The 111,427-nt window shown below is 63.9% G+C and carries 112 protein-coding genes and 2 tRNA genes (2 of these 114 only partly in view); 67 read left to right on the top strand and 47 right to left on the bottom strand.

The annotated features are described in order from the left end of the window. The 10 genes from D0T21_RS12325 to D0T21_RS12280 all read left to right on the top strand — a co-directional run. Positions 1-164, top strand: partial view of a S9 family peptidase gene (locus D0T21_RS12325; RefSeq protein WP_116989566.1) — the final stretch only. 1,732 nt of this gene lie to the left of the window's left edge; 164 of the gene's 1,896 nt are visible here — the last part of the coding sequence; the start codon falls outside the window, past its left edge; it ends in the stop codon at positions 162-164. Between the two features lie 82 nt (positions 165-246). Then, positions 247-885, top strand: a complete 639-nt coding sequence (locus D0T21_RS12320; protein ID WP_116989567.1) for a DOPA 4,5-dioxygenase family protein — start codon at positions 247-249, stop codon at positions 883-885. Between the two features lie 67 nt (positions 886-952). Next, positions 953-1,696 (top strand): ABC transporter substrate-binding protein, encoded by a 744-nt coding sequence (locus D0T21_RS12315; RefSeq protein ID WP_229211451.1) that lies wholly within the window; start codon positions 953-955, stop codon positions 1,694-1,696. 63 nt (positions 1,697-1,759) lie between these two features. Further along, positions 1,760-2,047, top strand: a complete 288-nt coding sequence (locus D0T21_RS12310; RefSeq protein WP_116989568.1) for a phasin family protein — start codon at positions 1,760-1,762, stop codon at positions 2,045-2,047. A 122-nt stretch (positions 2,048-2,169) separates the two neighbouring features. Continuing rightward, entirely contained in the window at positions 2,170-2,835 is a 666-nt protein-coding gene (locus D0T21_RS12305) for a TetR/AcrR family transcriptional regulator (protein WP_008446927.1), read from the top strand. Positions 2,836-2,851: 16 nt separating this feature from the next. Then, entirely contained in the window at positions 2,852-3,634 is a 783-nt protein-coding gene (locus tag D0T21_RS12300) for a hypothetical protein (protein WP_116989569.1), read from the top strand. Then, the gene (locus D0T21_RS12295; RefSeq protein WP_116989570.1) at positions 3,634-4,170 is read left to right on the top strand and encodes a TIGR00730 family Rossman fold protein; all 537 of its coding nucleotides are present in this window, start codon (positions 3,634-3,636) and stop codon (positions 4,168-4,170) included. The genes D0T21_RS12300 and D0T21_RS12295 overlap by 1 nt, the downstream gene beginning before the upstream one ends. 26 nt (positions 4,171-4,196) lie before the next feature. Then, complete coding sequence (locus D0T21_RS12290) at positions 4,197-4,973, top strand: ABC transporter substrate-binding protein (protein WP_116989571.1); 777 nt, start codon at positions 4,197-4,199, stop codon at positions 4,971-4,973. Between the two features lie 105 nt (positions 4,974-5,078). After that, complete coding sequence (locus D0T21_RS12285; RefSeq protein WP_116989572.1) at positions 5,079-5,372, top strand: putative quinol monooxygenase; 294 nt, start codon at positions 5,079-5,081, stop codon at positions 5,370-5,372. A gap of 20 nt (positions 5,373-5,392) precedes the next feature. Further along, positions 5,393-6,310, top strand: a complete 918-nt coding sequence (locus D0T21_RS12280; protein ID WP_116989573.1) for a sigma-70 family RNA polymerase sigma factor — start codon at positions 5,393-5,395, stop codon at positions 6,308-6,310. Here D0T21_RS12280 and D0T21_RS12275 read toward each other — a convergent pair. After that, positions 6,261-6,779, bottom strand: coding sequence for a M48 family metallopeptidase (locus D0T21_RS12275; RefSeq protein ID WP_116989574.1), 519 nt, complete (start codon positions 6,777-6,779; stop codon positions 6,261-6,263). The genes D0T21_RS12280 and D0T21_RS12275 overlap by 50 nt on opposite strands. 77 nt (positions 6,780-6,856) lie before the next feature. Here D0T21_RS12275 and D0T21_RS12270 point away from each other — a divergent pair, with 77 nt between their 5' ends. After that, entirely contained in the window at positions 6,857-7,207 is a 351-nt protein-coding gene (locus D0T21_RS12270) for a VOC family protein (RefSeq protein WP_116989575.1), read from the top strand. Here the strand turns inward: D0T21_RS12270 and D0T21_RS12265 are convergent. The 5 genes from D0T21_RS12265 to D0T21_RS12245 all read right to left on the bottom strand — a co-directional run bounded on the left by D0T21_RS12265 (position 7,204) and on the right by D0T21_RS12245 (position 12,210). After that, complete coding sequence (locus D0T21_RS12265) at positions 7,204-7,569, bottom strand: cupin domain-containing protein (RefSeq protein ID WP_116989576.1); 366 nt, start codon at positions 7,567-7,569, stop codon at positions 7,204-7,206. The genes D0T21_RS12270 and D0T21_RS12265 overlap by 4 nt on opposite strands. Before the next feature lie 71 nt (positions 7,570-7,640). Next, on the bottom strand, positions 7,641-8,552 hold the full coding sequence (locus D0T21_RS12260) for a TIGR02285 family protein (protein WP_158568000.1): 912 nt from the start codon (positions 8,550-8,552) through the stop codon (positions 7,641-7,643). Then, on the bottom strand, positions 8,542-9,579 hold the full coding sequence (locus D0T21_RS12255) for a hypothetical protein (RefSeq protein ID WP_229211450.1): 1,038 nt from the start codon (positions 9,577-9,579) through the stop codon (positions 8,542-8,544). The genes D0T21_RS12260 and D0T21_RS12255 overlap by 11 nt, the downstream gene beginning before the upstream one ends. Then, positions 9,576-11,789 (bottom strand): FAD-binding protein, encoded by a 2,214-nt coding sequence (locus D0T21_RS12250; protein WP_116989578.1) that lies wholly within the window; start codon positions 11,787-11,789, stop codon positions 9,576-9,578. The genes D0T21_RS12255 and D0T21_RS12250 overlap by 4 nt, the downstream gene beginning before the upstream one ends. A gap of 7 nt (positions 11,790-11,796) precedes the next feature. Further along, complete coding sequence (locus D0T21_RS12245) at positions 11,797-12,210, bottom strand: DUF805 domain-containing protein (RefSeq protein ID WP_116989579.1); 414 nt, start codon at positions 12,208-12,210, stop codon at positions 11,797-11,799. A 108-nt stretch (positions 12,211-12,318) separates the two neighbouring features. Here D0T21_RS12245 and modA point away from each other — a divergent pair, with 108 nt between their 5' ends. Genes modA through D0T21_RS12225 form a run of 4 tightly spaced genes read left to right on the top strand, consistent with a single transcriptional unit; the run spans position 12,319 to position 15,264 of the window. Further along, a complete protein-coding gene (gene modA / locus D0T21_RS12240; RefSeq protein WP_116989580.1) occupies positions 12,319-13,068 on the top strand; it encodes a molybdate ABC transporter substrate-binding protein in 750 nt (249 codons plus the stop codon). 3 nt (positions 13,069-13,071) lie between these two features. Beyond that, positions 13,072-13,758: a molybdate ABC transporter permease subunit gene (gene modB, locus D0T21_RS12235; protein WP_116989581.1), complete on the top strand. Its 687-nt coding sequence runs from the start codon at positions 13,072-13,074 to the stop codon at positions 13,756-13,758. Between the two features lie 2 nt (positions 13,759-13,760). Further along, positions 13,761-14,462, top strand: coding sequence for an ABC transporter ATP-binding protein (locus D0T21_RS12230; protein ID WP_116989582.1), 702 nt, complete (start codon positions 13,761-13,763; stop codon positions 14,460-14,462). Further along, on the top strand, positions 14,452-15,264 hold the full coding sequence (locus D0T21_RS12225) for a TOBE domain-containing protein (RefSeq protein ID WP_116989583.1): 813 nt from the start codon (positions 14,452-14,454) through the stop codon (positions 15,262-15,264). The genes D0T21_RS12230 and D0T21_RS12225 overlap by 11 nt, the downstream gene beginning before the upstream one ends. Here the strand turns inward: D0T21_RS12225 and D0T21_RS12220 are convergent, their stop codons facing one another. Further along, positions 15,265-16,062 (bottom strand): AraC family transcriptional regulator, encoded by a 798-nt coding sequence (locus tag D0T21_RS12220; protein WP_116989584.1) that lies wholly within the window; start codon positions 16,060-16,062, stop codon positions 15,265-15,267. Positions 16,063-16,161: 99 nt separating this feature from the next. On the opposite strand from D0T21_RS12220, the gene D0T21_RS12215 reads away from it, so the two are divergent. Beyond that, complete coding sequence (locus D0T21_RS12215; RefSeq protein WP_116989585.1) at positions 16,162-16,986, top strand: inositol monophosphatase; 825 nt, start codon at positions 16,162-16,164, stop codon at positions 16,984-16,986. Positions 16,987-17,032: 46 nt separating this feature from the next. Here D0T21_RS12215 and D0T21_RS12210 read toward each other — a convergent pair whose 3' ends face one another. The 3 genes from D0T21_RS12210 to D0T21_RS12200 all read right to left on the bottom strand — a co-directional run bounded on the left by D0T21_RS12210 (position 17,033) and on the right by D0T21_RS12200 (position 19,092). Next, the gene (locus tag D0T21_RS12210) at positions 17,033-17,395 is read right to left on the bottom strand and encodes a KGG domain-containing protein (RefSeq protein WP_116989586.1); all 363 of its coding nucleotides are present in this window, start codon (positions 17,393-17,395) and stop codon (positions 17,033-17,035) included. A 119-nt stretch (positions 17,396-17,514) separates the two neighbouring features. Then, the gene (phaP, locus tag D0T21_RS12205; RefSeq protein ID WP_116989587.1) at positions 17,515-17,958 is read right to left on the bottom strand and encodes a TIGR01841 family phasin; all 444 of its coding nucleotides are present in this window, start codon (positions 17,956-17,958) and stop codon (positions 17,515-17,517) included. 105 nt (positions 17,959-18,063) lie between these two features. Further along, on the bottom strand, positions 18,064-19,092 hold the full coding sequence (locus tag D0T21_RS12200) for an NADP-dependent oxidoreductase (protein ID WP_116989588.1): 1,029 nt from the start codon (positions 19,090-19,092) through the stop codon (positions 18,064-18,066). A 125-nt stretch (positions 19,093-19,217) separates the two neighbouring features. Between D0T21_RS12200 and purU the strand changes: the two genes are divergently transcribed. The 4 genes from purU to D0T21_RS12180 are packed head-to-tail and all read left to right on the top strand — an operon-like array spanning position 19,218 to position 21,607. Next, positions 19,218-20,087 carry a formyltetrahydrofolate deformylase gene (gene purU / locus D0T21_RS12195; RefSeq protein ID WP_116990045.1) on the top strand — a complete coding sequence of 290 codons (870 nt, stop codon included), beginning with the start codon at positions 19,218-19,220 and terminating at the stop codon, positions 20,085-20,087. A 22-nt stretch (positions 20,088-20,109) separates the two neighbouring features. Beyond that, positions 20,110-20,652 (top strand): YaeQ family protein, encoded by a 543-nt coding sequence (locus D0T21_RS12190; protein ID WP_116989589.1) that lies wholly within the window; start codon positions 20,110-20,112, stop codon positions 20,650-20,652. Between the two features lie 23 nt (positions 20,653-20,675). Next, positions 20,676-21,116, top strand: a complete 441-nt coding sequence (locus D0T21_RS12185; RefSeq protein WP_116989590.1) for a copper chaperone PCu(A)C — start codon at positions 20,676-20,678, stop codon at positions 21,114-21,116. After that, complete coding sequence (locus D0T21_RS12180) at positions 21,116-21,607, top strand: YcnI family protein (RefSeq protein WP_116989591.1); 492 nt, start codon at positions 21,116-21,118, stop codon at positions 21,605-21,607. Before D0T21_RS12185 ends, D0T21_RS12180 begins: the two co-directional genes overlap by 1 nt. Positions 21,608-21,636: 29 nt before the next feature. Here D0T21_RS12180 and D0T21_RS12175 read toward each other — a convergent pair whose 3' ends face one another. Beyond that, positions 21,637-22,926 carry an amidohydrolase family protein gene (locus tag D0T21_RS12175; protein ID WP_116989592.1) on the bottom strand — a complete coding sequence of 430 codons (1,290 nt, stop codon included), beginning with the start codon at positions 22,924-22,926 and terminating at the stop codon, positions 21,637-21,639. 114 nt (positions 22,927-23,040) lie between these two features. Here D0T21_RS12175 and D0T21_RS12170 point away from each other — a divergent pair, with 114 nt between their 5' ends. Continuing rightward, on the top strand, positions 23,041-24,090 hold the full coding sequence (locus tag D0T21_RS12170) for an Rpn family recombination-promoting nuclease/putative transposase (protein WP_116989593.1): 1,050 nt from the start codon (positions 23,041-23,043) through the stop codon (positions 24,088-24,090). On the opposite strand, the gene D0T21_RS12165 is transcribed toward D0T21_RS12170, so the two are convergent. Further along, the gene (locus D0T21_RS12165; protein WP_199538443.1) at positions 24,062-24,841 is read right to left on the bottom strand and encodes a head GIN domain-containing protein; all 780 of its coding nucleotides are present in this window, start codon (positions 24,839-24,841) and stop codon (positions 24,062-24,064) included. The genes D0T21_RS12170 and D0T21_RS12165 overlap by 29 nt on opposite strands. A 220-nt stretch (positions 24,842-25,061) precedes the next feature. Here D0T21_RS12165 and D0T21_RS12160 point away from each other — a divergent pair, with 220 nt between their 5' ends. From D0T21_RS12160 to D0T21_RS12150, 3 genes are all read left to right on the top strand, one after another. Continuing rightward, the gene (locus D0T21_RS12160) at positions 25,062-25,706 is read left to right on the top strand and encodes an SAM-dependent methyltransferase (RefSeq protein ID WP_116989595.1); all 645 of its coding nucleotides are present in this window, start codon (positions 25,062-25,064) and stop codon (positions 25,704-25,706) included. Between the two features lie 76 nt (positions 25,707-25,782). Beyond that, positions 25,783-26,904, top strand: a complete 1,122-nt coding sequence (locus D0T21_RS12155) for a type IV pilus twitching motility protein PilT (protein WP_116989596.1) — start codon at positions 25,783-25,785, stop codon at positions 26,902-26,904. Positions 26,905-26,911: 7 nt separating this feature from the next. Beyond that, the gene (locus D0T21_RS12150) at positions 26,912-27,625 is read left to right on the top strand and encodes a YjjG family noncanonical pyrimidine nucleotidase (RefSeq protein WP_116989597.1); all 714 of its coding nucleotides are present in this window, start codon (positions 26,912-26,914) and stop codon (positions 27,623-27,625) included. Here D0T21_RS12150 and arr read toward each other — a convergent pair. The 5 genes from arr to D0T21_RS12125 are packed head-to-tail and all read right to left on the bottom strand — an operon-like array spanning position 27,591 to position 31,220. After that, positions 27,591-28,007, bottom strand: a complete 417-nt coding sequence (arr, locus tag D0T21_RS12145) for an NAD(+)--rifampin ADP-ribosyltransferase (protein ID WP_116989598.1) — start codon at positions 28,005-28,007, stop codon at positions 27,591-27,593. The genes D0T21_RS12150 and arr overlap by 35 nt on opposite strands. A 15-nt stretch (positions 28,008-28,022) precedes the next feature. Beyond that, entirely contained in the window at positions 28,023-29,297 is a 1,275-nt protein-coding gene (locus tag D0T21_RS12140) for a cytochrome c (protein WP_116989599.1), read from the bottom strand. Positions 29,298-29,307: 10 nt separating this feature from the next. Further along, positions 29,308-30,024 (bottom strand): c-type cytochrome, encoded by a 717-nt coding sequence (locus tag D0T21_RS12135; RefSeq protein ID WP_116989600.1) that lies wholly within the window; start codon positions 30,022-30,024, stop codon positions 29,308-29,310. Positions 30,025-30,073: 49 nt separating this feature from the next. Next, positions 30,074-30,739 (bottom strand): 3'-5' exonuclease, encoded by a 666-nt coding sequence (locus tag D0T21_RS12130; protein WP_373886663.1) that lies wholly within the window; start codon positions 30,737-30,739, stop codon positions 30,074-30,076. 1 nt (position 30,740) lies between these two features. After that, the gene (locus D0T21_RS12125) at positions 30,741-31,220 is read right to left on the bottom strand and encodes a ProQ/FINO family protein (protein WP_116989601.1); all 480 of its coding nucleotides are present in this window, start codon (positions 31,218-31,220) and stop codon (positions 30,741-30,743) included. A 472-nt stretch (positions 31,221-31,692) separates the two neighbouring features. Between D0T21_RS12125 and rpoD the strand changes: the two genes are divergently transcribed. After that, a complete protein-coding gene (gene rpoD / locus D0T21_RS12120; RefSeq protein WP_116989602.1) occupies positions 31,693-34,185 on the top strand; it encodes an RNA polymerase sigma factor RpoD in 2,493 nt (830 codons plus the stop codon). A 126-nt stretch (positions 34,186-34,311) separates the two neighbouring features. Continuing rightward, on the top strand, positions 34,312-34,788 hold the full coding sequence (locus D0T21_RS12115; protein WP_116989603.1) for a hypothetical protein: 477 nt from the start codon (positions 34,312-34,314) through the stop codon (positions 34,786-34,788). Between the two features lie 66 nt (positions 34,789-34,854). On the opposite strand, the gene D0T21_RS12110 is transcribed toward D0T21_RS12115, so the two are convergent. From D0T21_RS12110 to ppc, 8 genes are all read right to left on the bottom strand, one after another. Further along, positions 34,855-35,634 (bottom strand): 3-hydroxybutyrate dehydrogenase, encoded by a 780-nt coding sequence (locus tag D0T21_RS12110; RefSeq protein ID WP_116989604.1) that lies wholly within the window; start codon positions 35,632-35,634, stop codon positions 34,855-34,857. A 64-nt stretch (positions 35,635-35,698) separates the two neighbouring features. Further along, on the bottom strand, positions 35,699-38,659 hold the full coding sequence (locus D0T21_RS12105) for a sensor histidine kinase (RefSeq protein WP_116989605.1): 2,961 nt from the start codon (positions 38,657-38,659) through the stop codon (positions 35,699-35,701). Positions 38,660-38,698: 39 nt separating this feature from the next. Then, positions 38,699-39,820 (bottom strand): PAS domain-containing protein, encoded by a 1,122-nt coding sequence (locus D0T21_RS12100; protein ID WP_116989606.1) that lies wholly within the window; start codon positions 39,818-39,820, stop codon positions 38,699-38,701. Between the two features lie 97 nt (positions 39,821-39,917). Further along, the gene (locus D0T21_RS12095) at positions 39,918-40,643 is read right to left on the bottom strand and encodes a DsbC family protein (RefSeq protein ID WP_116989607.1); all 726 of its coding nucleotides are present in this window, start codon (positions 40,641-40,643) and stop codon (positions 39,918-39,920) included. A gap of 19 nt (positions 40,644-40,662) precedes the next feature. After that, positions 40,663-41,619, bottom strand: a complete 957-nt coding sequence (locus tag D0T21_RS12090) for a lipase secretion chaperone (protein WP_116989608.1) — start codon at positions 41,617-41,619, stop codon at positions 40,663-40,665. Positions 41,620-41,627: 8 nt separating this feature from the next. After that, a complete protein-coding gene (locus tag D0T21_RS12085) occupies positions 41,628-42,143 on the bottom strand; it encodes a nuclear transport factor 2 family protein (protein ID WP_158567999.1) in 516 nt (171 codons plus the stop codon). A gap of 79 nt (positions 42,144-42,222) precedes the next feature. Continuing rightward, positions 42,223-43,155, bottom strand: a complete 933-nt coding sequence (locus D0T21_RS12080; RefSeq protein ID WP_116989610.1) for a hypothetical protein — start codon at positions 43,153-43,155, stop codon at positions 42,223-42,225. Between the two features lie 559 nt (positions 43,156-43,714). Continuing rightward, entirely contained in the window at positions 43,715-46,543 is a 2,829-nt protein-coding gene (ppc, locus tag D0T21_RS12075) for a phosphoenolpyruvate carboxylase (protein ID WP_116989611.1), read from the bottom strand. Positions 46,544-46,691: 148 nt separating this feature from the next. Between ppc and hemC the strand changes: the two genes are divergently transcribed. Genes hemC through D0T21_RS12055 form a run of 4 tightly spaced genes read left to right on the top strand, consistent with a single transcriptional unit; the run spans position 46,692 to position 50,887 of the window. Continuing rightward, positions 46,692-47,735 carry a hydroxymethylbilane synthase gene (gene hemC, locus D0T21_RS12070; RefSeq protein WP_373886664.1) on the top strand — a complete coding sequence of 348 codons (1,044 nt, stop codon included), beginning with the start codon at positions 46,692-46,694 and terminating at the stop codon, positions 47,733-47,735. A 7-nt stretch (positions 47,736-47,742) separates the two neighbouring features. Then, entirely contained in the window at positions 47,743-48,546 is an 804-nt protein-coding gene (locus tag D0T21_RS12065) for a uroporphyrinogen-III synthase (RefSeq protein ID WP_116989613.1), read from the top strand. Further along, positions 48,543-49,688 (top strand): uroporphyrinogen-III C-methyltransferase, encoded by a 1,146-nt coding sequence (locus tag D0T21_RS12060; RefSeq protein ID WP_116994410.1) that lies wholly within the window; start codon positions 48,543-48,545, stop codon positions 49,686-49,688. The genes D0T21_RS12065 and D0T21_RS12060 overlap by 4 nt, the downstream gene beginning before the upstream one ends. 2 nt (positions 49,689-49,690) lie before the next feature. Further along, a complete protein-coding gene (locus D0T21_RS12055) occupies positions 49,691-50,887 on the top strand; it encodes a heme biosynthesis protein HemY (protein ID WP_116989615.1) in 1,197 nt (398 codons plus the stop codon). A gap of 56 nt (positions 50,888-50,943) precedes the next feature. On the opposite strand, the gene D0T21_RS12050 is transcribed toward D0T21_RS12055, so the two are convergent. The 3 genes from D0T21_RS12050 to D0T21_RS12040 form a co-directional block, all read right to left on the bottom strand. Beyond that, positions 50,944-51,213, bottom strand: coding sequence for a hypothetical protein (locus D0T21_RS12050; protein ID WP_116989616.1), 270 nt, complete (start codon positions 51,211-51,213; stop codon positions 50,944-50,946). Continuing rightward, complete coding sequence (locus tag D0T21_RS12045) at positions 51,200-51,964, bottom strand: thioredoxin family protein (RefSeq protein ID WP_116989617.1); 765 nt, start codon at positions 51,962-51,964, stop codon at positions 51,200-51,202. Before D0T21_RS12045 ends, D0T21_RS12050 begins: the two co-directional genes overlap by 14 nt. A gap of 263 nt (positions 51,965-52,227) precedes the next feature. Continuing rightward, positions 52,228-52,629, bottom strand: a complete 402-nt coding sequence (locus D0T21_RS12040) for a hypothetical protein (protein ID WP_116989618.1) — start codon at positions 52,627-52,629, stop codon at positions 52,228-52,230. 163 nt (positions 52,630-52,792) lie between these two features. Here D0T21_RS12040 and ppa point away from each other — a divergent pair, with 163 nt between their 5' ends. Next, on the top strand, positions 52,793-53,335 hold the full coding sequence (gene ppa, locus D0T21_RS12035; protein ID WP_116989619.1) for an inorganic diphosphatase: 543 nt from the start codon (positions 52,793-52,795) through the stop codon (positions 53,333-53,335). Positions 53,336-53,382: 47 nt separating this feature from the next. On the opposite strand, the gene D0T21_RS12030 is transcribed toward ppa, so the two are convergent. Beyond that, the gene (locus D0T21_RS12030) at positions 53,383-53,973 is read right to left on the bottom strand and encodes a Crp/Fnr family transcriptional regulator (protein ID WP_116989620.1); all 591 of its coding nucleotides are present in this window, start codon (positions 53,971-53,973) and stop codon (positions 53,383-53,385) included. A 247-nt stretch (positions 53,974-54,220) separates the two neighbouring features. Here D0T21_RS12030 and D0T21_RS12025 point away from each other — a divergent pair, with 247 nt between their 5' ends. After that, positions 54,221-54,853 carry an HdeD family acid-resistance protein gene (locus D0T21_RS12025; protein WP_158567998.1) on the top strand — a complete coding sequence of 211 codons (633 nt, stop codon included), beginning with the start codon at positions 54,221-54,223 and terminating at the stop codon, positions 54,851-54,853. A gap of 10 nt (positions 54,854-54,863) precedes the next feature. On the opposite strand, the gene D0T21_RS12020 is transcribed toward D0T21_RS12025, so the two are convergent. Continuing rightward, positions 54,864-55,991, bottom strand: coding sequence for a GNAT family N-acetyltransferase (locus D0T21_RS12020; RefSeq protein ID WP_116989622.1), 1,128 nt, complete (start codon positions 55,989-55,991; stop codon positions 54,864-54,866). Between the two features lie 127 nt (positions 55,992-56,118). Between D0T21_RS12020 and D0T21_RS12015 the strand changes: the two genes are divergently transcribed. From D0T21_RS12015 to D0T21_RS11995, 5 genes are all read left to right on the top strand, one after another. Beyond that, on the top strand, positions 56,119-58,182 hold the full coding sequence (locus D0T21_RS12015; RefSeq protein ID WP_116994409.1) for an NAD(+) synthase: 2,064 nt from the start codon (positions 56,119-56,121) through the stop codon (positions 58,180-58,182). Positions 58,183-58,295: 113 nt separating this feature from the next. Then, a complete protein-coding gene (locus D0T21_RS12010) occupies positions 58,296-58,634 on the top strand; it encodes a P-II family nitrogen regulator (protein ID WP_020705920.1) in 339 nt (112 codons plus the stop codon). A gap of 166 nt (positions 58,635-58,800) precedes the next feature. Then, on the top strand, positions 58,801-60,210 hold the full coding sequence (locus D0T21_RS12005) for an aryl-sulfate sulfotransferase (RefSeq protein WP_116989624.1): 1,410 nt from the start codon (positions 58,801-58,803) through the stop codon (positions 60,208-60,210). A gap of 126 nt (positions 60,211-60,336) precedes the next feature. Continuing rightward, positions 60,337-62,703, top strand: a complete 2,367-nt coding sequence (locus tag D0T21_RS12000; protein ID WP_116994408.1) for a TonB-dependent receptor — start codon at positions 60,337-60,339, stop codon at positions 62,701-62,703. A gap of 13 nt (positions 62,704-62,716) precedes the next feature. Next, positions 62,717-64,132 carry a sulfatase gene (locus tag D0T21_RS11995; protein ID WP_229211449.1) on the top strand — a complete coding sequence of 472 codons (1,416 nt, stop codon included), beginning with the start codon at positions 62,717-62,719 and terminating at the stop codon, positions 64,130-64,132. 13 nt (positions 64,133-64,145) lie between these two features. On the opposite strand, the gene D0T21_RS11990 is transcribed toward D0T21_RS11995, so the two are convergent. The 6 genes from D0T21_RS11990 to D0T21_RS11965 form a co-directional block, all read right to left on the bottom strand. Beyond that, positions 64,146-64,676, bottom strand: a complete 531-nt coding sequence (locus D0T21_RS11990) for a molybdopterin-dependent oxidoreductase (RefSeq protein ID WP_116989626.1) — start codon at positions 64,674-64,676, stop codon at positions 64,146-64,148. Positions 64,677-64,687: 11 nt separating this feature from the next. Further along, positions 64,688-66,676 (bottom strand): TonB-dependent siderophore receptor, encoded by a 1,989-nt coding sequence (locus D0T21_RS11985; protein WP_116989627.1) that lies wholly within the window; start codon positions 66,674-66,676, stop codon positions 64,688-64,690. Between the two features lie 307 nt (positions 66,677-66,983). Continuing rightward, a complete protein-coding gene (locus tag D0T21_RS11980) occupies positions 66,984-67,436 on the bottom strand; it encodes a GNAT family N-acetyltransferase (protein WP_116990048.1) in 453 nt (150 codons plus the stop codon). 25 nt (positions 67,437-67,461) lie between these two features. Continuing rightward, positions 67,462-68,367 carry a hypothetical protein gene (locus D0T21_RS11975; RefSeq protein ID WP_147328097.1) on the bottom strand — a complete coding sequence of 302 codons (906 nt, stop codon included), beginning with the start codon at positions 68,365-68,367 and terminating at the stop codon, positions 67,462-67,464. 16 nt (positions 68,368-68,383) lie between these two features. Next, positions 68,384-69,022: a trimeric intracellular cation channel family protein gene (locus D0T21_RS11970; protein WP_116989629.1), complete on the bottom strand. Its 639-nt coding sequence runs from the start codon at positions 69,020-69,022 to the stop codon at positions 68,384-68,386. A gap of 57 nt (positions 69,023-69,079) precedes the next feature. Beyond that, positions 69,080-69,766 carry an FMN-dependent NADH-azoreductase gene (locus tag D0T21_RS11965; RefSeq protein ID WP_116990049.1) on the bottom strand — a complete coding sequence of 229 codons (687 nt, stop codon included), beginning with the start codon at positions 69,764-69,766 and terminating at the stop codon, positions 69,080-69,082. Between the two features lie 115 nt (positions 69,767-69,881). On the opposite strand from D0T21_RS11965, the gene D0T21_RS11960 reads away from it, so the two are divergent. Next, positions 69,882-70,775, top strand: coding sequence for a LysR substrate-binding domain-containing protein (locus D0T21_RS11960; protein WP_116989630.1), 894 nt, complete (start codon positions 69,882-69,884; stop codon positions 70,773-70,775). On the opposite strand, the gene D0T21_RS11955 is transcribed toward D0T21_RS11960, so the two are convergent. Both D0T21_RS11955 and trxB read right to left on the bottom strand, forming a co-directional pair. Continuing rightward, positions 70,772-71,440 (bottom strand): Smr/MutS family protein, encoded by a 669-nt coding sequence (locus D0T21_RS11955; RefSeq protein ID WP_116989631.1) that lies wholly within the window; start codon positions 71,438-71,440, stop codon positions 70,772-70,774. The genes D0T21_RS11960 and D0T21_RS11955 overlap by 4 nt on opposite strands. A gap of 4 nt (positions 71,441-71,444) precedes the next feature. Next, the gene (gene trxB, locus D0T21_RS11950; RefSeq protein WP_116989632.1) at positions 71,445-72,398 is read right to left on the bottom strand and encodes a thioredoxin-disulfide reductase; all 954 of its coding nucleotides are present in this window, start codon (positions 72,396-72,398) and stop codon (positions 71,445-71,447) included. 249 nt (positions 72,399-72,647) lie between these two features. Here trxB and D0T21_RS11945 point away from each other — a divergent pair, with 249 nt between their 5' ends. The 5 genes from D0T21_RS11945 to D0T21_RS11925 all read left to right on the top strand — a co-directional run bounded on the left by D0T21_RS11945 (position 72,648) and on the right by D0T21_RS11925 (position 80,419). Then, entirely contained in the window at positions 72,648-75,005 is a 2,358-nt protein-coding gene (locus D0T21_RS11945) for a DNA translocase FtsK (protein ID WP_116989633.1), read from the top strand. A 15-nt stretch (positions 75,006-75,020) separates the two neighbouring features. After that, on the top strand, positions 75,021-75,656 hold the full coding sequence (lolA, locus tag D0T21_RS11940) for an outer membrane lipoprotein chaperone LolA (RefSeq protein WP_116989634.1): 636 nt from the start codon (positions 75,021-75,023) through the stop codon (positions 75,654-75,656). Between the two features lie 65 nt (positions 75,657-75,721). Next, positions 75,722-77,026 carry a replication-associated recombination protein A gene (locus D0T21_RS11935; protein ID WP_116989635.1) on the top strand — a complete coding sequence of 435 codons (1,305 nt, stop codon included), beginning with the start codon at positions 75,722-75,724 and terminating at the stop codon, positions 77,024-77,026. 320 nt (positions 77,027-77,346) lie between these two features. Next, a complete protein-coding gene (locus D0T21_RS11930; protein WP_116989636.1) occupies positions 77,347-78,642 on the top strand; it encodes an NRAMP family divalent metal transporter in 1,296 nt (431 codons plus the stop codon). Positions 78,643-78,790: 148 nt separating this feature from the next. Further along, complete coding sequence (locus D0T21_RS11925) at positions 78,791-80,419, top strand: diguanylate cyclase domain-containing protein (protein ID WP_116989637.1); 1,629 nt, start codon at positions 78,791-78,793, stop codon at positions 80,417-80,419. Here the strand turns inward: D0T21_RS11925 and D0T21_RS11920 are convergent. Then, entirely contained in the window at positions 80,416-80,847 is a 432-nt protein-coding gene (locus D0T21_RS11920; RefSeq protein ID WP_116989638.1) for a MarR family winged helix-turn-helix transcriptional regulator, read from the bottom strand. The two genes, D0T21_RS11925 and D0T21_RS11920, sit on opposite strands and share 4 nt — an antisense overlap. A gap of 93 nt (positions 80,848-80,940) precedes the next feature. Here D0T21_RS11920 and D0T21_RS11915 point away from each other — a divergent pair, with 93 nt between their 5' ends. Continuing rightward, positions 80,941-81,696, top strand: coding sequence for an alpha/beta fold hydrolase (locus D0T21_RS11915; protein ID WP_116989639.1), 756 nt, complete (start codon positions 80,941-80,943; stop codon positions 81,694-81,696). A gap of 36 nt (positions 81,697-81,732) precedes the next feature. Beyond that, complete coding sequence (locus D0T21_RS11910) at positions 81,733-82,566, top strand: alpha/beta fold hydrolase (RefSeq protein ID WP_116989640.1); 834 nt, start codon at positions 81,733-81,735, stop codon at positions 82,564-82,566. A 12-nt stretch (positions 82,567-82,578) separates the two neighbouring features. Here the strand turns inward: D0T21_RS11910 and D0T21_RS11905 are convergent, their stop codons facing one another. Together D0T21_RS11905 and D0T21_RS11900 are read right to left on the bottom strand one after the other, a co-directional pair. Further along, positions 82,579-82,992: a hypothetical protein gene (locus D0T21_RS11905; protein ID WP_116989641.1), complete on the bottom strand. Its 414-nt coding sequence runs from the start codon at positions 82,990-82,992 to the stop codon at positions 82,579-82,581. An 86-nt stretch (positions 82,993-83,078) separates the two neighbouring features. Continuing rightward, a complete protein-coding gene (locus D0T21_RS11900; RefSeq protein ID WP_116989642.1) occupies positions 83,079-83,402 on the bottom strand; it encodes a DUF2917 domain-containing protein in 324 nt (107 codons plus the stop codon). A 176-nt stretch (positions 83,403-83,578) separates the two neighbouring features. On the opposite strand from D0T21_RS11900, the gene D0T21_RS11895 reads away from it, so the two are divergent. From D0T21_RS11895 to D0T21_RS11860, 8 genes are all read left to right on the top strand, one after another. After that, on the top strand, positions 83,579-85,030 hold the full coding sequence (locus D0T21_RS11895) for a PLP-dependent aminotransferase family protein (protein WP_116989643.1): 1,452 nt from the start codon (positions 83,579-83,581) through the stop codon (positions 85,028-85,030). A gap of 154 nt (positions 85,031-85,184) precedes the next feature. Continuing rightward, positions 85,185-85,382, top strand: a complete 198-nt coding sequence (locus D0T21_RS11890) for a hypothetical protein (RefSeq protein WP_116989644.1) — start codon at positions 85,185-85,187, stop codon at positions 85,380-85,382. Between the two features lie 90 nt (positions 85,383-85,472). Then, complete coding sequence (gene serS, locus D0T21_RS11885; RefSeq protein WP_116989645.1) at positions 85,473-86,762, top strand: serine--tRNA ligase; 1,290 nt, start codon at positions 85,473-85,475, stop codon at positions 86,760-86,762. A 67-nt stretch (positions 86,763-86,829) separates the two neighbouring features. Then, positions 86,830-86,919: transfer RNA gene (locus D0T21_RS11880), tRNA-Ser, on the top strand. Between the two features lie 32 nt (positions 86,920-86,951). After that, a tRNA-Ser gene (locus D0T21_RS11875) sits at positions 86,952-87,041 on the top strand. Positions 87,042-87,312: 271 nt separating this feature from the next. Further along, entirely contained in the window at positions 87,313-88,407 is a 1,095-nt protein-coding gene (locus D0T21_RS11870) for an efflux RND transporter periplasmic adaptor subunit (RefSeq protein WP_199538444.1), read from the top strand. Then, complete coding sequence (locus D0T21_RS11865) at positions 88,404-91,502, top strand: efflux RND transporter permease subunit (RefSeq protein WP_116989646.1); 3,099 nt, start codon at positions 88,404-88,406, stop codon at positions 91,500-91,502. The genes D0T21_RS11870 and D0T21_RS11865 overlap by 4 nt, the downstream gene beginning before the upstream one ends. Then, positions 91,499-92,932, top strand: coding sequence for an efflux transporter outer membrane subunit (locus D0T21_RS11860; RefSeq protein ID WP_116989647.1), 1,434 nt, complete (start codon positions 91,499-91,501; stop codon positions 92,930-92,932). The genes D0T21_RS11865 and D0T21_RS11860 overlap by 4 nt, the downstream gene beginning before the upstream one ends. A gap of 21 nt (positions 92,933-92,953) precedes the next feature. Here D0T21_RS11860 and D0T21_RS11855 read toward each other — a convergent pair whose 3' ends face one another. Continuing rightward, positions 92,954-93,586 (bottom strand): TetR/AcrR family transcriptional regulator, encoded by a 633-nt coding sequence (locus tag D0T21_RS11855; protein ID WP_116989648.1) that lies wholly within the window; start codon positions 93,584-93,586, stop codon positions 92,954-92,956. Between the two features lie 156 nt (positions 93,587-93,742). On the opposite strand from D0T21_RS11855, the gene D0T21_RS11850 reads away from it, so the two are divergent. Then, positions 93,743-94,009 (top strand): PAAR domain-containing protein, encoded by a 267-nt coding sequence (locus D0T21_RS11850; RefSeq protein ID WP_116989649.1) that lies wholly within the window; start codon positions 93,743-93,745, stop codon positions 94,007-94,009. On the opposite strand, the gene D0T21_RS11845 is transcribed toward D0T21_RS11850, so the two are convergent. Continuing rightward, positions 94,006-94,560, bottom strand: a complete 555-nt coding sequence (locus D0T21_RS11845) for a UPF0149 family protein (protein ID WP_229211448.1) — start codon at positions 94,558-94,560, stop codon at positions 94,006-94,008. The genes D0T21_RS11850 and D0T21_RS11845 overlap by 4 nt on opposite strands. A 75-nt stretch (positions 94,561-94,635) precedes the next feature. On the opposite strand from D0T21_RS11845, the gene D0T21_RS11840 reads away from it, so the two are divergent. After that, positions 94,636-95,139, top strand: coding sequence for a hypothetical protein (locus D0T21_RS11840; RefSeq protein WP_199538445.1), 504 nt, complete (start codon positions 94,636-94,638; stop codon positions 95,137-95,139). A 1-nt stretch (position 95,140) separates the two neighbouring features. Here D0T21_RS11840 and D0T21_RS32225 read toward each other — a convergent pair whose 3' ends face one another. After that, positions 95,141-95,290, bottom strand: coding sequence for a hypothetical protein (locus tag D0T21_RS32225; RefSeq protein ID WP_199538446.1), 150 nt, complete (start codon positions 95,288-95,290; stop codon positions 95,141-95,143). Between the two features lie 116 nt (positions 95,291-95,406). Here D0T21_RS32225 and D0T21_RS11835 point away from each other — a divergent pair, with 116 nt between their 5' ends. From D0T21_RS11835 to D0T21_RS11815, 7 genes are all read left to right on the top strand, one after another. Then, positions 95,407-96,138, top strand: a complete 732-nt coding sequence (locus tag D0T21_RS11835; RefSeq protein ID WP_116989652.1) for an SIMPL domain-containing protein — start codon at positions 95,407-95,409, stop codon at positions 96,136-96,138. After that, positions 96,135-97,103, top strand: coding sequence for a phosphotransferase family protein (locus D0T21_RS11830; RefSeq protein ID WP_158567997.1), 969 nt, complete (start codon positions 96,135-96,137; stop codon positions 97,101-97,103). Before D0T21_RS11835 ends, D0T21_RS11830 begins: the two co-directional genes overlap by 4 nt. 23 nt (positions 97,104-97,126) lie before the next feature. After that, on the top strand, positions 97,127-97,627 hold the full coding sequence (locus D0T21_RS31690; protein ID WP_147328096.1) for a hypothetical protein: 501 nt from the start codon (positions 97,127-97,129) through the stop codon (positions 97,625-97,627). Between the two features lie 135 nt (positions 97,628-97,762). Beyond that, a complete protein-coding gene (locus D0T21_RS32220; RefSeq protein ID WP_199538447.1) occupies positions 97,763-97,906 on the top strand; it encodes a hypothetical protein in 144 nt (47 codons plus the stop codon). A gap of 142 nt (positions 97,907-98,048) precedes the next feature. Further along, positions 98,049-98,186 carry a hypothetical protein gene (locus tag D0T21_RS32215; protein WP_175001208.1) on the top strand — a complete coding sequence of 46 codons (138 nt, stop codon included), beginning with the start codon at positions 98,049-98,051 and terminating at the stop codon, positions 98,184-98,186. Positions 98,187-98,327: 141 nt separating this feature from the next. Next, entirely contained in the window at positions 98,328-98,693 is a 366-nt protein-coding gene (locus D0T21_RS11820) for a hypothetical protein (RefSeq protein ID WP_116989655.1), read from the top strand. A 78-nt stretch (positions 98,694-98,771) separates the two neighbouring features. Beyond that, positions 98,772-102,185 (top strand): response regulator, encoded by a 3,414-nt coding sequence (locus tag D0T21_RS11815; RefSeq protein WP_116989656.1) that lies wholly within the window; start codon positions 98,772-98,774, stop codon positions 102,183-102,185. Positions 102,186-102,189: 4 nt separating this feature from the next. Here the strand turns inward: D0T21_RS11815 and D0T21_RS11810 are convergent, their stop codons facing one another. Further along, positions 102,190-103,587: a pitrilysin family protein gene (locus D0T21_RS11810; protein WP_116989657.1), complete on the bottom strand. Its 1,398-nt coding sequence runs from the start codon at positions 103,585-103,587 to the stop codon at positions 102,190-102,192. Between the two features lie 4 nt (positions 103,588-103,591). Continuing rightward, positions 103,592-104,905: a pitrilysin family protein gene (locus D0T21_RS11805; protein WP_116989658.1), complete on the bottom strand. Its 1,314-nt coding sequence runs from the start codon at positions 104,903-104,905 to the stop codon at positions 103,592-103,594. A 117-nt stretch (positions 104,906-105,022) separates the two neighbouring features. Here D0T21_RS11805 and D0T21_RS11800 point away from each other — a divergent pair, with 117 nt between their 5' ends. From D0T21_RS11800 to D0T21_RS11785, 4 genes are read left to right on the top strand one after another with little or no spacing between them, the layout of a single operon-like run. Further along, positions 105,023-105,502, top strand: a complete 480-nt coding sequence (locus tag D0T21_RS11800) for an acyl-CoA thioesterase (RefSeq protein ID WP_116989659.1) — start codon at positions 105,023-105,025, stop codon at positions 105,500-105,502. 9 nt (positions 105,503-105,511) lie between these two features. Continuing rightward, entirely contained in the window at positions 105,512-105,790 is a 279-nt protein-coding gene (locus D0T21_RS11795) for a KTSC domain-containing protein (RefSeq protein ID WP_116989660.1), read from the top strand. A gap of 14 nt (positions 105,791-105,804) precedes the next feature. Further along, complete coding sequence (locus tag D0T21_RS11790) at positions 105,805-106,338, top strand: SET domain-containing protein (RefSeq protein ID WP_116989661.1); 534 nt, start codon at positions 105,805-105,807, stop codon at positions 106,336-106,338. Then, entirely contained in the window at positions 106,331-106,819 is a 489-nt protein-coding gene (locus tag D0T21_RS11785) for an MgtC/SapB family protein (protein ID WP_116989662.1), read from the top strand. Before D0T21_RS11790 ends, D0T21_RS11785 begins: the two co-directional genes overlap by 8 nt. A gap of 8 nt (positions 106,820-106,827) precedes the next feature. On the opposite strand, the gene D0T21_RS11780 is transcribed toward D0T21_RS11785, so the two are convergent. Beyond that, a complete protein-coding gene (locus D0T21_RS11780; protein ID WP_116994406.1) occupies positions 106,828-109,674 on the bottom strand; it encodes an EAL domain-containing protein in 2,847 nt (948 codons plus the stop codon). Between the two features lie 178 nt (positions 109,675-109,852). On the opposite strand from D0T21_RS11780, the gene D0T21_RS11775 reads away from it, so the two are divergent. Then, positions 109,853-111,427, top strand: partial view of an FAD-dependent oxidoreductase gene (locus D0T21_RS11775; protein ID WP_158567996.1) — the 5' portion only. It continues 12 nt past the right edge of the window; only the first 1,575 of its 1,587 coding nucleotides appear in the window; it begins with the start codon at positions 109,853-109,855; the stop codon falls past the right edge of the window.

Here is a 111,427-nt window from a genome sequence, read left to right as displayed (position 1 = left end):
TGAAAAACGCGCTGGAAGCGCAACATAAAGAAGTACAGTGGTTGACTTTTGAAGAGGAGGGGCATGGCCTCCAATATGTGCGCAACGAGGTCATCTACTACAATACGCTGCTGGAGTTTTTCGATAAATACATAGGGGTGTCTAAGGCCACACCTGCACCCTGAAATAAATCGCATAAGCTAACGCGAAACGATACCTTCCGGCGCTGCCGCTTTCCCCTTACGCTGATGCGCAAAGGAGAACCGCATGAGCGAATTGGATCCACACCAAGACCAGCATTGGGCCGACCTGTTGTCGCCGCGGCGGCGCAGCGTGTTGCGCGGCGGCGGGCTGGTGGCGGCGTTTGCCGCCTCCGGCATCGCCGGCAATGTGCTGGCGGCCGACGGCAAGAGTCCCTGGGGCGAGGACACCTGGAAGGAGGCCACGGCGCGTCCGGCCAGCGTGCGGCCGGGCGAACAAGTCCTGCCCACCAAGCCGCGCCCCTACACCGACATCAAGAGCTATCACGCCCACATCTATTTTGACGAGGACAACTTCCACAAGGCGGCGCTGCTGCACAAGTGGGTGGCGGAGCGCTTCGTCGTCGAGCTGGGCAACTGGAACCTGGCGCCACGCGGCCCGCATGTGACGCCGTCGTTCTACTTTGGCTTCAACAACGAGCAACTGCATGTGATCGTGCCGTGGTTGCAGCTGAACAGCCTGGGCCTGACCATCCTGGTCCATCCGAACACCGACGACCCGCGCGCCGACCACCTGTACTACACCCTGTGGGTCAATCGTTCGCAGCCGGTCAATGCCTATGCCATGCAGAAGCCCGGCCCCGGCGAGCCGGCGGTCGAGCAGATTTTTCCCAACAATAAACCCACAGTGAAGCTGGAGAGCTAGCGCATCGGCAAAAAATCTGGCTTACTATCAAGCTTGGTGATGGTTGAGTCCGGGGTTGATGATGCGCATGATGTCCAGTTTGTCCATATTGCTGCTGGTCGCCGGTATGGCGTGCGCCGCAGCGGACACGCCTGCGCTGAAAATCTATGGCATGGACAGCAAGCCGATCAGCTACACCGATACCGGTCAGCCGACCGGCATGGCGGTCGAACTGGCGCGCCGCATCCAGGACAGGCTGGGGCGGCATGACGCGATCGACATCGTACCGTGGGCGCGGGCCCAGACGCTGGCCGAGGCCGGCCCGAACGTGATGTTGCTGACGGTGGTGCGCACCCCGGAGCGCGAGCGCCAGATGCAGTTCGTCGGTCCGATCTTCACCTCCCGCGTGGTGGCCTACGTGGTCAAGGGACGACTGGCCGAATTGCAGCGGCGCGACCCCGGCCTGTACAAGTCGCACGCTGGCGCGCGCCGCGGCAGCATCTTCGTCAACACGGCGCGCGGGCTGGGCTTCAACGTCACCGACGAAACCAATACCTCCGAGATCGCCGCCAAGATGCTGATGAGTGGCCGCTTCGACCTGTGGTTCGACGGCGAGGAACTGATGCCCGGCGCCATGGAGCGCGCCGGGCACCGGCCGGACGAAATCGAGGTGGCGCTGCGGCTGGGCACGGCCGAGGTGTATTTCGCCTTTTCCAACGGCACGCCGAAAGAACTGGTCGAGGCTTGGGCCGGCGCGCTGCGCGAGCTGAAACGGGACGGCAGCCTGCAGAAAATCCAGCGCAAGTGGATGGCCGCGCCGCCCGAGCATTAGAAAACGTTCTCTAGTTTTGCCGACTACAATCCAATATCGGCAATGCAAACTCGGGAAGGTCACATGGCAAAGAAGTTGAAGCGGAGTGAGGACCAGCAGACCGCTGACGTGGTACGCATGTCCTCGCAGGAGATCTGGCAGGCCGGCCTGAGCGCCTTCGCCAAGGCGCAGGAGGAGGAGGGCAAGTTCTTTTCCATGCAGCTGTTCGAGGAGCGCGTGCTGCGCGCGTTGAGCTCGATCGGCGTGCCGACCTCCGGCGAAGTGGCGGCGCTGAACCGGCGCATCGACGAGCTGACCCTGCAGGTGGCGGCGCTGCGCGCGGCGGAAAAGCTGAAGAATCACCGGCGTTAGCCCGGTTTGGCCGCATCTTGCGGCATCAGCCCGGCATGTGCGCGTAAAAGCACGCACGGATGTTTCTAAGATAGTCTCATCGGTGTTATGCTTGCAGGAGAATAAACAGAGGTTTCCTTGCTATGCTACAAAAAGCACCCCGCCGTACCCGCGAACGCATACTCGAACTGTCGCTGCGCTTGTTTAATGAATTCGGCGAGCCCAACATCACCACCACGGTGATCGCCGAGGAGATGAATATCTCGCCGGGGAATCTGTATTATCATTTCCGCAATAAAGACGACATCGTCAACTCGATCTTCGTCCAGTTCGAAGCCGAGATCGAGCGCATCCTGACCGTGCCCAACGGCCGTCGCTCGAACATCGAGGACGTGTGGCTGTACCTGCACCTGATGTTCGAACTGATCTGGCGCTACCGCTTCTTCTACCGCGACCTCAACGACCTGCTGTCGCGCAACCGCAAGCTGGAGCTGCACTTCAAGCAGATCCTGGCGCACAAGATCAAGGTCGCCAAGCAGCTGTGCGAAGACCTGCGCAGCGAAAAATCGCTGGAAGCCTCCGACACCGCCATCGACGCCATGGCCACCAATATGGTGGTGGTGGCGACTTATTGGCTGTCGTACGAATACGTGCGCAACCCGCGCAAATACAGCGAACAGCAATCGATGGCCGACGCGCTGGCGCGCGGCTGCTACCAGGTGCTGTCGCAGATCGGCCCCTACCTGCGCAACGAAACCAGTTTGCTGTTCCAGAAACTGTCCGAAGAATATCTGAAGAAGCTCAAGTAAGCTGACGGAGACTGCAATGGCGTGGAACCCCTTTCCGTACCCTGATCCCGCATACCAGTACACGCCGGCCAGCCTGGAAGCAGCCTGGCCGGTGCTGCATGGCGGCGACCAGGAACCGTTCCCGGCCAATCCCCTGCTGGTGCAGGCCTGGATCGCCTTCCATGCCGGCGAATTCGAGCGGGCCGCGCGGCTGGGCCTGGACGTCGGCGTGAACGGCTACTCGGTGGCGCACAAGGCCATCTGCATCTACGCGCATTACCTGGAGCGCAGTCCGCAAAAAAAGCTGGCCACCTTCGAGTGCGTGGCCGAGCGCTGCGAACGGCAGCAGTTGGAGCAACCCAATAATTCGTCCGGCTACTACTGGCATGCGTATGCGCTGGGCCAGTATTCCCAGGGGATCTCGGTGGTCAAGGCGCTGGCGCAGGGCCTGGGCGCCAAGGTGCGCAACAGCCTGGACAAGGCGATCCGCCTGGCGCCGCAGCGCGCCGATGCGCACATCGCGCTGGGCGTCTACCACGCCGAGATCCTCGACAAGGTGGGCGCCATGATCGGCGGCCTGACCTATGGCGTGAAAAAAGAAGAATGTTATAAACAGTTTCAGGCCGCGCTGGCGCTGACGCCGGATTCGGCGATCGCCAAGGTCCGCTATGCGCGCGCGATGATGATGCTGGAAGGTAAAAGGAAGCAGGCCGAAGCGATCGGCCTGTGTGAGGAAGCCGCCCGCTGCGCCATCCACGATGCGATGGAACGGCTCGATGCGGACGCGGCCAAACGAGAACTGGAAGAGGAAAAACAGTAGTGAAAGCCATCTGTGTGTATTGCGGCGCCAACGCCGGCGTGAATCCTGTGTATGCCGAAGCGGCCCGCGCCCTGGGCCGGGCCCTGGTGGCGAGCAATCTGTCGCTGGTCTACGGCGGCGGCAATGTGGGCCTGATGGGCATCATCGCCGATGAAGTGCTGCGCATGGGCGGCGAGGTGACGGGCGTGATCCCGACCGCGCTGGTCGAACGGGAAGTGGGCCACACCGGCCTGACGCGCCAGTTCATCGTCAAGGACATGCATGAGCGCAAAGCCATGATGGCCGAGCTGGCCGACGGCTTCATCGCCATGCCGGGCGGCATGGGCACGCTGGAAGAACTGTTTGAAATGCTGACCTGGTCGCAGCTGGGCATCCACGCCAAGCCGATCGGCCTGCTGAATGTGGACGGCTTCTATGACGGCTTGACCGGCTTCATCGAGCACGCCAGCGCGCAGGGCTTCATCCGTCCGCAGCACGCGGCGCTGATGATGTCCGCGCCGGAACCCCAGGCCCTGCTACAACTGCTGAAGGCTTAGTCCCGGCGTCCGGGACGGTGCGGATCATGGTGCTGTCCCCATTGCGCCGCTATGTATGGTTCGCCGCGATGGGCGTGGCCTGCGCGGCGCAGCCTGCGGGCGCGGCGGACGCTATCGTCGTGGTGGCTCCGGACTACTGGTGTCCGTTCAGCTGCAAGGCCGGCGCCGCGCATGAAGGGTTCACCATCGATATCCTGCGGGCAGTCTTTGTCCCGCTGGGCCGGCAGGTCAACTACGAGAACCTGAACTATGCGCGCGCGCTGCTCGGCGTGCGCACCGGCCGCTACACCGCAACCTCGCCGACCTACAAGGACGAGGCGCCGGACTTCATCTATCCCGCCACGCCGATCTCGCGCAACCGCTACTGTTTTTATACGGCCCCAGATAGCCATTGGCTCTACAAGAACGCCGCCTCGCTGGCGGGGCAGCGGGTGGGCATCGTCCAGGGCTATACCTATGGCAAGGAAATCGACCAGGCCGTCGTGCAAAAAACGGCGGCATTCGAGGTCAACTACGGCGAGGATCTGACCTACCGGCTGGCGCGCAAGCTGCTGCTGGGACGCCTGGACAGCTTTGTCGAAGACGAGAACCTGGTGAGCTATACCATGGCCATGCATGCCGATGTCCGGCTACGCCAGGCCGGCTGCGCGCCGGTCAGCTATTCCTATTTCGCGTTATCGCCGGCGCTGCCGGAGTCCAGGGCGCTGGCCAGGGAGTTCGATGAAGGCATCGCCAGGCTGCATGAATCCGGCCAGCTGGAGCGCATCATGAAGACCTACGGCCTGCACGACTGGATGCGTTAAGATCGCGGGAAAATATTTTTCTCCGGGACCGATCCGTTTTGTCCCGGTTCATCGTCTTACTGAGTACAGGCTCGATCGGCGGGCCTTTCCAAGCTGAGGCGAACCATGACTACCCTGATCCTTCCCCTGACCGTCGACCCCGTCAACCAGAGCAAAGTGCTGGACATGTTGCGGGACAATATACACACCGTGATCCGCACGCTGGACGGCTGGATCGCCACCAACCTGATCGCGACCGCGGACGGCACCCGCATCGTCATCCATTCCCAATGGCGGGACGCCGCCGCCGTGAAGGCGATGCAAACCGACCCGCGCATGGTAGCCTACTATCCCAAACTCGCAGCGCTGGCGACGATCGAAGCCATCATGGGCGACGTCGTCCACGCGGCCAAGCCGTGAACAGCTGGATATAATGGCCTATGGACGATGCAATGCAGGAACTTGAAAAACTTCTTGGCGAGATGCGGCCCCGGCTGCATCGCTATTGCGCCCGCATGAGCGGATCCGTGATCGATGGCGAAGACATCGTCCAGGATGCGCTGGCGAAAGCCTATGCGGCGCGCGCATCGTTTGGCGGGCTGGAGAATCCGCAAGCCTGGCTGTACCGGATCGCTCACAACGCCGCGCTCGATTTTCTGCGGCAGCGCGCACGCCTGCCGTCGATGGAGGACGAAGATGAACTCGCGTTATTGGCGTCGCCCGATGCGCCCGATCCTGAAATTGCCGCGACCTGCCTGCGCAGCTTCATGCTGCTGCCGGCCTTGCAGCGCGGCGCGGTGATTTTGAGGGATGTGCTGGGCCACTCGCTGGGGGAGGCGGCGACGATCACCGGCTCCAGCGAGCCTGCCGTCAAATCGGCCCTGCAGCGGGGCCGCGAACGGCTGCGCACGCTGGCCGGCGGGCCCGACGAGCCGGCGTTGCCCGCCATCGACGCTGCGGTCGGCGCGCGCCTGATCGCCTATGTGGACGGCTTCAAGGCCGGCGATTTCGACAGCGTGCGCGCCATGCTGGCCGAGGATGTCCAGCTTGAGCTGGTGACCAAACTGCGCCGCAGCGGCAAGAGCGACGTCAGCGACTACTACGGCGCCTACGCGGCCGCCGTGCGATGGGTGTTTGCCGCCGCCCTGGTGGAGGGACGCGCCGCGATGCTGGTGTTCGATCGCGAGGTGTCGCTGGAGGAGCCGGCCTATTTTGTGGCGCTCGAATTTGCCGGCGGCCAGGTCGTCGGCGTCCGCGACTTTCTGTATGCGCGGTACGCGATGGACGGGGTGGAGATACGGACTATCGTTACGCCGCTTGGCTCCACAGGCGCTTGCCCGACGCATCCAGCTCCGTGAGATACAGGCGCAGATCGAATTCGTACTGGTGATAATTCGGTTCCATATACGTGCACAGCTTGTAGAAGGCCTTGTCGTGCTGCTTCTCTTTGATATGCGCCAGCTCGTGGACGGCTATCATGCGCAGAAATTCAATCGGCACCTCCTTGAACAGCGTCGCCACGCGGATCTCGTGCTTGGCCTTCAGCTTGCCGCCCTGTACGCGCGAGATGGAGGTGTGCAGGCCCAGCGCGTGATTGATCACGTGAATCTTGCTGTCGTACTCGACCTTATTGATCGGCTCGGCGTTGCGCAAATGTTCATTTTTCAAATCTTGCACATACTGGTAGAGTGCCTTGTCGGTGCGCAGCTCGTGCGCCTTGCTGTAGCGTTTGAGCAGCACTTCGCCCAGGCGGTTCTGGGCCAGGAGTTGCGATACTTGCTGCTGGGTTTGCTCGGAATAGGCGCTGAGGTACTTCAGGGAGGACATGTTGGGCACGGCTGGAAAGAATCGAGGCGTGAATGTACCACACCCGGCCGTCCTTCCCATCTTTGGAAGGAGTTCATATGCAGGTAACACGTATCGTGACCAATATCGCCACGGTGGACATCGAGGCCGCCAAGGCTTTCTACGGCGGCGTGCTGGGTTTGGATGTCGTCATGGACCACGGCTGGATCGTGACGCTGGCGGGCGCCGGGCAGGCCGTGCCGCAGATCAGTTTTGCTTCCGAAGGCGGATCGGGCACGCCGGTGCCCGACCTGTCGATCGAGGTGGACGACCTGGATGAAGTCCATCGCCGCCTGGTGGCCGCGCGCCTGGCGCTGGAATACGGCCCCGTCAGCGAGCCATGGGGCGTGCGGCGATTGTTCGTGCGCGATCCGTTCGGGCGCTTGCTGAATATCCTGTCGCACGACTAGCCGAGCTGTTCCTCGATAGAGCGGGTTTTGGCGGTGATCGTGGCGCCGGTGTGCAGCGTGGCCTTTTTCTCGATCAGCATGAGCAGGCATTCCTGTTCCGCCACCGGGTTGTGGCGCACGCCTTTCGGCACGACGTAGGCCTGGCCCTCGGATAGCTCGACCGCGCCGTCCTCCAGTTCGATGCGCAGACTGCCCTTGAGAATGAAGAACAGTTCGTCTTCGGCATCGTGGCTGTGCCAGGCCAGCGAGCCCAGTACTTTGGCGACCTTGACATAGCTGTCGTCCAGTTCGGCGATCACGCGTGGCGACCAGTGTTCGGTCAGCGCGGCGGCGCTGGCGGCGGGGGATATGGCTGTCTTCATGGCTGCTCCTGTGGGGCGATTGAGTTGTCACTGTAGCGGCTTGCGGGCTGCCGGTCTTGAACGTTTGTGCGTCAGGGATGGTCGTATTGCTGCGGCGTTTCCAGGCGCCTGAAAAACTCCCTCATCGGTTCTTCGTAGCGCAGGGCGGATTCCTTGCTGATCCAGCGCGCCTGCGCCTGCAGCAAGGCCGCCGAGCCTTCGCGCGAGGCCAGCAGGGCGTCGATTTTCTGCACGGTGCTGCGGCCCCACGCCGTGCGCGGGCAGGCGATGCCGCCGACGACCAGCTCGTCGGCGCCGGCCAGCGGGATCGCCTTGAGCCTGGCCAGTTGAGCGTCCGTCGCCGCCGCGTGGGCCAGGACGAAATCGTAGTCGATGGTGTAGTCGCCACGCTGCATCGTCATCATCGTGAAGATGGTCTTGCCGTAGTTGCTGGCGGCCAGGCGCTTGATATGCGAACTGGCGGCGGGCTGCGCCAGCAGCGCGTCGACTGCGGGGCCATAAGCCCGTTTTTCGATCACCAGGCCGTGCAAGGCGGGGTTGTTCATCAAGGGGGCCGGCTCGGCTTCGCCTCTGGCATTCAGCGGGATGGCGGCCTGGATCTCGGGGCGGATGATCAGCTGCGGCGGCGGCAGCAGGTAGGTATTGCGGAAGTAGGCAAAGCGCTCGCGTTCCGGCGTGCGCAAGGCGCCGGTAAAGCACACCTGTTCACCCGAGGCGAGCATGGACCAGACGCGGTTGGGGTTGGCGTACAGGAAGCGGTGGCTGGCTTCCGGCCACCTGGCGACGATGTATTTGACGAGCTGGTCGGCCATGCCGTCGGTGGGCTGGCCGTGGACCGGTATGCCGATGGGCGGGAAGTCCGGCATCAGCCAGGTCATGGTGTCGCCCGCCTGCGCCGGGCAAGCAAAGAAGAGCCCGGCGGCCAGCATCCCGGCCACGCGGGAAGCCGGGAATGGCACGCCGCCGATGCGCCTAATAGTCATACACATGCTCCACTATCATGCCGTGCTCCGGGGCGTGCAATAAAAAGTTCGATAGCTGCGCGACCGGTACGACCAATCCCAGTCGACTCTGCCCAGGACGGGTTATCAGTGTTTGAGTGAACAGCAATCGCGTATGCCCAAGTTGATATGGCATGTTATCCGGAGCCCACACGGTCACCAGTATATCGGATGTGTTGCCCGCAACGTCGATGAGGTCGACGCCCTGCCTGGCCAGGTTGGTGGCCGCAATCCTGAAGTTGTAATAGCGGGGAAGGTCGGCTACGGCTCGGCCGTCCGGCATGACTTTCACAATCTTGATGTCGGTGTCGCCACCGGATAAGACCGGCGCCCTGTTGAGCACCACCCGGGTGGTCATCAAAGCCGGCTCATACGTCGCCCGGGTCGCCTTTTCGATCATTTTCCCGTAGACCGCTTTGATCAGGTACTCGGTGGTCAAGGCGTAGCGCCGTTCGAGCTTGCGGATGAATCCCGGTCCTTTCAGCGGCACCCCGGTCCAGAGGGCTTTGAGCCTGGACGTGAAATCGAATAGATACCAGGGTTGCTGGCGAATGAAGTCCACATAGTCCTGGGCGGCCTCGGCAGCGAATTTGTCTTCGGCAGTCAGTTGTTGCCCACCCAGCAGGAAGCTGACCCGGCCAATCGTATTTTCGTAGGCGGCGCGAAGGACATACTCGACCGTGGTACTGCTGGCGATGACCAGTATCATGGCATGGTAGCCGGCATTGAGCGGATACTTATCGCGCAACTGTTCTCCGGTGACGGCCTCATAGCTCGACCAGAGCTGTGCGACATGGGTCATGAATGGAAAATCAGTCGCCGGCCGGGTGTTCACCAGTACCGCATATTCCGCCGGGCTGTGCACTAAAAACCATTCCGGGTAGGTGAGGTAGGTTTGCTCGGTGCCGCGCCGCTGCTCTGGCGCAACCAGGCTTTCAGCGGCGATGGCGCCGGACATGCCAACGCCAAGGGCAAAACCGATAGCCAGCAGTCGTCGCTTCATCGTCATGCCCGTTCTATTTTGCGAAAGGTCATCAACACATTGTCCGACGGGTCGCCCGATTGCAGGAGCCGCTCGCCTGTGTGCACAAGACCCACGTCTTCTATCCGTTGTATCCACTCTTCGACACTGGCGAAGTACCGCAGCTCGGCGGCGTTGGTATGCCATGTTTCTCCGAGGCCGGCGTTGAAGACGGTGTGGGCAAGCGATACGAAGGCGTTCATGGCGTCGTCTTTAACATCGTGGTCGCGGACGATGAAATAGCCGCCAGGCCGCAGCACGCGGGCGATGGAAGCCAGGAATGGTTTGAGCTTACCTGGCGTCATGTGATGCAGTCCCACGAAACAACTCACCAAGTCCACGCTCGCATCTTCCAGGGATGACGGAAGTGGCGCATAGTCGTCCAGGAATACATGCTTGCCGATGGCGCCGAGCTGGCCTCTTTCGACGATATCCACCGGCGACATGGTCGGCGCCTGGTCGTGAACCAGGATCACCGTCCCGCTCAGTTTCAGGCGGGATTGCAGGGCTTTGACGTAACGGCCGGTCGTGCCAATTTCGATGTAGCCGTTCAGCGATATGCCGTCTGCGACAAGCTGTCTGGTTTGTGCGCCGATTTCGTTTTTCTGCACCCTGAGCGACGGCAATGCGTACGTCAGCATCGCATGAAATGGCGTAATTCCCGGTAAGCCTTGCTGGATGGCGGCGTAGATCGCCTCGTCTGTTTCATGTTCGCCGACAGTCTTCTTGATCAGCGCGTGGAAACGGTCTTCCGGGCGCAAATGGAAAACGTTTTGCAAGAAACTATAAAACTTGTCGGCCTGGCGCACGTCGCCATACACGGTGTGAAATAAGGAACCCTGCGGATTCGGCAGCACGGGTGCGGCGGGTGGCAGATAGTACTTGTCCCAGAGGGCGCCACGCAGTCGGAAGTGCGGATCCAGCCGGCGTTTTAATTCAAATAATTCGGCCGCGCGCGGGTAGGCCGCCATGAACTGTTCCGGCGTGGCATGGAGTTGATAGGGCAAATAGTAGGTGCCGCCGCATGCGATCGCCGCGTCGATCAGTTCACGGGTCCAGACCGCCACTTTTTCCCTGGCGCTGTGGCGGGTCCGCTGCTTGTAATACAGCACCAAGGCGAAGGTTTCTCCTCTCGCCCAAGCCATCACCGTATCAGGGTCGGCTAAAGCATGGCGAATCGAGACATTCACCGCATTGACCTTGTGGCGCCCGAGGATCGCGGCCATTTTGGGGATGAAGTCCATCAAGCGCGCAACCGGAACGAAATACTCTTGCAGGACATAGGTGCGATGCTGGCGGCCGGCCGGCTCAAGCTCGGCTACGTCGTAACCGGCTTCGTAGTTTCGCCAGTGGACCTTCTTGCCGAGATAGAGAAAAGGGTCTATCAAATGTTCCCTGCGCGCCTTGCCGAACGGCGTTTCCGTGACGGCCCACAGGAAATATTTTTCAAGAGCGTACAGCTCCCGCAGAGGTTGCAATCGATGCGAGGTCGTGGCCGGCTTGTCGGTTTCTATCCAGGTGACCGCGCGCGCTTTCGTGTAATGCGGCGGGTAGAGGTCGGCGTTATGCAATATCGCTTCGGGACGTCCGCGGACATGGGCGTCGAACCAGGAGAAATAAGTCTCGGTCGGGAGCTTCGTATGGTGGCGTTCAATGCGGTGGTTTTCAGCCAGCGCCAACTCGACTTCGGCGATGATGCCGATGGCGCCGTAGCCACCGATGGCCGCGTTGAACAGTTCCTGGTTGACGGTCCGGCTAGCTTCCACGATGTCGCCATTGGCAAGCACCAGGGTGATGGCGGAGACCGACATCACGACCGGCCCCAGTCCCATGTAGCGGCCGTGCGCATTGACCGATAGCGCGCCACCCACCGTGAAGTTGGCGTAGGTCTGCATGATTTTGACGGCCAGGCCGTGCGGGTCAATGAATTGCTGAATATCGCACCACCGGGTCCCCGCTTGAACCCGGATGGTTTTTCTTTGCGGATCGAACGCCAGTATGCGATTGAATTCCCGCAAATCGAGATGCAGGCTGTCCGGGCTGGCGGTATGGCCTCCCATGCTGAAGTGGCCGCCGCCGACGGAGATCGGCAATGTCGTCGCCAGCAGCGCTTTTTGAATGTCCTGTATCGACTTCGGAACCGCGACCGCAAACACGTCTATCGGGTTGAGATGGGTAACATCATTGATTGATGGCATAGGTTCGTTATCTGGAAATGTCTACTTTGAGGTAGTCGAGGCGATTGCTTGAGTCCGGGCCATATCGGTTTGGGCCCGGTACGCCCCGGCGCAGAAGTTTAAGCAGGAGCCAAATCGGGCCGGCCACCGGTATCAGCGCAACGAACAGCCAGGCGCCCGAATCGCCGGTATCGTGGAGGCGCTGCACCGAGATTGCCGCCGTACTCGCCAGAAATACACCGGCGACAATCGCTGACGCCACCGGTCCAGCCGCTGCGTCGGCCAGCATGCCGAACGCTAATGCATAGGCCGACGCAATCAAGAGACGGCCAAACCAAATTGCCTTGGGAATGCGCCCCGAGCGCGAAAAATATCGTAGAAACACATTCATATCGGATAGCAATAAAGTCTGGTTGGGAGGGAAATATTTCAAGTCGAGCATAGCATGTTGCCGGCCATAGACGGTATATACACTTCTGCATAGGGCCAACTCCTGTACGTCGCTATATAATCGGGTTTATTGCGATTCTCTTACTTAAAGGAAAAAACGATGCATGCATTGAAACTTGGGGTGGCTCTGGTATTGGCGGCGGTGGGTGCGTCGGCGTCGGCGACGGATATCACGGTGTCGGCCGCGGCCAGCCTGACCAATGCGTTCAAGGAAATCGGCGCCGCCTACGAGAAAGAGCATGCGGGCGACAAGGTGCAGTTCAACTTCGCCGCTTCCGACCCGCTGGTGCAGCAGATCGCCAAGGGCGCGCCGGTCGACGTGTTCGCTTCCGCCGACCAGGATGCGATGGACAAGGCCGACAGCCTGAAATTGCTGGCCGCCGGCAGCCGCAAGAACTTCGCCAGCAACAGCCTGGTGCTGATCACTCCGCTGGCCGGCACCTTGCCGATCAAGGGTATCGCCGATTTGCAGCAGGCCGCCGTCACCCGCGTGACGATGGGCAATCCGGCCAGCGTGCCGGTGGGCCGCTACACCAAGCATGCGCTGGAGCAGGCCAAGCTGTGGGCCGCCGTCGAGCCCAAGGCCATCTTCGGCACCTCGGTGCGCCAGAGCCTGGACTACGTGGCGCGTGGCGAAGTCGATGCCGGCTTCGTCTACGCCACCGATGCCGCCGTGATGAAGGACAAGGTCAAGGTGATCGCCACCGTGCCGACCGAAACCCCGGTCAGCTACCCGATCGCGGTGATCGCGGCCGGTCCGCAAGCGGCGGCCGGCCGCCAGTTCGCCGATTACGTGCGCTCGTCCACCGGCCAGGCGATCCTGGCCAAGTACGGTTTCGGCCGTCCGTAAGCGGTGGAGGGGTTTCTCGCCGAACCGGCCTGGATCGCGCTGCGCCTGTCGCTGAAGGTGGCGTGCTGGGCGACGCTGGTGGACCTGGTGTTCGGCGTGGCGCTGGGCTATCTGCTGGCGCGCAAGCGCTTTCCGGGGCGCGAGCTGCTGGATGCGTTGCTGACCTTGCCGATGGTGATGCCGCCCACCGTGCTCGGCTACTACCTGCTGGTGGTGATCGGCCGGCACGGCGTGATCGGCGCGTGGTTGCAGCAGACGTTCGGCATCAACCTGATTTTCACCTGGCAGGCGGCGGTGATCGCGGCGGCCGTGGTGGCGTTTCCGCTGGTGCTCAAGGGCGCGCGGGCGGCGTTTGAAACGGTCGACACGCAGCTGGAGCAGGCCGCCAAGGTGCTGGGCATATCGCCGTTCGGCGTGTTCCTGCGCGTGACCTTGCCGCTGGCCTGGCGCGGCGTGCTGGGCGGCACCTTGCTGGCGTTCGCGCGCTCGATGGGCGAGTTCGGCGCGACGCTGATGGTGGCCGGCAGCATCCCCGGCAAGACGCAGACGCTGTCGATCGCCGTGTACGAAGCCGTGCAGGCCGGGCAGGACGACAGCGCCAACCTGCTGGTGATTATTACTTCCGTGGTCTGCATCGTGGTGCTGATCGCGGCGAACAAACTGACGCCCAACCGTAATCCGCAGGCCTGAGCATGCAAATCAATATCGACATCGTCAAGACCTTGCGTTCCGGCTCGCGGACCTTCGAACTGCGCGCGCAGCTGGCATCGAGTAGCCAGCGCATCGTGATCTACGGGCCGTCGGGCGCGGGCAAGAGCCTGCTGCTGAAGGCGGTGGCCGGCTTGATGACGCCCGACAGCGGCCGCATCGACGTGGCCGGCCGCAGCCTGTTCGACAGCGGCAAGGGCGTCGACCTGCCGGCGCAGCGGCGGCAGCTGGCCTATCTGTTCCAGGATTACGCGCTGTTTCCGCATCTGAATGTGCGACAGAACATCGCCTTCGGCTTGCAGCGCGGCTGGCGCAATCCGCTGGCGCGCGTGGATGGCGAGGCGGTCCGCTACTGGCTGAACGCGTTCGAACTGGAGCACGTGGCGCACCAGTTTCCGCATCAACTCTCCGGCGGCCAGCGGCAGCGGGTGGCGCTGGCGCGCGCGCTGGCGCCGGAGCCGGCGGCGCTGCTGCTGGACGAGCCGTTCGCGGCGCTGGACCCCGGTCTGCGCGAACGCATGCGCGCCGAGCTGGACGCGCTGCAACGCCGCCTCGACATTCCGATGATACTGATCACCCACGATCCCGAGGACGTGCGCGCGTTCGGCGAGCACGTGCTGCGCATGGAAAATGGTAGCATGGCCGACGTCAAGGACCTGGAGCTAGTGGAGCGCAATGAAGCCTGAAGAACACGCAATGGCATTGCAGGGCAATGTATGGCTGACCGTCGGCGGTCAGAAGCTGGGCGGGCAGGACCGGATGGCGCTGCTGGCGGCCATCGCCGAACAGGGTTCGATCACGGCCGCGGCCAAGGCGGTCGGCATGAGCTACAAGGGCGCATGGGACGCCATCGAGGCGATGAACAACCTGGCCGGCGAGCCGCTGCTGGAGCGCGCGGCGGGCGGCAAGGGCGGCGGCGGCACACGGCTGACGGCGCGCGGCGCACAGCTGGTGGAAAATTTCCGTAAGATCGACGAGGAGCACCGCAAGTTCGTGGCGCACCTGAGCAGCCAGTCGCACGCGCTGGCCGACGATTTTTTGCTGATACAAAGGATGAAGATGAAGACCAGCGCGCGCAATCAGTTCAGCGGCAAGGTGGTGGCGTTGAAAGAGGGCGCGGTGAACGACGAGGTGACGCTGGAAATCGTCGGTGGCGAACACATCGTCGCCACCATCACGCGCGACAGCTGCGACAGCCTGAGCCTGGTCATCGGCGCCGAAGCCTTCGCGCTGATCAAGGCCTCGGCGGTGATCGTGGTGACGGAAATGGGCGAGGCCAAATTTTCCGCGCGCAACCGCTTGTCCGGCACGATCACGCGGGTGCTGGTGGGCGCCGTCAATACCGAGGTCAGCATCGAGCTGCCGGGCGGCGGCGCGATCGCCGCCATCGTCACCCGCGACAGCGGCGAAACGCTGGCGCTCGAAGTGGGCATGGCCGCCACCGCCATCTTCAAGGCGTCCAGCGTCATCCTCGGCACGCCGGCCTGATCACGTATCGAGCTGGGCGAAGCGCGCCGGCGTGACGCCCAGGATGCGGCGGAACAGCGCGATAAAACTGCTGACGCTGTCATAACCCAGGCTGAGCGCCACCGTCGTCACCGAGGCGCCGCCGTTCAGCAACTCCATGCCCTTTTGCAACCGCGCCACCTGGCGCCACTCCACCAGCGACATGCCGGTCTGGTGGCGGAAGTGGCGCGTCAGGCTGCGGCGCGACCAGCCCAGTTTGGCGGCCCATTCGTCGAGGTCGGTCTCATCGGCCGGATTGTCGGCGATCGCCGCCGCCATCGCCTGCAGGCGCGGATGGCTGGGCATGGTCAGGTGCAGCGGCTCTTCATCGGCCGTGCGGACCTCGTCCAGGAACACCGTCATCAGCCGCCGTCCGGCGGCGTCGGCCGGCATGCCGTTGGGCCACGCGCTCATGCGTTCCAGCAGCGACACCGCCAGCGGCGACATGGCCATCACCCGCGATTGCGCCGGCATGTCCACGCACAGCGAGGGCGCGAGGTGGACCGTGTAGCCCGCCAGCCCTGGCTTGAGCGTGTTGCCGTGCGCGCTGGCGCCGTGCGGCATATTGGGCGGTATCCAGCCCACCCGGCCGCGCGGCAGCACCTGGCGCGTGTCGCCCGCCTCGATCACGATCACCCCTTGCAGCGGAATATACATCTGGCCTTCCGGGTGGTGATGCGTCTGCTTGATGGTGCTGGTGTTGTGGTCGGCGTGCTGCGCGGTGACGATGATCGGCATCTCGTCCGTCAGCCGCTTGTCGCCGTAGTAGTTGCTACCCATAGTATTTGGCCCGATTGCGATATGACTTGTCTGCCGCCAGTTAGTCAGGATATGAATTTTCTGGCAAGCTAAGAGTTCAGTTTATAGCAAGGAATCAGCATGACTGCAATCGATACGGAAGAAGTCCTGGCGCTGCTGCGCGAGGCCGGCGCCGGTCTGTGCGAAACGTTTTGGCGCGACCAGCCGGTGCTGGAAGTGGACGAGATGATGACGGCGTTCCGCCGCATCGACGGCGCCGCCAACGCCCGCTTGAAGCGGGCGCTGGGCCGCCTGTATCCCGCCATCGGATGGATGGAGGATGAGATGGGCGGCGCCGAGGCGGAGGACGCCGAAACCGCCGCCCTGGCCGAGCGCGGCGAGTACTGGATCTGCGACGCCATCGACGGCGCGGTGCAGTTTTTGCGCGCGATACCGAACTGGGCCATGTCGCTGACGCTGATGCGCGAGGGCGTGCCGGTGTTCACCGCCATCTTCGACGCCGTGCACGACGAGATGTTCCATGCGGTCTGGGGCCATGGCGCCTACCGCAACGGCGTCGGCATCCGTGTCAACGACCGCGTCAGCCATTACCAGGGCATCGTCGCCACCAGCCAGCCGCCGTTTGCCGGCCGCGACCGGCGCGCGGTGCGTCAGGCCGGCGTCGCGCTGAGCGCCATGCTGCCGGACGTGGCGGCGGTGCGCAACCTGAGCGCGACCTCGTTGCAACTGGCCTATGTGGCTTGCGGCCGCCTCGACGGGTTCTGGCAATTCGGCGACGACGGCTTCAATTGCATAGGCGGCATGCTGCTGGTTCACGAGGCCGGCGGCCGGGCAACGCAAGTCGACGGCCAGCCCTACGGCTTGGGCGCCGCCAGCATGGCCGCCGCGGCGCCCGGTGCGCATGCCTCCATGCTGCTGCGCTTGCAGGAAGCGCTGGAGGCATAGGCATAGGCGGGCGCGGCCGCGCCCGCCCACCGCCGCGCTGTTGAGTTTAGCGCTCGGCGACTTTGCCGCCTTGCTGGCTGCCTCCCTTGGAAGATTGTTCGGACGCGGTGCCGCGCGTGCCGTTGGCGGCGTTTTTCTCGGCGTTGGCGCGGGCCGCGGACTGCCGGCTTTCCCCACCTTTGCGGCCGATCTGCGCCATGTGCTCGCGGTCGCGGCTGACCGCCTCGCCGCCTTTCTGGCCGGCCCGGCGCGCTTCTTCCGAATCGAACTCGTGGGCCGTGCCTTTTTGGTGGGCCGCCTGTCCGCCCTTGCTGGCAATGGCGCGCTGGGTTGCTTCGTCCATCGCCGCAAAGCCGCGCTTGGCCGTGCCTTTCGGCTTGCTTTGATCGTTACCTGAATTACTGGCCATAAGACCTCCTCATGAGTGTTATGAAATTCCGTCAGGGTTCCCCGAGCAGCCAGCCCTGAAGCCGGCTGCTCTGCATGGTTAGAGATGTAACGTTGACGAAAGTTCCACAAAGAAGGCGATTAATGGCGCAGTTCGCTGGCCATCTGGTATTTGGACATCTGTTCGGCGGTGCGCGCCGTCTGTTCCGAGGCCTGGTGCATGATTTCCTCGGCCGCGTCGGTGGCGGCGCGGCGTACGGCCGGCATGTGGGTGGCGGCCGTTTGCGCCAGGCTGGAGTTGGCCCGGCTGAGGATCTCGACCAGATGCTGCTGGTAGTTTTGCAGCGCGCCCCAGCCCGGCGTGAACTGGGCGCCGACGGCGGAGCCCAGTTGCGCCGCGTCCTTGCTGGCCATGATGCGTTGGATGTTGGCGCCGAACTCGGCGATCAGGTCGCGGCCCAGCTGCAGGTTCAGTTCGCTCAAGCTTTGCAGGGCTTCGAGCGCGCGCTGGGTCAGGTCGGTGTACAGCGTAATCTGGATGTCGATGTGCGATTTGATCGCGGGGGGAATGGGTTGGGCGAACATGATGCGTCCTCGTCGTGATCCTTCAATGAAAAACGCCGGGCTTGCGGCCCGGCGGTGTGTGCAGCCGAAGGATAGACGCGGCCTACGCTAAAAAGTTCCCCGAATTTATTCGGCGGCCACCTGCAGCACCAGCTTGCCGAAGTTCTTCCCTTCGAACAGCATGTTCAGTGCTTGCGGGAACTGCTCCAGGCCTTGCACGATGTCTTCCTTGCTCTTGACCTTGCCTTCCTTCATCCACTTGCCCAGCGCGGCGATGCCCAGGTGGTAGCGGTCGGCGTAGTCGAACACGACGATGCCTTCCATGCGCGCGCGGTTCACCAGCAGCGACATGTAGTTGGCCGGGCCCTTGACCGGTGTGGTGTTGTTGTACTGCGAGATGGCGCCGCAGATGACGATGCGCGCCTTCATGTTGATGCGGGTCAGCACGGTGTCGAGGATCTCGCCGCCGACGTTGTCGAAGTAGACGTCGACGCCGTTCGGGCAATGTTCCTTCAGGCCATCCTTGACCGAGCCGCCCTTGTAGTCGATGCAGGCGTCAAAGCCCAGCTGGTTGACCACGAAGTCGCACTTGTCCTTGCCGCCGGCGATGCCGACCACGCGGCAGCCCAGTTGCTTGGCCACCTGGCCGACGGTCTGGCCGACCGCGCCGGCCGCGCCGGACACCACCACCGTCTCGCCGGCCTTGGGCTGGCCCGATTCGATCAGGCCGAAGTAGGCCGTCATGCCCGGCATGCCCAGCGTGTTGAGGTAGGTGGGCAACGGCGCCAGCTTGGCGTCGACCTTGCGGAAGCCATGGCGCTTGTCGCCGGCCGGGCCGACCCAGTAGCGCTGCACGCCGGTGCCGCCCTGCACATGGTCGCCGACCGCGAAGTCCGGCGACTTCGACGCCACCACCACGCCGACGCCGCCGGCGCGCATCACCTCGCCGATGCCGACCGGCGGGATGTAGGATTTGCCCTCGTTCATCCAGCCGCGCATGGCCGGATCGAGCGACAGGTACAGCACTTTGACCACGACTTCGCCCTCGGCCGGCTCGCGCACCGGTTCGCTGACTTGCTGCCAGTCGCTGTCCTTGACCATGCCGACCGGACGGGCCGCCAGGCGGAATTGAAGATTTGTCTCGTTGATAGTCATTTTTGTATCCTCGAAGGTGAGTGTGACGCTCAATATATCTCAAATTGAACGATCGTGCTATTTTTACGGTCTGCGCCCAGCCGTGCGACAATACCGGCCTTGTTAGACCTATAACGATGGTGGATATGAGCAATCCCGAATACATTTTGACACTCTCTTGCCTGGACCAGCGCGGAATCGTTCATCGCGTGTCGGGCTTCCTGGCCGACCACGGCTGCAACATCATCGATTCGGCCCAGTTCGGCGACAGTGAATCGAAGCTGTTCTTCATGCGCGTGCACTTCGCGCTGGAAGACCGCAACGTCAACGACGACCTGCTGCGCGCCGACTTCGGCCTGCTGGGCGCCGAGATGAAGCTGGACTGGGAGCTGCGCGACGCTCACTACAAGCCGCGCGTGATGCTGATGGTGTCGAAGATCGGCCATTGCCTCAACGATTTGCTGTTCCGCTACAAGAGCGGTCTGCTGCCGGTGGAAATTCCGGCCATCGTGTCCAATCACATGGACTTCTACCAGCTGGCGGCCAGCTACAATATCCCGTTCCACCACCTGCCGCTGGCGACTGGCGCGCCGCAGGAAGCCAAGCAGGCGCAGGAAGCCAAGATCATCGAGCTGATGAATTCGCACAACATCGACCTGGTTGTGCTGGCGCGCTACATGCAGATCCTGTCGCCTGGCCTGTGCACGGCGTTGAAAGGGAAGGCGATCAATATTCACCATTCCTTCCTGCCGAGCTTCAAGGGCGCCAAGCCGTATGCGCAGGCGCACCACCGCGGCGTCAAGCTGATCGGTGCGACCGCGCACTTCGTCACGGGCGACCTGGACGAAGGTCCGATCATCGAGCAGGACGTCGAGCGGGTCGATCATTCGATGGACGCGGAAACGCTGTCCGCCATCGGCCGCGACGTCGAGTGCGTGGTGCTGGCGCGCGCCGTGAAATGGTTTGTCGAACACCGCATTTTGCAGAACGGCGACAAGACTGTCGTCTTCAAATAATAGAAACTAAAGAGATTCACCGATGGCCCTCAAAGCAACAATTTACAAAGCCGACTTGCAGATCGCGGACATGGACCGCAACTTCTACGAGACCCAGTCGCTGACGCTGGCGCGCCACCCGTCCGAAACCGACGAGCGCATGATGGTGCGCCTGATCGCCTTCGCGATCCACGCCAACGAAGCGCTGACCTTCACCAAGGGCCTGTTCGACGTTGAAGAGCCGGACCTGTGGCAGAAGGACCTGACCGGCGCGATCCAGTTGTGGATCGAAGTGGGCCAGCCGGACGAGAAGGTGATCCTGAAGGCCAGCGGCCGTTCGGAACACGTCTACGTCTACAGCTACGCCGCGACCAGCCACATCTGGTGGAAGGCTTTGGCCAACAAGGTCGAGCGCTGCAAGAACCTGACCGTGATCAACCTCGACGCCGATGCCACCGAGCAGCTGTCCAAGATGGCCCAGCGCAGCATGCAGCTGCAATGCACGATCCAGGACGGCCAGATCTGGCTGACCGACGGCGTCACCACGGTGGAAGTCGGTCGCGAGACCTTCAAGGGTGAACGTTAATTTAACGTTGATATAATCGAGCGATGAAAAAAATCCTCTACACATTGCTGCTGGCGGCGCCGCTGGCTTCGGCCCAGGTCGAAGTCCGCGACGCCTGGATACGCGCCACCGTGCCGTCGGCCAAGTCCACCGGCGTGTTCATGCAGCTCAAGTCCAGGCAGGGCGGGCAGCTGGTGGAAGTGCGTTCCAGCGTGGCGGGCGTGGCGGAGATTCATCACATGGAGATGGACGGCCAGATGATGAAGATGCACGCCGTGCCGTCGCTGGACTTGCCGGCCGGGCAGAGCGTGGACCTGGCGTCCGGCGGCTATCATGTGATGCTGATGGATTTGAAGCGGCAGTTGAAGGAAGGCGAGACCGTGCCGGTCACGCTGGTGATCCGCAAGAAGGGCAAGCCGGCCGAAACCGTCGCCATCGACGTGACGGTCAAACCGCTGACGTACATACCACCGAAAGGGCAGTGATGAAAACGACTTCCACCATGCTGGCGCTGGCTTTCTCTGCTGCGATGCTGGCGCCTGCGGCGCAGGCGCACGTAACGCTGGAACAAACCACCGGCCTGGCCGGCAGTTTCCAGAAGCTGACCTTCCGCGTCGGCCACGGCTGCGACGGCACGGCCACCAAGGGCTTGACGGTATCGCTGCCGGAAGGCGCCAGCAACGCCAAGCCTATGCCCAAGGCGGGCTGGAAGATCAACGTAGCCACCAATGGCGGCGTGCAGGAAATCAGCTGGAAGGGCGGCCCGCTGCCGGACGCTTATTTCGACGAGTTCGTGGTGCAGGTCAAGCTGACTGCGGAGCCGGGCAAGCTGTACTTCCGCGTCGTGCAGCAGTGCGACAAGGTCAGCGTGGCCTGGGACGAGATCCCCGGCGACGGCGCCGCCAAGCTGAAGGCGCCGGCGCCGGTGCTGGAAGTACTGCCGGCGCCCGCCGGCACGGCGCAGCACCAGCATTGAACAAGGCCGCGCGCGGTTTATAGTTTATATTATTTGACGACCGCGCCGCCCTTCATCACCCACTGGACGCTTTCCAGCGTCTTCACATCCTTCAACGGTTCGCCGTCGACCGCGATCAGGTCGGCGAACTTGCCCGCTTCGATAGTGCCCACCTTGTCGGTCCAGCCCAGCAGCTCGCTGGCGTTGAGCGTGGCCGCGCGGATTGCCTGGATCGGCGTCATGCCCAGCTTGACCAGGATGCCGAACTCGCGCGCGTTCAGGCCGTGCGGATAGACGCCGGCGTCGGTGCCGAAGGCGACCGGCACGCCGGCCTTGATGGCGCGGGCGATGTTCTGGCGCGCCGTCGGCAACACCACCTTGGCTTTTTCCAGCAGCGGCGCGGGCAGCTTGATGGCCTCGGCGTTGTCGATCAGCCAGTCGCCCAGGTAGACCGTCGGCACCAGCCAGGTCTTGTGTTCCTTCATCAGCTTGATGCCTTCGTCGTCGATGTAGGAACCATGCTCGATTGAATCGATGCCGGCCAGCACCGCCAGTTTGATGCCGTCGCCGCCGTGCGCATGGGCGGCGGCCTTGCGGCCGAGGCGGTGGGCGTCGCCGATGATGGCTTTCAATTCTTCCAGCGTGTATTGCGAGGTGCGCGGATCGTCGCCGAAGGACAGCACGCCGCCGGTGGCGCAGATCTTGATGACGTCGGCGCCGTACTTGATGTTGCGGCGCGTGACTTTGAGCGCTTCGGCGACGCCGTCGGCCACGCCGAGCGCGGTCTGCTTGTATTCGGGGGCGTGCATGGTGTCGTCGCAGTGGCCGCCGGTGATGCTCAGCGGCGGGCCGGAGGCGGCCATGCGCGGGCCGGGCACGTCGCCGTCGTTGATGGCGTCGCGCAGGCCGATGTCGGCATAGCCGTCGGCGCCGACATCGCGCACGGTGGTGAAGCCGGCCTGCAGCGTCAGGCGGGCGTTCTTGGCGCCGGTCAGTGTGGTGCGGGGGATGGATTTGGCGATGATGGAATAGCCGGCGTCCTGCGGGTCGCCGGTCAGGTGGGTGTGCATGTCGATCAGGCCGGGCAGCAGGGTCTTGTTGCCGAGGTCGATGACCTGGGCGCCGTCGGGGATCGCCAGCTTGCTGCCGGCGGCAGTGATGCGTTCGCCGCTGACCAACACCACGGCGTTGTCGATCAGCGCGCCGCTGCGCACGTCGAGCATGTGGGCAGCCTTGATGGCGGTGACGGCGGGTGGGGCATCGGCGAAAGCGGCGGAGCAGGCCAACAGCAACAGCGGCAGCGTGTAGGCGCGGCGGACGGACATGGCGATAACGTTCAAGCGGATCTCCTTGTGGTGAGGTTCTTATTCGTTTTATGTGCACCGGATTGATGCGGGCCAAACGGCGCCCGCCTAGCGTACCCGCGTCTTCAGACGGGCGCTACAATTTTTTGGATGAAAACCCGCAGCGACACGCTTTACCGCCAACTCTTCGCGCATCCCGAAATCGTGCGGGATTTGCTGGCCGGGTTTTTGCTGGCCGACTGGGCCAGGACGCTGGACGTGGGGGCTTTCGAGCGCGTCAACGCCAGCTACGCCAGCGATCGCGGCAAGCAGCGCCACCAGGACATGGTGTGGCGGGCCAAGGTGGGCGGGGAATGGGTGTACGTCTACATCCTGCTGGAATTCCAGGCCCGCTCGGATCGCTGGATGGCCTTGCGCATGCAGGTTTATGTGGGGCTGCTGCTGCAGGACCTGGTTGCCCGGCATTGCCTGACGCGGTGTGACAAGTTGCCGCCGGTGATGCCGATTGTGCTGTACCACGGTCGAGGCCTGTGGCGCGCCAGCAGGGATTTGACCGACCTGATGCTGCCGCCGCCAATGGGATTAGAAGTCTATCAGCCGCAGCAGCAATACATGCTGATAGACCAGCATCGCCATATGAACCCGGATGACCCGGCCAATATTCTGGGTATCGTGTTCCGATTGTTGCGTTCGAAGACCAATAAGGAAATGCTGTCTGCGTTGGGCGATTTTGCCGAGCGCATGAAAGCGCCGGATATCGCAAGAGCCCGCGATAGTCTGACGCGCTGGGTACGCACGACCTTGCAGGACGAATTTGACGAAGCTAATATGAGCTCAGGGGAGGAGCCAGTGATGCTATTTAATCGGCGATTCAAGACTTATGAAGCCTTGCTGGAATATGAGGCCGTCAAGCGTGGCCGCCTTAAGGGATTGAAAGAGGGACGTCGCAAAGGCATGCGGCAAGGCATGCGGCAAGGTGTGCAGCAAGGTGTGCAGCAAGGGCGGCAAGAGGGTGAACGCACGGCGCTGAAAGGCGTTTTGCAAGGGTTGCTAGATCGCCGAAACGCGCCACTACCGGTGGGCATTACCGAAAAAATGGATCATGCCGACACCGCCCAGCTCAGCGCCTGGATACAGGCGCTGGCCGAGGGCGGCAATCCCGCCGAGGTCTTTACTGCGGCGAACCACCCAGCCGCTTGATGGTGCCCGAACCCGTCACGCTCTTGGTCAGCTGCGGATCGCCGTAGTAGGTGATGTCGCCCGAACCGCCCACGCTCAGGTTCAGCGTCTGCCTGGCCCACACCGTCGCCTGGCCCGAGCCGCCGATGCTGACCGTCACGTCGCGCGCCGCCAGCTGCCCGGCCTGCACCCGTCCCGACCCGGCCACCGACACCTGTAAGCGTTCGACGTTGCCGCTGGCCTTCAGGTTGCCGCTGCCGCCCAGCGAGATCGCCACCGATTCGCTCTCCAGATTGCGCACGTTGATCGAACCGGAGCCGCCGACGTCAAACGTCAGGCTTTCGGCGTGCAACTTGTCGGCCTCGACCGAACCGGAACCGGCCACCGCGATTTTCTCGATCGAACGCGCCTGCACCACGATCTTCATCGTGTGCGACTCCAGGTTGACGTCCTTGCGCGTCGGCTTGATACGCAAGGTGCCATTGTCGACCACGGTCTCGATCAGCGCCTGCAGATTGTCGTCGGTCTCAACGGTGACGCCTTCGGTATTGCCGATGCGGATCTCGACATTGCCGCTGAGACTGGTCGCCAGCGAAGTGAAATGGCCGGTCTCGCGGTTCTGCTTGACGATCTTGCCGCTGCCCTGCACGCGCTCGCCATGGAACCAGCTGAGCGGACCGGCCACGGCGACGCCGGCCGGCGCGGCGACGGCCAGCAGGCCGGCGGACAGGAACAGGATGCGCAGCGCGCTACGGACGGATGGATTTGCCATGATGATCTCCTCTGGATGGTGGATACGGTTCTTGAGGTTGGATACTACGGACTCATTCCCGCGCACGAAACCCGGCTGCGACAGATTGCAGCCAGCGCGGCACAGAATGCAGCAGCCGGGGACCAGACCGGGGCCGGCGGCGGGGGCAGGGCCGGCATGAGGTATCATTCGGACTATCCCGCAACACCGCACGCTGCAATGCAGCACACATTGGACTTACATGCTTATCATCACCATCAAACAGGGCAAGGAAAAGAGCCTGCTGGCCGGCGCCCCCTGGATTTATGCTTCCGCGATCGAAAAAGTCGAGGGCAAGCCGCAGGAAAAAAACAAGCCGGGCGCCACCGCCACCGTGCAGACCTCGTCGCGCCAGTTCATCGGCCGCGCCGCCTACAATGCCAAGTCGCAGATCTGCGCCCGCATCTGGACTTACAAGGAAGACGAACCGGTCGACCACGCGCTGATCAAGCGCCGCGTCAAGGCCGCCATCGCCAAGCGCGCCGCCAGCGTGCGCGCGGCCGGTCCCAACGACCTGGTGCCGGTGGTGCGTGGCGACGAGGACGGCCTGTCCGGCCTGCTGGTCGACAGCTGGGGCGGTGTCCAGGGCTACCTGATCTGCCAGTTCCAGTCGGCCGGCGTCGAGGCCTGGAAAGTGGCTATCGTGCAGGCGCTGCTGGCGGAAACCGGTTGTCCGAATGTCTACGAACGCTGCGACGACCTGATCCGCAAAGGCGAGGGCTTGCCGATCTTCTATCGCGCACTGGCCGGCGAGGAACCGCCCGACCACGTGGTGGTCACCGAAGGCAAACAACGCTTCAGCATGGACTTGCGCACCGGCTTCAAATATCCGAAGGTCCGCAGCTGAAAAAATTTCGATGCTGCAATTTTTCTCTTATAATCGTTCGCGGAGCAACACCGACCCCACGGAGATCAGAGTACAGATGGAAAATTACCAGTCGTCGCAAATTCGCACCCTGACTTACATCGAAAACGAAGACCACCCGGTCTTCGGCACGCTCGTCGAGCAGATCCTGCATTTGCTGAATTCCAAGCTGATCTTCAGCGACATCCTGATCCACCAGAACAGCCCGCTGTTGCTGCGCCAGCCGAAAGGGCTGGTGGCGGTGACCGATTCGCCGATCACGCGCGAGGAGCTGCAAGAGTTCTTCGAAGTGGTCGAGCCGAACTGGGCCGAGCGCATCCAGGACCGTGCCTTCGACCGCGCGGTGGACCTGCACACGGCGCGCATCCGCGCCAACTGCTTCAGCTTCCAGGGCAAGAAGCGGCTGGGTTGCGTGATCCGCCGCTTCCCGAAGGAGCCGATGGTGCTCAGCCAGCTGGGCCTGCGCCAGGCCGAGCAGAACTTCGCCAAGCTCACCAGCGGGCTGGTGTTGATTATCGGCGACACCTGCCAGGGCAAGTCGACCACCATCGCCGCCATGCTCGACGAGATCAACAAGCACCGTTCCGGTCACATCATCACGATTGAAGATCCGGTGGAAACGCTGATCCCGCAGCGCCAGTGCGTCATCACCCAGCGCGAAGTGGGCTTCGACGGCGACGTCGAGAGCTTCTACCTAGGCGCGCTGGACGCGCTGCGTGAACGGCCGGACGTGATCGTCATCGGCGAGATCCGCGACGCCCAGACGGCGCAGGAAGCGCTGGCGCTGGCTGAATCCGGCCCGCTGGTGCTGGCCTCGCTGCACGCGCGTTCGACCGAGCTGGGCTTGCAGAAGATGGTGCGCCTGCTGGGCAACGCCGAGCCGCAGTCGCAGGCCCTGGCGCATGCGCTGCGCGGCGTGCTGTGCCAGGCGCTGCTGCCGTCGGTGGACGGTGACCGCTACCACCTGGCCACCGAGTGCCTGACCTCGAATCCGGACGTGGTGTCGATGATCGCCACCGGCCAGGTGTCGGCGCTGCGCAACTGGATGGAAAACAAGCCGGGCGAGGGCTGCCACACGATGAACGCCTCGCTGCGCGCGCTGCTGGCCGCCGGCAAGGTCAGCGTGGATGACGCCCGCAACGCAACGACCGACCGCATCGGTTTCGCCGAGCACTACTAAGGACGCGATGAAGTACCGACTGTTTTTGTTCGACCTGGACGATACGCTGCTCGATTTTAAGGCGTCCGAAAAGCTTTCTTTCGTACGCACCATGCAGGAACTGGGGCTGCGCGATAGCGTGGACGGGATTTTCCAGCAGTACCAGGCGATTAATGTGGAACTGTGGCGGCGCTTCGAGACGGGCGCCGTGACCAAAGATTTCCTGAAAGTGGAGCGCTTTCGCAAGACCTTCCTGGCGAACGGCATCGATCTGGATCCCGAAGTGGCAAGCGTCCTTTATCTTGAGTCGCTGCCGGATACCGTGGTCCTCATCGAGGGCGCCAAACTGCTTTGCGAGACGCTGTCCGCAATGGGCGAGGTGGGCATCATCACCAACGGCGTCGAAGCCATCCAGAACCGCCGTATCGCCAGCTCGGGGCTGGCCGAGTACATTTCCTTCGTCGCCACGTCCGAAGCTTGCGGCTACGCCAAGCCGGATGTGCGCTTCTTCGAATATGCCGCCAAAATGGCTAAACCGTTTGCCAAGGAAGACGCGATCATCATCGGCGACCGCCTGGACGCCGACATTCTCGGCGCGAATCGATATGGCATCGAAAGCTGCTGGTTTAATCCCGACCGCCTGGCCAATGCGTCGGAAGCGATGCCGGACTACGAGGTGGACAGCCTGAACGACATCGCCTCGATACTCAGTCGTCGACTGCCTCAATGCCCTGCAACCTGATTTTCTCGACGTGGTCCTTCATGGCCTGAAGCACTTCGGGCGCGTGTCCTTGCCAATCCTTGACCTCGCCGATAACCCGTAGCGGTTCCCGAGATCGGTAGGACTTCGTCGGGTTGCCGGGGAACTTTTTATCGGTCAGATTCGGATCGTCGGCGATTGGGCCGGTCGGTTCCACGATGTAGATCCTGCCGGGGGCGTCGCCCTGTGCCAGTTCCGCGCCCCAAGTCGCAGCCTCCAGAGTTGCACTCAGGTAGACGTGGTTGGCCTTGCGCCTGCTGCCGTAGTTGGAGGCATAGCCCGGCTCGATCAAGTCGCCTGTTTTCAGGTCGGCCCGCGTGCCGTGGTAGAGCTGTTGCGCGGTCAAGTCTTTTTCAGTCGCCATGCATGCCTCTCTTCATCAATCCAATGGAATCGCGCGGTAGCGGTTGACGTCGTTGCCGTTGACCGGTGGTGCGTTATTGCCCCAGGCGCTGCGCAGATAGGATACGACCTGCGCCACTTCGGTATCGTTCAATACGTGGCCGAACGGTGGCATGCCATATGGCCGTGGATTGCCTTCCGTGCCGGGCGCGAAGCCGCCGTTGAGCACGATGCGGATCGGGTTGACCGCCTGCTCCATCGTCAACGCGCGGTTGCCGGCCAGCGGCGGGTAGCCGGGCGGCAGGCCCGCGCCGCCTGCGCCGTGGCAATCCGCGCAGTGCTTCTCGTACAGCTTGGCGCCGGCCGACAGGTAGGCCACCGCTTCTTCGCCCTTGTCGCGCTCGAACTCGGATTTCTTGCCGTCACCCGGCAGTGCTTTCAGGTAGACCGCCATGGCGTTGATGTCGCTGTCGCTCAGGTATTGCAGGCTTTGCTGCACCACTTCCGCCATCGGCCCGAACACGGTCGCGCGCGGCGACGCGCCGGTCTTCAGCAATTGCGCGATGTGCGGCTGCATCCATTCTCCCAGCCCGGCTTCGGCGCCGGAATTGAGCGATGGCGCGTACCAGCCCAGCACCGGGATCAGGCCGCCAGACAGGCCTTCGCCGTCGGTCGCGCCCAGCGTGTTGCGCGCGCTGTGGCAAGCGCTGCAATGGCCCAGGCCCTGCACCAGGTAGGCGCCACGATTCCAGTCCACCGATTGCTTGCCGTCTTCGCGGAACACGGCCGGCTTGAAGTACAGCGCGCGCCACGCGGCCAGCATGAATTGCTGGTTGTACGGGAAGCGCAGTTCATGTGGCTGGTTGGCCTGCGCCACCGCCGGCACCGACTGGAAGTAGGCGTACAGCGCGTCCGCATCGTCGCGCGTGATGCGGGTGTAGTTGGTGTAGGGGAAGGCCGGGTACAGCAGGCGGCCATCCTTCGATTTGCCGTTGTGCAGCGCATGCCAGAAATCGTCCGAGCTCCAGCTGCCGATGCCGCTGGCCTTGTCGGAAGTGATGTTGGGCGAGATGACGTTGCCGAACGGCGTTTGCAGCGCGCGTCCGCCGGCATATTGCGCGCCGCCGCGCACGGTGTGGCAGGCCATGCAGTCGCCAGCCTTGGCCAGATAGGCGCCGCGCGCGATCTTCTCGGCCGGCGCCAGTTTCGCGGTGACGGTCGGCGCCGGTCCGGCATCGTCAGAGCCGCCGAACAGCACGAACAGGATGCCGGCCAGCAGCAGCGCGATAACGGTATAAATAATTTTCTTCATGTGCGGCCCCTCAAGGTGCTGGCACGCTGCCGCAGTTCAGCGGCAGGGGCATGGCGATGCTGTCGGCGGGGCGGGCGGCGGCGTCCGGCGTTTGCTTGCTGAGCCAGCCGGAGACGGCGGCGACGTCGGCCTCGGACAGCCGGTTGGCGATCTCAGCCATGCAGTCCGGCGCGGCGGCGCGGCGCACCTTGTTCTTCCATGCGCCGAACTGGGCGTTGACGTAATCGCTGGGCAGACCGATCAGGCCGGGTATCGCCGGCGCCACGCCGGTCAGCGCGCTGCCGTGGCAGGCCACGCAGGCGGGGATCTTCTTGGCCGGATCGCCTTGCTGCACCAGCGCCTGGCCGCGCGTCAGGGCGGCGCTGTCGGCACTGGCGCCGCTGCCGGCCTGCGCCGGCGGGTAGGGCGGATGCTGCTGCGAGAAGTAGTCGGCGATTTCGCGCAGGTAGGCGTCCGGCAGGTGGTCGACCATATAGGTCATCATCGGGTAATGGCGCCGGCCTTCGCGGAAATTCACCAGCTGGTTGTACAGGTAGCCGGCCGGCTTGCCGGCGATGCGCGGGAAGAAGGCGTCGCCGCGCTCCTTGACGGCGTGGCAGGCGGTGCAGGCGGCCACGCGTTGTTCCAGCGTGTCGGGCAGGGTGGCGGGTGCGGCGGCCTGCGATGGCAGGCAGCTGCCGGCCAAAGCCAGCGCGGCGCACGCGCGCACGACGTAAGAGGTAGACATGCCATTCCTTGAGGTCGTAGCTATCTGGCAAGGATACCAGATCGTGCGGCTAAAGAGGCTTGGGCGGGCGGGGAAGTTTGACGGCTTTCACCGGCGGCAGCTTGTTGCCGGCGCCGATGTAGTGGCGGTAGACGCGCAAGGCCACCTGGGCGTCGTCGGCCGCGTACAGGATCTGCTTTTCGTTCAGGCGCGGCAGCGCCCAGTTGGTGGTGGAGATCTTCTTGGATTTCTGCAGTTTCTGGCCGAAGAACTTGGCGACGGCGGTCTTGGCGCCGAGGTCGTTGCGTTGTCCCGGCGTGCGCAGCGCCACCGACAGGTCGACCACGCCGGCCGCCCGTATCGCCAGCTTGGCGTGCAGGCGCTTGACGTCGTCGGACAGGCCGAAGCCCACCTTCAGCAAAGCCGGCGTTTCCAGCACCGCTTGCAACACTTCGAGGATGGCCGCGGAGGTGCTGCTGCCGATCTGGAACAGATAGGCTTGATGATCGGTGGCGAACTGGATCAGGTGCGGACCGGTCGAGGTCTCGCCCTTGGTGAAGGTCGGCTTCGATTCGGTATCGAAGCCGATGGCGTCGGTGGCCAGCAGGGCGTCGCGCGCGGCCACGGCTTGCTCGGCCGTGGTGACCAGCCGGACATCGGCGATGCGTATCCCCACGTACGGCGGAAGCTCGGCCTCCGCCTGTGCCGCTAGCTGCTGGGTATCCAACTGAGCCAACTCAGCCCTTGCGCGAGAACTTCGCGGTCAGCTGGTTCAGCTTGTCGGCGCGCACGCGGGCCGCTTCTTCGGCCGCAGCCGCGTCGCGTTCCGCTTTCTTGCGCTCGGCTTCTTTCTTGAAGCGGTCCTGCAACACCTGGGTGGCGTGGGCGCGGTGGGTATCGGTCACTTCGGCGCCAGGGGTGCCGTCCAAGTCGTGACGCACCTTGGCTTTTTCCATGACTTTCAGATAGCGCAGCGAGCCGGTATGGATGCCGAGCGCGGTACGCATGGTCTTGCGGTCCAGTTCAGGCATGACGGCGAGGATCTGCTTGTCGATACCGATCGACAAGGGCAGGAAATCGCGGAAGGCCGGGAATTGGGTTTGCAATTGTTTCAGCAAGCTGCGCGGGGTCAGAGCCGCAGGTGCCGCGGTAGCGGCGGAGGCTGCGGGCTCGATTGCCGGCGCCTGAGGGGTGAGGCTAGTGTTCATCGACTTCATAGTTTAAGCAAGAGGCGTCAGCATATCATGGGCACTACGGGATTGCAGTGCCTTTTAGGCCATGATGCAAAAATGACCATATCGACATCATACGCCCCTTGGACGCGGAAGGTGCGTTCGCACGCCAAAACATGTATAATGCGAGACGCACCTTTGCAGGACGGTGCGTTTCAGTTTGGTACAGGATGCGATTTGGACGGTCTGACAAGAGTGTGACGCCCTTGTTATATGGTTTTAAGATGTCGGATATAAGTACTATCAATTATCCTGATGTCTCGCTATACGGCATACTTTGCCCTCTCCCTATTCTTCACTGAAAAGAGAAACAAGCCCGTTGTTGGATGCGGGCTTTTTTTATTCCGCAGATAATCGTCAGCTAAATTACAACATTTCCATCTGTGCGCACCGGTAACGGTCGGCGCTGGCTATGGCATTTTGTATTTTCTGGCGAATACGCATTGAGAGATATTTAATGACAAAAACGCCGAAAACTTTAACGTTGTCCGTCAAGGCTGCCCGTACCAGCTCCGCCCCGCTGGTGGTGCCAAAGACGACTCTATCTTATGTGATCGATAATGCGCAAGAGGCAGCGAGCAAAGTAACGGTAGTCAAAAAGAAAACGCGCTTGAGCGCCGCGGCCGAAGCGGCCCAGGCGGAAGCGCAAGTGGCGGTGCAGCACGCTGACGCGTCCGACACCCCGATCAAGACCGTCAAGGTCGCGCGCAAGAGCGCCGCGGCCCCGGCCGCCGAAGCCGGCGTGCCTGCGGTAGTGGTCAAGGCCGCGCCGAAATCCAAACTGGTCAAGGCCGCCAAGGCCGAGCCTGCGCCGGTCGTCATCGTGACCGCCGGCCCGGCCGTCAGCCAGGTGACCGATGCAGCCACGCTGGCCTCGATCGACACCTCCGGCTACCTGCTGCCTAGCGTGAAAGTGCCAGGCCGCCGCGGCCGCAAGCCGTCCGAATTCACGCCGGAAAACGACGAAGTCGCGGCACTGAACGCGGTCGAGCGCGCCGAACTGAAGGCCGTGTCCAAGGCCCGCGAGCGCAAAGCCAAGGGTGGCGCCGCCGACATGCTGGGCGTGGACTCGAAGAGCACGGCCGAGGAACTGGAGCGCCGCCGCACCCAGATCAAGAACCTGATCAACATGGGTAAGGAGCGCGGCTTCCTGACCTACGCCGAGATCAATGACCAACTGCCGGAAAACATTGTCGACCCTGAAGCGATCGAAGGCATCATCGCGACCTTCAACGACATGGGCATCGCCATCTACGAGCGCGCGCCGGAAGCCGATTCGCTGCTGCTGACCGATAGCGTTGCCACCGTGACCTCCGACGACGAAGTGGAAGCGGCTGCCGCGACCGCGCTGTCGACGGTCGATTCCGACTTCGGCCGCACCACCGACCCGGTCCGCATGTACATGCGTGAAATGGGCGCCGTGGCGCTGCTGACGCGCGAAGGCGAGATCGAGATCGCCAAGCGTATCGAAGGCGGCCTGAAGGACATGATCCAGGCCATCTCCGCCTGCCCGACCACGATCGCCGAGATCGTCGCGCTGGCCACCAAGATCGAAGCCGACGAACTGAAAGTGGATGAAGTGGTGGATGGCTTCGTCGACCTGAACGAAGCGAACAACACGCCGGCCGTTGCGGCCGCGCCTGCCGCCGCGTCGGACGACGAAGAAGAAGAGGAAGAGGAAGTCGAGGAAGAAGACGGCGACGCCAACGGCGGCGCGGCGGGCTTCTCGACCGAGCAACTGGCGCAGCTGAAGAAAGCCGCGCTGGAAAAATTCGACGTCATCTCGACCCAGTACGACAAGATGCGCAAAGCCACCGGCGGCTACGGCTCCAAGGCTTATGTATCGGCGCAGGAAGCGATTTCGGCCGAGCTGCTGGGCATCCGCTTCACCGCCAAGGTGGTCGAGAAGCTGTGCGACACGCTGCGCGGCCAGATGGAAGAAGTGCGCCACATCGAGCGCGCCGTGCTGGAGCTGTGCGTGAACAAATGCGGCATGCCGCGCGCCCACTTCATCAAGGTCTTCCCTGGCAATGAATGCGACCTGGACTGGGTTGACGGCGAAGTCGACAGCGCCTATCCGTACAGCGCCATCCTGGGCCGTAACGTGCCTGCGGTGAAAGAGCTGCAAAAGAAAATGATCGACCTGCAAGCCCGCGTGGCTTTGCCGCTGGCCGACCTGCGCAAGATTAACAAGCAGATGGCCGCCGGTGAAAAACGTGCGCGCCAGGCCAAGCGTGAAATGACGGTCGCCAACTTGCGTCTGGTGATTTCGATCGCCAAGAAGTACATCAACCGCGGCCTGCAGTTCCTGGATCTGATCCAGGAAGGCAATATCGGTCTGCTGAAGGCGGTGGACAAGTTCGAATATCGTCGCGGCTACAAGTTCTCGACCTATGCGACCTGGTGGATCCGCCAGGCCATCACCCGTTCGATCGCCGACATGGCCCGCACCATCCGCGTGCCGGTGCACATGATCGAAACGATCAACAAGATGAACCGCATCTCGCGTCAGATCATGCAGGAAACCGGCAGCGAGCCGGACCTGGCGACCCTGGCCGTCAAGATGGAAATGCCGGAAAACAAAGTCCGCGAAATCATGAAGATCGCCAAAGAGCCGATCTCGATGGAAACGCCGATGGGCGAGGACGGCGATTCGCAGCTGGGCGACTTCATCGAAGACAACACCACGCTGGCGCCGCTGGATGCCGCGCTGCACGCCTCGATGCGCAACGTCATCAAGGAAGTGCTGGACTCGCTGACCCCGCGCGAAGCCAAGGTGCTGCGCATGCGCTACGGCGTGGAAATGTCGAACGACCACACGCTGGAAGAAGTCGGCAAGCAGTTCGACGTGACCCGCGAGCGTATTCGCCAGATCGAAGCCAAGGCCATGAGCAAGCTGCGCCAGCCGTCGCGCTCGGACAAGCTGAAGACTTTCCTGACGCAGAACTAAGCGTCAGCGAGATAAAGAGAAGGGAGGCCATGCGCCTCCCTTTTTTTTGCGCGCGCCAGCTCACAACTGGCCGGATTGCAATACACTAGCGGCATCTAAAATCCGGCGGACCTGGAAAGCGGTGGGATGATCAAATCAATTTTTCTTAGCCTGGCCCTGGCCGGCACGTCCATGATGGCAGGCGCTGCGGAGGTCGATGTCGCCAACGGCATCCAGATGGCGCAGGTCGACTACGATGCGTATCACGCGCTGCTGGTTGAGCGGTGCAAGGTGCTGGCGCCGGAATCGGTCGAGGCCCTGACGGCCGCGATGGCGCAATGGAAGCAGCAGAACGCCGCTGCGCTGGTGATGCTGCGCCAACTTTACAAGGCGCAGTTGATACAACAGAAGCGCGCGCAAAAGCCTGATACGACGGATGCCGACATGGATGCGTATGTTGCCGCGGTGCTGGACTACTTAAATGGCAACCTGAAGGAGCGGGTGGCCGGCGTGCCGGCCGACAAGGCCCGGGCGTCCTGCGAGGGCGAGTACGCTAACGACCTGCTGAACCGCCCGGCGATGGACTTCAACGTGCTGCTAAAGCGGATGACGCTGGGGCGTTGAACCGGGGGGGGAGTCGGCGGGCGAGCCGCTGAGTCGCTAAGACTGCGGCCCGCCCGCCGATGCGCCTTACTGCATGAACCAGCCGTGGCTGACCACCAGCGATTGGCCGGTCAGCGCGTTCGACGGGAAGCTGGCGAACAGCAGCGCCACTTCGGCCACGTCTTCCACCGTGGTGAACTTGCCGTCCACGGTATCGGCCAGCATCACTTTCTTGATGACGTCTTCCTCGGAGATGCCCAGCGTCTTGGCCTGCTCGGGGATCTGCTTGTCCACCAGCGGCGTGCGCACGAAGCCGGGGCAGATGACGTTGGCGCGCACGCCATGCTCCGCGCCTTCCTTCGACACCGCCTTGGCCAGCCCGATCAGGCCGTGCTTGGCCGTCACATAGGCCGACTTGAGCTTGGACGCTTCCTTCGAATGCACCGAGCCCATGTAGATCACGCTGCCGCTGCCGGCCTTGTACATATGCGGCAGGCAGGCCTTGGTGGTCAGGAAGGCGCCGTCCAGATGGATGGACAGCAGCTTTTTCCAATCCTCGAACGGGAAGTCCTCGACCGGATGGATGATCTGGATGCCGGCGTTGCTGACCAGTACGTCGATCTGGCCCCAGGCCTCGATCACGCTGGCGATGCCGGCGTTGACCTGGCCTTCATCGACCACGTTCATGGCGATGGCCATGGCCTGGTGGCCGGCGCCTTTCAATTCTTCGGCGGTGGCTTGCGCCGCCTCCAGGTTCAGGTCGGCGATGACGATCTTGCCGCCTTCGCGCGCGTAGACCAGGGCGATTTCCTTGCCGATGCCGCTGGCGGCGCCGGTGACGATACAGACTTTGTCTTTCAGCTTCATTTAGTTCGCTCCTCGTTGGGTGGGAATGCAACTTCGTGATTACAACAATCCTGCGCCGCGCCGTCTATGCGTTGGCGTACATAGCGGGCAAAGTCAGGCGCATAAATGCGCCGCCTTCATCCTGGTTGCCGACCTCCAGCACGGCGCCTACGCGCGCCGCTCGCTCGCGCATGCCGACCAGGCCCCAATGGCCGCTGCGGCCGCCTTGTGCCAGCGTGTCCGCCGCAATGCCCTTGCCGTTGTCGCGCACCAGCAGTGTCAGCCGCCTGGCGCCGTAGTCCAGCTCCACCACGATCTCGCTGGCCTGCGCGTGGCGGAAGGCGTTGCAGATGGCTTCGCGGCCGATGGAAAACACTTCGTCGGCGGTGATGGCGGGCAGGGTGTATGGTGCGCCTTTTTGCTCAAGCCGGAAACTGGCCGAAAGTCCAGCCGCCAGCCGCTGGCCGAAACGTTCCAGCGATTGCCCCAGCGTTTCATCGTCGCGCAGCGGCGAGCGCAGGCCGCGTACTTCGTCGCGGCCCTCGATCAGCGCCTGCTCGATGTAGCCGATGCCGCGCTCCATGGCGGCGCGCGCCGGCAGCGCCGGCGGCACCTGTTCCATCGCCAGCTGCATCATCAGGATGGTGCCTTGCGCCTCTTGCAGGAAGGTGTCGTGCAGCGCGCGGGCGATGCGCTCGCGCTCGTCCAGGCGCTCGACATGGCGCGCTTCGATCAGGCGCGCCATCTGCGCCAGCCGCCAGCGCCAGGCCAGCACCAGTGCCGCCGCCAGCGCCAGTACGCACAGCAGCTTGAACCACAGGCTCTGCACGAAGGTCGGCGGGATCGTCACTGCCAGCGTGGCGCCGTCGTTGTTCCACACACCGTCCTTGTTGGCGGCGATGACCTGGAAGCGGTACTGGCCCGGTCCCAGGTTGGTGTAGAAGGCTTCACGGCGGCCGCCGGCCTGCTGCCAATCATGGTCCAGGCCTTCGAGCCGGTAGCGGAAGGCGATCCGCCCCGGCATAGCCAGGCCGAGCGCGCTGAAGGTCAGGTGCAGATTGTTCGCGCCTTGCGGCAGCGTCAGCGGCGCGCCGGCCGGATAGGTTTTGCCGTTGCTCTCCACGGCGCGGATCTCCACCGGCGGCGGGATGGCGTCGCGGCCGATCCGGCCGGGCGTGATCAGCGCCACGCCGCTGTGGCTCGACAACCAGAGCTTGCCGTCGCTGGCTTCCACCATCGACGGGAACGGCCCGGTCGGCTGGACCGCGCCGGTCAGGCCATCGTCGATGCCCAGCAGTTCGTAGTCGACCGCGGAGCCGTGGCGCAGGAACTGGGCCAGTTGCGCGGCCGGGATGCGGAAGGCGCCGTCATGCCCATGCAGCCACAGTTCGCCGGCCGCCGTTTCCACCAGGCCGCTGATGCCGCGCAGTTCATGGCCGTCGGCCAGGCGCAGCGGCACGAAGCGCTGGCCGTCGTACAGGGCGGCGCCCAGTTCGCCCGCGACCCACAGGTGGCCGTTGCGTTCGAACAGGCTCTGCACGTTGCCGATGGCCAGGCCCTGCGCCGCGCCCAGCACGCGGACCGCATCGCCGTCGACGACGGCGATGCGGTTGCCTTGGTAGCCTATCCAGACCCGGCCGCTGCGATCGGCCAGCATTGAGAGCACGCGCGCGGCCGGCAGCCTTGGGTCGTCCAGCCGGCGCCAGTTGCCGTCGTGGCGGCGGTAAATGCCCAGGTTGACATAGCTGGCCCACCAGTCGCCGCTGCTGTCCTGGACCAGGGCGCGCGCCGGCATGGCGTCCTTCAGCGCTTCCGGCGGCGAAGCGATCATGGCGCCGCCATTGGGCCCCGGCAGCCAGATCCCTGCGGCGGTGCCTAGCGCCGGCCGGCCGTCCGTAGTGGCGGCGGCCGAACGGAAGGCCAGCGGCGAGTGCTCGTATTGCCGGCCGTTGGCGTCCATCAGCCAGGAGTCCCCGCTGTAAGTGCTGACCCTGACCTTGCCGTCGCTGTCGGCCCACAGCGCCGGCGTGGCGACGTCCAGATGGCTGGGCAGCGGCGTCACGCGGTTGCGGCGGAACTGGTCCAGGCCGTTGATGGTGCCGATCCAGACGGTGCCGTCGCGGTCTTCGAAAAAGGTCTGCGGGTTCATGCCGCTCAAGCCCTGCTCCTGCGTCACGCGCTGGCGCGGATCGGGGAACACGTCCGGCAGCATGCGCTCGATGCGGTCCTCGCTCAGCAGCCACATGGTGCCGGCGCGGTCGAACCACATGCCGCTGCCGGGCAGGTCGGGCTTGGGCGGCGCGCCGCCGGCCGGCGCGCTCTGCGACAGCTTGTAGTTGGCGTCGCTGCCGTTGGAGGCCCACACGGCGCCGTCCGGCGCGGCGGCCAGCGACGACAGCCGGATATTGGCGGGGCTGGCGATGTGATAGCGGCTGTCGCCCTGGCGGCGGTAGTAGATCGCGCGGTCGCTCGACACCCACTGCGTGCCGGCGCGGTCGAACAGCACCTGCCAGACCGACTTGGCGCCGGGATCGAAGCCGCTGTCGGCGCCGACTCGCACCCAACGTTCGCCGTTCAGCCAGGCCAGGCCGTTGGAGGTGGTGACCCACATGGCGCCGTCCGGCGCGCGGCCGAAGCTGTAGGTGGCGCCGGGCGGGAAACCGTCGGCGGCGCCGTAGTGGCGCACCTGGCCATCCTTGAACACGCTGGCGCCGCCGAAGCGGTAGCCGACCCACAAGGCGCTGTCCGGCGCGGTGTACAAGGGCAGCACGATGGTCGACAGCAGTTGGTGGCCGCCGACCTGGTCGCGACGTTCGAAGGTCAGGCCGTCAAAGCGGTACAGGCCGGTCGGCGTTGACAGCCACAGCCAGCCGTCGCGAGTCTGGGTGATGGCCTGGATTTGCGCCGGCGCGCCTTGGGCGGCGGTCCAGGCGTGATGGCTGTAGTCGCTCAGCAGGCGCGCGTGTTCGGCAGCGGCGGCCGGGCGCCACAGCGCCAGCAGCAAGGCGCCGGCCAGCAGCCAGCGGTTGCGCAGGGTAACGGTCATGGGTGCAGCATAACATCCAGAGGCAGTACCCGGCATCCGCTAGGTGGCGGAGGGCTGGCCCGGCAAGTTCATGCGCAGCACGGTACCGGCGCCGGGCAGCTGCGCCACCGCCAGATCGCCGCCGAAGTCGGCCAGGCGGGCGCGGATGGCGCCCAGGTCGAGCACGTCGCGCGGCGATTGCTGCTCGGGCAGGCCGTCGCCGCTGAGTACGATGGACAGCCGCTCCGGTTGCAGGTTCAGCGTCGCTTGCAAGGTGCGCGTGCCGCTCTGGCCGCACAGATAGCTCAGCGCCGACAGCATGATGCGGTAGATCGCCGTGATCTGGCGCTGGTCCAGCGTGGCGTTGTCTTCGATCAGCTCCAGCTTGCACTGCAGGCCGTGGCGGCGTTCCAGCTGCTGCATCTGCCACTCGATGGCGGCCGACAGGCCCAGTTCCAGCGTGCGGGGATGCAGTTCGTTGATCAATTCGCGCACCGCGAGGATGCTGGCGTCGAGCGTCTGCAGCGCTTGCGCGGCGCGCTGGTGCAGCAGCGGTTGCCGCTCGGTGGTGCGCTTGTACAGGGTGGTCACGTCCAGTTTGAGCGCGAGCAGGTTTTGCGCCAGGTCGTCGTGGATATCCTGGGCGATGCGGCGGCGCTCGCTTTCCTTGGTGGTGTGGTCGTGCTCGGACAGCGCCCGCAGCTCTTGTAGCGAGGACTGCAAAGCCGATTCCGCCTGCTTGCGCTCGGTGATGTCGATGCACATGGCGATCAGCAGCTTGGGCTGGCCGAGGTCGTCGTAGATGGGCTGCTTGTGGGTTTGCATCCAGCGGTTTTCGGCCCGGCCGGCATGCCACAGTTCTTCTTCGTACACCGTGTTCTGGCCGCTGTCGAAGGCGATGCGGTCGTGCTTGAGAAAATAGGCGGTTTGATCGGCCGGGAAAAAGGCCCCGCCATCGGTGCCGCGGATGTCGGCGAAGGGGATGCCCCACAGAGCCTCGCAGGCCGGATTCATCAACACCACCCGGGATTGCGGATCCTTGATGAACAGGGCCAGCGGCATGACCGCGATGATGTTGTGCAGTTCGCCGGTGGCCGGCGTTGCGCCGCCGATGTCGGCCTGAATGCGGGTGACCACGCTCTCGATTTCAGATTTGCCCAGCGATTCGATCAAGCTTTTCATGTTTGCGGACAATAGTGGTTTTTTGACATTCTAATGCCTAAATTACCAAATTGAGTAATCTTTAAGGAAATAAAAATTCTCCTGCGAGCGGCGTGGCCTACCTTGCCGTTGCGCTCAGCTTGGCCTCCAGCGCCTGCCGGTCGAACGAGGTGCCGGTGCGCGAACCGTCGGCGAAGTAGACGGTCGGCGTGCCGATCACGTGCAGCTTCTTGCCCAGCGCCAGTACCTGCTCGTTCGGTGTCGGGCAGGCGGCCGGTGCGGCCGGCGCGGCCTTGGCGCTGACGATCCAGTCGTGCCATGCCTGCGCCCGGTCGGCGGCGCACCAGATATCCCTGGACTTGACCGACGAGTCGTCCGACAGGATATTCAGCAGGAAGGTGTAGATGGTGACGTTGTCTATCCCTTCCAGCGTCTGGTGCAGCTTGCGGCAGTAAGGGCAGTTCGGATCTTCGAACACCGCCATCACGCGCTTGCCGTCACCCTTGACGGTCTTGATCGCGGTCTCCAGCGGCAGGTCGGCAAAACGGATCGCCGCCAGCTGGTCGACGCGGGCCCGCGTCAGGTCCTGATAGTTGTCGCCGGTGTCGACCACTTTGCCGACGAACAGATAGCGCGCGCTTTCATCGGTGTAGAAGATGTCGCCGTTGGTGCTGATTTCGTACAGGCCGCCATACGGCGTCCTGGTCACCGAATCGACTTTGATGTTGACGCCCAGGCGTGGCGTGATCAGGGCTTTGATGCGGGCTTCCTCGGGTGTTTCGGCGTGGGCTGCGGGCAAGGTCAGCAGGCTGGCTGCCAGCAGCAGCTTGGTGGTGTGTTTCATGCGGTGCGTTCCTGGTGGATTATTCGATGCCGCTGGCGCGCGCGCGGATGCGCTCGCGCTCGGAGGGAAAATTCTGTCGCTGTAGTGCTTCCAGCTGGAGTCGGCGCGTTTCGCTGCCGGGCGCGGCGGCCAGCCGGGCGGCGTCGGCCCGGTAGCGCAGATAGTGGGCGCGCCACGCACGCTCCTCGCCGGCGGCGGCCTCATAGCTTTGCGTGGCACTGGCCAGCAGTTCGCGGGTGTCGCTGTCGCGTACCGCATCACGGGTGGCGCCGTGCAGGCGGCGTTCGCGCAGCGTATTGGAGTCGGGTTCGGCCTCGCTGGCATCGGCGCCGTTTGGGCGCGCGCTGGCGGCGGCCTGCTCGCGCAGCTCGGCCAACGCTTGCGCCAGTTCGGCATCGTCGGCGCCGAACCACAGATTGGCCGTGGCCGGTCCGAAGCTGCTCAGGCGCAGGCGCGCGCGCTGCTGTTGCCAGGTCGCCAGCTGTTCCACCTGCTGCGGCGAGGGGGCGGCGCCGTCGGGCAGCGCGATGCGCTGGCTTGCCAGCAGCTCGTCGTGCGCGCGCACGTAGGCCGCGTAGCGCGTGGCCAGCGTCCTGGCCTGGGTGGCGGCGGCGCCGCTGACTTGCCGGTCCAGATGGGCGCGCAGCTGATCGGCGCGCGCATTCAGGTCGGCGCCTTCGCCGCGTACCAGGAAGAATTCGAACAGCATCCGCAGCGGCGCGTCCACCACCAGGTTGCCGGCGGAGTCGGTCGACAGCGAGGAGGGGGCGAGCTGGTCGTCAAGCGGCAGCTCGCTCGGTTGGCGCAGGTCGGCGACCATCTTGTTGGAGGTGATGCGGTCGTACCACGCCGGCGCGGCGGCGATGCGTGCCGGGACGGCCGGGGTGTCGCCGGATGGCCAGTACCATGCCAGCGCCACGCCGGCCAGTACGGCGGCGCCTATCCAGTAGCGTTCCCGGTACAGCAAGGTCGTCATGGCCGGGTTCAGTATTTTTTATTGATGGCCGGCGCGGCCAGGTCGGAACCGGGCACCGCCTTGCTGGCGCCGTCCACGGTGGCGGCGTAGCGGGTAACCGCCTTCCAGCCGCCGTCCATCTGCTTCCAGGTGTCGACCACGAACACCTGGGTGGGCAGCGCACTGTGCTTGGGCGCGGCGATTTTCCACATGAAGCTGACCACCGCCAGCTCGCCATATTCGTGCACCGCCATTTGCTCGATGCTCGACTCCGGCGCGGGCGTGGCGAACGCCTGTTGCTGCCATTCGGCGCGCGCGGTGGGACGGCCGGGAACGCTGGCGCTGCGCAGTTCAAATTCGTCGGCAACGATTTTCTTCAAGGCTTCGGCGTCGCGCTTCTGTACCGCGTCCAGCCAGTCGTTTTCCAGCGTGCTGAACAGTTGGACCGTGCGGGTGACGGTCGGCACCGTGCGCGGCGGCGCGGCTTGCGCCGCAGTGTGGCTCAGGGCCAGCAGCGCCAGCCCGATCAAAGAAATTTTTTGCATGAACATTCCAAGAGGGAGGGAGGCCGCCGCGATGCGCCGCGGCGGCCCGGATCAGTTCAAACTGATTGTACTAGCCTGCTCAAGGATAGTGCTGCGCGCACGCCTGGGACGGCGCCAGCGCCCAGTTTTGCTGGATCAGGTACTTCATGGTGCCGAAGGTCTGGTTGTACTTGGCGCCGTTCGATGCGGTGGCGGTGGTGCCGAAGTTCCATGCGCACTTGTCGCCGTTTTCCATGCCGTTCGACAGCGCGTACCAGGCGTTGCCGTCCGGATCGGTCACCGACTCTTCCAGTTCATGCGAGAAGATGCTGGCCATGGCGTCCGCGCCCGGCGTGTTGTTCGGGCTCGGCGTGGTGGCGCCGCACGCCGACGCGCACTGGGTTTCCGGATTGCCGACAAAGGCGTACTTGATGTTCTGGCCGTTGAAGTTGGTGTTGGTGTGCCAGCCGCAGTACTGGGTGCAGAAGCCCGAGGTGGCGGTGGTGTTCTTGTCGGTCATCACGAAGTAGACGGCATTGGCGTCCAGCGGCAGCGCGCCGGAGCTGATGGCGTTGGTCACCACGGTCTGGATGTTGGCGTCGGTCAGCTTGGTGCCCAAGGTGCCGGAGTTGGTGGTGCTGCCGGCGAAGCTCACCTGGTTCACCACGTGGGTGTTGCTGGCGTTGTAGTAGGTGGTGTTGATGTTGAAGTAAGGCGAACCGCCGATGTGCGAGGCGATATTGGTCAGCACATTTTGCGATGCGCTATCCCAGGCCGAGCCGTACCAGATGTAGTACACCTTGGTCGGCGCCACCATGACCGGGCCGCCCTGGTAGGTCAGGTTGGCGCTGCGCTGGGCGCGCAGCGTGGCGGCGCGTTCGGGACGGCTCATCGAGTCGATGTCGAGCTCGCCCCAGCCTTTGCCGCTAGGTTTGAACAGGGAGTCTTTGTCTTCTTTGATGGCGCCGGCGTGAGCGGCGGATACGCAGGCCAGGCAGGCTGCCAGCATGGTCAGTTTACGGCTGAATGTCATGTCGATCTCTCCAAAAGGTGTGTCGCAAGGTTCAACTGCATAAAGTCGTCCTGGGGGGACGATCTGATGTATGCGTCGCTACGCAGGTCTGCAGCCAGGCGCGGCGCGCACGTTTCCAACGCCGGCCATGACGGCCGGCGCAAAAAAGGGTGGTGGGGGAGTGTGCCGGGCTCTAGAGCAAGAGCGTTTTATATGTCGGGGCGGGGCGGTCTGTGTGCAGCAGGTGACGTGTGCGCAACTTCATGTGAACTCTCCGGATCAGATTTTGCCGCTCCGTTCCGCGCTTTTGGCGCCGACGGAATATTGTTTATACCGTTTTCATGCGTCGATCAATTGCACTTAATTCTACTGAAATGTTTCATGTTGTCAGCAGTATTTCGGTCCAGTGTGTCTGGAAATCCATACACCTTTCCTAAATGATAGGCAATATTCCCATACTGAAACCATCACTATTTGGCAGGGTTATTACTGGCGGTAGGGTTTTTTTCGTTTTATAACAAAGGTGCAAAAAAAACACCCCGGACCTTGCGGCGCGGGGTGTTTTTGGTAGCGTGGCGGCTTAGCCGGTGTTGCGCAGGCCGGCGGCGACGCCGTTGATCGACAGGTGGATGCCGCGATGGACCCGCTCGTCGGCCTTGCCCGGCTCGCTCGACAGCGCGCGGTGGCGCTTGATCAGCTCCACCTGCAAGTGGTTCAGCGGATCGAGGTAGGCGAAGCGGTTCTGGATCGAACGCGCCAGCAGCGGGTTGCCGGCCAGGCGTTCGGTGGCGCCGGTGATGCTTTGCAGGATGGCCAGCGTGCTCGCATGCTCTTCGGTGATGCGCTTGAAGATGCGTTCGCGCAGTTCCTTGTCCTGCACCAGCTCGGCGTAGCGCGAGGCGATCGCCAGGTCGGTCTTGGCCAGCACCATGTCCATGTTCGACAGCAGGGTGGCGAAGAACGGCCACTGCTTGAACATCGCCTGCAGCTGGGCCAGGCGTTCGGCCTGCTTGCCCTCGGCGATCCAGGCGCCGATGGCGCTGCCGAAGCCGTACCAGCCCGGCAGCAGCAAACGGCACTGGCCCCACGAGAAGCCCCATGGAATCGCCCGCAGGTCTTCGATGCGCTTGGTCGACTTGCGCGAGGCCGGACGCGAACCGAGGTTCAGCTCGGCGATCTCGGCGATCGGCGTAGCGGCGAAGAAGTAGTCGGTGAAGCCCGGGGTTTCATAGACCAGGTTGCGGTAGGCTTTGTAGGCGCGGTCGGAGATCTCGGCCATGATGGCTTCGAACTGGCGCAGCTGGGCCAGGTGCGCGCTGTCGGCCGACTGCGGCATCAGGCTCGCCTCCAGCGTGGCGGCGACCAGCAGCTCCAGGTTGCGGCGGCCGATGTCCTTGTTGGAGAACTTGGAGGCGATGATCTCGCCCTGTTCGGTCAGGCGGATCTGGCCGTTGACGGTGCCGTGCGGCTGCGCCAGGATGGCCTCGTACGACGGACCGCCGCCTCGGCCGACGGTGCCGCCGCGGCCATGGAACAGGCGCAGCTTGACGCCGGCTTTTTCAAACACGGTGACCAGGTGGGTCTCGGCCTTGTACAGTTCCCAGTTGGAGGTCAGGAAGCCGCCGTCCTTGTTGGAGTCCGAATAGCCCAGCATGACTTCCTGGATCTGGCCCTGCTTGGCGATCAAGGCCTTGACCAGCGGGATCGCCATCACGGCTTCCATGATGCCGGCCGCGCGTTGCAGGTCGGGGATGGTTTCGAACAGCGGGATCACCATCAGGTCCAGCTCTTGCTCGGCGATGCGCAGCAGGCCCATTTCCTTTTGCAGCAGCAGCACTTCCAGCAGGTCGGACACGGTCTCGGTGTGCGAGATGATGTAGTTGCGGATGGCGCGGGCGCCGTACAGCGCGCGGATCTGGCGCGCCGCGCGCAGCACGCCCAGCTCGGAGTCGGTCTCGGCCGAGTAGGCGATGTACGGCGAATACAGCAGGCGCGGCTGCGACAGCTCGCTCAGCAGCAACGCCACTTTGGCGTCCTCGTCCAGCGACGAGTAGTCCGGCTGGCCGCCGGCCTTGACGAACAGCTCGGCCAGCACGCGCTCGTGGATATCCGACGATTGGCGCATGTCCAGCGAGGCCAGGTGGAAGCCGAAGATGTCGGCCGCGCGCTTCAGCGTCGACAGGCGTGGCTGCACCAGCACGGCGCCGTGGTGGGCGTTGAGCGAGTCGATCAGCACTTGCAGGTCGGCCGAGAATTCGGCGGCGGTGGCGTACGGCTCGGCGTGGCCCACTTCCTTGCGCAGGATGTTGGTCGCGCCCAGCGCGCGGGCGCTGCTGGCCAGGCGGGCGTAGATGCCGATCAGGGCGCGGCGGTACGGTTCGTCGGCGCGGTGGTCGGACAGGTCCGGCGACTGGTCGGCCAGCGCCTGCAGCTGCGGGCTGCAGGCGATCATCAGGGTCGACACCGACAGCTCGGCGCCCAGCGTGTGCGCTTCTTCCAGGTAGAAGTCGAGGATGGTGGTGGCCTGGCGCGTCAGCGCGTGCTGCATGGTGCCGCCGTTGACGTTGGGGTTGCCGTCGCGGTCGCCGCCGATCCAGCTGCCCATCTGCACGTAGGGGGCGGTGATGGTCTTGGTTGCGCCATCGCCGTTGCCATAGTGGGCGGCGATGTCGGATTCGATGTCGTCGTACAGGCCCGGCAGTTCGCGCAGGAAGGTGATGCGGTAGTAGGACAGCGCGTTTTCGATCTCGTCGGCCACGGTCAGCTTGGAGTAGCGCAGCATGCGGGTCTGCCACAGCGTGGCGACGCGGGCGCGCAGCAGGTGCATATTGGCGGCCTGTTCCTTCGGCGTCAGCGGCAGGTCGCGCTCGGCCAGCAGGCGGGCGATATCGTGTTCCGCATCAAGAATGGATTTGCGCTGCACTTCGGTCGGGTGGGCCGTCAGCACCGGGGCGATCAGCGCGTCCTGGAAGAAGGTGCCCACGGTTTCCTGGCTGACACCGGCTTCCTTGAGCTTGCACAGGGCGAAGTTGACGCTGCCTTGCTGCGGGTTGGAACCGGCCAGCAGGTGGGCGCGGCGGCGGCGGATGTGGTGCTGGTCTTCCGCGATATTGGCCAGGTGCGAGAAGTAGGAGAACGCGCGCACCACGGAAATGGTCTGCTCGCGCGTCAGGATCTTCAGCATGCCGTCCAGTTCCTTGGCGGCGCCGGCGTCGGCTTCGCGGCGGAAACGCACCGCCGTCTGGCGGATGGTCTCGACCACGGCGTAGACTTCTTCGCCTTCCTGGTCGCGCAGCACGTCGCCCAGCAGGCGGCCTAGCAGGCGGATGTCTTCTTTAAGTGGCGCGTCTTTGTCTACGCCAGGTTGTTCAGCCGTTTGATCGTTCGTTGCACTAGATTGGTTTGCCATGAGATAAGCCGCAAAGATGTGAAAAGTCGGTGCAAAGGCTTGTGGCCCGGTTCTGCAAGAAGGTGAGCATGATAAAATTTGTGATCTTAAACACGCGCGTGAGACTGGCCTGCGCCGGTTAGCGCCCGCTACAGCGAAAGAACTGGTTTTGAAAATATCGGAATTACTACAAAATCCTCCGTCCACCTTGGTGATCGCGTCGCGTGAAAGTCGGCTTGCCATGTGGCAGGCCGAGCATGTACGGGCGCGTTTGTCATTATTATATCCGCAGTGCGATATTAAAATTGTAGGAATGTCGACAAAAGGCGACCAAATTCTTGATCGCACCCTGTCCAAGGTGGGCGGCAAGGGCTTGTTTGTGAAAGAACTTGAAGTCGCCATGGCCGAAGGCCGCGCCGACCTGGCCGTGCACTCGCTCAAGGACGTGCCGATGGAGCTGCCGGAAGGCTTCGCCCTGGCCGCCGTGCTGGAGCGCGAAGACCCGCGCGACGCCTTCGTCTCCAACGATTACGCCTCGCTGGCCGAGTTGCCGGCCGGCGCCGTGGTCGGCACCAGCAGCCTGCGCCGCCAGTCGCTGATCGCTGCGCGCTACCCGCACCTGGTGATCAAACCGTTGCGCGGCAACCTCGACACCCGCCTGGGCAAGCTCGATCGCGGCGACTACGCGGCCATCATCCTGGCAGCCGCCGGCCTCAAGCGCCTGGGCCTGCCGGAACGCATCCGCGCGCTGCTGGACCCGGCCGACAGCCTGCCGGCCGCCGGCCAAGGCGCGATGGCGATCGAGATCCCCGTGCGCAAGGAAGCCGGCGGCATCGACCTGATGGCGCTGCTGGCGCCGCTGAACCATGAAGCCACCTTCCAGGCCGTCACGGCCGAGCGCAAGGTATCCAAGGTATTCGGCGGCAGCTGCCAGGTGCCGCTGGCGGCCTTCGCCACGGTGGAAGACGGCCAGATGCACCTGCGCGCCATGGTCGCCACGCCGGACGGCGCCCGCATGGCCAGCGCCGAAGTGCGCGGCGCCGCCGCCGACCCGGAAGCGCTGGGCCAGCAGGTCGCCGAGTTGCTGCGCGCGCAGGACGCGGTCGACATCCTGGCGTCCTGCCTGAGCGAAGCCGCCCAGGCCGACGCCGACGCCCGTTCGGCCACGCTGGCCGGCGATGCGCCGGCTGCCGCGCCGTCCTCCGGCACTTGACCAGCGGATGACCGGCGCCGTCGTCATCACCCGTCCCCTGGCGCAAGCCTTGCCGTTGGCGGCCCGTGTTAGCGCACTGGGCCGACAGGTGGCGTTGTTGCCGTTGCTGGAAATCGAGCCCTTGCCCGAGCCGGCCGTGCTGCTGGCCGCGTTGGCGAAGTTGTGCGCGCCGCAGCCGGGCTACAAGATGGTGGCCTTCGTTTCGCCCAACGCCATCGACGCCGCCTTCGCCCATATCAAGCAGTGGCCGGCCGGCGTCAAGCTGGCGGTGCTGGGCGAGGGCAGCCGCGCCGCCCTGGCCGCGCACGGCGTGACGCCGGCGACGGTCGATATCGTCAGCCCGGCCGACAGCGCCCACAGCGATTCCGAACACTTGCTGCAAACGCTGGACCTGGCCGCGCTGCGCGGCCAGCCGGTGCTGATCGTGCGCGGCGAAAGCGGCCGCGAGCTGATGGCCGACGGCCTGCGCGCGGCCGGCGCCGTGGTCGACGTGGTGCCGGCCTACCGCCGCTCGGTGCCGCGCCTGACGCCGCAGCTGGCCGCCACCTTGCGCGATTTGCTGGCGCAGCAAAACGACTGGATCATCACCAGTTCCGAAGCCCTGCGCGGACTGTGCGAGCTGCTGGCGCAACTGGACGCGCAGCAGGCTGATGCGACGCAGCAGAGTTGCGTTGTATTGATGCAACAACAGCATTTGATCATTCCGCACGCCCGAATTGCCGAAACGGCAAATAATTTAGGGTTTTCCCGACTGACGCTCACCGGATCAGGCGACGAACGCCTGCTGGCCGCGTTACAATCACGCCTATGAACGATTTGCCTACCTTACCCGATCCTGTCGTCTCCGCCGGCGCCGCCGCCGAGACCCCGCCTGTGGCCAAGCCGCAGCCTGAGCCCAGCCTGCTCGAAACCGTGCAACAGCCGCAGATGCTGCTGGTCGGTATCGTCGTGCTGGCCATTTTGCTGGCCGGCCAGACCTGGTCGGCGCACAACCAGGTGCGCAACCTGCGCGAAGAAATGGCGCGCCGCCTGCAAATGGGCGACGCCAGCAATGCCGAAACCGGCACCTTGGCGCGCGCCGTGCAGGAAACCAGCAAGGAGCTGCAAGGCAAGGTCGCCCTGTTGGAAAACAAGCAGCAGGAAGCGCAGAGCCAGCAACTGGCGCTGGAGCAGCTGTACCAGGACCTGTCCAAGAACCGCGACGAGTGGGCGCTGACCGAGATCGAGCAAGTGCTGTCGACCGCCAGCCAGCAGCTGCAACTGGCCGGCAACGTGCCGGGCGCGCTGATCGCGCTGCAAAACGCCGACCGCAGCCTGTCGCGTTCGGACAAGCCGCAATTCATCACCATCCGCCGCGCCATCGCCAAGGACACGGAAAAGCTGAAGGCCTTGCCGAGCGTCGATTCGGTGGGCATGGCGCTGCGCCTGGACAATGTGATCGCGCAGATCGATACGCTGCCGATGCTGGCGGACGAAAAGCCGACCTTGCCGGCGCCGCCGGAAAAGAAGGCCAAGGCCAAGCCAGCCGTGGGCAAGGGCGGCAAGCCTGAGCCGGTCGAGCAGACCAGCCCGTGGCTGCAAGCGCTGCAAGACACCTGGAACGGCTGGAGCAGCGAGATGTGGACCGACGTGCGCCAGCTGATCCGCGTGCGCAGCGTGACCACGCCGGATGCGCTGATGCTGTCGCCGACCCAGGCTTACTTCCTGCGCGAGAACCTGAAACTGCGCCTGCTGAACGCGCGCATGGCGCTGTTGTCGCGCAACGAGACGGCCTTCCGCGCCGACCTGATCGCGGCGCAGGAAGCGCTGGTCAAGTATTTCGATGTCCGCGCCAAATCGACGCAGACCGTGCAGATGCTGCTGCGCCAGGTGCAGACCAGCAATCTGGCGATTGAAATGCCGACCCTGTCGGACAGCCTGAACGCTGTGCGCAACTACAAAGCGAAGCCATAGTCATGCGTTTATTTCTCTGGATAGTCGCTTTGATGGCTGCCGCCATCGGTATCGCCGTGACGGCGCGTTTTAATCCGGGCAACGTGGTGCTGTTCTACCCGCCGCACCGGATCGACCTGTCGCTGAATTTCTTCGTGGTGCTGGAAGTGGCGCTGTTCGCCTTCCTGTACATCGTGATCCGCGCCTTCCGCGCCACGGTCAAGATGCCGGGCAAGGTGGCGGCCTACCGCCAGCGCAAGCGTGAACGCGATGGCAACAAGGGCTTGCGCGAAGCGCTGAAGGCGCTGTTTGAAGGTCGTTTCGGCCATGCCGAAAAGGCTGCGATGCGCGCCTCGGAACTGCCGGAAAACGCCGGCGTGGCCGCGCTGATCGGCGCCCGCGCCGCGCACCGCATGCGCCAGGGTCCGCGCCGCGACAGCTGGCTGGCCAAGCTGACCGACGACAATGCAATGAAGACCGCGCGCCTGATGACGATGACCGAATTGCTGGTCGATGACCATCAGCCGGAGCAGGCATTGGCGGCGGTGCACGAGCTGAACGCCAGCGGCACCCGCCACATCCACGCCTTGCAGTGGTCGCTGAAGGCGCAGCAGCAAGCCAAGAACTGGCCGGAAGTGCTGCGTCTGGTGCGTTCGCTGGACAAGCACCGCGCGCTGCATCCGGCGCTATCGTCGCGCCTGCGCGAGCTGGCCTATGACGACATGCTGTCCGACAGCAGCCACGATGCGGAATCGCTGCAACGGGTATGGTCGACCGTGCCAAGTGTCGACCGTATCAAGCCGTACGTGGCCTGCCGCGCCGCCACCGCGCTCAACGCGCGCGGGCTGCACGACGAAGCGCGCCTGGTGGCGGAAGAATCGCTGGCCGCCGACTGGGACGACCGCGTGGTGCGGGCCTACCGCGAAGCGGCCGCGCCGGCCGGCTCGGCCGCCTTGCTGATGCAGATCGAACACTGCGAAAACTGGATACACACCCGTCCGACCGACGCCGAGCTGGCGTTGACGCTGGGTTCCTTGTGCTTGAAGCAGAAATTATGGGGCAAGGCGCAGCGCTATCTGGAGCAAGCCTTGTCCGACGCCGCCGACCCGCGCATGGTGCGCGAATCCCACCTGAAGCTGGCGCAAATGCACGAAGCGTTGACCCAGCCGGAAGACGCCGCCAACCACTACCGCCAGTGCGCGCTGGCCACCATCCTCTAAAAAAAAACCACCGGCCTGAACGCGCTCAAGATCGCGTTCAGTGCAGGTGGTTTTTTTTATATCGAGTAGCATCGTTTCAGCAGCGCGTTGACGACGGCGGTCATGCCCAGCATCGCCGCCGCGTGCATGCCGGACGCCGCCAGTGCCAGCGTCTGCGAACCCGCCATGGCCACTTCGCGCACGCTGCCGTCGCTGCTGCACAGCGGAACCAGCACCGGCGCCAGCATCAGGCCGGCGCCGTGAACGGCGGTCATCAAGGCGGCCGAGGCGGCGTGGCCGGCCGCGATGGGCGCCAGGGCCCGCAGCGCCGGTTCATGCCTGCGCATGACAGCACGCGGCCGCAGCCGGCGCGGTCTCGTAGCGGTCGTGGTGGCGCACCCATGCCATCGTATAGGGCAGATCTTCCTCATTGCGGCCCAGCGGGGTCAGGTCGAGGAAGTTATAGGTGTGCATCATCACCTCCACGCCGCGGCCATAGGTCGAGTAGCTGTGGTAGACCACGCCGTCGTCGTCCTTGTAGAACACGCTGACGCCGGGCATGTCGGGGTTTTTGATGGGCTGGCGCTGGTAGTTGTAGTTGACTTCGCCGCTGGCCAGCTCGTCGGGCCGGAAGCTGACGTGGAAGTCGTAGTTGAAATCGCCTTCTCCTGACGATACCCAATTGAAGCGCCAGCCCATGCGATGGCGGAAGCGCTCGATGTCGTCCAGCACCGCGCGCGAGATGGCGACGAAGGTCACGTCGCGCTGCGCCAGGTGGGCGAGGGCGCCGTCGGTATGGTCCGCCATATAAGAGCAGTGGCTGCATCCCTGTTCGGCGCCGGGCGTGAACATGAAGTGCTGCACCACCAGCTGGCGCCGGCCTTTGAACAGATCGGCCAGCGTGCGCCGGCCTTGCGGCGTGTCGAACACATAGGTTTGTTCAACGCGCACCCAGGGCAGCGCCCGGCGTTCGCGGGCGACCTGGTCGCGCAGGTGGGTCAATTCCTTCTCGCGCGCCAGCAAGGCCAGGCGTCGCTGCAGCCATAGGGCGGGCGACACGACGGCATGGTTCAAAGTTTCGGTAGTGGTGTTGGTCATTGCTGCCTCCTGTAGATGCGCCGTGGATCGGCGCTGCAGGAGAACTTTATGCCTTTGGCAGCGCCGCAGGGAGTAACAAGATTGTCGCTAAACCGGCTATGGCCCCGTCCTGGCGACGGGTTTTTATTTCATAGTTGAGGGGTCGGATTTTTCGTCTTGCGGGAGCTCTGGTGGGGTTTGTTTTCCGGTCTGAAGATATACCCAGATTGAGACCCCAAATCCGACTGCTACCGCTATGTAGGTGATGATGTTAAGAATTGTGGTCATCGCTTGCTCCTTCTTGATAAGTACTGGAATACAACCAAACTTAGCGCCATCGATGCCCCTGCCAATGCGATGCTATCCTGCAATATTGACGTAGGATCTATCAAGGTGGCATTCTGCTCTGCGAGGACCGTGAGCGCGTGTAATGCCCCGTACAACGTGATAAAAAGCAGGGAAGTACCATTAAGGATGGTTTTTATGTCCGCTTCTTTTGACGGGACGTGCTCCAGTTCATTGACGATTGAAATATGCAACACTAGACCCAGTGCGACAAAGTCTGAAGCGGCAAGCGGTGCGACTCGGCCCGCGGTGGTCGCCGTCCATATCAGCAAGCGGGTCAGCATTGGGATCAGTCCGACAACGACCGTGTAGGCAATCCACTTGCTCTTCAATGGCTTCATTTTTCGCCTCCTGAAACCTTCAGTTTAGATGGGGCGAGGGGTTTTGCTATTGAGTCCGCTCACGATACAGTAGCGTGTTTCGTAGTGCTGCGCCGCACAAGCGGGCTGTAGTTCGCTATAATTACGCGGTTAAACATTTGCCAGCACTTACGAGGAAACCCCCATGAGCTTGAATAAAGTATCTTCCGGCCGCGATCTGCCGAACGATTTCAACGTCATCATCGAAATCCCGATGAACGCCGATCCGATCAAGTATGAAGTTGACAAGGAATCGGGCGCGATCTTCGTCGATCGTTTCATGGGCACCGCCATGCACTACCCATGCAACTACGGCTACGTGCCGAACACCCTGTCCGCCGACGGCGACCCGGTCGATGTGCTGGTCATCACCCCGTTCCCGCTGATCCCAGGCGTGGTTGTGCGCTGCCGTCCTGTCGGCGTGCTGAAGATGACCGACGAAGCCGGTGAAGACGCCAAAGTGCTGGCCGTGCCGGTCGACAAAGTACTGTCGATCTACAGCCACTGGCAGAAGCCGGAAGACCTGAACGAACTGCGCCTGCGTCAGATCCAGCACTTCTTCGAGCACTACAAAGACCTGGAAAAAGGCAAATGGGTCAAGATCGACGGCTGGTACGGTCCAGAAGAAGCCAAGGAAGAGATCCTGAGCGGCGTCGCCGCTTACAAGAAAGAAAACGGCATCGCGTAAGCACCGTTTCTCAAATAAAAAAGCCCCGCAAGGGGCTTTTTTTGTATCTAGCCGCGCGGCGCGCCGGTGGCGGCTTCGGCCTCGCGCCGCAAGCGCGACATGTACTGTGGCGTGATGCCCAGGTAGGACGCGATCGCGCGCTGCGAGATGCGCGCCTCCAGCCCCGGATATTCTTCGCGGAACGCCGCCAGCCGCTCGTGGGCTGAGGTTTCACCATTGGTGTAGGCGCGCTGCGCCAGCGTCTGCAGGCCGTGCATGGCGATGTTCAGATGGTAATGTTGCATCACCTCGTGTTGCGCCCGCAACTCGCAGGAACGCTTCCAGTCCAGCGTGAAACCGTGGATCGGCGTTTCCGCGATCAGGAACTGCACCGCAGGCTGGCCGGTTTCGCCGCTGATCAAATCGGTCAGCGTGGTGGCCGATTCGCCCTCGCGGTAGAAGCGCAAGGTCACTTCGATGCCGTCGCGGTTGAAGAAACCGCTGCGCACCACGCCGCTGCTGATCCAGTGCACCTGGGTCGCCGGCACGCCGGCGCGCTGCATGTACTCCCCCTTGCGAACGTGGAAAGGCTTGGCGATCGCCGCCAATAATTCGGTTACGTTGCTGTAGGACTCATCGCTGACGTCGATCCGCTTCATCGTGGCGGACTTGAACCGCTCACGTTGTCTTATAAAATCTGCATTCATGCTTGGCTTGCCACGTTCCTGATAAAACCCTACAAAGGGGCACAGAGTATAGGCCCGATTGAAATTGCTGTGAAGCAAACTGGTTTCATACTGGTATCGATAGTAGGTAACGCTACCATTTTACCTCTGTTTTGCGGAACCCTTTGCCCGTCACGCCGGTCTGACACCCATGAACGACCGTTTATGAGGGGAGATGAGCATGGATGCGAGGCCGATGGTGCTGCGTAGCTGGTGGATGCTGGCGTTGCGCGGCGTGCTGTTGCTGCTGTTCGGCGGACTGGCGCTGTCGATGCCGGGACCGACCGTGTTGAGCCTGGTGGCGATCTTCGCCGTGTACGCGCTGCTGGCCGGCGTGGTCTACCTGACCGGCACGGTGCGCAACCGGCGCCACGCCACCGGGGCGCATGCGTTCGACTGGTGGTTGCTGCTGGTGCTGGGGCTGGTGAGCATCGCCGCCGGCGTGCTGGCGATCATGCAGCCGGTGCTGGCGGCGTTGGTGCTGGTGATCGTCATCGGCGTCAATGCGATGATCAGCGGTGTGCTGGATATCATCCTGGCGGTGCGCTTGCGCAGTCATCTGCGCGGCGGCGACTGGCTGTTGCTGGCTGGCGGCCTGGTGTCCGTCATGTTCGGCACCGTGCTGGTGACCATGCCGAACATGGGCGTGCTGGCGCTGGTCTGGCTGGTCGGCGTGTACGCCATTGTGGCGGGCGTGCTGTACCTGGCGCTGGCTTACCGCGCCTACGGGCCGCTGCCCGCCAGGGCGGCCAAGAATGTCAATGCCGAGCGGCGTGTGGCCGAACGGCGCATGGCGCCGGCGGGCCAGCATTGACACGCTCGCGTCAGCCGGCCTTGAACGGCACGTGTTCGGCCAGTTCGTCGATGTAGTCGTTCATGGCGGCGGTTTCTTCGCGCAGGAAGTCGGCGATGGCGCCGGCGAAGCGCGGGTCGGCCACCCAGTGGGCCGACCAGGTCGGCGTCGGCACCAGCCCGCGCGACATCTTGTGCACGCCCTGGGCGCCGCCCTCGAAGCGGGCGATGCCGTGGCGGATGCAGTATTCGATCGATTGCACGTAGCAGGTTTCGAAGTGCAGGCCGGAGACGAATTCCAGCGTGCCCCAGTAGCGGCCGTACATGATGCCGCCGCCCACCAGGTTCAGCGCGGCCGCCACCGGCGCGTCGCCGCGCCTGGCCAACACCATCATCATGCTGTCCGGCGTTTCGCGCAGGATGCGTTCGAAGAATGCCAGCGACAGGTACGGCTTGGAATAGTGCGCGTGGTAGGTCGACACATAGCAGTCGTAGAAGAAGCCCAGCACCTCGGCGGTGATCTGCTGGCCGGCCAGGTGTTCGAAGACGATGCCCGCGTCCAGCACGCGGCGCCGGTCCTGGCGGATCTTCTTGCGCTTCTCCATCTTCATGCTGGCCAGGAAGGCCTCGAAATCGGCATAGCCGGGATTATCCCAGTGGAATTGCACGCCTTCGCGCAGCATGAAGCCGGCGTCGGCCAGCGCCTGCTTGTCCTGCTGGTCGGGGAACAGGATGTGCAGCGACGAGGTGCCCAGCTGGCGCGCCACCTGCACTGCGGCGCGCGCCAGCAATTGGCGGTCTTCCTGCGTACGCGCCAGCAAGCGGCTGCCGGTCACCGGCGTGAACGGCACCGCCGACAGCAGCTTGGGGTAGTACTCGATGCCGTTGCGGTGGAAGGCGTCCGCCCAGGCGTGGTCGAACACATACTCGCCGCGGCTGTGATCCTTCAGGTACAGCGGCATGGCGCCGGCCAGCACATCGTCGCGGTGCAGCACCAGGTAGCGTGGGGACCAGCCGGTGTCGGGCGAGGCGCAGCCGCTCTCGTGCAGCGCGTGCAGGAAAGTGTAGCTGAGCGTTGGATTGTCGCCGGCCAGCGCCTGCCATTGTGCCGGGTCCACGCCGTCCAGTGAGTCGATGATCGTAAATACTGCTTCTGACACGCCTGCCTCCGGCCTTTGATGTTGGCGCAAGTCTAGCCTATCTGCAGCCGATCTGTCGGCGGCGGCCAGACTGTCCCCGTGCGATAATTCGATTTTGCATGTCCCTTGTGCTCGCGAAAGACTACACATGACCTCGAATTTCCTGAATCTGTACACCCACGATTTCGCCCGCGTCGCCATCGCCGCCCCGATTTGCCGGATCGCCGACCCCGCCTACAACGCCCTCCAGACCATCGCCCTGGCCGAACAGGCCGCCGCACAAGGCGCGGCGCTGGTGGCCTTCCCGGAATTGGGCCTGTCGGCCTACACCTGCGACGACCTGTTCCACCAGCGTGCCTTGCTGGATGGTTGTCTCGATGCGCTCGACAGCATCGTCGCCGCCTCGGCGCAATGGAAGCTGGCGCTGGTGGTCGGCGTGCCGCTGCGTGTCGAGCACCAGCTGTACAACTGCGCGGTGGTGATCGCCAACGGCCAGATCCAGGGCGTGGTGCCGAAGAGCTACCTGCCCAACTACGGCGAGTTCTACGACGCCCGCCAGTTCAGCAGCGGCGACTACGCGGTCGCCACCGAGATCGACCTGCTGGGCGAACGCGTGCAGTTCGGCTCAGGCCTGCTGTTCGAAGTGGCCGACATGCCGCTGTTCAAATTCCACGTCGAGATCTGCGAAGACGTGTGGGTGCCGATCCCGCCGTCGTCGTTCGCGGCGCTGGCCGGCGCCACCGTGCTGGTCAACCTGTCGGCGTCGAACGCGCTGGTGGGCAAGGCCGGCTACCGCAACCAGCTGGTGTCGCAGCAATCGGCGCGCTGCATCTCCGCCTACCTGTACACCTCGGCCGGCACCGGCGAATCGACTACCGACCTGGCCTGGGACGGGCAGGGCGTGATCTGCGAGAACGGCGAAATGCTGGCCGAGTCCAAGCGCTTCAGCGACGAAGCCACGCTGACCTTTGCCGACATCGACCTGGAGCGCCTGTCGCGCGAGCGCATGCGCATGAACACCTTTGCGCAATCGGTGCAACGCCATGCGGCCGAGGTGAACAAGTTCCGCACCGTGTTCTTCGAACTGGAAATCGGCCGCGAAGAGCCGCTGGCGCTGAAGCGCTGCGTCGAACGCTTCCCCTACGTGCCGGCCGACGCCCGCCGCCGCGACGAGCGCTGCAACGAGGTCTACAACATCCAGGTGCAGGCGCTGGCGCAGCGTCTGAACTCCAGCAATATCAAGAAAATCGTCATCGGCGTCTCCGGCGGCCTCGATTCGACCCATGCGCTGCTGGTCTGCGCGCGCGTGATGGACAAGCTGAATCTGCCGCGCACCAACATCCTGGCCTACACCATGCCCGGCTTCGCCACCAGCGACCGCACGCTGACGCAGGCGCATGCGCTGATGAAGCTGGTCGGCTGCTCGGCGCAGGAAATCGACATCCGCCCGAGCTGCATCCAGATGCTGAAGGACTTGAACCATCCGTATTCGGAAGGCCAGGCGCAGTACGACATCACGTTCGAGAACGTGCAGGCCGGCGAGCGCACCAACCATCTGTTCCGCCTGGCCAACCACCACAACGCCATCGTCTGCGGCACCGGCGACTTGAGCGAGCTGGCGCTGGGCTGGTGCACCTACGGCGTGGGCGACCACATGTCGCACTACAACGTCAACGCCAGCGTGCCGAAGACGCTGATCTCGCACCTGGTGCGCTGGGTCGCCGAGTCCGGCGTGATCGGCCGCAACGATGCGCAAGTGCTGCTCGACATCTTGGGCACCGAGATCAGCCCCGAGCTGGTGCCGGGCACGGCGGACGGTCAGCCGGAGCAGCGCACCGAAAGCACCATCGGTCCTTACGAGCTGCAAGACTTCAACCTGTACTACGTGCTGCGCTTCGGCTTCCGTCCATCCAAGGTCGCCTTCCTGTCGCTGACCGCGTGGCAGGACAAGGAGAAGGGCCGCTGGCCGGATGGCGACCACGTCACTCGCAACCAGTACGGCCTGGGCGCGATCAAGAAAAACCTGGGCATCTTCCTGGACCGCTTCTTCCGCACCAGCCAGTTCAAGCGCAGCTGCGTGCCGAATGCACCGAAGGTGGGCAGCGGCGGTTCGTTGTCGCCGCGCGGCGACTGGCGCGCGCCGAGCGACGCGCAAAGCGTTGTATGGCTGGAGGAATTACGCTCCATTCCGGTGCAAGAAGCAGGGAATTGACAGGTATTCGCATACGTTGATGGACAGCGTGTGCGCGTCGATTACAATACAAAGTAATCGCTCGCGGCTCGCCCGGCATCAGATTTACGTTTGAAACAAAATAAGGAGAAGTCATGAAACAGATTACCGCTGTGATCAAGCCGTTCAAACTGGACGAGGTGCGCGAAGCACTGGCCGAAGTGAATGTCACCGGCCTGACCGTTACCGAAGTTAAAGGCTTCGGCCGCCAGAAGGGCCACACCGAACTGTATCGTGGCGCCGAATACGTGGTCGACTTCCTGCCGAAAGTGAAAGTCGAAGTCGTGGTCGACGACGGCGTGGCCGAGCAGGTGGTGGACGCCATCATCAAGGCCGCCCGCACCGGCAAGATCGGCGACGGCAAGATCTTCGTGCAGAACGTTGAGCAGGTCATCCGCATCCGCACCGGCGAGACTGGCGCAGAAGCTGTGTAATTCCGCTTTTGCTTCGACCTCAAGGAATGCCGCCAGCCGAACGCGCTCAAGATCGCGCTCAGTGCCGGCGGCATTTTTTACATATCGATGATTGGTTATATTAGTTCGAGTTTTCTACGTGGATTGGTAATATAGACACACTGTCCACTCACTGGGAACTCGTGTCATGACTACTCGTACACTCGCCGCACTGTCGCTGTTCGCCGTCGCCACCAACCTGGGCGCCGCGCCCAGCGTCTATCCTACCGGCGTCACCCGCTACGACACCGCCACCGCGTACAACAGCTACGTGATCTTCAGCGGCCAGGACAAGAACACCCATCTGATAGACATGAACGGCAACGAGGTGCACCGCTGGAACGCCGAAGGCTTCCCGCCGGTGCTGCTGAACCCTGCGCTGACCGGCGGCAAGCGCGGCCACGTGCTGGTGCAACTGGCCAGCACCACCGGCACCTCCAACGAGGGCAACGGCCTGCGCAACCAGGCCATCGGTGAACTAGATTGGGACAGCAAGGTCGTCTGGCAGTGGGGCGCGGCTGGCGGCGCGCAGGATGCGTATGCCGCGCCGGTGGAAGGCAAGGCATCCTCGCAAGTACCCGGCGGCAGCGCCAAGCAGCATCACGACTGGCGCCGCCTGCCAAACGGCAATACGCTGGTGCTGGCCAACCTGGTGCATCCGCTGGCCGGCTTCGCCGCGCCGCAGGTGCTCGACGATGTGATCTACGAGGTCACGCCGGGCGGCGACATCGTCTGGAAGTGGCTGGCTTCCGATCACCTGGACGAATTCGGCTTCAAGCCGGAATCGCTGAAGCTGGTGAAGAACGGCTACTCGCCGCGCGGCAAGGCCGCACCGTTCGACTACCTGCACGTCAATAACATGTCGGTGCTGGGACCGAACCGCTGGTTCGATGCCGGCGACCAGCGCTTCAATCCCGACAACATCCTGATCGATTCGCGCGAAGCGAACTTCATCGTCATCCTCGACAAGCAGACCGGCAAAGTGGTGTGGTCGCTGGGGCCGGATTATCCGGCGCAGGTGCGCGGTCCGCGTGTGCTGCCGCGCCCGGTGGACCAGATCATCGGTCAGCATGATGCGCATCTGATCGAGCCGGGCTTGCCTGGCGCCGGCAACATCCTGGTGTTCGACAACCAGGGCGAGGCGGGCTATCCACGCGTCAGCGTTGGCGTGCAGCCGCGCTCGCGGGTGCTGGAGATCGATCCCGTCACCAAGCAGATCGTGTGGGAATACACGGGCGGCGATTCGAACGGACCGGAGTGGAGCTTCTACAGCTCCTTCATCAGCAGTGCACGCCGCCTGCCGAACGGGAATACGTTGATCGATGAGGGCATGAACGGCCGCATCTTCCAGGTCACGAGCAAGGGCGACATCGCCTGGGAATACGTCAGCCCGTACTTCGCGCCGACGCCGGTGGCCGGCGCGGGCAAGCCGGTGTTGAGTAATTGGTTGTACCGCGCCCAACCGGTGCCGTACAACTGGGTGCCGGAAGGCACTCCGCGTTCCGAAAAAGCGGTCACGCCGCCGGAGCCAGGCAAGTTCCGCGTAGTCACGAACTAAGCGCGAACACGTCTCTGCGCCGCGCATCGCTGCGGCGCCATCACCTACCTACAACAACAGAACGCGCCGGCCGCCAAGCCGGCGTGCGGGGCGGTTCACGCCCGTTAATTTGAATGGAAGACTGCTATGCAACAGAATAAATTGGCCGCCGCCGTCGCTGCGGCATATGGACTCCTGCTGGTTGCCGCGGCGCCGGTGCAGGCGCAGAACGCTGCAGCGCTGGGACTGTCGGCCACCTCCGCCACTGCCGCCGAAGCCGCTGCCGAAGGCGCCGAGCCGTCGGCAGCCGCCACGACCGCCGCCGCCGACGCTTCGCTAGAAGTGGTGGCTCGCGTCACCGTCTCTACGCGCCGCCGCAACGAGACGTCGCAAAGCGTGCCGACGTCGATGAGCGTGCTCGATAGCAGCGCGCTGGAAGGCAACCGCGTCTACCGCGTGCAGGACTTGCAGCAACTGCTGCCCAGCACCACCGTCAACTACGTCCACGCGCGCCAGATGAGCTTTGCCGTGCGCGGCCTCGGCAACAATCCGGCCAGCGATGGCCTTGAAGGCAGCGTAGGCGTCTACCTCGACAACGTGTACCTGGCCCGCCCCGGCATGGCCGCCTTCGATGCGCTGGACATCCAGCAGCTGGAACTGCTGCGCGGTCCACAAGGCACGCTGTTCGGCAAGAACACCACCGCCGGCGTGCTCAACATCACCACCAAGCAGCCGACCTTCCGCAGCGAGAACAGCGCCCAGCTGTCGCTCGGCCAGCAGGACTATGTGCAGGCCAAGGCCGTGCTGTCGGGCGCCTTCTCGGACACGGCGGCCGGCCGCATCGCCGTCTACAAGACGCATGAAGGCGGCTACATCACCAACGTCTACAACGGCAGCAAGGTACAGGGCGGCGACCGCGAAGGCGTGCGCGCCCAACTGCTGCTGGAACCGAACAACAAAGTCAGCGCCCGCCTGATCGCCGACTACAACGTCGAGGACTCCAACAACGGCACGCTGATTTTCTACAGCGCCGGCCCCGGAGGCAAGTTCCTGTCGCAGGCCGCCGCTGTCGGCGGCCACCCGATCACCGACCCGACGAAGCGCCAGGTCAACCTGGACAGCGGCTCGCATGTGGATGTGCACCAGGGCGGCGTCTCGGGCGAGGTCAACTGGAAGCTGGACAACGACTACAAGTTCACCTCCATCAGCGCCTACCGCTTCTGGAACTTCACGCCGCACAACGACGACGGCTTAGACGTGCCGGTCACGCTGAACGTCGGCGCCTCGGCGCGCCATCGCCAGTTCACGCAGGAGCTGCGCCTCGCTACGCCGCTGGGGCGGCCGGTGGAGTCGGTGTTCGGCGCGTACTACTATTACCAGAACCTGGACAACGTCAACTTCACCTACAACGGGCCGCTGGCCGACAAGTTCAACGCCACGCCGGCCGGCACCTGGAGCAATGTCACCAGCATCGGCAACGGCCATCTGCGCGTCAACAGCTATGCCTTGTTCGGCCAGTCGATCTGGCACATCGATCCGCAGTGGGATTTGACCGGCGGCCTGCGCGCCACCTACGAAGACAAGATCGCCCAGGTGACGCGTGATGCGCCGATCGGCGGCGCGGTCGTCAGCGGTCCAGCGCTGGCTTCGCGCAACGCCCGCTACGGCGCCTACAACTCGGGCGACGTCCACCTCAACAACCTGAGCCCGTCGGCGCTGGTCACGCTGGCCTACAAGATCGATACCGATGTGCTGGCCTTCGGCAGCCTGTCGCACGGCGAGAAATCGGGCGGCATCAACCTGTCGGTGCCGGGCGCGGCGGGCGTGTCTTCGCTCAGGGTCAACAACGAGAAGGCCAACAACCTGGAGCTGGGCATCAAGAGCAACCTGCTGGAGCGCCGCGCGCAAGTCAACGCCAGCCTGTTCTGGAACGAGGTCAACGGCTACCAGAGCAATGCCTACGATCCGGTCAGCGCCACGTCCTACCTGACCAACGCCGGCAATGTGCGCAGCCGCGGCCTGGAGCTGGACACCAGCCTGGTCGTGGTGCGCGGCCTCACGCTGGGCGCCAACGGCTCGTTCAACGACGTCAAGTACAAGGAGTACAAGAACGCGCCGTGCCCGAGCGAACGTCCTGGCGCTTCCTGCGATCTGTCGGGCCGCGCCGCGCTGGTCAATGCGCCGCGCTGGATCGGCAACCTCAGCGCGCAGTACGCGACCACGCTGGAGGCCAATGTCGAAGGCTACAGCAACATCAATTATGCCTACCGCAGCGGGACTTACGGTACGCTGGATGCTTCGGAGTACTCGCGCATTCCAGCCTACAGCCTGACCAACCTCTCGGCCGGCGTGAAAGTGAAGAACGGCCAGACCCGCTGGGACATCTCGGTCTGGGCCAAGAACGTGTTCGACAAGACCTATTACACCAGCACCTGGAACACCAACCCGGGCGCCTATAACGCCGTGATCGGAACGCCCCGCCAGGTTGGCGTGACCGCTCGCGCAGATTTCTGACTGGAGACCATGCATGACGAATAACACCCGCCGCCGCGTTCTGAAATCCCTGCCGGCGCTGGCGCTGGCCGGCTATCTGCCGAACGGCCTGGCCGCCGGCAAGGAGCAGCCCAACATCATCTTCATCCTGGCCGATGACCTCGGCCACGCCGACCTGGGCGTCTACGGCCAGACCGATTTCCGCACGCCCAACCTGGACAAGCTGGCCGGGCAGGGCATCCGTTTCACGCAGGCTTATGCCAACTCGGCCGTGTGCTCGGCCACGCGCTTCGCGCTGATCACCGGCCGCTACCAGTATCGCCTGCGCGGCGGGCTGGAGGAGCCGATCGCCGGCGCCTCCGACACCATCGGCCTGCCGCGCACGCATCCCACGCTGCCGTCGCTGCTGAAGAAGCAGGGCTACGGCACGGCGCTGATCGGCAAGTGGCACCTGGGCTACCTGCCGACTTTCGGCCCGCTGAAGAGCGGCTACGACAGCTTCTTCGGCAACTACGGCGGCGCCATCGATTACTTCACACACAAGCCAGGCGTCGGCCCGCAGGTGAAGGAGGATTTGTACGAGGGCGAAGTGCCGGTGCACCAGATCGGCTACTACACCGACCTGCTGGGGGCGCGCGCAGTGGACTTCGTGCAGAAGCAGCAGGCCGGCAAGCCCTTCCTGCTGTCGCTGCACTACACGGCGCCGCACTGGCCGTGGGAAGGTCCGGGCGACGAGGCCATTTCTCGCGACATCGACAACATCTTCCACTACGACGGCGGCGACCTGGCCACCTACGGCCGCATGGTCGAATCGCTGGATGCGTCGATCGGCCGCGTGCTGAAGGCGTTGGAGGACAAGGGGCTGGCGGAGAACACCATCGTCATCTTCACCAGCGACAATGGCGGCGAGCGCTTCTCGAAGACGTGGCCGCTGACTGGGCAGAAGACCGAACTGCTGGAAGGCGGCATCCGCGTGCCTGCCATCGTGCGCTGGCCGGCCAAGATTGCGGCGGGGCAGGTGTCCGAGCAGGTGGCGATCAGCATGGACTGGCTGCCGACTTTGCTGGCGGCAGCCGGCGGCGCGCCCGATCCGGCCTATCCGACCGACGGTACCAACCTGCTGCCGCTGTTGCTGGGCCAGGCGAAGCAGCAGGAGCGCACGCTGCTGTGGCGCTACAAGGCCAACGCGCAGCGCGCCATCCGTTCCGGCAATTGGAAGTACTTGAAAATCGGCGGCAACGAGTTCCTGTTCGATGTGGTCAAGGACCAGCACGAGCGCGCCAACCTGGCCAAGCGCCACCCTGAAGTGTTCGCGAAGTTGAAGGAGCAGTGGGAGCAGTGGAACAAGGAGATGCTGCCGATCACCGCCGACGTCCGTACGCACGGCGTCAGCGGCAAGGTGCAGGCGGACCGTTACGGGATACCGGCGTCGGGCAGCGTTTCTGACTGATCGCTCATCGAGGTCAGTCGGCGAGCTTCCTGACCTCGATGCTTTGCAGCCATTTCACATGACGCGGGCCGCTGCGGGCGTCCTGGGTGGAGATCATGGCGATGCGGCCCTCGTCGTCGGCCAGCGGCGCGCCGTCGTGCTCATAAAAGACCAGGACGCCGTCGCCCAGCGGGGAATTGAAAATCTCCGCCCACGAAAAGACCGCCACGTAGCCATCGCTGGCGGTCGCGATGATGGCCATCTTCTTCACATCGTTATGGTCGCGCGACACCAGCGTGGCCCGTTCCAGCAGGTCGCGCAGGCGAACGCCCTTGACGTTTTTCAGCGGGGGGCGTTTTGCGCCGCCTTGTCCCGCCAGCGGAAATTCGCCGATTTGCTGGACCGGGAACTGGCGCAGGTCAGCCACGCTCAGTTTCAATGGATGCTCGACGGCGCCGGTGACGGCCAGCTGCGTCGTGACGCGTTGGGCCGGTGGCGTGTCCGACGGATGAGCAAAGGCAAGGGCGCTTACGCTCAGCGCCACGGCAAGCAAGAGTTTGTGCATGATTTTATTCCTTAGAATTGATAGCTGAGATTGCCGAACCACTGGCGTCCGGCGCTGGGGAAGCCGTCGGCCAGCGTGTAGTTTTTGTCGTTCAGATTGCTCACGCCCGCTTCGACCGTGACGTTGCGTACCGGGCGGTAGCCGGCCTTCAGGTTCAGCGTCGTGAAGCTGGCCAGCTGCAAGGTGTTGGACGCCCAGCGACTGCTGTTGTGCTCGGCGTAGGCGATCACGTCAACGTCGCCACGCGGGTGCAGCAGCGCCTGTGCGGTCAGCTTCTGTTGCGGCACGTCGGTCAGCTTGGTGCTTGGCGAACTGAGGTTTTTCAGTTCGGTGTAAGTGTAGTTGGCGCCCAGTTCGACGATGCTGTTCAGCGCGCTGCGCGCATCGAGCTCGACGCCGGATTGCCGGACCTTGCCGACGTTCTGCATCTGCGACTTGTTGCCTGATACGTTGGCGACGGCCTGGATCTTGTCCTTGACCTCGCTGTAGAAGAACGCGGCCTGCACGTGTCCGCCTTGCCATGGCTGGCCCTGATAACCGGCCTCATAATTGCGCGCGCGTTCCTGGCGCAGCGCCGGGTTTTCGATGTAGGTGCCCAGGCGTTGCGAGTAGCGGTCCTTCAGTGTCGGCAGGCGCGACTTCTGTGCGATGGTCGCGTACACGCGGGCAGCGGGCGACAGGTCGTTGAACAGGCCGGCCTGCCAGTCATGGGCGGTCTTCTCGCTGGGCAGCGTGTAGGCGTTGCCGCTGCTGTACACCTGCAGTGGCCGCAGCTGGTGCTGGCCCGCGCCCAGCGACAGCATCAACGCCGGGCTGATCTGTACATTGTCTTCGAGCGCGTAGGAAACCAGCGCATCCTTGAAGATGGAGAGCGTCGTGCCGGTGGCGTCGCGCTCCAGGTGCTTGTCCAGCTTGTAGTGGGAGATCAAACGCAGCGTGTTGTTGGCGATGCGGCGCGATTCCAGTTCGATCGAGGCGCCATTGGTCCAGTCGCTGTAGATGCTGCGGCCGGTGCCCACGCTGCCGGCGCCGGTGGTCTTGAGCTTGCTGTAGCTGGCGTCGGTATAGGTATCGACCTCGTTGCCGTAGCTGTCGTGGTAGGCGCGCAGCTTCAGTGCTTCGGTCGGCGTCAGGGCCGTGCGCGAGATGAAGTACAGGCTTTCCTTGTCCCAGTACGGCCATTTCCAGTAGCGGGCGACGGTCGGGTCGGTCGACGGCGGCTGGCCCTTGATGCCGTGCTGCTGGTAGTAGCTGAGCGCGTATTCATCACCGGCCTTGGGCGTCAGTCCGAATTTCAGCGACACCTTGCTGTCGCGGCGATAGGCATTGTTGCGCGCGCCGCCGTCTTCGCTCGCGGTAGGGCGGAAGTCCGACGACAGCGGGAAGGTATTGCTCTCGTCATACGATGCGCCGGCCTGCACATACCAGTTGCCCTGGTTGCTGCCGAGGTTGGCGGAGGCCTGGCGTTCGCTGCCGCTGCCGAAGCCCAGCGTGGCGTCGCCTTCGATCGCGGCTTTCGGCTTGCGCGAGATCAGGTTGATGGCGCCGCCCAATGCGTTCGGGCCATACTCCATCGAGCTGAACCCTTTTGCCACCTGGATGCCGGCCAGGTCGGCGGTGCTGAAGCGGTTGAAGTCCACATAGCCATCGTAGGGAACGTAGACCGGGATGCCGTCGATAAACAGCGGCACCTGGCGCGAATCGAAGCCGCGCACGGCGATGGTTTTTTCATTGCGCGCGTTGGTCGACAGCGTCACGCCCGACAGCAGGTTCAGCGCGTCGCCGACGTTGTCGCGGTTGAACTGCTTGATTTCCTTGCGGGTGATGACGGATGCCACCTGTTCTTTTCCAATTTCGCCTACCTGGCTCAGTGAGCCGGTCACCACCACGGTACCCAGGTCAAACGGTGTCGCCTCCCCATTTTGCTGTGCTCCGACGCCGCCACTAGCCCCCAACGCCATCACCGCCGACGCCAGCAAGGCCGATTTTTGCTTCTTCATACGCTTACTTTCCCAAAGTTTGAGTCGCTATATAGTTTCGTATATAGCGATTTGTAAAAAAAATGCCGCAAGGGCAAGATCAGACTTTGGATAATGGCAAAAAATGAACGAAGTCGCAATATGCACAAGTATATAGCGGTTACGGTATCGCCTCCCTGCCAACTGGTGGATTGACGTGCGTCGCGATCTGCTGATCGCAACGCATGCCCTACAGGCAGGTGCGGTCTTGGTCACCAATGATAAATCCTTTGGACAAGTGCCAATGCTGCGGATCGAGGACTGGACCCGCTAGCATTTTCGTGAAGGACTATTGTTTAGTGGAGTAGGTGTAGAAGAAATCGTCGTCGCGCTCCCAGCCTTCGGCTTCATAGAGCGCTTGTGCCGTTGTGTTTGTATTCGAGGTTGACAGTGCCAGACGAATTGCCCCGACTGCGCGCGCGAAATCGGCGGCTGCTGTCAGCAGTTTGGCGCCCACACCCTTGCGGCGGCCCAATTCATTGACGAACAAGTCGTTCAGGACGTAGATGCGTCCGAGCGAAACGCTGGAGAAGCTCGGATACAGCTGCGTAAAGCCGATGGGCTCAGCCCCGTCGTGCGCGATAAACAGTATTGATTCGCCGTTGCCGAATCGGTCGATCAGAAATTTCTTTGCCGCCGGTACGTCGCTTTCGCGTCCGTAGAACTGGCGATAGCCATCGAATAAAACGGACAATGCTTCAATATCGGCGAGTGCGGCCTGACGAATGCTGATGGTATTCACGTGGTTCTCTTTCATACTTGATTTTTTAGTGTAGTTTGATCGGGCTGGAGGAATAGTGCGCTCCTCCCCAGCCGTCCGCCGTGAACAGCATCTTCACCGTCGCGGTCTTATCGCAGCCGGCGAACGTCCAGGACTCCGACCACGAGCCTTGAACGAGATAGCTGTTTTCAAGCGGTTGGTTTAGCGACAGGTACACGGCGTTGGCGATCGGCTCAACCCCATCGATGCGGACAATTTTGATGTCCTTCACCTCGCAAGCGGCATCGTTGTTGATGCCGCGAATTTGTAGCGCTGCGGCGGCCAGTGCCGAGCCGTAAGCGTTCTTGAAGGTCGAGACCGAAGTCTGCGAGACACCCAGTTTTTTAATGTACTGGGCCAGCTGCACATCGCCTGCCAATGCTGGCGGGATCGACATTTTTGCGCGCTGCATCCCGGTTGCGATGCCGATTGTCCGGTCCAGGTTGCCGGGGGCTATGGTTGTAATCAAATAGCCCAGCGTGGTCGTTACCGCGCGCTCATGTCCGGCACTCACGGCGGACGACAATCCATTCAATGCCTCGATCTGTTCGCCGCGCTGCGCAACAGGCGTCGCCGCCAGCGCGTTGTACCTGTTCATGTCGACTTTGCCGCCCGGCGCATAGCTGTACTTGGGGTCGAGCGCGAAGATCTCATACAGCACAAAGCCGGCAGCCAGCGAGCCCTTGGCCTGCGCCTGGCGTGCGAGCTGGCGTGCCAGCGGCATTGGATCATCGTTTTTTTCGCCGCCGCTGATCAGGCATTCCGCCCGGACGATGGCGCCCATTAGATCGCCGGCATCCGCAGCCTCGCGGGCCAATGAGCAGGTGCGCGGCAGGTCGACGACGGGCTCCGCATGAGCAAGCGCGGCTAGCATGATCGAAAAAGGAAAAATTAAGCTGATGCTGCGGTTCATGTTAGTCCTGCATGTTCTAGTTTTTGTGATAGTGCAGATGCAGCTCGAACTTCCACGTCACCAGCCGCAGCAAGGTGATGCAGGCGGCGCTGGCCCACAGCGCGAAGTCGTCGGAGACGTCGGTGTATTGCAGGCCGATGTACATCCAGCAGCCGAAGAAGGCACAGATGGCGTAGGGTTTGCCGTCGCGGAAGACCATCGGCACTTCGTTGCAGACGATGTCGCGCAGCACGCCGCCGAAGATACCGGTGATCACGCCCATCATCGAGGCGATGAACAGCGGCATGTGCGCGGCCTGCGCCTGCGACACGCCGGCCACGGCAAACAGCCCGAGGCCGATGGCGTCGGCCACCACGATCAAGCGTTCGGACAGGATCTGGCGCAGGGTGCGCATCAGCGGCGCGGCCACCAGCGCCAGGATGAAGATCAGGATCGCGTATTCCTGGTGCAGCACCCAGAACAACGGTCTTCGGTCGAGCAGGATGTCGCGCAGCGTACCGCCGCCGAACGCGGTGATGAAGGCCACTGTGAACACGCCCACCACGTCCATGCGCTTGCGGCGCGCTTCAACGAAGCCGGAAAACGCGCCCACCAGAATCGCGACAATCTCGATGACTGTGATCAGGGAAACGTGCGGAACAGGGACGTGCTTCATGTAGGCTTATGGACAAAGTGATGATGCCATAGGTTAACATGACAAACCGACCACGTGTCATGATTCTGATGTCTGTCGCCGCTGCGCGCTCAACTGCGTCACCAGCTGCTCGACGTGTGACTCTGCCGCCACAATCGAGGCTTGCAGCCGCTCGTCGCCGAATTCGTCGTACTCGATGGCCGCCCCATGCACGTCGGTAATGCCGATATACCCCAGCGCCGTGGTGACCGACGGTTCCACATGGTTCATGTGGGCGATGCGCTGGCCGTAGCCGTAATCTCCACGCGAGCTGAGGATGACGAACGATTTGCGCTGCTGGTCCAGCAGCGGCCAGTAGGGCGCGCCGGCGCGGCCTCGGTCGAAGCCGAAGGTTCTGCCCACGCGCACGATGTTGTCGATATAGGCCTTGAACTGGGCCGGCACGTTGAAGTTATACATCGGCACGCCGGCTACGACCAGGTCGGCCGCGCACAATTCATCGATCAACTGGTCGCTCTCTTGCAGCACCGCGTGCATCCACGGCAGGCGCTGCTCCGGCTTGGTAAAGGCGGCATGGATCCATTCGCCCGTCACGTGCTGCGGCGGATGGGCGCCCAGGTCGCGATAGATCACGGTGTCGTCGGGATGCGCCGCCTGCCAGCGGGTGACGAAGCGCGACGTCAGGCGCCGGGTATGTGAGCCGAACGGCTGGTCTGCGGAGTTGCCGGGGCGGGCGCTGGAGTCGAGGTGCAGTAGTGTGGTCATGATGTAGATGCGGTATGCTCGTTGGTTGTCGTGCAATGACTATAGGCCGCGCTGTCGCACCCAACAAACCAGCTGAATTGATGCCAGACGAATTGGATTCACTTGAGGACACACCATGTTTCGTGCTTTACCGGTTGTCGCGCTGCGTACTTTCGAATCGTCGGCGCGCCACCTGAGCTTCAAGCTGGCGGCCGATGAACTGGCGGTGACGCCGGGCGCGGTGTCGCATCAGGTGCGGACGCTGGAGGAATGGCTGGGCGTGGCGCTGTTCGACCGCCTGCCGCGCGGCGTACGGCTTACGCCCAAGGGCGAGACGCTGTTCCACTCGCTGCACTCGGCGCTGGCCGACCTGGCGCAGGTCACCAACAGCCTGCGCGCGGCGCCGGTGGCTGGCCGCCTGACCGTGACCACCGCCTCGTCATTTGCCGCGCTGTGGCTGATTCCCCGGCTGGACCGGTTCTACGCCCTGCATCCGGAAGTCAATCTGCGGCTGGATACCTCGACCACGCCCATCGACTTGCAGCAGGACGCCAGCGTCGACGTCGCGATCCGCTACGGTGGCGGCCCGTATTTGGACATGTACAGTCCGGGCAGCATGGTCGAGTCGTTCGGCGTCTACGGCGCGCCGGGCAGGGTGGATGAGTTGATGGACCAAGCGTCGCCGTCGCTGATTTCGGTCCACTGGGCCAAGTCCACGCTGTACCGCGACAGCTGGCGTGCATGGTGCGAGGCGGCCGGCAAGAACTGGCTACCTGGCTCGGCGCTGCGGGAATATGCGGAGGAAATGTATGCGTTGCAGGCGGCGATCGCCGGGCAGGGGCTGGTGATGGCAAGCTCCATCCTGGTCGCCGATACGGAGCAGAGGGGGCTGTTGAAGGCCGCACGGCCGGACCTGCAGATCGCCGGCGGCACGTACACCGTGTTGTGCGTACCGGGCCGGGAGCGGCATCCGCCGGTGCAGGCTTTCTTCGATTGGCTGCGCAGCGAGTGGGCAGCCGTTACGCCTTAACGCTGAACTTGCAGCGCGGCGCGCAGCAGCACGATCAACGCCCCTTCGCCGCCTTCGGAAGGGCGTGCCTGGCAGAAGGCCACGACTTCTTCCTTCTGCACCAGCCAGCTGTGCACCATGGACTTGAGCACCGGTTCCTGGCTCCTGGAGCCGAAACCACGGCCGTGAATCACGCACACGCAACGGTGGTTGCGCATGGCCGACTTGCGCAGGAAATCGCCGATGGCATCGCGCGCATCGTCGCGGCGCAGGCCGTGCAGGTCCAGCTCATCCTGCACTGGCCAGTGGCCCTTGCGCATCTTCTTCACCACGTCCGGGCCGACGCCGGGAGCGGCGTAGTTCAGCGCCGGATCTTCTTCCAGATAATGATCGACTTCAAACAGGTCGGACAGCGACTCGCGCAGCACGGCCGCGTCGTCCTCGGCCTGCGTCAGCTTGCGGGCCGGCGCAGCGGCTACGGACGCAGTCTTCGGCATCTGCGGCACATAGCGGTCCGACACCGGCATGCGTTTGACGCCGCCCAGGCTGGACTGGAAGATATTCGCTTCCACTGCCTGTACCTTTTCCCGCTTGACGCGCTCCGCCTCGGCGGCGGCGCGCGTGTCGGCCTGCTCCTTGAGCTGCTTGGCCAGCGATTTCAGGTCGGCGAAGTCTTTCAGTTCCACGCTATTACTCCTGGCCTTCGAGGTAGCGCTGGGCGTCCAGCGCGGCCATGCAGCCGGTGCCGGCGCTGGTGATGGCCTGGCGGTAGATGTGGTCCTGCACGTCGCCGGCGGCGAACACGCCCGGTACGCTGGTCGCGGTCGCCATGCCTTCGGTGCCGGTCTTGGTCTTGATGTAACCGTTGTGCATGTCCAGCTGGCCTTCGAAGATGCCGGTGTTCGGCTTGTGGCCGATGGCGATGAACAGGCCGTGCACGGTCAGCTCGCTGACGGCATTGCTGTCGGTCGACTGGATCTTGATGCCGGTAACGCCGCTGTCGTCGCCCAGCACTTCCTGCAGCGTGTGGTTGTACTTGATGACGATCTTGCCTTCGGCGACCTTGGCGTTCAGGCGGTCGATCAGGATGGCTTCGGCGCGGAACTTGTCGCGGCGGTGGATCAGCGTCACTTTGGTGGCGATGTTGGACAGGTACAGCGCTTCCTCGACGGCGGTGTTGCCGCCGCCGACCACGGCCACTTCCTGGCCACGGTAGAAGAAGCCGTCGCAGGTGGCGCAGGCGGACACGCCTTTGCCCATGAACGCCTGTTCCGACGGCAGGCCCAGGTACTGTGCCGAGGCGCCGGTCGAGATGATCAGCGTGTCGCAGGTGTACTCATGGCTGTCGCCGATCAGGCGGATCGGTTTCTCTTGCAGCTTGACGGTGTGGATATGGTCGAACACGATGTCAGTATTGAAACGTTCCGCGTGCTGCAGGAAGCGTTGCATCAGGTCCGGGCCTTGCACGCCCATCGGGTCCGCCGGCCAGTTTTCCACGTCGGTGGTGGTCATCAGCTGGCCGCCTTGCTCGACGCCGGTGACCAGCATCGGCTTCAGATTGGCGCGCGCGGCGTAGATAGCGGCGCTGTAGCCGGCTGGGCCGGAGCCAAGGATCAATACACGGGCGTGTTTAGGTGTGGTCATGGAAGGCTTCTTAATATGTTGGATTAATCCGAATTTGGGGGCAATTATAGTGATGGCAAGGGCGGTAGCAGGGCAACCGCTATTGCATTCACGCAGGCAATACAAGATTATAGTGCAAGCAGCGGATCAGGATGAATCGTCGGGCCGGTTGGGGCCCATATGCCTTAGAATAGCCATACCTGATTATTTCCTGACCGATAAGATTGCAACACCTTTATACCTATGAGCAGTAAAAAAGTTCAGGAACGCATGCCAAAAGCCTCTTCCGCCGGATCTTCCGCCTATACCCGCACCCCGACCGAACGCCAGCCCCTGCCCAATCGGCTGGTGCGGCTGCTGTCCGAGGCGCGCTGGCTTGCGCTGGCCGTGCTCGGCCTGTATTTCGTGCTGATACTCATCAGCTACGACAAGATGGACCCTGGCTGGTCCCACGAAACGCTGGTGCCCAAAGTGCACAACCTCGGCGGGCGCGCTGGCGCCTGGCTGTCCGACTTGCTGCTGTATATCTTCGGTTTTTCGGCCTGGTGGTGGGCGTTTTGCCTGCTGCGCATCGTCTGGCTCGGTTATCGCCGGCTGACGCAGAAATATGTGCTGTCCAAGGAACCTGATCCGGAACACGCGCAGGAACCGTTGATACGCGGGATAGGCTTCGTGCTGCTGTTTATCGGCAGCGTCGGGCTGGAATACCTGCGCATGTACACCTTGCATGTGCAACTGCCGCGCGCGCCGGGCGGCGTGCTGGGGCAGTTGATCGGCCATTCGGCCCACGTGGCGTTCGGCTTCACCGGCGCGACCCTGCTGCTGTTGCTGCTGTTCGGCCTGGGCCTGAGCCTGTTCTTCCACGTCTCGTGGCTGACCTTGGCCGAGCGCATCGGCGGCGGCATCGAGACGGTCATCGACTGGTTCATCCAGCGCTACCAGTACCGCGAAGACCGCCGCCAGGGCGAGGTCGCGGCCGTCAAGCGCGAAGAGGTGGTGGTCATCGAACGCGCCAAGCACGTCGAGAAGCATCCGGTGGCGGCGGCGCCGGTCAAGATCGAGCCGCAGGTGGTTACCGTGGTCAAGTCCGAGCGTGTGGAGAAGGAACGCCAGGCCAATCTGTTCCAGGACCTGAGCGGCGACAGCCAGCTGCCGGCCCTGTCCCTGCTGGACGAGGCGGCCGAGGTGCAGGAAACCGTGTCGATCGAAACGCTGGAATTCACCAGCCGCCTGATCGAGAAGAAGCTGTCCGACTTCGGCGTCGAAGCCAAGGTGGTGGCGGCCTATCCGGGCCCGGTCGTCACGCGTTACGAAATCGAGCCGGCCACCGGCGTCAAGGGCAGCCAGATCGTCGGCCTGGCGCGCGACCTGGCGCGTTCGTTGTCGCTGACCTCGATCCGTGTGGTCGAGACCATTCCGGGCAAGAACTACATGGCGCTGGAGCTGCCGAATCCCAAGCGCCAGATCGTGCGCCTGAGCGAGATCGTCGGTTCCAAGGTCTACAACGACAATCCGTCGCCGCTGACCGTGGCGCTGGGCAAGGACATCGCCGGCAAGGCCGTGGTGGCCGACCTGGCCAAGATGCCGCACTTGCTGGTCGCGGGTACCACCGGCTCGGGTAAATCGGTGGGTATCAACGCCACCATCCTGTCGCTGCTGTACAAGTCCGACCCGGCCGACGTGCGCATGATCCTGATCGATCCGAAGATGCTGGAGATGTCGGTGTACGAAGGCATTCCGCACCTGCTGGCGCCGGTCGTGACCGATATGCGCCAGGCCGGCCACGCGCTGAACTGGGCGGTCAACGAGATGGAGCGCCGCTACAAGTTGATGTCCAAGCTGGGCGTGCGTAACCTGGCCGGCTACAACGCCAAGATCGCCGAAGCCAAGAAGAAGGAAGAGCACATCCCGAATCCGTTCAGCCTGACGCCGGATTCGCCGGAGCCGCTGGAAAAACTGCCGACCATCGTCATCATCATCGACGAGCTGGCCGACCTGATGATGGTGGTCGGCAAAAAGGTGGAAGAGCTGATTGCCCGTATCGCGCAAAAAGCCCGTGCTGCCGGCCTGCACTTGATTCTGGCGACGCAGCGCCCATCTGTAGACGTGATCACCGGCCTGATCAAGGCCAACATCCCGACCCGTATCGCGTTCCAGGTATCGTCGAAGATCGACTCGCGCACCATTCTGGACCAGATGGGGGCGGAAACGCTGCTCGGCATGGGCGACATGCTGTACATGCCACCGGGCACGGGCCTGCCGGTGCGGGTGCACGGCGCCTTCGTGTCGGATGAAGAAGTGCACCGCGTGGTCAAGCATCTGAAGACCACCGGCGAACCGAACTATATTGAAGGCATCCTTGAAGGCGGCACGCTGGAAGGCGAAGCCGGCGGCGGCGATGCCGTGGCGGGCGAGGGCGGCGGCGAGGCCGATCCGATGTACGATCAGGCGGTGCAGGTGGTGTTGAAAAATCGCCGCGCCTCGATCTCGCTGGTGCAGCGCCATCTGCGCATCGGCTACAACCGCGCGGCGCGCTTGCTGGAACAAATGGAAAATAGCGGAGTGGTCTCCGCCATGCAGTCGAACGGCAACCGCGACATTCTGGTGCCGGCTGCCAGTGCAGAATAAAATAGGATAAACCGTATGATGCGTTTTAAAAATATCGCAGTGTTGACCGCCGGCCTGCTGGCGGCGGCCTTGGCGCAAGCCAGCGCGCTGGAGCAGTTCAAATCCTTCGTTGCCTCGACCAAGGCCGCCAAGGGCGAGTTCACCCAGAAGCAGGTCAAGAACACCAATGGCGAAGCGCCCAAGGTTTCGACGCCGGCCACCGGCACCTTCGTGTTCGCCCGTCCGGGCAAGTTCATCTGGACCTACGTGAAGCCCTACGACCAGGTGCTGCAAGCCGATGGCGACCAGCTGTTCATCTTCGACAAGGACCTGAACCAGGTCACCGTGAAGAAGCTGGGCGATGCGCTGGGCTCGTCGCCGGCCGCCATCCTGTTCGGCAGCAACGACCTGGAAAAGAATTTCACGCTGTCGGAAGCCGGCACCAAGGAAGGCCTGGAATGGCTGAAGGCCGTGCCGAAAGCCAAGGACACCAGCTTCGAGCAAATCACCATCGGCCTGCGCAACGGCTTGCCGGAAGCGATGGAGCTGAAGGACTCGTTCGGCCAGACTTCGGTGCTGTCGTTCCGCAAGATCGAAAAAAATCCGGCGCTGACTGCGACGAGTTTTAAATTCGTCATGCCGAAGGGCGCCGACGTATTCAATAATAACTAAGACCCTGCTGTCGCGGGTGCCGACGCCGCAGCTGCGACGCTGCGGCGTTTTTCCATTTAGAGATCATGGCAGATTTATTTTCCACCGAACCGCGCCAGCCGCTGGCCGAAGCGCTGCGGCCCAAGACGCTTGACGACGTCATCGGCCAGCATCACCTGCTGGGGCCGGGCAGGCCGCTGCGCCTGGCGTTTGAATCGGGCCAGCCGCATTCGATGATCTTGTGGGGCCCGCCGGGCGTGGGCAAGACCACGCTGGCGCGGCTGACCGCCAACGCCTACGAGTGCGAGTTCATCGCCTTGTCGGCCGTGTTCTCCGGCGTGAAGGACATCCGCGCCGCGATGGAGCAAGCCCAGCACAACCTGGACATGGGCAAGCATACGATCTTGTTCGTCGACGAGATCCACCGCTTCAACAAATCGCAGCAGGACGCCTTGCTGCCGTACGCCGAATCCGGCCTGGTGACGCTGATCGGCGCCACCACCGAGAATCCTTCGTTCGAAGTCAACTCGGCGCTGCTGTCGCGCTCGCAGGTCTACGTGCTGCATTCCTTCGACGACGCCGAGCTGCGTCAATTGGTCGACAAGGCCCGCGCCAAGGTGCTGACGCATCTGGAGTTCGACGAAGCGGCGATCGACACGCTGATCGGCTACGCCGACGGCGACGGCCGCCGCCTGCTGAACCTGCTGGAGCAGACCAGCACGGCCGCCAACGCCGCCAAGACCAACAAGATCACGCCCGAGTTCATCCAGAACGCGCTGACCCTGAACGCGCGCCGCTTCGACAAGGGCGGCGACAATTTCTACGACCAGATTTCGGCGCTGCACAAATCCGTGCGCGGCTCGAACCCGGACGCTGCGCTGTACTGGCTGTGCCGCATGCTCGACGGCGGCGCCGACGCCAAATACCTGTCGCGCCGCATCGTCCGCATGGCGTGGGAAGACATCGGCCTGGCCGATCCGCGCGCGATGCAGATGGCCAACGACGCCGCCGCCACCTTCGAGCGCCTCGGTTCGCCGGAAGGCGAGCTGGCGCTGGGGCAGGCGGTGATCTACCTTGCCATCGCCGCCAAGAGCAACGCCGGCTACAACGCCTTCAACCAGGCCATGGCCTTCGTCAAGAAGGACAAGTCGCGCGAAGTGCCGGTCCACCTGCGCAACGCGCCGACCAAGCTGATGAAGGAACTGGGCTACGGCCATGAATACCGCTACGCCCACGACGAGCCGCACGCCTACGCCGCCGGCGAAACCTACTTCCCCGACGATATGCGCGAACCCGGCTGGTACCAGCCCGTCCCGCGCGGCCTGGAAAGCAAGATCGCCGACAAAATGGCCTTCCTGCGCCAGCTGGACGAGGACGCCGGCAAGCGCTGAGGCGCCATTGTGATAATTGTTATTGACTAAACCAGCAGATTTCCCGTATCTTTCGCCTGTTTTCCATTTCCGGAGACCCTCATGGGTACTTGTTCGAGTGATAGTTGTAGCCAGACCAGCTCTGGCACCGCCTCGGCAAGATAACGCAGCATTCCCTGCCGTCATCTTGCTCATCGCGGATGATGGCGTCTGACGCGGGCCCGGCCCGCGTCGCACCCATCCAAATTTTGTTGCCATGCCGCGCCGTTGTATCGGTTGCGCGTGTTGCCGCACCTCCGTTTTACGCCCGCTGCCGGGCGAATTCTGTTGTTGGATGATTTATGTTGAATGCTGATCACACCGTTACCGCGCCTGCGCGCGCCTTCGCCTCCTCCTGGCTGAAAAAACTCGGCCCCGGCCTGATCACCGGCGCCGCCGACGATGATCCGAGCGGCATCGCCACCTATTCGCAAGCGGGCGCGCAGTTCGGTTTCCAGATGCTGTGGACGATCTTGTTCACCTATCCGCTGATGGTCGGCATCCAGGTCGTGAGCGCGCAGATCGGGCGCGTCAGCGGCAAAGGGTTGGCCGGCAATATCCGCGAACATTTCCCGGCGTGGCTGGTGCGCGCCATCGTCGCCTTGCTGCTGATCGCCAATACCGTCAACATCGCGGCCGACGTTTCGGCCATGGGCGAGGCGGTCACGCTGATCGTCGGCGGCTCGTCGCGCTGGTATGCAGCGCTGTTCGGCGTGATCTCGCTGCTGTTGCAGGTGCTGATACCTTATCGCAGCTATGTGCGCTTCCTGAAGTGGCTGACCCTGGCCTTGCTGGCCTATGTGGCGGCGGTGTTCACCGTTCATGTGCCGTGGCTGCAAGTGGCGGCTGCCACCACGATGCCGCGCCTGGAATGGTCGCCAGCCTACATCACCACCATGGTGGCGGTGTTCGGCACCACCATCAGTCCCTACCTGTTCTTCTGGCAGGCCTCGCAGGAAGTGGAAGAGCTGCAGGCCTGTCCGCAGTCGCAGGCGCTGCGCGAGGCGCCCGAGCAGGCGCGCGCGCACTTCCAGCGCATCAAGGTCGACACCGTCATCGGCATGGGCTTCTCCAACCTGGTGGCCTTCTTCATCATGCTGACCACGGCGGTGACGCTGCACCTGCACGGCATCGCCGCGATCGACACCTCGGCGCAGGCGGCTGCCGCCTTGCGTCCGCTGGCGGGCGAGTTTGCGTTTGCCCTGTTCAGCGCCGGCATCATCGGCACCGGCATGCTGGCGGTGCCGGTACTGGCCGGCTCGGCGGCCTACGCGGTGGCGGGCGCCTTCCAGTGGGAGAAGGGACTGGAGAAAACCGCGTCGCAGGCCAAGGGCTTCTACGGCATCATCGCGGTCTCCACCATCGTCGGTATTTTGCTGGGCTTTACGTCCATCGATCCGATCAAGGCCCTGTACTGGAGCGCGGTGATCAACGGCGTGATCTCGGTGCCCATCATGGTGGTGATGATGTTGATGGCGGGACGCTCCGCCATCATGGGCCGCTTCGTGATCGGCCGTCGCCTGCGTATCCTGGGCTGGGGCGCGACGGCGGCGATGACGCTGGCGGTGCTGGCCATGTTCTGGATGATGTTGCCCTAAGCACGTTGTTTCATGGCAACGGAACCGGTGCGATTCTCAACCGGCGTAATATACTGAAAACACATAGTGCCGCCGAACTCCCGCGTGCAACGATGGCTAGTCCATTCGATCCGCAGTGTCCTGACGGGCTTGCATTTCAGGAGTTCCCATGCGGCCTACATTTGGCTTCTTTCTAAGTTTTAAGTTCAAGATCACCTCCCTCGTGATCGCGCTGGTGCTGGTCGCCGGCATCGGCACGGGCGGTATTTCCTTGCTCATCGCGGAGTCGGAACTGCGGCAGGTGATCGCGCGCCAGGAGTTGTCGCTGCTGACCAGCGCGGCCGCCCTGATCGACAGCGATCTGCAGGACAAGCGGCAACTGCTGCGCGTGCTGGCCGAGCAGTTCCAGGCGCACGAATTGACGCTGGACCAGGTGCAGCAGGAACTGGAAACCCATGAATCCCTGCGCGAGGAGTTTTTCAACGTCTCCGCCTTCGACGCCACCGGCAAGCTGATCGCCAGCCTGCGCGACCGCAACGCCAAGCGCATCAACATCTCCGACCGCAAGTACTTCCAGGAGACCTTGCAGCAAAAGGACGGCGTGATCTCGGCGCCTTTCAAGAGCGTACTCTCGGGTCGGCCGGTGTTCGTGCTGACCCAGCCGCTGCGCGATTCCAGCGGGAAGATCGTCTGCGTCCTGCTCGGTGCGATCGACTTGTTGCGGCCTTCGTTTTCCGCGCAGATCGACTCGCTGCGCTCCAGCTCCGAGGGCTATCTTTTCATCGTCACCGACGATGGCGTGATAGTTCATCATCCCAATAAAAAACTGCTGCTGGAAAAAGGCGACGACGGCGTCGGCACCGTGGTGGAGGCGGCCTTGCAGGGCGGCGAGGGCTGGCAGGAAGGCATCCTCGACGATGGCGTGCCGGTGCTGCTGGTGCATAAGCACTTGCGTGAGGCAGCGTGGACCATCGCCTTGTCCTATCCGGTCGAGAGCGCCTTCGCGCCGATGCGCAGCGTGCGGCTGCGCGCCTTTGTCGGGGCGGCGATATTGACCGGCCTGGCCGGACTGTTCGGCTGGGCGATCACCAAGAAACTGCTGCTGCCGCTGGGCCGGCTGCAGCGGCATGTGGAGGACATCAGCGCCGGCAAGGCCAGCATCGAAGTGTTCGACGTGGACCGGGGCGACGAGTTCGGCCACCTCAGCCGGGCGTTCTACGCGCTATCCCAAAGCCGCGCACGCGCCGAGCTGGAGCTGCACCGCCTGGCCACCACCGATGTCCTGACCGGCATCGGCAACCGCCGCATGTTCGACGATTTCCTGCCGAAGGCGCTGGCGCGGGCCGCGCGCGCCGGCCAGCAGGTGGGGCTGGCCTTCCTGGATATCGACCACTTCAAGGAGATCAACGATACGCTGGGTCACGCCGCCGGCGACCAGGTGCTGGTGGAGTTCGCCCGGCGCCTGATGGCCTCGGTGCGCACCACGGATACCGTGGCCCGCCTGGCCGGCGATGAATTCGTGATCGTGTTCGAGCAGCTGGCCTCGAATACCGAAATCGATGTGCTGGGGCGGAAGATCGTGGAGGCCATGCATGAACCCTTCCCGTGCGGCGCGGCGCAACGCCGGGTCACGGCCAGCATCGGCATTGCGCTGACGAGCAGTCCGGCGGTGACGGCCGACGAAGTCATGCGCGCGGCGGACCAGGCGCTGTATGGCGTCAAGGCGGCCGGGCGTAATGGCTTCGCCGTGAACCAGGTCGGCGCCGAGCGCGTCTTGCGGGCGCGGGCGAAAACCTAGGCGCCGCTGCGCTGTGGTTCGCTCTCGACCAGCAAGGTCAGCAGGCGCGACAATTCTTTGCGGTCGGCCGGCGACAGCGGCGCGAAGTTTTGGCTGGTGACCTTGGGCACGACCTGCTGGCATTGATGCAGCAGGGCCGCGCCCGCCTGCGTCAGCGTGTGGAGCATGGCCCGGCCCTGGCCCGGTTGCCGCTCCACCAAACCCATCTTCATCAAGCGCGTCACCAAGGTGCCGAAGGCCTGGTCGGAATTGAAGGTCAGTTCGGCCAGCCCGTGCATGGTGCTGCCGGGGTGGCGGTCGATTTCGCGCAGCGCGTTCCATTGCACCAGGCTCACGCCCAGCGGTGCGAGTTGCGCCTCCAGGGCGCGGTGTTGGCGGTGCTGGGCTTGCTTAACCAGCAGGCCGAGGGCTTCGAGGGAAATAGTCATCTCAACATATTTATATATCGCTATCCGACTGTCAAGATCGGCTTGACATGTAAGCATATTTATATAAATATGTTTATATTATTTGGAGAAGGGATGAATATGCGATTATTGAACGATACGGCGACGGTCGCCTTGGCCGACCAGGGACAGGGGCGGGCATTCCTGCTGTTGCATGGCGGCGCCGGGCCGGCGTCGGTGGCGGGGCTGGCGACTGCGCTGTCGGCCAAGGCGCGCGTGCTTACGCCCACGCATCCTGGCTTCAACGGCCAGCCTAGGCTCCGGGGCTGTGCCAGCGCCGGCGACCTGGCCAGGGTCTACTTGGACCTGCTCGAGCGGATGGACTTAAAGGACGTGATCATCGTCGGCAATTCCTTCGGCGGCTGGGTCGCGACGGAAATGGCGTTGCTGGCGCCGCGGCGGCTGGCGGGTATCGTGCTGCTCAACGCGGTTGGCATCGACGGCGTCATCGTCGATCCGGTCGGGCTGGCGCCCGCCGAGCGCGCGGCCAAGGCCTTCCACGATCCGCAGCGCTACTCGCTGGCCCCTGCCAGCCCCGAGGCAGCCGCGATCATGGCCGCCAACCATGCCGCGCTCCACGCGTACGCGGGACAGCCGTTCATGCACGATCCGACCCTGCGGGCGCGCTTGGCGGAGCTACAGGTGGCGGCGCTGGTGGCCTGGGGCGCCAGCGACGGCATCGTGGATGTGGCGTATGGGCGACGCCTGTGCGACAGCATGCCCGGCGCCGCGTTCGCCCTGGTCGAGGAGGCCGGGCACTTTCCTCACATCGAGCAATTGCCGCAGGTGTTGGACCTGATCGATGATTTCAGCCGCGCCCAAATGTTGTAAGATGAAGGATTGTGGAAGCGGTGAGCGAGGAGCAGCATGCAGCAGGTGACCAAGGTTGACGGCATCGAAGTCTATACCGAAGGCGAGGGTACCGAGACCATCGTGATGATACACGGCTGGCCGGATACCTACCGCGTATGGGATGCCCAGGTTGAAGAGCTGAAGCACCGCTACCGTTGCGTGCGCTTCACGCTGCCGGGCTTCGACATCAGCAAGCCGCGCCGCGCCTACTCGCTCGACGCCACCATCCGCCTGATCTCCTACATCGTCAACAGCGTGAACCAGAAGCAGAAGGTGATCCTGATGCTGCACGACTGGGGCTGCATGTTCGGCTACGAATATTACATGCGCAACAAGCAGGCGGTGTCGGCCATCATCGGCGTCGACATCGGCGACGCGCAGTCGAAGGCGGTGCAGGACTCGCGCACCTTGTCGCAGAAAATGATGGTCAAGGGCTACCAGGGTACGCTGGCGCTGGCCTGGGCGATCGGCGGGCCGATCGGCACCATGATGACGCGCTACATGGCGCGCGTGCTGCGCGTGCCGTCGCCCCGGGAATATATCAGCGTCAAGATGAACTTCCCGTACTACATCATGGCCGCCGGCGAGGCCGGCTCCTACCGCAACATGGTGCGCTTCGTCCCGCAGGTGCCGATGCTGTTCATCTATGGCGTCCGCAAGCCCTTCATGTTCCATTCCGACGCGTGGGCCGACAAGCTGGAGGCGAAGGAGGGCTGCAAGGTTGTGGCTTTCAACACCGACCACTGGCCGATGCTGCGCCAGCCCGAGCGCTTCAATGAAGTGGTGCTGGGCTGGCTGGAAAAGCCGGCCGACAACGACGAGGCCGCCGAGCAGGACGCGGCGGCCTGAGCCACTAAGCCATTAACGCAGCTTGATCGGCTTCAGGTAGGGCGCGAACGGCGGCGCCGGCAGCTGGGCCGAAGCGTAAGCCTGGCGGAAGCAGGCGGCCTTGCTGTTGTCGACGTCGGTGGTGCTGCGGATGACTTTGCCTGCGGAGTCGAGCGTCAGCACGATCACCACCGGATACTTGGACTTGTCGTGGCAGTTGCCGCGCTCGTCGAGCTTGTTCGAGTTGTTGAAGTTGATCGACACTTCCTCGTACTTGCTCGCCTTATCGTTCGGGAACTGGGCGTTGAATTTGGCCATTTCGCCGGCGAAGGCCGGGTTGGCTGGCGGCGGTGCTTCGTCCTTGGGCGGGCCGCTCATGGTCGAGCAACCGGCGGCGAGCATCATGACGGCGCCGGCGGCGGCAATTTTCAGGAATGGCTGGTTCAAATTATTCTCCTCGGTGTCTGTACTGTTGATACATCGTACATAGTCCGGGGATAGCGTGGCGCACGATTAGTTGCGTAGGAGAAATCCTACAACCCCCACCCATGCAGCGCGGAGGCGAATTTGGCCTGGAACGCCGCCCATCCGTGCGGCACTTCGGTGTCGGCCGGCAGGCGCACCCGCACCGCGCGCGGGCCGACCGCGTCGATCAGCGTCAGGCCGTCGTTCGGCACTTCGAAGGTCTGGCCCTGGCGCAGCATGAAGTCGGTATGTTCGCCGTAGGCGGTGATCCAGGCGGTGCCGGCCAGGCATTCGATGTGGCGGCCGGCCGCGCCGGCGATGCGCAATGGATGGTTCTCCGACAGGCTGTATTCGGCCTGTCCCTGCGTCAGTGCGAGTAATTCCGGTTTCATTGCAACTCCTGCTGTGGTGATTCGTGCAACCAGAATACGCAGCGGCGGGCGACCATAACAGATGCAGCAAATCGAAATTGTGATCGTCACAATGGCGTTTGGACTAAACTGTTATGGTCGAAATTTGCGCTCGCTGTACCTGTCGCCACCGGGCGGGTCGGGGCCACAATAGCCGGATGTCCCATCAACTCACCCTATACGAAGACTTGGCCAACGAATTGGGCGGGCTGATCGCCAGCCGCGTGTTCGCGCCGGGCGACCGGCTGCCGTCGATCCGCCACCTGGCGCAGCAGAAGCGCCTGTCCGTCAGCACCGTGATGCAGGCGCTGCGGCTGATGGAGGACCGCGGCCTGGTCGACGCCAAGCCGCAGGCGGGCTATTACGTGCGCCATCGGCCGCGCATGATGGCGGTGATGACCGATGCCGAGCATTTGCAGGAGCCGGCCTATGTCGGCATCAATAACCTGCTGATGCGGGTGCTGAGGGCCAATGAAGACCCCGGCCTGGTGCAGATGGGCTCGGCATGGCCGTTGCAGGAACTGCTGCCGATGAAGCGCATGCAGAAGACCGTGGCCGCCGTGGCGCGGCGCGATCCGGGCTTGCTGAGCACGGTCAGCTGCTATGACACCAACCATCCCGAGTTCATCCGGCAGATCGCCCGCCGGGCGCTGGACTGGGGCCATCTGGACCTGAATGAAATTGTCGTCACCGGCTCCTGCACCGAGGCGCTCAGCCTGTGCCTGCGGGCGGTGGCCAAGGCCGGCGACACCATCGCGATCGAGTCGGCGACCTATTTCGTGCTGCTGCAATTGATCGAGTCGCTGGGCATGAAGGCGCTGGAGATTCCCACCCATCCGAAGACCGGCCCGTCGATCGACGCGCTGGAGCTGGCGATGAACGCCGGCCTGGTGCAGGCGGTGCTGCTGATCCCGAACGCCAACAATCCGCTGGGCTGCATCATGCCGGAGGCGAACAAGCAGCGGCTGGCCAAGCTGCTGTCGCAGCATGATATTCCACTGATCGAGGACGATGTCTACGGCGACCTGTGCTTCACGCCGGAACGGCCGTGGCCGGTCAAGGCCTACGACACCAGCGGCCATGTGATGCTGTGCGCGTCGTATTCCAAGGCCATCAGCCCCGGTTCGCGGGTCGGCTACGTGGTGGCGGGGCGCTATGCGCAGGATATCGTGGTGCAGAAGATGATCGCCAGCGGCGCCACCAGCCACTTCTTCCAGGCCGTGCTGGCCGATTTCCTGACTGGCAGCGCCTATGAAAACCAGCTGCGCAAGATGCGGCGCGCGCTGTCGCAGCGCATCGCCCGCATGTCGGACGCGATCTGCGAGACTTTTCCCCATCAGTGCACCGTGTCCGAGCCGCAGGGCGGCTTCGTGGTCTGGGTCGGCCTGCCGGAGCAGGTCGATGCGCTGGCCCTGCACGGCGACGCCGTGGCGGCCGGCGTGGCGTCGATGCCGGGGCAGTTGTTCTCCGCCACGGGCAAGTTCCGCAACTATCTGCGCCTGAACTGCGGCAATCCGTGGGGGCCGCGCACCGAGGCCGCCATCGCCACCTTGGGCGAGCTGGTGCACCGGCATGCCGACCAGCCTGCCGTGCTGCGCAGCGCCGCCTGAACCGCTCGTTTCCCACCCGTTTTTTGCACTTCAGGCGCCGTTTCCGGCGCTTCGTCGCATCCCGATGGCGACGCACAGGGCCTTTAGGTACAGTACAACCATACCAAGCAGCGTTACAAAATAACGCGAAACCAACCACCTGAAGGAGTACATCATGAACATCGCTAAAAACATGGAAATCATCTTCGTCGCCGCTACCGTACTGGCCGCCGCCACGACCTTCGCCACCGCCGCCGACACCTCGGTTGCTCCGGTTGCCCCAGCCGCCAAAGTCGCCGTCTCGACCGCCAAAATGCAAGTCGTGACCGTGACCGCCAAGCGCCTGACCGCCGCCGAAAAAGCTGCACTGTAATCCCCGCAGCCGGCGGGCTGTTCAAAACTCGCAGGGAAGTGGCATCCTCTTGGTACAATTGACGTTTTCGATACAACGGCACTTGTTCCCATGATTGATATCCAACTTCTCCGTAAAGATATAGCCAACGTCGCCGCGCGCCTGGCGACCCGCAAGTTCCAGCTCGACGTGGACGGTTTCAACGCCCTCGAAGCGGAACGCAAAGCGATCCAGACGCGCACCGAAGAGCTGCAGGGCAAGCGTAATTCGCAGTCCAAGCTGATCGGCATGATGAAGGGCAAGGGCGAAGACACCACCGCCCTGATGGCGGAAGTGGCCGGCCTGGGCGACGAGCTCAAGGCCAACGAAACAGCGCTGTCGGCAGTGCAGGCCAAGCTGGGCGATTTCATGCAGGCGATCCCGAACCTGCCGCACGAATCGGTTCCGGTAGGCACGGATGAAAGCGGCAACGTCGAAGTGCGCAAGATCGGCACCCCGCGTACGTTCGAATTCGAAGTCAAGGATCACGTCGATGTCGGCTCCCCGCTGGGCCTGGATTTCGATGTGGCGACCAAGCTGACCGGCTCGCGCTTCTCGGTCATGAAAGGCGGCATCGCCCGTCTGCACCGCGCACTGGCGCAGTTCATGCTGAACACCCACACCGACGAGCACGGCTACACCGAGTGCTACACCCCGTACATGGTCAACGCCGATTCGCTGCGCGGCACCGGCCAGCTGCCGAAGTTTGAAGCCGACCTGTTCTCGGTGAAAAAAGGCGGCGCGGAAGGCGAGGGCGAGAACTTCTACCTGATCCCGACGTCGGAAGTCACGCTGACCAACCTGGTGCGCGACGAGATCGTGGCGGCCGACACGCTGCCGTTGAAAATGACCGCGCACACCCCGTGCTTCCGCTCGGAAGCGGGCAGCTACGGCCGCGACACGCGCGGCATGATCCGCCAGCACCAGTTCGACAAGGTCGAGATGGTGCAGGTGGTGCATCCGGACACCTCGTACGCCGTGCTGGACGAAATGGTCGGCCATGCGGAAACCATTCTGCAGCGCCTGGGCCTGCCGTATCGCGTGATGTCGCTGTGCACCGGCGACATGGGCTTCGGCGCCACCAAGACCTACGACCTGGAAGTGTGGCTGCCGGCGCAGAACACCTACCGTGAGATCTCGTCGCTGTCGAACTGCGAAGCCTTCCAGGCGCGCCGCATGCAGGCGCGCTTCCGCAATGCCCAGGGCAAGCCGGAACTGCTGCACACGCTGAACGGTTCGGGCCTGGCGGTCGGCCGCACGCTGGTCGCCGTGCTGGAGAATTACCAGCAGGCGGATGGCTCGGTGGAGATCCCGCCGGTACTGCGTCCGTACATGGGTGGATTAACCCACTTGAAGGCGTAAAATACCCCTTCCTTTTTCCCGCTGGCCTGCTATAATCTTGCCTTCTCGCAGCAGCAGGTGGGAAAACGGAGAGGTGGCAGAGTGGTCGAATGTACTTGACTCGAAATCAAGCGTACGTTAAATCGTACCGTGGGTTCGAATCCCACCCTCTCCGCCACAAAACGCTGCTGTAAGAAAAATGTACCACCAGGAGAGGTGGCAGAGTGGTCGAATGTACTTGACTCGAAATCAAGCGTACGTTAAATCGTACCGTGGGTTCGAATCCCACCCTCTCCGCCACGAATAGCAGTAGAGAAAAAAGCTTCCGGGAGGAAGCTTTTTTTTCGTCCCTTGGTTCTTCAATATCCCCCCCCATCGCCGAAGCTCCTGCTCCAGGCAACGTTCAAATTGATTGTTCTAAAACTCCAAATTCCGAGAGAAATCCCGGGAAGGGAGTCATGTTGCCCGTTGCAGGCCGGCGGCTACGCTTGTGGAAAAGGCCTTGAGAAATTTAGATTATGCGTGTACTCTATATTTAGAGTTTCATTGAAATCTAAATGACGAGGTCCTTATGAAAGCAATATTATCGAAACTGCCACTGCGCACGGTCGTGGGCGCCAGTCTGCTGCTAGTCCTGGCCGCATGCAGTCAGCCGGCGCCGCCGCCGGACGCGGTGGCCAAGGTCGCTTGGTTTACCGCCCAACCCGCCGCTGCCGGGATGGCCAGCTTCACCGGTGTGGTGCACGCGCGGACCGAAAGCAACCTGGGTTTCCGGGTGGCCGGCAAAATCGTCGAACGGCTGGTGGACCCAGGCCAGAACGTCCATCGAGGCCAGCCTCTGATGCGCATCGACGCGGCGGATTACGAGTTGGCGCTGGCCGCCGCACATTCGGCGGTCGACGCCGCGCAGGCGCGCCAGGCGCAAGCAGTGGCGGAGGAGGCGCGGCTGCGCAATCTGCTGGCCCACGGCGCCGTTTCCACGCAGGCCTATGAGCAGTCCAAGGCGGCCGCCGACGCCGCCATCGCCCAGACGCGGGCCGACACCGCGAGAGCGCGCGAAACCGGGCACCAGCGTGATTACGCCGTCCTGCTCGCCGATGTGGATGGCGTGGTGCTGGAAGTGCCCGCCGATGTCGGGCAGGTGGTGTCGGCCGGCCAGAGCGTCGTCAAGCTGGCGAGCCGGGGCGCGCGGGAAGCCTTGGTCTACCTGCCCGAACAGGAGCTGGCGTTGGCCAGGCGGCCGGCCAGCGCCGTTCTTTACAGCGAACCGGGCAGCACCGCCCCGGCCACCTTGCGCGAGCTGGCCGCCGTCGCCGATCCGCAAACCCGTACCTATCTGGCGCGCTACACCTTGGGCGGCAGCGCCGGCCAGGCGCCGCTCGGCGCCACCGTCACGATCCACATCGCCACGGCGGCGGCCGCGATCAGCGTCCCGGTCAGCGCCCTGACCGACCAGGGGCACGGTCCCGGCGTCTGGGTGATCGACAGCAAGACCTCCACCGTCAGCCTGCGCCCGGTGACGGTGGCGCAGTTGGGCGAAGAGCAGGCCCGGCTGTCGCAGGGCCTGGCAGCCGGCGAACGGGCGGTGGCCGTCGGCGGCCATCTGCTGAAGGCCGGCCAGAAGGTCCTGCTGCTCCCTGAAACCAAGGCCGGGAGCGGATCATGAGCGGTTTCAATCTGTCGGCCTTCGGCGTGCGCGAACGGGCCATCACCTTATTCCTGATCGTCGCCATCAGCGCCGCCGGCCTGTTTGCCTTCTTCCGGCTGGGACGGGCGGAAGATCCCAGCTTCGTGGTCAAGGTCTTGACCGTGGCCGCCAGCTGGCCGGGCGCCACCGCCGCCGAAATGCAGGAGCAGGTGGCCGACCGCCTGGAAAAACGCCTGCAGGAGCTGGAAGCCTATGATCGCGTGGAGACCAGCGCGCGGCCGGGGCTGGTAACCATGAAAGTCCATCTGAAGGACGACACTTCGGCCAGGACGGTGGAGGAACAGTTCTACCAGGTGCGCAAAAAGCTGGGCGACGAAGCGCTCAATTTGCCGCGCGGCGTCAACGGCCCCTTCGTCAACGACGAATTCTCGGATGTCTATTTTTCCCTGTTCTCGCTGGGCGGCAAAAACCTGCCGCACCGCCAGCTGGTGCTGAAGGCGGAACAGGTCCGCCAGCGCCTGCTGCATGTGCCGGGCGTGCAGAAGGTGAACATCCTGGGCGAGCAGCAGCAGCGGATCTTTGTCGAGATCTCGCATGAACGGCTGGCCACGTTGGGCATCAAGGCGCAAGCGGTGATCGACGCGCTGGCCAGGCAGAACACCGTCACTTCGGCCGGTTTCTTCGAGACCCGCGGGCCGCGCGTGCAGCTGCGCCTGGACGGCGCCATCGACAGCGTGGACAGCGTCAAGGCCATCCCCATCGTCGGCGCCGGGCGCACGCTCAAACTGGGCGACATCGCCGAGGTCCGCCGCGGTTACGAAGACCCGGCCAGTTTCGCCATCCGCACCCAGGGCGAGGCCTCGCTGGTGCTGGGCGTGGTGATGAAGCGTGGCTACAACGGCCTACTGCTGGGCCACGACCTCGGCGCGGCGCAGCAGACGCTGCGCGCCGAACTGCCGACCGGCATCGAGCTGGATCAGATCGCCGACCAGTCGCAGGCCATCAAGGCCGCCGTCAACGAGTTCATGATCAAGTTCGTGGTGGCGCTGGCGGTGGTGATCGCCGTCAGCCTGGTCACGCTGGGCTGGCGTGTCGGCCTCGTGGTCGCGGCCGCCGTGCCGCTGACGCTGGGCGCGGTGTTCGTCATCATGCTGGTGACCGGCCGCGTGTTCGACCGCATCACGCTGGGGGCGCTGATCCTGTCGCTGGGCCTGCTGGTGGACGACGCCATCATCGCCATTGAAATGATGGTGGTGAAGATGGAAGAGGGGCTGGACCGCGTCGCCGCCGCCACCCATGCCTGGACCGCGACGGCCGCGCCCATGCTGTCGGGCACCTTGTTGACCATCATCGGCTTCCTGCCGGTGGGCTTCGCCCGCTCCACCGCCGGCGAATATGCGGGCAACATTTTCTGGGTGGTGGCCTTCGCGCTGATCACCTCGTGGGTGGTGGCGGTGCTGTTCATCCCCTACATGGGCGTCAAGATGCTGCCGGACATTCCGGTCAAGCCCGGCGGCCACGATGCCATCTATAACACGCCGAACTACCAGCGCCTGCGCCAACTGGTGCGCTGGTGCGTGGACCACAAGTGGCTGACCGCGGCGGTGACCATCACGCTGTTCGCGCTGGCGGGCGTGGGCATGGGCAGTGTGCAGAAACAGTTCTTCCCCAATTCCGAGCGCCCCGAGCTGACGCTGGAAGTGAACCTGCCGCCGGGCAGTGCGTTTGCCGCCACCGATGCGGTGGTGCACCAGATCGAGGATGCGCTGCGCAAGGAGCCGGAAGCGAAGCTGGTGTCGAGCTATATCGGCCAAGGCACGCCGCGCTTCTTCCTGTCGGTCAATCCCGAATTGCCCAACCCGGCCTTTGCGCAACTGGTTGTGCTCACCGCAGGCCCGCACGAGCGCGATATGTTGAAGCAAAAAATCCGCACCATGATCGCCGATGGCCGCTTCCCGCAAGCGCGGGTGCGCGTCAGCCAGTTCCTGTTCGGGCCGCCGGTGCCTTACCCGGTGCTGTTCCGCGTCGCCGGTCCCGACCTGGAGCGTGTGCGTGAGCTGGCCGGGCAAGTGCGCGCCGTCGTGGCGCAGAATGCCGACATGCGCGACGTCCACCTCGACTGGGGCAACCTGGCGCCGTCGCTGCACCTGGCGCTGGACCAGGAGCGCCTGCGCCAGATCGGCCTGTCGCCGCGCGACGCGGCCAACCAGTTGCAGGCGCTGTTGAACGGCATTCCCGCGACCCAGGTGCGCGAAGGCTTGCGCACCGTGGACGTGCTGATCCGCAGCCCGCATGCCGAGCGCAGCAACCTGGCCGATATCCGCAACCTGACGTTGACCACCGACAGCGGCGCCAGCGTGCCGCTGTCGCAGGTGGCGCGGCTGGAAACGCGGACCGAAGACGCCGTGCTGAAGCGCTATGACCGCGAAACCTACATCGCCGTGCAAGGCGATATCCGCGACGGCACCCAGCCGCCGGACGTGACCAAAGCTATCCTGCCCAAGCTGGAGCAGATCAAGGCCAGCCTGCCGGCCGGCTATCACATCGACACCGGCGGCGCGGTGGAAGAGAGCGCCAAGGCCGACATGGCGCTGGCCAAGCTGTTCCCGCTGATGATCATCCTGATGCTGGCGGTGATCATGCTGCAGGTGCGTTCGTTCGCCACCATGTGGATGGTGTTCGCCACCGCGCCGCTGGGCTTGGTGGGCGCGGTGCCGACGCTGCTGCTGTTTCACCAGCCGTTCGGCTTCAACGCGATACTCGGCCTGATCGGCCTGGCGGGCATCCTGATGCGCAACACCCTGATCCTGGTCGACCAGATCCAGCACGACCTGGTGGCCGGACTGACGCCGTACCAGGCCGTGATCGAATCGACGGTGCGCCGCGCGCGGCCGGTGATCCTGACCGCGGCGGCGGCCATGCTGGCTTTCATTCCGCTGACCCATTCGAGCTTCTGGGGGCCGCTGGCGTATGTGCTGATCGGCGGCGTCGGTGTTGGCACGGTGCTGACGCTGCTGTTCCTGCCGGCCCTGTATTCGCTGTGGTTCAAGGTCAGCCGGCATGCCGCTCCGGCGGTTGAAATTATCGATATGGAATCCAAGGAGGCTGCATGAAGCTGGTCAAACACTCAGGCGGCGCATCGGTCCTGCTGGCCGCGCTGCTGGCGGGCTGCTCGCTGGCGCCGACCTATCAACGTCCGGCCCTGCCGGTGGCCAGCGCCTGGCCGGCCGCGCTCGTCTCCCAGGACGCCGAGGACGGCAAGGCCGCATACGCCCACAGCGTGCCGTGGCAAGCGTTCTTCAAGGATGCACAGTTGAAGCAGTTGATCGGCATGGCGCTGGAACACAACCGCGAGCTGCGCGTTGCCACGTTGAACATCGAGCGCGCCCGCGCCCTGTACCAGGTGCAATCGGCCGACCAGCTGCCGGGCGTGAATGCAGGCCTGAGCGGCTCGCGGCAGCGGCTGCCGGACCGGGTGGCGCCGGGCGGCCAGGGCGGCCTGTTCAGCAACTACACGGCGGCCCTGGGCATGACGGCGTTCGAGCTGGACCTGTTCGGCCGCGTCCGCAATTTGTCCGCTGCGGCGCTGGAGCGTTTTGCCGCGACCGAGGAAGGACAGCGCGCCGCACAGATCAGCCTGGTGGCGCAGGTGGCCTTCAGTTACGAGGCGGTGCTGGCCGACGAACAGTTGCTGGCGCTGGCCCGCCAGACGCTGGACAACCGCGGCGGCGCCCACCAGCGGCAAATTCTTCTGCGCGCCTCGGGCGCCAGCTCGGACTATGATTTGCGGCAGTCGGAGTCGCTGCTGGAGGCCGCAAGGATCGCCGTGCTGCAAGCGCGGCGCCAGCGCGCGCTGGATGAGAATGCGCTGACGGTCCTGATCGGCCGGCCGGTGCCGGCGGCGCTGCTGCCCGGTCCCGGCCGGAGTTGGGACGGCGAGGTGATCGCCGCCTTGCCGGCCGGACTGCCGTCGGACCTGCTGACGGCGCGGCCCGACATCCGTCGGCAGGAAGCGCTGCTGCGCGCCGCCAACGCCAATATCGGCGTGGCGCGGGCGGCGTTCTTCCCGCGCATCAGCCTGACCGGCGCGCTGGGTTCGTCGAGCGATGAGTTAAGCGGACTGTTCGATTCCGGCAGCCGCGCCTGGAGCTTCCTGCCCCAGGTGTCGCTGCCGATCTTTGACGGCGGCCGCAACCGGGCCAATCTCGGCGTGGTGGTGGCGGAACGCGATATCGCGGTGGCGCAGTACGACCAGACGGTGCAGGTCGCATTCCGCGAAGTGGCCGATGCGCTGGCCGGCCACGCCACGCTGGGCCAGGAGCTGCAAGCCGTGCGGGCGCAGGAGCGGGCCGAGCAGGTACGGCACGATCTGGCCAAACTGCGCTATGACAGCGGCGAGGCAAGCTATCTCGAATATCTCGATGCGCAGCGTGCCTTGTTTGCGGCCCGGCAGCAGGCCATCCGGGCCGGCTTGGCCGAACTGCAAAATCGCATCGCCTTGTACAAGTCGCTCGGCGGCGGCTGGAGTGCGCCGCAGGGCTAGCGCTGGCGCGCAAGGCCGCTGCTACAAGTCGGCGGTGGCCTTGCCGTTGGACGCCAGGCTGGAGCTGGTGGGCGCGTTTTGCAGGATCAGGTCCACCGTCCGTTGCGCGTTTTGCAGGATGGCTTCCGCGAGGGCGGGGTCGGTGATCACGCGCGACAGCGAGACGGCACCGACCAGAACCGAGACCATGGACTCGGCGACGCCGACGTAGTCGCTGTAATCGAGGCGCATCAAATACGATGCGAACAGTTTGACCAGGCGGGCATAGCCGTCGGTGGCGACCGCCTTGATTTGTTGATCCGCGTCCCTGAGCTCGCTGGCCAGATTCGCTATCGGGCACATATAGCCCAGCGTCGTGTCGCGGTGCTGGTTGAGGTAGTGCCGTACGATCAGCTCGATGGCTACGCGCGGCGGCTTGCCCGCCGCGACGGCGTCAAACAAGGCGCGGGTTTGCTCAAAGGCAGCGGCGCTGGCCTCCGCCACCAAGTGTTCCTTCGATTGAAAATGACGGTAAAAGCCGCCCTGGGTGAGTCCGGCGGCAACCATGATGTCGGCAATCGCGGTCGCGGAAATCCCATTTCTTAAAAACATGCCGGAAGCGGTCGACAGAATGCGCTTCCGTGTTTCCGCCGCCTCTGCACTCGATTTACGCATACAAACTCCTGAAACCAATCACCGAAATATAGATGATCATTGTACGCCAAATTTCATGCGCCCGAGAATGGGGCGAGTCGCCGCCTCTGCCGCTAGCGTGCGACGTGGCGAAAAAGGCAATGCTATGATCGATGCATTGAATCAGTGCGAGGCTATATGGGCGGGAAAGCAATCATCAGGCTGGGCGACAAGACGTCACACCACGGCACGGTACTGGAAGGCCATCAGGACGTGATCGTGATGGGCAAGCCGGTGGCCGGCGTCGGCCACAAGGTCAGCTGTCCCAAATGCCGGGGCACGCCGACCATCGTCGAAGGCGCGGTCACGCACACCATCATGGGCGTCAGCACCGCAGTGGAAGGGATGAAGACCTCCTGCGGCGCCGTCCTCATCGCGTCCCAGCAGACCGATACGATCGGTTAAGCGTCAGCGCAGCACTTCTTGTACTTCTTGCCGCTGCCGCAAGGGCAGGGATCGTTGCGGCCGACTTTCGGGCCTTTCGGGGGATGGTAGTAGGCGTTGATCTGGATGACCGATGGCGTCACGGCGTCGGCCCATGATTCGTCTTCGCCCGCACCTTCGCGCCGGAACGGCGCCAGCCATTCCGGATGGGCCGCTTGCAGTGGCGCCCAGGCCGCCGCGTCCACCTGCATGCCGGCCGTGAAACCTTCGCACCACTGCTCGGGACCCCAGTTGCCGCCGCATTCGTAGATGGGCTCGAAACTGGCCGGGTCCTTGCTCATCCAGGTCTGCATATAGTGATAGTGGCGCAGCGCCAGCGGCTCGGCGGCGGGATTCTTCAAGGCCGCCGGCAGCCAGCTTTCAGGCGCCTGTTTGGTCGGGCCGATGACGATGGCGGTCAGGAAGCCTTCCAGCCAGGACACGTCCTGCAGCGCGTCCAGCGCATCGTATTCGTCGTCGTTCAGTGGCGTGTGCTGCATGGTGGGGACCTCGTAGTCTGTGTGAGCCGACATTCTACGCATCAATCATGTGGCCATGTTTGCGACTTTAGCAATATCATGCGTTCCAATACATCCAAAGGAGCAGACATGAAACCAATAAAAATGCTGGCCGCAGCCAGTTTGATGATCACCGCGCTGTGCGCCCATGCCGCCGCGCCGGACGCCGCCCAGGTCAAGGCCGCGCACGACCTGCTGGCGTCCATGCAGGCCGAGAAGATGCTGCGCACCACCGCCGGCATGAGCAAGTATCCCAGCCCGGCCCAGCGCGAGCTGATGATGGCCAAGCTCGACAAGCTGCCCAACGAGACCATCTACAGCCGCATGGCGCTGCCGGTGGCGCGCCTGCTCAGCACCGAGACGGCGGTCGAGATGACCCAGTACTACCAGTCCAGCTACGGCCAGAAAGTGCTGGCCCAGACCTACAACGGCCCGCCGCGCCTGTATCCGGCCGACCCGACCCCGAGCGCCAAGGAAAAGGCCGAGCTGAAGAAGCCGGCCTTCGTCAAAGCCAACCAGGAATTCAAGGCCGCCGAGCAGGCCATCCACCACGAAGCCTTCCTGCTGATCGCCGAGATCAACAAAGCTAAATAGTTTATTTCGTTTTCGGTGGCTCAGGCTGGAGCTTGGGCGTCTCGACAATCAGCACATGCTTGTCGACGGCGCCCGATTTTTCCTGCTTGACCACCTGCACCGCGACCGGCCGATTGTCGTGCACCGACCGTGGACGCCTTGGAACCAGCATAGTCTTCCCCTAGTGATTGTTGTTGGAGTGGCAAATGGGTATGTCTTCACTTTTTGCAAGTTGTTAAATAGTAAAAAGTATTGGATACTCCAGCTTTCACTTTTGAAGGATGCTCGATGTTGAAGAAACTCGCCCTGGCCGTTGCCCTGTTGCCGTTGGCCGCACACGCTTCCAACCTGCCGGATTATCCCTTCATTCACGTCGGCGGCGAAGGCTTCCTGCGGGTCATGCCCGACATGGGCGAGATCGACTTCGACATCAGCGCCTTCGACGCCGACACCAACGCTGCCGTGGCCGTGGTGCAGGCCCGCGTGGCGGAAATTCAGGCCTTGCTGGCCGAGCAGGGCGGCGATCCCGGCAAGGATACCGAGGCCGAAGCGTCCTTCCGCGACATGCGCAAGGAAATGCGCAAGTCCGCCAATCCCGATCCGAACGCGTCGCCCGAGTATGAAATCCGCAGCGCCGTGCACGTTGTGGTGCGCGACCTGACCAAGTGGCGCGCCGTCATGCAGGGCCTGCTGGCCAAGCCGAATATCGATCACATGAGCACCGGCTTCGGCAAGAGTGACCGTCTCAAGGTTGAACAGGAACTGACCGCCGTGGCGATCCAGGACGCGCAGCGGCGCGCCGAAGCCATGGCGGCCGGCTTCGGCAAAAAGGTGGGCGCCGTGACGGCCATCTCGTCCGGCCAGCTGCGCAACCTGACCAATGCCGTCGGCCTGCTGCCGGTGGACTTCTTCAACAATCGCACTCGCGGCAGCAACGCCCAGCAGGGGGAGAAAGACTTCCTGTCGATCCAGTCGCTGCAATGGACGCAGACCGTGGACGTGATCTTCCGCATCAAATGAAAGCCATCCTCAATTGCCTGCCGCGCGGCGTCGATAATGCTGCCTGCCGCGAGTTCATAGAAAATGCGCCGTTGTCTTCGTGGCTGCCTGTACTCGACCATCTGCGGCAGGAGTTCGGCCTGGCGGATGGTCCGTGGGAGAAAATCCCGCAAGGATCCAACGCCTTGTTCGGCTTGGGCAGCGATGTGATCGTCAAGCTCGTGCCGCCCAATTGGCGCCGCCAGGGCGACAAGGAAATCCTGATCGCGCCGCTACTGGAGGGCAAGCTATCCTTGCAGACGCCCGGCCTGATCGGCAGCGGGGAAATCGACGATTGGATATTCGTGATCTCGACCCGCCTGGATGGCGTTGTGCTGGCGGACGTGTGGCCGACTTTGCCTATCGAACAGAAACACGCGATCATGCTGCAGACCGGGCAAGTCCTGCGCGAACTGCGCGGCGTGACGTTCGACGACGATATCGCGATCAAGGTGGATTGGCCATCGTATGTGCAGGGTCTGGTGGACGGTTGCCTGGCGCGGCATCAGCGCAGGATGATGCCCGAGGGCTTGCTGGACCAGGTCCTGCCGTACATCGCGGCGACGCAGGACTTTGCGCAGCAGGGAACGCTGCGCTTTATGCACATGGACATCCATCCATGGAACCTGATGGCGAAGCAGGAAGAGGGCCGCTGGAGGCTGACCGGCCTGCTTGATTTTGGCGATGCGATCGTCGGCAACAGCGACCGCTTCGAGCTGTTGACACCGATGATCTTCATGGCCCAAGGCAGCCCGGTGCTGCTCAAGGCACTGCTTGAATCCTACGGCGCGACAGGCGATATCAGCCCGTCCACGCTGCAGCGTCAACTGACGGCGTGCATGCTGGTCCGGCCGGATTCCGACGTCATGTTCTGCATGCAGCAAGTCCCGCCCGGCGGTCCGCGCGACAACTGGGAACAGATCGCCGCGCAGATATTTCCCATTTAACGTCGCAATCAAAAGGAGAAGGAATGTCCATTATTAAATTCGTTGCCATCCTGCTGTTTTGCGCCTGTTCCACCGCGTCAGCTCAGGATGTGCTGCTCGCCGGCCATGTACAAAGAGTCATTCTGCAGCCGTCGGGCAGCGAGAATTGTCCGGCGCCTTGTCCTGCCGTGGCGACGCTTCAGCCGAATGGCTTGCGTACCATCTGTGTGTATAACGGCGGCGGCTGCGAAACCCTGGAGGTCAAGGCGGACCATGTCTATCGCGGCGAGGCCGGCGACGGGACGCGGCAATTCAAGTCGCGCATCGGCGAGTGGGGGCCGCGCTTTCCTGTGACGGAAGAACTGATCGTCGTCAGTGAGGAAGCCGGTTCGGTATCCTGGTCGCCTGCGACTGAGCGGGACGGCAGGATCTTCATCGACCCCAAGCGCTTGCGCAGCATCGCCGGCGTTCCGACCTCGGCAACGGGCAGCGCAGACCTGGTGGCGCTGGACGATGTGCTGGCCCGCATCGGCGCCAGGCACTGACGGCGGAATCCATCAACCAGGCGACGGCCAGCGTGCGGCAACGCACGCTGGCCGGCAATCCGCCACTTGTTTATCCGCCGCTTCTCCTAATCTGCCTCTTGAACAGCTCTTTTCCACTTCAAGGAGGACAGTCCCATGAACATCCGCGCCCACACCACGCCCGAGCCCGATATGCCGCCGCCCCAGCCGGAAAAAGATCCGCCGCCGGACAATATGCCGCTGCCCGACCAGGCGCCGATCGAAGAGCCGCAACCCAAGCAAGCGCCAATCAAAACCTGATCGCGTTACCCTGTGAGAAAGTGTGATAGTTGTTGCTCAATGGATACATATTTTAAACTTTGTGCTGACCGTCACACTGGGGCAATCAAAGAGTTTCTATAATTAAGTCATGTCATCGATCTACCCTCTCACGGAGAGCATCATGGGCAATTCCTTACACAACAAAATCTACCTCGGCCGTCGTAGCGTCGCCTTCAGTGCGAAGCGTGTTCAAGCCCTGATTTGTGTAGCGGCATTTGCCACCATCGGCCTGATCTGGCTGGCGATACGAGCGTTTTGATCCACACTTTATTCTCGTTTTGAGGCGGCCATGCCGCCTCCGGTCGCGTATCGGAGGCGTCGGGGAGGCGCATTGTCTTGCCGTCGCTGCGCCGGGCGCGTACCATGAGGGCCGCAGCAGTCTCTTATGGATAAAATGGCAATGAAGAACGAGAAATTAACGCAAGACGAATACAACGCACTCGATGAAGTGAAGCGCGGCATCAAGGGCGAGCGCGTCAGCGCCTGCGTCGGACGCAACACCAAGCGCCTGACCGGCATCAAGCTGTTCACCATCGCCAAGAACGGCCGCATTTCGCTCACCGACAAGGGCGAGGAAGTGTTGTTCCTGCGCCGTTGCGTGCTGGGCTTGCGCGCCATCGAAGCCGATCCGTCCAGCGCCATCGACGCCGACGTCGCCCAGTTCCTCGGCAAGAAGTCCCATATCGTGCCGCGCGCCGAAGGCGGCTACGATATCAGCGACAAGGGCCGGGAGTCGCTGGCGGATATCGCCAAGCAAGGCTTGTAAGACAAAAAAACGCTCCTCCGGGGCGTTTTTTTTGCGTTAATGTAGAGGCATTAAAACAAGAAGAGACCGCCAGCCGCCATGAAAGTGCACACGCTGCAGAAATTCCGTAAACTGTTCGGCGTACTCGTTGCGGCGGTGGCTGCGGTGCTGCTGCTGGTGTCCCTGTTTGTGGCCCATGTGCTGCAAGTGAGCCAGGCGCGCTACTACGCCAATGCGGCCGAGACGGCGCACAACCTGGCCGTCTCGCTGGAAAACTTCCTGCACTCCCATTTCGAAGAGGTCGACCTGGCGATGCGCCGCGCCGGCGTCGAGTTCCGCGCCATGCATGCGTCCGGCCACTTCGACGACGAGCAGTTCAGCGCCTACCTGCGCACGCTGCGCGAACGCATCCCCAACGCGCAGGCGGTGCGCGGCTCCGATGCCGCCGGCCGCGTGATCTACGGCGAACAGGTCGATCCGGCCCATCCGCAAAACCTGTCGGTCCGCGAATTCTTCCCGCGCGCCAAGGTCGAGCACGACCTGATCATCGGCGTGCCGGTCAAGTCGCGCATCAGTGGCGAATGGGTGCTGCCGCTGGTCTACCCGCTGGCCCTGGCCGACGGCAGTTTCGGCGGCACCGCCTACACGCTGATGAACAGCTCGCGCCTGACCGAGTTGTTCTCGTCGCTCAACGTCGGCGCCAACGGCTCCATCGTGCTGCTGGACGACCGCCGCCGCGTGCTGCACCGCCATCCCCAGGCCGACAATATGCCGATCGGCAGCGTCATCCCGGTCTCGCCGCAAACCCAGTCCATCCTGGACGGCAAGCAGAAGGGCGATACCTACAACATCCTCAGCGAGCGCGACGACCGCGAACGCACGGTGAGCCTGGCGCGCGTGGGCAGCTATCCGATCTATGTGGTGGTTGGGCTGGCCAGCGAGGATTTCCTGGCGCCGTGGCGCAAGGAGGTGCGCAACGCCATCCTGTTCCTGGCCGTGCTGGCGGCCATCGCGGCGGCGTTGCTGGCGGGCGTCTGGTATCTGATGCGCAAGCAATACCAGTCAGTGCAGCAACTGGTGGAGGCCGACCGCGCGTTGCAAGCGTCGATGACCCGGCTGACGGCGTCGGAATCGCGCTGGCGCTCGCTGACCGAGGGACTGCCGCAAATGGTGTGGACCGTCACGCCGCAGATCCGCCTCGATTTCATGAGCCACCACTGGGAACGCTTCAGCGGCTTGCCGTCGGCGCTGCTGATCGAGGCGGGCGACTGGACGCCGGTGCTGCATCCGGACGACCGTCCGGCGCTGCTGGCTGAATGGCAGCGCGCCCGGGCCGCCGGCGACGCCTTCCGCTGCGATTGCCGGCTGCGCCGCGCCGACGGCGCCTGGCGCGTGTTCGACAACCACGCGCTGCCGCAAAAGGACGGCGACGGCAAGGTGCTGGGCTGGGTGGGCAGCAGCACCGACCACACCGAGGCGCGCGCCGCGCATGACGCGCTGCTGCTGGCGAAGGAAGAGGCCGACAAGGCCGGCCGCGCCAAGTCTGAATTCGTCGCCAACATGAGCCATGAAATCCGCTCGCCGATGAACGCCGTGCTGGGCATGCTGCAACTGCTGCAGCAAACCGAGATGAGCGAACGCCAGCAAGATTACGCTGCCAAGGCCCATGCGGCCGCCAGCGCCTTGCTGGGACTGCTCAACGACATCCTGGATTTCTCCAAGGTGGAGGCCGGCAAGTTGGCGCTCGATCCGCATCCGTTCCGGCTCGATAAACTGTGGCGCGACCTGGCGGTGATCCTGTCGGCCAACGTCGGCGGCAAGAATATCGAAGTGCTGTTCAGCATCGATCCGCAACTGCCGGCGCTGGTGGTGGGCGACGCCTTGCGCTTGCAGCAGATCCTGCTCAACCTGGCCGGCAACGCCATCAAATTTACCGAGCAGGGCGAGGTGGTGCTGTCGGCCCGGCTGCTGGCGCGCAGCGCCACCACGCTGTCGGTCGCCTTCGCCATCCGCGACAGCGGCATCGGCATCTCGGAAGAACAGAGCCGGCGCATCTTCGAAGGGTTCTCGCAGGCCGAGGCCTCGACCGCGCGCCGCTTCGGCGGCACCGGCCTGGGCCTGGCGATCAGCCAGCGCCTGGTGCGCCTGATGGGGGGCGAGCTGACCGTGACCAGCACGCTGGGGCAGGGCAGCGTGTTCGAATTCACCGTCGATTGCGGCGTGGCGGCCACGCCGGCCGAGGCGCTGGAGACGGCGCCGTCGTCGCCGGAGCACGCCTTGCTGAAGGACCTGGCCTGTCTGGTGGTGGACGACAACCCGGTGGCGCGCATGGTGCTGAGCGAAATGGCGGTATCGTTCGGCTGGCAGGTCGACGTGGCCGAGGGCGGACGCGAGGCGCTGGCCGCCGTGGCCGGGCGCATGGCGCAGCAGCGCGCCTACGACGTGGTGTTCATCGACTGGCGCATGCCGGCTTTCGACGGCTGGGAAACCAGCTGCGCGATCCGCGAGCTGGCGCCGCACGGCAAGCTGCCGCTGATCGTCATGGTGACCGCGCACGACCGCGAACTGCTGGCGCAGCGCCACCTGGAGATGGAACCGGTGCTGGACGGCTTCGTGGTCAAGCCGGTCACGGCGTCGATGTTGTTTGACGCGGTGGCCGAGGCGCGCATGGAGAAGCGGGCGCCGCTGGCCGCCGTGGCGCTGCCGTCGCTGCGCCGGCTGGAGGGCTTGCATCTGCTGCTGGTGGACGATAATCCGGCCAACCAGCAAGTCGCCAGCGAACTGCTCAGCAACGACGGCGCGGAAGTCGAGGTGGCCAGCTCGGGCCAGATGGCGCTGGCCGCCGTGTCGCGCCCCGGTCCGCTGCCGGACCTGATCCTGATGGACATCCAGATGCCCGAGATGGACGGCTACGAAGCGACCCTGGCGATCCAGCGCAAGCTGGGCGAGCAGGCGCCACCCATCGTGGCGATGACGGCCAACGCCATGCCGGCCGACCGCGTCGCCGCGCTGGACGCGGGCATGGTCGACCACATCGGCAAGCCCTTCGATCTGGTGCAGTTGATTGCGGTGATACGGAAGCACGCGCGGCGCGGGGCTGCTGCGACGGAGGCCACGGTTGGTGTGGCTGGCGGCGATGCGGCCGGTGCGGCGCCGCTGCCGGAGGCCGGCATCAACAGCGCCGCCGCGCTGAAACGGCTGGGCGGCCTGCATTCGGTGTATCTGATGGCGTTACGGAGTTTTGCTGCGGAGGCAGGCAATATGGCGGCGCAGCTGCAAGCGGCCTGCGCAGACAAGAGCCTGCACGCGGCGTTGCCCTTGCTGCATACGCTGAGGGGCCTGTCCGGCACCGTGGGCGCTGACCGCCTGTCCGGCCTGGCGCACCTGGCCGAGCAGGCGCTCAAGACGGGCGCCAGCACGGCCGCCTGGGAGCAGCTGGCGCTGGTGGTCGACGCCATCCCCGGCACCGCCGGCGACGTCGAACAACTGGCGCGCCAGCTGGGCCCGCAATGACGCGTCAGGGCTGGAAACCGTCCGCGCTGATTTGCAGTTCTGTCACTTCACCATAGGTCTTGGCGATCTCGCGGATGGCTTCGGCTTTCCCCACCAGCACCGTTTGCAGGTTCTTGCGCGGGAAGTGCTTGTCCACCAGCGCCTTGGCGCGTTCCGGCGTCAGGCTGTCGACATCCTTCATGAAGTTGTCGATCTGCTCGCGGCCGACCTTGGACGCGTACATATCACCCAACAACCCGGCCAGCTGCTCGCTGGTCTCGTAGCGCGGCGGGAACTGGCCCTTGACGTAAGCCTTGGCCGATTCCAGCGTCGCCTTGTCGATGCCCTTGTCCCACAAACGCTGGTAGGTCTTGTGCGCCAACGCCAGCGCCGCTTCGGTCTTGGGTAGCGCGGTGAAGCTGGAAATGGCGAAAGTGCCGGTCTGCGACAAGGTGGCGAACTCGCTGCGGGCGCCGTAAGTCAGCCCCGAGTTGACGCGCAGCTCGTCGTTGAGCCATGAGGTGAAGCGGCCGCCGACGATGGTGTTGAGCACTTGCAGCGGCACATAATCCGGATCGTTGCGGGCGATGCCCACGCCGCCGATCAGGAAGGTGGTCTCGATCGCGTCCGGCTTGTTGACCAGCCACACGCGCGCCTTGTCGGCCTGCACCTTGCCGTTGTCCTGCTGCGGCAGCGCCGGGCCGCTGGCCTGCCACGCGCCGAACAAGGACTCGATCTGCTTGCGCATCTCGGCCGCCTGGAAATCGCCGACCACGATGATGGCCGCATTGTCCGGACGGTAGTAGTGCTGGTAGTAGCCCTGCACGTCGCCCTGCTTGAGCGCGCTCACACTGCTGACCGTGCCGCTGGCCGGGATCGCATACGGCGCCTCGCCGAACAGCATGGCGCGGTAGTAGTTGCCCACCACGTTGCGCGGCGCTTCCTTGGCCTGCTTCAGGCCGTTGACCTTGCGGTCGCGCAGCTTGGCCAGCTCGGCCTCGTCGAAGCTGGGTTGCTGGATGATCTCGGCAAACAGCGGCAGCAGCGCGGCGCTGTCGGCGCGGGCGAAGTTGGCTTGCACGGTGCTGGCCTCGGTGCCGGCGCCGCCGGCCAGGCGGGCACCGCGGAAGTCGAAGGCCTGGTCGATGGCGGTCTTGTTGTGGGCTTTGCTGCCCAGCAGCAGGGCGTCGCCGGTCAGGTTGGACAGGCCGGGCTGCTTGGCGTCGTTGACGGCGCCGGCCTTCACCACGGCGCGCACCGAGATCAGCGGCACCTCATGGCGCTCCATCAGGTACACGGTCAGGCCGTTGGACAGGGTGACGGTGTCGAACGCCGGCAGGCGGAAATCGGCGGCGCCGGCCAGCGGCGCGGCGCCGACGGCGGCCAGCACGGCGGCGGCCATTACGGTTGCTTTGATGGTCATCGTATCAATCCTCCTTCGCAGCCAGCACGCCGACGGTGCGCTGCGATTTTTTCAGGTATTTGGCGGCGACGGCCTGGATATCGGCGGTCGTCAGTTTTTCGTAGGCGGCCGGGGCGTCGAACATCTTCTTGTAGTCGCCGAAGAACACCTCGTAGTTGCCCAGCTGCTGGGCCTTGCCGTTGATGGTTTCCTGCTCGCGGTACAGGTTCAGCAGTTTCTGGTTCTTGACCTTTTGCAGCTCGTCCGCCGTCACGCCGTTCGTGACCACGTTGTCGACTTCGGCCAGCAGGGCTTTTTCCAGCTGCGCCGGTTCGGTCTTGGCGGTGGCCACGGCCGACAGGTAGAGCAGGCCCGGATCGAAGCCGTCCATGCTGCTGGCGCTGACCTGGGTGGCCAGCTGCTGCTCGACCAGCGTCTTGTACAGGCGCGAAGTCTTGCCGTCGCCCAGTATGCTTTGCAGCACTTCCAGCGCGTAATAATCGGCGCTGTTGGCGGCCGGGACCTTGTAGGCCACCACCAGGTTGGCCGAGGTGGCCGATTCCTTGGCGACGAACAAGCGGCGTTCGCCTTTCTGTTCAGGCTCGACGGTGCGCACGGCCGGCGGCAGCGCGCGCTTGGGGATGCCGCCGAAGTACTTGGTGGCCAGTTTTTTGACGTCGTCGGTCTTGACGTCGCCGACGATCACCGACACCGCGTTGTTGGGCGCGTAGTAGGTGGTGAAGTAGCGTTGCAGGTCGTCCTGGGTCCAGGCCTTGATGTCGGATTCATGGCCGATCACCGGCCACGAGTACGGGTGGGCCTGGAAGGCGACGCCGTTGATTTCCTCGTGCAGCGCGCGGATGTTGGAGTTCTCCAGGCCGGTGCTGCGCTCGGACAGCACCACGCCGCGCTCGCTGGCCACCATTTTCGGATCGATGGTCAGGTGGGCGATGCGGTCGCTTTCCAGCGTGAAGATGGTCTCCAGCGACGAGGCCGGGAACCAGTCCTGGTACACGGTCAGGTCGTTGCTGGTGTAGGCGTTGTTGGAGCCGCCCTTGGCTTCCATGGTGCGGTCGAACATTTTCGGGCCGAAGTTTTTCGAGCCGTTGAACATCATGTGCTCGAAGAAGTGCGACAGGCCGGTGATGCCGGGCGCCTCATTGCGCGAGCCGACCTTCCAGAACGTGTACATATTGGCGTTGGGGATGGTGTGCGATTCCAGCACGATGAACTTCATGCCGTTGGCCAGCGTGAAGGTATGCACCTCGTCGGCCGTGACGGCCTGGGCGGTGGCGGCCGCGCCGAGCATGATGCTGGCGGCCAGGACTTTCCATTTCATGAGTGCTCCTCTTATCCGTGAAGCGCAAAGCATACGATAAAGTTAGTTGTTTCTGATAACTATTTGCGAATGACAAGCTTAGCGGATAGCATGGAGAAAACAACTAGGGAGTATGCAATGGAAAAACCGATGAGCTGGACCGCCCATGAACTGAGCATGACCGTGCTGATGACCCCGGACATGGCCAATTTTTCCGGCAACGTCCACGGGGGCACCATCCTCAAGTACCTGGATAGCGTGGCCTACGCCTGCGCCAGCCGCTATTCGGGCAGCTATGTGGTGACGCTGTCGGTGGACCAGGTGATGTTCCTGCAGCCGATCCATGTGGGCGAACTGGTGACGTTTTTGGCGTCGATTAACTACACCGGCCGCACCTCGATGGAGGTCGGCATCCGCGTGGTGACGGAAAACATTCAACAGCGTCTGGTGCGGCACGCCAATAGCTGCTACTTTACAATGGTGGCGGTGGACGAAAGCCGCAAACCGGTCGAGGTGCCGCCGCTGGCGCCGGAAACCGAAGAGCAGAAACAGCGCTGGGACCAGGCCCTGCTGCGTAAGCAGGCCCGTCAAATGGTGCATGGAGCTCGCAAGGCCTGAGGAGGCTGTATGGAAATGAAACGCATCAATGCCGGCAAGCTGCGCGCCATCGGGTACGATGCACGCGATCGCATGCTGCGTGTGGAGTTCGACGACGGCCGCGCCATCGATTATTCGGGCGTGGGCAACGAGGTGTGGCGCAAGCTGTCGACCTCGGCGGCCGCGTGGAGCTATTATCGCGATCACATCGAGGATGAATTCGCCGGCCGGCGCGACGTGGTGCGCAAGCCCACCAGCCGCGCCGACCTGGAAGACCTGTTCAAGCCGCCTGGCGGCGACGCCACTTAACCTACACCGTACTTATGCTCACTGAAAACGCCCTGGAAAGTAGTCCTGCGGAATTGTCCGACCAACTGGCCTATGTGGTCAGGATCTCGCCGGTGCATGGCCGGGGCGTGTTCGCCAGCCGCGATATCGCGGTCAGCGAATGCGTGATCGAATACACCGGCCGTGAGATCCCGTGGTCGGTGGCGCTGGAACGCGCGGCCGAGCAGGACATGCCGCACAACCACACCTTCTTCTTCAGCCTGGCCAACGGCAACGTCATCGACGGCGGCGACCAAGGCAACGAGGCGCGCTACATCAACCACTCGTGCGAGCCCAACTGCCAGGCCATCGAGGACGAGGGCCGTATCTACATCTATGCGCTGCACGATATCCGCTGCGGCGAGGAGCTCAGCTATTCCTATCCGCTGATCTACGACGGCCGCCACACGCCAGCCATCAAGCGTTCCTTCGCCTGCCGCTGCGGCGCGCCGGGCTGCACCGGCACCATGCTGGCGCCCAAGAAGCGGCGTCGCAAGCAGAAGGGGCCGGAGCAGACGTCGCATGATTGATTATTGGAACGTGGCCGGCCGACTGGTGATCGCGATGCTGTTCGGTTGCGTGATCGGCCTTGAACGCAACCTGCGCGGCAAGCCCACCGGCATGAAAACGCTGGGCCTGGTCGCCCTGGGAGCGGCGCTGGTCACCACGGCCAGCATGGAGTTTGTCTCGTTTTCCGGCGAATTCAGCCATGATGCGCTGAGCCGGGCCATACAAGGCGTCATCACCGGCATCGGTTTCCTGGGCGCCGGCGTGATCGTGTTTCATCATGAGACGTCGAAAATCAAGGGACTGACCACGGCCGCCTCGATCTGGGTGACGGCCGGCATCGGCATCATCTGCGGCATGGGCGCGTGGCAAGTCGCCGGCATCGGCCTGATCCTGGTGCTGCTGCTGTTTTTCCTGGGGCATCCGCTGGAACGCATGCTGCACCGTCGTTGGCTGGGCATGAGCGAAAACGAGCGTGCCGAGATCGACCTGCATGAAGAATAGACAGGTGGTTAGGCCGTAGCGGGCGTTGCCAGCAGTTTCTTGCCTTCGACCAGCATCTGTTCGAAGGCCGCCACCGGTACCGGCTGGCTGAAGTAATAGCCCTGTATTTCATCGCAGCCGTTGCGCCGCAAATAATCCAGCTGCGCCTCGCTCTCCACGCCTTCCGCGATCACGCGCAGCTTGAGGTTGTGCGCCAGCGCGATGATGGAGACCACGATGGCCGCCTCGTCGTCGGCGCCGATGTCGCTGACGAAGGAGCGGTCTATCTTCAGCACGTCGATCGGGAACTTGCGCAGGTAGGAGAAGCTCGAATAGCCGGTGCCGAAATCGTCGATCGACAAGGCCAACCCCAGCGCCTTGAGCTTGTGCAGCAGCTCCACCGCCAGCGCCACGTCGTTCATGAACAGGCCCTCGGTCAGCTCGATATCCAGGCAGGACGGCGGCAAGCCGGTCTGCTCCAGCACCTCCGCGATCGACGCCAGCAGGTTCGGCTCGCCGAACTGGCGCGGCGACAGGTTGACCGCGACGCGCAGCGGCCCATGCCCCGCATCCTGCCAGGCCTTGGCCTGCGCGCAGGCGGTGGCCAGCACCCAGGCGCCGATCGGCACGATCAGGCCGGTCTCCTCGGCCAGGCCGATGAAGCGGTAGGGCGCCACCATGCCCAGCTCGGGATGCTGCCAGCGTATCAGCGCCTCCATGCCGACGATGCGGCCGCTGCGCAGGTCCACCTGTGGCTGGTAGTGCAGCACGAACTCGTCGCGCTCCAGCGCGCTGCGCAGCGCGGTCTCGATGCGCACCCGCTCCAGCGCCTCCTCGTTCATGGCCGGCTGGTAGAACTGGGTGTTGTTGCGGCCCAGCTTTTTGGCGCGGTACATGGCGATGTCGGCATGCTCGATCAGCCGCTGCGCCGGCGTGCCGTCCGGATCGTAGACCGCCACGCCGATCGAGCAGGTGACGAAGAACTCCTTCCCCTCCAGCAGCACCGGCTGCGCCACCGCCCGCATGATGCGCTGCGTGACGTCCAGCGACAGCGCCTCGTCCGGATACTCGGTCAGGATGGCGACGAATTCGTCGCCGGACAGGCGCGCCACGGTATCGCTTTCGCGCACGCTGTCCTGCAGGCGCTGGGCCACGGTCTTGAGCAGCAGGTCGCCGGCCTTGTGGCCCAGGCTGTCGTTGACGAACTTGAAGCGGTCGAGGTCGATCAGCATGACCCACAGCGGGATGCCGCTGCGGTTGGCGAAGGCGGCCGCCTGGGTCAGCCGGTCTTGCAGCAGCACGCGGTTGGGCAGGCCGGTCAGCACGTCGTGGTGGGCGATGTGATGGATGCGCTGTTCGGACAGCTTGCGCTCGGTGATGTCGGTGCCGGTGCCGCGATAACCCTTGAAGGCGCCGTCCTTGTCGAACAACGGCTCGCCGCTGATGCTGAACCAGTGCGGCTGGCCGTCGGTGCCGGGCAGCGCGTAGTCGAAATTGAGGAAGGGCAGGTGGGCTTCCAGCAGCTTGATATGATCCTGGCCCCAGCGGGCCTGCAGCATTTCCGGATGGTTTTCCCAGCGCGTCTTGCCGATGAAATCCTCCGGGTCCTGCTTGCCCTTGTCGAAGAAGCCGCCGGTGATGCTGGTGAAGCGGAACTCTTCATCCTGCTCCCAATACCAGTCCGACGACAGCGCCAGCAGGCGGCGGAAGCGCAGCTCGCTTTCCTGCAAGGCCTCCTCGGTGCGCTTGCGGGCGGCGACGTCGTCGTTCAGGCGCTCATTGCTCAGTTGCAGGGCGCGGGTGCGCTCTTCGACCAGCCGCTGCACCCGCACCGAGCGGCGCGCCAGCGAGTTGACGAAGGCCGCCGTCAGCAGCGAGAACAGCAGGCCGCCGATCAGCGTCGACAGCGAGCCCAGGTGGCTGGCCAGGAAGGGGCGCGGCAGCGGCGTCACCTGCACGTGCCAGGCCTTGCCGGCCGCGCTGAAGGTGCGGGTGTAGAGGTCGTGGTAGTCGAAGGCCAGCCAGCGCTGCAGGGGCTTGGCCGCCACCGCCTGCTGGCCCGGCTGGCCGAGGCTGTAGATCAGGTTGTCCGGGCGGACGTCGTCGCCGACGTAGACCCGCACCACCAGCGAGGCGTCGTCCAGCAGGTCGGCGGCGTACAGGATCTTGTGGATCAGGTCGGTGGAGCGGATGACGGCGCCGGTGTTGCCTATCCACGCCGCGCGCCGCTGCGCCGCCGTGGCCGTTTGCGCGCCGGGACGGTAGACCGGCATCAGCAGCACGAAGCCTTTCTGGTTGCCGCGTTCCTGTTCCAGCCGCAGCAGCGGCGTGGCCATGATCGCGCCGGCCGCCACCGCCTGGTTGATGGTGTTGGACATCGGCAGCGACATCACGTCCAGCCCGAACGCCGCCTCGTTGCCTTGCAAAGGCTCCAGGAAGTCGACGATCACGTGCTGCGGCCGCGACGACAGCGGCAGGTGGCGGCCGTCGAACATGGCGTAGCCGGGATAGCGGTCCTGCAGCGCGGCCGCATAACGGCGCGCCTCGTCGTCGTTAAGCACGCGGTGGTAGTTGAAAGCCTGCACAAAGGGATAGCGCGCCAGCAGCGGCCGGGTGAAGTCGCCGAACTGCTCGCGGCTGACCGGACCCACCGACTTGAACAGGTCGTTGAGGATGGTGACCAGCTCCAGCGTGTCGTCCAGGCCGCGGCGGATGGCGGCCGCCCGCACCTGCGCGCGCTGCTGGAAACTGAGTTCCATCTTGCCGTACTCCAGCGCGCTGACCGCCACGAACAGCATGCCGGTGACCGCCATCCCGGTGACCAGTGTCAGCGTCGCGGCCAGCGAGAACGGCGGTGACTTGGAGAGCAGCGGCATGCGGCGCTTTCTGGGTGGGGATGGCAGGGCGGGCGGGTGAATCTAGTGTGTCATAAGTCATGCTTTTACAACAGTTATTTGGACCGTTAGCACGTATGGGATTGTCTTATGCAAGCCACGGTCCGGGGCGGGAATGATGTTATATTGCCATCTCCCCAGTCTTGGAGGAGCACCGGCCATGAAACCCGTTCATGTCGTCACCCGCCGCAGTTTCCTGGCGCAGATCGCCCGTAGCGGCGGCGCTGCGGCCGCGTTTGCCGCGCTCGATGCGCTGGGCTGCGCCAGCCTGGCCTGGGGCGAGGACCTGGCCTACCAGGGGCCGCCCGTGCTGCCGGGCGGGCTGGGCAAGGGCAAGCGCGTCACCATCCTCGGCGCCGGCGTGGCCGGCCTGACGGCGGCCTACCAGCTGGGCAAGGCCGGCTTCGCGTGCACGGTGCTGGAGGCGCGCCATCGTCCCGGCGGGCGCAGCTGGACCATCCGCGGCGGCGACCGCATCGAGCAGAGCGACGGCGTGCAGCAGGCGCGCTGGCCCAAGGCGCCGCATTTGTACCTCAATCCCGGTCCGGCGCGCATCTCGCACCACCACCGCGCGGTGCTGGGTTATTGCCGCGAATTCGGCGTGCCGCTGGAAATCATGATGAACGACGACCGCGCCGCTCTGCTGCAGGACGACGGCGCCTTCGGCGGCAAGCCGGTGCAGGCGCGCCAGGTGCTGGGCGACACGCACGGCTATTTCGGCGAGCTGCTGGGCAAGGCCGTCTCCACCGGCAAGCTGGACCAGGAGCTGAGCCAGCAAGACCGCGAGCGCCTGCTCGGCGCCATCGCCAGCTTCGGCGATCTGCAGCGCGACGGCCGCTATGCCGGCAGCGCGCGCAGCGGCTACAGCGCCACGCCGGCGCCGGGCCGGCCGCACGGCGCGGTGCGCGCGCCGCTGCCGCTGGACGAACTGCTGCGGGCCGACTTCTGGCAGTTCAAGGCGTCCTTCGCCGAAGACTTCGACCAGGCCGGCACCATGCTGCAACCGGTGGGCGGCATGGACCGCTTTCCGATGGCGTTCGCCAAGCGGGTAGGGCATGTGATCCGCTACGATACCGTGGTCGACGAAATCCGCAAGACGGCGCAGGGCGCGCGCGTGGTCTGCCATCACGGCGGCGCCCGCACCGTCATCGACAGCGATTATGTGATCTGCACCTTGCCGCTGCCGGTGTTGCGCGATATCCCCAACGATTTCGCGCCGGCCTACCAGAAGGTCATCGCCGAGGTCGAGTATGCGCGCGCGGCCAAGACCGCGTTCTACGCGCCGCGCCGCTTCTGGGAGCAGGACGACGGCATTTATGGCGGCCTGTCGTGGACCAGCCGCGACGTCACGCAAATCCTCTATCCCTCGCACGGCATCGGCCAAGCCGACGGCGTGCTGGTCGGCTCCTACTGCTTCGGCGTCTTTCCCGGCGACGACATGGGCCAGTATCCGCTGGCCGAGCGCATCGAGAAGGCGCTGGCGGCCGGCGAGGCGATCCACCCCGGCTACCGCCGCATGGTACGCGACGGCGTCAACATCGCCTGGCCCAAGGTGCCGTACAACCTGGGCTCCTGGGCCGAGTGGAAACCGCAACAGTACGACGCCGTCTACCAGCTGCTGCAACAGCCGGACGGCCCGATCTACTTCACCGGCGATTACCTGGGCTACCTCAGTTCGTGGCAGGAGGGCGCCGTGCTGTCGGCCCACCACGTGATCGAGCAACTGGCGGCGCGG

This window comes from Duganella sp. BJB476, from assembly GCF_003416895.1.
In the GTDB taxonomy this organism is placed as follows: Bacteria; Pseudomonadota; Gammaproteobacteria; order Burkholderiales; family Burkholderiaceae_D; genus Rugamonas.
This window is presented reverse-complemented; position numbering and strand designations above follow the sequence as displayed.

Bases quoted from the DNA above. Each gene is read 5' to 3' on its own strand.
- D0T21_RS12250 (WP_116989578.1), bottom strand. From the start codon at position 11,789: ATGCCATCAATCAATGATGTTACCCATCTCAACCCGATAGACGTGTTT.
- D0T21_RS12150 (WP_116989597.1), top strand. From the start codon at position 26,912: ATGAAGTACCGACTGTTTTTGTTCGACCTGGACGATACGCTGCTCGAT.
- D0T21_RS12050 (WP_116989616.1), bottom strand. From the start codon at position 51,213: ATGCGCAGGCATGAACCGGCGCTGCGGGCCCTGGCGCCCATCGCGGCC.
- D0T21_RS11830 (WP_158567997.1), top strand. From the start codon at position 96,135: ATGAAAGCCATCCTCAATTGCCTGCCGCGCGGCGTCGATAATGCTGCC.
- D0T21_RS12305 (WP_008446927.1), top strand. From the start codon at position 2,170: ATGCTACAAAAAGCACCCCGCCGTACCCGCGAACGCATACTCGAACTG.
- D0T21_RS12125 (WP_116989601.1), bottom strand. From the start codon at position 31,220: ATGAAGTCGATGAACACTAGCCTCACCCCTCAGGCGCCGGCAATCGAG.
- D0T21_RS12265 (WP_116989576.1), bottom strand. From the start codon at position 7,569: ATGAAGACAGCCATATCCCCCGCCGCCAGCGCCGCCGCGCTGACCGAA.
- D0T21_RS11850 (WP_116989649.1), top strand. From the start codon at position 93,743: ATGGGCGGGAAAGCAATCATCAGGCTGGGCGACAAGACGTCACACCAC.
- phaP (WP_116989587.1), bottom strand. From the start codon at position 17,958: ATGTTCGCCCAACCCATTCCCCCCGCGATCAAATCGCACATCGACATC.
- D0T21_RS12320 (WP_116989567.1), top strand. From the start codon at position 247: ATGAGCGAATTGGATCCACACCAAGACCAGCATTGGGCCGACCTGTTG.
- D0T21_RS12005 (WP_116989624.1), top strand. From the start codon at position 58,801: ATGACTACTCGTACACTCGCCGCACTGTCGCTGTTCGCCGTCGCCACC.
- D0T21_RS12220 (WP_116989584.1), bottom strand. From the start codon at position 16,062: ATGGGTAGCAACTACTACGGCGACAAGCGGCTGACGGACGAGATGCCG.
- D0T21_RS11780 (WP_116994406.1), bottom strand. From the start codon at position 109,674: ATGCCGCTGCTCTCCAAGTCACCGCCGTTCTCGCTGGCCGCGACGCTG.
- D0T21_RS12315 (WP_229211451.1), top strand. From the start codon at position 953: ATGATGTCCAGTTTGTCCATATTGCTGCTGGTCGCCGGTATGGCGTGC.
- D0T21_RS11810 (WP_116989657.1), bottom strand. From the start codon at position 103,587: ATGACCATCAAAGCAACCGTAATGGCCGCCGCCGTGCTGGCCGCCGTC.
- D0T21_RS11860 (WP_116989647.1), top strand. From the start codon at position 91,499: ATGAAGCTGGTCAAACACTCAGGCGGCGCATCGGTCCTGCTGGCCGCG.
- D0T21_RS31690 (WP_147328096.1), top strand. From the start codon at position 97,127: ATGTCCATTATTAAATTCGTTGCCATCCTGCTGTTTTGCGCCTGTTCC.
- D0T21_RS12300 (WP_116989569.1), top strand. From the start codon at position 2,852: ATGGCGTGGAACCCCTTTCCGTACCCTGATCCCGCATACCAGTACACG.
- purU (WP_116990045.1), top strand. From the start codon at position 19,218: ATGAGCAATCCCGAATACATTTTGACACTCTCTTGCCTGGACCAGCGC.
- D0T21_RS12200 (WP_116989588.1), bottom strand. From the start codon at position 19,092: ATGACTATCAACGAGACAAATCTTCAATTCCGCCTGGCGGCCCGTCCG.
- D0T21_RS12170 (WP_116989593.1), top strand. From the start codon at position 23,041: ATGAAAACCCGCAGCGACACGCTTTACCGCCAACTCTTCGCGCATCCC.
- D0T21_RS12190 (WP_116989589.1), top strand. From the start codon at position 20,110: ATGGCCCTCAAAGCAACAATTTACAAAGCCGACTTGCAGATCGCGGAC.
- D0T21_RS11855 (WP_116989648.1), bottom strand. From the start codon at position 93,586: ATGCGTAAATCGAGTGCAGAGGCGGCGGAAACACGGAAGCGCATTCTG.
- D0T21_RS11800 (WP_116989659.1), top strand. From the start codon at position 105,023: ATGGAAAAACCGATGAGCTGGACCGCCCATGAACTGAGCATGACCGTG.
- D0T21_RS12025 (WP_158567998.1), top strand. From the start codon at position 54,221: ATGGATGCGAGGCCGATGGTGCTGCGTAGCTGGTGGATGCTGGCGTTG.
- D0T21_RS11785 (WP_116989662.1), top strand. From the start codon at position 106,331: ATGATTGATTATTGGAACGTGGCCGGCCGACTGGTGATCGCGATGCTG.
- D0T21_RS12185 (WP_116989590.1), top strand. From the start codon at position 20,676: ATGAAAAAAATCCTCTACACATTGCTGCTGGCGGCGCCGCTGGCTTCG.
- D0T21_RS12255 (WP_229211450.1), bottom strand. From the start codon at position 9,579: ATGACGATGAAGCGACGACTGCTGGCTATCGGTTTTGCCCTTGGCGTT.
- D0T21_RS12110 (WP_116989604.1), bottom strand. From the start codon at position 35,634: ATGAAGCTGAAAGACAAAGTCTGTATCGTCACCGGCGCCGCCAGCGGC.
- D0T21_RS11805 (WP_116989658.1), bottom strand. From the start codon at position 104,905: ATGAAATGGAAAGTCCTGGCCGCCAGCATCATGCTCGGCGCGGCCGCC.
- D0T21_RS12055 (WP_116989615.1), top strand. From the start codon at position 49,691: ATGCGTTTATTTCTCTGGATAGTCGCTTTGATGGCTGCCGCCATCGGT.
- D0T21_RS11835 (WP_116989652.1), top strand. From the start codon at position 95,407: ATGTTGAAGAAACTCGCCCTGGCCGTTGCCCTGTTGCCGTTGGCCGCA.
- ppc (WP_116989611.1), bottom strand. From the start codon at position 46,543: ATGGCAAACCAATCTAGTGCAACGAACGATCAAACGGCTGAACAACCT.
- modA (WP_116989580.1), top strand. From the start codon at position 12,319: ATGCATGCATTGAAACTTGGGGTGGCTCTGGTATTGGCGGCGGTGGGT.
- D0T21_RS12160 (WP_116989595.1), top strand. From the start codon at position 25,062: ATGCTTATCATCACCATCAAACAGGGCAAGGAAAAGAGCCTGCTGGCC.
- D0T21_RS12045 (WP_116989617.1), bottom strand. From the start codon at position 51,964: ATGACCAACACCACTACCGAAACTTTGAACCATGCCGTCGTGTCGCCC.
- D0T21_RS11985 (WP_116989627.1), bottom strand. From the start codon at position 66,676: ATGAAGAAGCAAAAATCGGCCTTGCTGGCGTCGGCGGTGATGGCGTTG.
- trxB (WP_116989632.1), bottom strand. From the start codon at position 72,398: ATGACCACACCTAAACACGCCCGTGTATTGATCCTTGGCTCCGGCCCA.
- D0T21_RS11970 (WP_116989629.1), bottom strand. From the start codon at position 69,022: ATGAAGCACGTCCCTGTTCCGCACGTTTCCCTGATCACAGTCATCGAG.
- D0T21_RS11945 (WP_116989633.1), top strand. From the start codon at position 72,648: ATGCCAAAAGCCTCTTCCGCCGGATCTTCCGCCTATACCCGCACCCCG.
- D0T21_RS11840 (WP_199538445.1), top strand. From the start codon at position 94,636: ATGAAACCAATAAAAATGCTGGCCGCAGCCAGTTTGATGATCACCGCG.
- D0T21_RS11990 (WP_116989626.1), bottom strand. From the start codon at position 64,676: ATGCACAAACTCTTGCTTGCCGTGGCGCTGAGCGTAAGCGCCCTTGCC.
- D0T21_RS11870 (WP_199538444.1), top strand. From the start codon at position 87,313: ATGAAAGCAATATTATCGAAACTGCCACTGCGCACGGTCGTGGGCGCC.
- D0T21_RS32215 (WP_175001208.1), top strand. From the start codon at position 98,049: ATGGGCAATTCCTTACACAACAAAATCTACCTCGGCCGTCGTAGCGTC.
- D0T21_RS12180 (WP_116989591.1), top strand. From the start codon at position 21,116: ATGAAAACGACTTCCACCATGCTGGCGCTGGCTTTCTCTGCTGCGATG.
- D0T21_RS11900 (WP_116989642.1), bottom strand. From the start codon at position 83,402: ATGAAACCGGAATTACTCGCACTGACGCAGGGACAGGCCGAATACAGC.
- D0T21_RS12285 (WP_116989572.1), top strand. From the start codon at position 5,079: ATGACTACCCTGATCCTTCCCCTGACCGTCGACCCCGTCAACCAGAGC.
- D0T21_RS12165 (WP_199538443.1), bottom strand. From the start codon at position 24,841: ATGGCAAATCCATCCGTCCGTAGCGCGCTGCGCATCCTGTTCCTGTCC.
- D0T21_RS32225 (WP_199538446.1), bottom strand. From the start codon at position 95,290: ATGCTGGTTCCAAGGCGTCCACGGTCGGTGCACGACAATCGGCCGGTC.
- D0T21_RS12210 (WP_116989586.1), bottom strand. From the start codon at position 17,395: ATGGCCAGTAATTCAGGTAACGATCAAAGCAAGCCGAAAGGCACGGCC.
- lolA (WP_116989634.1), top strand. From the start codon at position 75,021: ATGATGCGTTTTAAAAATATCGCAGTGTTGACCGCCGGCCTGCTGGCG.
- D0T21_RS11820 (WP_116989655.1), top strand. From the start codon at position 98,328: ATGAAGAACGAGAAATTAACGCAAGACGAATACAACGCACTCGATGAA.
- D0T21_RS11795 (WP_116989660.1), top strand. From the start codon at position 105,512: ATGGAAATGAAACGCATCAATGCCGGCAAGCTGCGCGCCATCGGGTAC.
- D0T21_RS12140 (WP_116989599.1), bottom strand. From the start codon at position 29,297: ATGAAGAAAATTATTTATACCGTTATCGCGCTGCTGCTGGCCGGCATC.
- D0T21_RS12230 (WP_116989582.1), top strand. From the start codon at position 13,761: ATGCAAATCAATATCGACATCGTCAAGACCTTGCGTTCCGGCTCGCGG.
- D0T21_RS12105 (WP_116989605.1), bottom strand. From the start codon at position 38,659: ATGACCGTTACCCTGCGCAACCGCTGGCTGCTGGCCGGCGCCTTGCTG.
- D0T21_RS12260 (WP_158568000.1), bottom strand. From the start codon at position 8,552: ATGACTATTAGGCGCATCGGCGGCGTGCCATTCCCGGCTTCCCGCGTG.
- D0T21_RS11920 (WP_116989638.1), bottom strand. From the start codon at position 80,847: ATGACTATTTCCCTCGAAGCCCTCGGCCTGCTGGTTAAGCAAGCCCAG.
- D0T21_RS11865 (WP_116989646.1), top strand. From the start codon at position 88,404: ATGAGCGGTTTCAATCTGTCGGCCTTCGGCGTGCGCGAACGGGCCATC.
- serS (WP_116989645.1), top strand. From the start codon at position 85,473: ATGATTGATATCCAACTTCTCCGTAAAGATATAGCCAACGTCGCCGCG.
- D0T21_RS12280 (WP_116989573.1), top strand. From the start codon at position 5,393: ATGGACGATGCAATGCAGGAACTTGAAAAACTTCTTGGCGAGATGCGG.
- D0T21_RS12215 (WP_116989585.1), top strand. From the start codon at position 16,162: ATGACTGCAATCGATACGGAAGAAGTCCTGGCGCTGCTGCGCGAGGCC.
- D0T21_RS12095 (WP_116989607.1), bottom strand. From the start codon at position 40,643: ATGAAACACACCACCAAGCTGCTGCTGGCAGCCAGCCTGCTGACCTTG.
- D0T21_RS12275 (WP_116989574.1), bottom strand. From the start codon at position 6,779: ATGTCCTCCCTGAAGTACCTCAGCGCCTATTCCGAGCAAACCCAGCAG.
- D0T21_RS12135 (WP_116989600.1), bottom strand. From the start codon at position 30,024: ATGTCTACCTCTTACGTCGTGCGCGCGTGCGCCGCGCTGGCTTTGGCC.
- D0T21_RS12060 (WP_116994410.1), top strand. From the start codon at position 48,543: ATGAACGATTTGCCTACCTTACCCGATCCTGTCGTCTCCGCCGGCGCC.
- D0T21_RS12090 (WP_116989608.1), bottom strand. From the start codon at position 41,619: ATGACGACCTTGCTGTACCGGGAACGCTACTGGATAGGCGCCGCCGTA.
- D0T21_RS12000 (WP_116994408.1), top strand. From the start codon at position 60,337: ATGCAACAGAATAAATTGGCCGCCGCCGTCGCTGCGGCATATGGACTC.
- D0T21_RS11895 (WP_116989643.1), top strand. From the start codon at position 83,579: ATGTCCCATCAACTCACCCTATACGAAGACTTGGCCAACGAATTGGGC.
- D0T21_RS11910 (WP_116989640.1), top strand. From the start codon at position 81,733: ATGCAGCAGGTGACCAAGGTTGACGGCATCGAAGTCTATACCGAAGGC.
- D0T21_RS12155 (WP_116989596.1), top strand. From the start codon at position 25,783: ATGGAAAATTACCAGTCGTCGCAAATTCGCACCCTGACTTACATCGAA.
- D0T21_RS11935 (WP_116989635.1), top strand. From the start codon at position 75,722: ATGGCAGATTTATTTTCCACCGAACCGCGCCAGCCGCTGGCCGAAGCG.
- D0T21_RS11995 (WP_229211449.1), top strand. From the start codon at position 62,717: ATGACGAATAACACCCGCCGCCGCGTTCTGAAATCCCTGCCGGCGCTG.
- D0T21_RS12270 (WP_116989575.1), top strand. From the start codon at position 6,857: ATGCAGGTAACACGTATCGTGACCAATATCGCCACGGTGGACATCGAG.
- D0T21_RS11960 (WP_116989630.1), top strand. From the start codon at position 69,882: ATGTTTCGTGCTTTACCGGTTGTCGCGCTGCGTACTTTCGAATCGTCG.
- D0T21_RS12245 (WP_116989579.1), bottom strand. From the start codon at position 12,210: ATGCTCGACTTGAAATATTTCCCTCCCAACCAGACTTTATTGCTATCC.
- D0T21_RS11965 (WP_116990049.1), bottom strand. From the start codon at position 69,766: ATGACCACACTACTGCACCTCGACTCCAGCGCCCGCCCCGGCAACTCC.
- D0T21_RS12290 (WP_116989571.1), top strand. From the start codon at position 4,197: ATGGTGCTGTCCCCATTGCGCCGCTATGTATGGTTCGCCGCGATGGGC.
- D0T21_RS11975 (WP_147328097.1), bottom strand. From the start codon at position 68,367: ATGAACCGCAGCATCAGCTTAATTTTTCCTTTTTCGATCATGCTAGCC.
- D0T21_RS12040 (WP_116989618.1), bottom strand. From the start codon at position 52,629: ATGAAGCCATTGAAGAGCAAGTGGATTGCCTACACGGTCGTTGTCGGA.
- D0T21_RS12080 (WP_116989610.1), bottom strand. From the start codon at position 43,155: ATGACATTCAGCCGTAAACTGACCATGCTGGCAGCCTGCCTGGCCTGC.
- D0T21_RS12065 (WP_116989613.1), top strand. From the start codon at position 47,743: ATGACCGGCGCCGTCGTCATCACCCGTCCCCTGGCGCAAGCCTTGCCG.
- D0T21_RS12225 (WP_116989583.1), top strand. From the start codon at position 14,452: ATGAAGCCTGAAGAACACGCAATGGCATTGCAGGGCAATGTATGGCTG.
- D0T21_RS12030 (WP_116989620.1), bottom strand. From the start codon at position 53,973: ATGAAGCGGATCGACGTCAGCGATGAGTCCTACAGCAACGTAACCGAA.
- D0T21_RS11890 (WP_116989644.1), top strand. From the start codon at position 85,185: ATGAACATCGCTAAAAACATGGAAATCATCTTCGTCGCCGCTACCGTA.
- D0T21_RS11790 (WP_116989661.1), top strand. From the start codon at position 105,805: ATGCTCACTGAAAACGCCCTGGAAAGTAGTCCTGCGGAATTGTCCGAC.
- D0T21_RS11925 (WP_116989637.1), top strand. From the start codon at position 78,791: ATGCGGCCTACATTTGGCTTCTTTCTAAGTTTTAAGTTCAAGATCACC.
- rpoD (WP_116989602.1), top strand. From the start codon at position 31,693: ATGACAAAAACGCCGAAAACTTTAACGTTGTCCGTCAAGGCTGCCCGT.
- D0T21_RS12010 (WP_020705920.1), top strand. From the start codon at position 58,296: ATGAAACAGATTACCGCTGTGATCAAGCCGTTCAAACTGGACGAGGTG.
- D0T21_RS12115 (WP_116989603.1), top strand. From the start codon at position 34,312: ATGATCAAATCAATTTTTCTTAGCCTGGCCCTGGCCGGCACGTCCATG.
- D0T21_RS12085 (WP_158567999.1), bottom strand. From the start codon at position 42,143: ATGCAAAAAATTTCTTTGATCGGGCTGGCGCTGCTGGCCCTGAGCCAC.
- D0T21_RS11845 (WP_229211448.1), bottom strand. From the start codon at position 94,560: ATGTCGGCTCACACAGACTACGAGGTCCCCACCATGCAGCACACGCCA.
- D0T21_RS12310 (WP_116989568.1), top strand. From the start codon at position 1,760: ATGGCAAAGAAGTTGAAGCGGAGTGAGGACCAGCAGACCGCTGACGTG.
- D0T21_RS32220 (WP_199538447.1), top strand. From the start codon at position 97,763: ATGAACATCCGCGCCCACACCACGCCCGAGCCCGATATGCCGCCGCCC.
- arr (WP_116989598.1), bottom strand. From the start codon at position 28,007: ATGGCGACTGAAAAAGACTTGACCGCGCAACAGCTCTACCACGGCACG.
- D0T21_RS11930 (WP_116989636.1), top strand. From the start codon at position 77,347: ATGTTGAATGCTGATCACACCGTTACCGCGCCTGCGCGCGCCTTCGCC.
- D0T21_RS11915 (WP_116989639.1), top strand. From the start codon at position 80,941: ATGAATATGCGATTATTGAACGATACGGCGACGGTCGCCTTGGCCGAC.
- D0T21_RS11815 (WP_116989656.1), top strand. From the start codon at position 98,772: ATGAAAGTGCACACGCTGCAGAAATTCCGTAAACTGTTCGGCGTACTC.
- ppa (WP_116989619.1), top strand. From the start codon at position 52,793: ATGAGCTTGAATAAAGTATCTTCCGGCCGCGATCTGCCGAACGATTTC.
- D0T21_RS12015 (WP_116994409.1), top strand. From the start codon at position 56,119: ATGACCTCGAATTTCCTGAATCTGTACACCCACGATTTCGCCCGCGTC.
- D0T21_RS12100 (WP_116989606.1), bottom strand. From the start codon at position 39,820: ATGAAAAGCTTGATCGAATCGCTGGGCAAATCTGAAATCGAGAGCGTG.